This is a genomic window from Streptomyces sp. NPDC020898 (assembly GCF_044333925.1).
In the GTDB taxonomy this organism is placed as follows: Bacteria; Actinomycetota; Actinomycetes; order Streptomycetales; family Streptomycetaceae; genus Streptomyces.
On record NZ_JBIRRV010000002.1, the window covers coordinates 383,528 to 496,178 of the forward strand.

General features: G+C 70.0%; 100 protein-coding genes and 4 pseudogenes (2 of these 104 cut by a window edge). 31 read left to right on the forward strand and 73 right to left on the reverse strand.

Translation table 11 applies throughout. The features are described from left to right. A protein-coding gene (locus ACH4TV_RS09645; RefSeq protein WP_398396010.1) for a hypothetical protein crosses the window boundary here: on the forward strand, nt 1–40 show its 3' end. 482 nt of this gene lie to the left of the window's left edge; the window shows 40 of its 522 coding nt (coding positions 483–522); its start codon lies beyond the left edge, outside the window; its stop codon occupies nt 38–40. A 111-nt stretch (nt 41–151) separates the two neighbouring features. Here ACH4TV_RS09645 and ACH4TV_RS09650 read toward each other — a convergent pair whose 3' ends face one another. After that, the gene (locus ACH4TV_RS09650) at nt 152–859 is read right to left on the reverse strand and encodes a hypothetical protein (protein ID WP_398396577.1); all 708 of its coding nucleotides are present in this window, start codon (nt 857–859) and stop codon (nt 152–154) included. 280 nt (nt 860–1,139) lie between these two features. On the opposite strand from ACH4TV_RS09650, the gene ACH4TV_RS09655 reads away from it, so the two are divergent. From ACH4TV_RS09655 to ACH4TV_RS09665, 3 genes are read left to right on the forward strand one after another with little or no spacing between them, the layout of a single operon-like run. Continuing rightward, nucleotides 1,140–2,441, forward strand: coding sequence for a magnesium transporter MgtE N-terminal domain-containing protein (locus ACH4TV_RS09655; protein ID WP_398396012.1), 1,302 nt, complete (start codon nt 1,140–1,142; stop codon nt 2,439–2,441). Next, nucleotides 2,431–3,033 carry a DUF1003 domain-containing protein gene (locus ACH4TV_RS09660; RefSeq protein WP_398396014.1) on the forward strand — a complete coding sequence of 201 codons (603 nt, stop codon included), beginning with the start codon at nt 2,431–2,433 and terminating at the stop codon, nt 3,031–3,033. The genes ACH4TV_RS09655 and ACH4TV_RS09660 overlap by 11 nt, the downstream gene beginning before the upstream one ends. Nucleotides 3,034–3,076: 43 nt before the next feature. Beyond that, nucleotides 3,077–4,210, forward strand: a complete 1,134-nt coding sequence (locus ACH4TV_RS09665) for an Mrp/NBP35 family ATP-binding protein (protein ID WP_398396016.1) — start codon at nt 3,077–3,079, stop codon at nt 4,208–4,210. 149 nt (nt 4,211–4,359) lie between these two features. On the opposite strand, the gene ACH4TV_RS09670 is transcribed toward ACH4TV_RS09665, so the two are convergent. From ACH4TV_RS09670 to sigE, 5 genes are all read right to left on the reverse strand, one after another. Next, the gene (locus ACH4TV_RS09670; RefSeq protein ID WP_398396017.1) at nt 4,360–5,019 is read right to left on the reverse strand and encodes a hypothetical protein; all 660 of its coding nucleotides are present in this window, start codon (nt 5,017–5,019) and stop codon (nt 4,360–4,362) included. Nucleotides 5,020–5,253: 234 nt separating this feature from the next. Then, the gene (locus tag ACH4TV_RS09675) at nt 5,254–5,703 is read right to left on the reverse strand and encodes a sec-independent translocase (protein ID WP_398396019.1); all 450 of its coding nucleotides are present in this window, start codon (nt 5,701–5,703) and stop codon (nt 5,254–5,256) included. Between the two features lie 209 nt (nt 5,704–5,912). Beyond that, on the reverse strand, nt 5,913–7,907 hold the full coding sequence (locus tag ACH4TV_RS09680; RefSeq protein ID WP_398396021.1) for a trypsin-like peptidase domain-containing protein: 1,995 nt from the start codon (nt 7,905–7,907) through the stop codon (nt 5,913–5,915). A gap of 133 nt (nt 7,908–8,040) precedes the next feature. After that, entirely contained in the window at nt 8,041–9,063 is a 1,023-nt protein-coding gene (locus tag ACH4TV_RS09685) for an anti-sigma factor family protein (RefSeq protein ID WP_398396023.1), read from the reverse strand. Beyond that, complete coding sequence (gene sigE, locus ACH4TV_RS09690) at nt 9,060–9,833, reverse strand: RNA polymerase sigma factor SigE (RefSeq protein WP_398396026.1); 774 nt, start codon at nt 9,831–9,833, stop codon at nt 9,060–9,062. The genes ACH4TV_RS09685 and sigE overlap by 4 nt, the downstream gene beginning before the upstream one ends. Before the next feature lie 183 nt (nt 9,834–10,016). Between sigE and ACH4TV_RS09695 the strand changes: the two genes are divergently transcribed. After that, a complete protein-coding gene (locus ACH4TV_RS09695) occupies nt 10,017–10,715 on the forward strand; it encodes an O-methyltransferase (protein WP_398396579.1) in 699 nt (232 codons plus the stop codon). A 105-nt stretch (nt 10,716–10,820) separates the two neighbouring features. On the opposite strand, the gene ACH4TV_RS09700 is transcribed toward ACH4TV_RS09695, so the two are convergent. Then, complete coding sequence (locus ACH4TV_RS09700; RefSeq protein ID WP_003966491.1) at nt 10,821–10,988, reverse strand: DUF3117 domain-containing protein; 168 nt, start codon at nt 10,986–10,988, stop codon at nt 10,821–10,823. Nucleotides 10,989–11,366: 378 nt separating this feature from the next. Here ACH4TV_RS09700 and ACH4TV_RS09705 point away from each other — a divergent pair, with 378 nt between their 5' ends. Beyond that, a complete protein-coding gene (locus ACH4TV_RS09705; RefSeq protein WP_398396028.1) occupies nt 11,367–12,170 on the forward strand; it encodes an enoyl-CoA hydratase/isomerase family protein in 804 nt (267 codons plus the stop codon). Between the two features lie 113 nt (nt 12,171–12,283). Here the strand turns inward: ACH4TV_RS09705 and ACH4TV_RS09710 are convergent, their stop codons facing one another. Both ACH4TV_RS09710 and ACH4TV_RS09715 read right to left on the reverse strand, forming a co-directional pair. Then, nucleotides 12,284–12,874 carry a DNA-3-methyladenine glycosylase I gene (locus ACH4TV_RS09710; RefSeq protein ID WP_398396030.1) on the reverse strand — a complete coding sequence of 197 codons (591 nt, stop codon included), beginning with the start codon at nt 12,872–12,874 and terminating at the stop codon, nt 12,284–12,286. Beyond that, complete coding sequence (locus tag ACH4TV_RS09715; RefSeq protein ID WP_398396032.1) at nt 12,871–13,221, reverse strand: DivIVA domain-containing protein; 351 nt, start codon at nt 13,219–13,221, stop codon at nt 12,871–12,873. The genes ACH4TV_RS09710 and ACH4TV_RS09715 overlap by 4 nt, the downstream gene beginning before the upstream one ends. Before the next feature lie 149 nt (nt 13,222–13,370). On the opposite strand from ACH4TV_RS09715, the gene folP reads away from it, so the two are divergent. Then, nucleotides 13,371–14,231, forward strand: a complete 861-nt coding sequence (folP, locus tag ACH4TV_RS09720) for a dihydropteroate synthase (RefSeq protein WP_398396033.1) — start codon at nt 13,371–13,373, stop codon at nt 14,229–14,231. Between the two features lie 137 nt (nt 14,232–14,368). Here the strand turns inward: folP and ACH4TV_RS09725 are convergent, their stop codons facing one another. Then, nucleotides 14,369–15,127 carry a TIGR00730 family Rossman fold protein gene (locus ACH4TV_RS09725; RefSeq protein WP_398396035.1) on the reverse strand — a complete coding sequence of 253 codons (759 nt, stop codon included), beginning with the start codon at nt 15,125–15,127 and terminating at the stop codon, nt 14,369–14,371. Between the two features lie 126 nt (nt 15,128–15,253). Beyond that, entirely contained in the window at nt 15,254–16,333 is a 1,080-nt protein-coding gene (dapE, locus tag ACH4TV_RS09730) for a succinyl-diaminopimelate desuccinylase (RefSeq protein ID WP_398396037.1), read from the reverse strand. Between the two features lie 107 nt (nt 16,334–16,440). Between dapE and ACH4TV_RS09735 the strand changes: the two genes are divergently transcribed. Both ACH4TV_RS09735 and ACH4TV_RS09740 read left to right on the forward strand, forming a co-directional pair. Then, nucleotides 16,441–17,403, forward strand: a complete 963-nt coding sequence (locus tag ACH4TV_RS09735) for a heavy metal transporter (protein WP_398396039.1) — start codon at nt 16,441–16,443, stop codon at nt 17,401–17,403. Between the two features lie 319 nt (nt 17,404–17,722). Further along, the gene (locus tag ACH4TV_RS09740) at nt 17,723–18,175 is read left to right on the forward strand and encodes an ATP-binding protein (RefSeq protein ID WP_398396040.1); all 453 of its coding nucleotides are present in this window, start codon (nt 17,723–17,725) and stop codon (nt 18,173–18,175) included. Nucleotides 18,176–18,266: 91 nt separating this feature from the next. Here the strand turns inward: ACH4TV_RS09740 and ACH4TV_RS09745 are convergent, their stop codons facing one another. After that, nucleotides 18,267–19,361 (reverse strand): bifunctional succinyldiaminopimelate transaminase/glutamate-prephenate aminotransferase, encoded by a 1,095-nt coding sequence (locus tag ACH4TV_RS09745; protein ID WP_398396042.1) that lies wholly within the window; start codon nt 19,359–19,361, stop codon nt 18,267–18,269. A gap of 140 nt (nt 19,362–19,501) precedes the next feature. Continuing rightward, nucleotides 19,502–19,822 carry a ferredoxin gene (fdxA, locus tag ACH4TV_RS09750; protein WP_369034909.1) on the reverse strand — a complete coding sequence of 107 codons (321 nt, stop codon included), beginning with the start codon at nt 19,820–19,822 and terminating at the stop codon, nt 19,502–19,504. Nucleotides 19,823–19,962: 140 nt separating this feature from the next. Here fdxA and ACH4TV_RS09755 point away from each other — a divergent pair, with 140 nt between their 5' ends. Next, nucleotides 19,963–21,015, forward strand: a complete 1,053-nt coding sequence (locus ACH4TV_RS09755; protein ID WP_398396043.1) for a GNAT family N-acetyltransferase — start codon at nt 19,963–19,965, stop codon at nt 21,013–21,015. 17 nt (nt 21,016–21,032) lie between these two features. Beyond that, a complete protein-coding gene (locus ACH4TV_RS09760) occupies nt 21,033–21,896 on the forward strand; it encodes a tetratricopeptide repeat protein (protein WP_398396045.1) in 864 nt (287 codons plus the stop codon). 51 nt (nt 21,897–21,947) lie between these two features. Here the strand turns inward: ACH4TV_RS09760 and ACH4TV_RS09765 are convergent, their stop codons facing one another. The 10 genes and pseudogenes from ACH4TV_RS09765 to ACH4TV_RS09810 all read right to left on the reverse strand — a co-directional run bounded on the left by ACH4TV_RS09765 (nt 21,948) and on the right by ACH4TV_RS09810 (nt 31,703). Beyond that, a complete protein-coding gene (locus tag ACH4TV_RS09765; RefSeq protein ID WP_398396047.1) occupies nt 21,948–22,565 on the reverse strand; it encodes a DNA-binding response regulator in 618 nt (205 codons plus the stop codon). Next, entirely contained in the window at nt 22,562–23,734 is a 1,173-nt protein-coding gene (locus ACH4TV_RS09770) for a sensor histidine kinase (protein ID WP_398396049.1), read from the reverse strand. Before ACH4TV_RS09770 ends, ACH4TV_RS09765 begins: the two co-directional genes overlap by 4 nt. After that, nucleotides 23,731–24,471, reverse strand: a complete 741-nt coding sequence (locus tag ACH4TV_RS09775; protein WP_398396051.1) for an ABC transporter permease — start codon at nt 24,469–24,471, stop codon at nt 23,731–23,733. Before ACH4TV_RS09775 ends, ACH4TV_RS09770 begins: the two co-directional genes overlap by 4 nt. Further along, nucleotides 24,468–25,400, reverse strand: a complete 933-nt coding sequence (locus ACH4TV_RS09780) for an ABC transporter ATP-binding protein (protein WP_398396581.1) — start codon at nt 25,398–25,400, stop codon at nt 24,468–24,470. Before ACH4TV_RS09780 ends, ACH4TV_RS09775 begins: the two co-directional genes overlap by 4 nt. Before the next feature lie 271 nt (nt 25,401–25,671). Continuing rightward, nucleotides 25,672–28,032 carry a hypothetical protein gene (locus ACH4TV_RS09785; protein WP_398396053.1) on the reverse strand — a complete coding sequence of 787 codons (2,361 nt, stop codon included), beginning with the start codon at nt 28,030–28,032 and terminating at the stop codon, nt 25,672–25,674. Between the two features lie 155 nt (nt 28,033–28,187). Beyond that, entirely contained in the window at nt 28,188–28,718 is a 531-nt protein-coding gene (locus tag ACH4TV_RS09790) for a DUF6113 family protein (protein WP_398396055.1), read from the reverse strand. After that, nucleotides 28,715–29,614, reverse strand: coding sequence for an N-acetyl-1-D-myo-inositol-2-amino-2-deoxy-alpha-D-glucopyranoside deacetylase (gene mshB, locus ACH4TV_RS09795; protein WP_398396057.1), 900 nt, complete (start codon nt 29,612–29,614; stop codon nt 28,715–28,717). The genes ACH4TV_RS09790 and mshB overlap by 4 nt, the downstream gene beginning before the upstream one ends. Nucleotides 29,615–29,666: 52 nt before the next feature. After that, nucleotides 29,667–29,900, reverse strand: a complete 234-nt coding sequence (locus ACH4TV_RS09800) for a hypothetical protein (RefSeq protein WP_398396059.1) — start codon at nt 29,898–29,900, stop codon at nt 29,667–29,669. Then, a pseudogene (locus tag ACH4TV_RS09805) lies at nt 29,881–30,860 on the reverse strand (helix-turn-helix domain-containing protein). The gene ACH4TV_RS09800 and the pseudogene ACH4TV_RS09805 overlap by 20 nt, the downstream one beginning before the upstream one ends. 399 nt (nt 30,861–31,259) lie before the next feature. Then, nucleotides 31,260–31,703 carry an ATP-binding protein gene (locus ACH4TV_RS09810; protein WP_398396061.1) on the reverse strand — a complete coding sequence of 148 codons (444 nt, stop codon included), beginning with the start codon at nt 31,701–31,703 and terminating at the stop codon, nt 31,260–31,262. Nucleotides 31,704–31,861: 158 nt separating this feature from the next. Between ACH4TV_RS09810 and ACH4TV_RS09815 the strand changes: the two genes are divergently transcribed. Beyond that, nucleotides 31,862–32,737, forward strand: a complete 876-nt coding sequence (locus ACH4TV_RS09815; RefSeq protein WP_398396062.1) for a helix-turn-helix domain-containing protein — start codon at nt 31,862–31,864, stop codon at nt 32,735–32,737. Beyond that, nucleotides 32,734–32,946, forward strand: a complete 213-nt coding sequence (locus tag ACH4TV_RS09820) for a DUF397 domain-containing protein (RefSeq protein ID WP_398396064.1) — start codon at nt 32,734–32,736, stop codon at nt 32,944–32,946. Before ACH4TV_RS09815 ends, ACH4TV_RS09820 begins: the two co-directional genes overlap by 4 nt. Before the next feature lie 17 nt (nt 32,947–32,963). On the opposite strand, the gene ACH4TV_RS09825 is transcribed toward ACH4TV_RS09820, so the two are convergent. From ACH4TV_RS09825 to ACH4TV_RS09840, 4 genes are all read right to left on the reverse strand, one after another. Next, a complete protein-coding gene (locus ACH4TV_RS09825; protein ID WP_398396066.1) occupies nt 32,964–33,542 on the reverse strand; it encodes a hypothetical protein in 579 nt (192 codons plus the stop codon). A 438-nt stretch (nt 33,543–33,980) separates the two neighbouring features. Beyond that, nucleotides 33,981–34,616, reverse strand: coding sequence for a DUF3592 domain-containing protein (locus ACH4TV_RS09830; RefSeq protein ID WP_398396068.1), 636 nt, complete (start codon nt 34,614–34,616; stop codon nt 33,981–33,983). 12 nt (nt 34,617–34,628) lie between these two features. Next, entirely contained in the window at nt 34,629–36,092 is a 1,464-nt protein-coding gene (locus tag ACH4TV_RS09835; protein WP_398396070.1) for a hypothetical protein, read from the reverse strand. After that, nucleotides 36,085–36,417: an SAV_915 family protein gene (locus ACH4TV_RS09840; protein WP_398396072.1), complete on the reverse strand. Its 333-nt coding sequence runs from the start codon at nt 36,415–36,417 to the stop codon at nt 36,085–36,087. The genes ACH4TV_RS09835 and ACH4TV_RS09840 overlap by 8 nt, the downstream gene beginning before the upstream one ends. Before the next feature lie 172 nt (nt 36,418–36,589). Here ACH4TV_RS09840 and ACH4TV_RS09845 point away from each other — a divergent pair, with 172 nt between their 5' ends. After that, a complete protein-coding gene (locus tag ACH4TV_RS09845) occupies nt 36,590–36,892 on the forward strand; it encodes a hypothetical protein (protein WP_398396074.1) in 303 nt (100 codons plus the stop codon). A gap of 122 nt (nt 36,893–37,014) precedes the next feature. Here ACH4TV_RS09845 and ACH4TV_RS09850 read toward each other — a convergent pair. The 3 genes and pseudogenes from ACH4TV_RS09850 to ACH4TV_RS09860 all read right to left on the reverse strand — a co-directional run. Continuing rightward, nucleotides 37,015–37,283: pseudogene (locus tag ACH4TV_RS09850) on the reverse strand (transposase); the annotation flags it as partial. Nucleotides 37,284–37,303: 20 nt separating this feature from the next. Continuing rightward, nucleotides 37,304–37,593, reverse strand: a pseudogene (locus ACH4TV_RS09855) (transposase); the annotation flags it as partial. Nucleotides 37,594–38,002: 409 nt separating this feature from the next. Beyond that, a complete protein-coding gene (locus ACH4TV_RS09860) occupies nt 38,003–38,197 on the reverse strand; it encodes a hypothetical protein (protein ID WP_006375723.1) in 195 nt (64 codons plus the stop codon). 176 nt (nt 38,198–38,373) lie between these two features. On the opposite strand from ACH4TV_RS09860, the gene ACH4TV_RS09865 reads away from it, so the two are divergent. After that, a complete protein-coding gene (locus ACH4TV_RS09865) occupies nt 38,374–40,494 on the forward strand; it encodes a prolyl oligopeptidase family serine peptidase (protein ID WP_398396076.1) in 2,121 nt (706 codons plus the stop codon). A 159-nt stretch (nt 40,495–40,653) separates the two neighbouring features. Here ACH4TV_RS09865 and ACH4TV_RS09870 read toward each other — a convergent pair whose 3' ends face one another. From ACH4TV_RS09870 to ACH4TV_RS09890, 5 genes are all read right to left on the reverse strand, one after another. After that, the gene (locus ACH4TV_RS09870) at nt 40,654–41,739 is read right to left on the reverse strand and encodes an ABC transporter ATP-binding protein (protein ID WP_398396078.1); all 1,086 of its coding nucleotides are present in this window, start codon (nt 41,737–41,739) and stop codon (nt 40,654–40,656) included. After that, nucleotides 41,732–42,715, reverse strand: a complete 984-nt coding sequence (locus tag ACH4TV_RS09875) for an ABC transporter ATP-binding protein (RefSeq protein ID WP_398396080.1) — start codon at nt 42,713–42,715, stop codon at nt 41,732–41,734. The genes ACH4TV_RS09870 and ACH4TV_RS09875 overlap by 8 nt, the downstream gene beginning before the upstream one ends. Before the next feature lie 8 nt (nt 42,716–42,723). After that, entirely contained in the window at nt 42,724–43,716 is a 993-nt protein-coding gene (locus ACH4TV_RS09880; RefSeq protein ID WP_398396082.1) for an ABC transporter permease, read from the reverse strand. Then, nucleotides 43,709–44,632, reverse strand: a complete 924-nt coding sequence (locus ACH4TV_RS09885) for an ABC transporter permease (RefSeq protein ID WP_398396084.1) — start codon at nt 44,630–44,632, stop codon at nt 43,709–43,711. The genes ACH4TV_RS09880 and ACH4TV_RS09885 overlap by 8 nt, the downstream gene beginning before the upstream one ends. 68 nt (nt 44,633–44,700) lie before the next feature. Further along, the gene (locus tag ACH4TV_RS09890; protein WP_398396086.1) at nt 44,701–46,347 is read right to left on the reverse strand and encodes an ABC transporter substrate-binding protein; all 1,647 of its coding nucleotides are present in this window, start codon (nt 46,345–46,347) and stop codon (nt 44,701–44,703) included. A gap of 334 nt (nt 46,348–46,681) precedes the next feature. On the opposite strand from ACH4TV_RS09890, the gene ACH4TV_RS09895 reads away from it, so the two are divergent. The 4 genes from ACH4TV_RS09895 to ACH4TV_RS09910 all read left to right on the forward strand — a co-directional run bounded on the left by ACH4TV_RS09895 (nt 46,682) and on the right by ACH4TV_RS09910 (nt 51,818). After that, nucleotides 46,682–47,710 carry an ABC transporter permease gene (locus ACH4TV_RS09895; protein WP_398396089.1) on the forward strand — a complete coding sequence of 343 codons (1,029 nt, stop codon included), beginning with the start codon at nt 46,682–46,684 and terminating at the stop codon, nt 47,708–47,710. Between the two features lie 93 nt (nt 47,711–47,803). Further along, complete coding sequence (locus tag ACH4TV_RS09900) at nt 47,804–49,588, forward strand: ABC transporter substrate-binding protein (protein WP_398396091.1); 1,785 nt, start codon at nt 47,804–47,806, stop codon at nt 49,586–49,588. Between the two features lie 177 nt (nt 49,589–49,765). Beyond that, complete coding sequence (locus ACH4TV_RS09905) at nt 49,766–50,749, forward strand: ABC transporter permease (protein WP_398396093.1); 984 nt, start codon at nt 49,766–49,768, stop codon at nt 50,747–50,749. Between the two features lie 43 nt (nt 50,750–50,792). Further along, nucleotides 50,793–51,818 (forward strand): ABC transporter ATP-binding protein, encoded by a 1,026-nt coding sequence (locus tag ACH4TV_RS09910; RefSeq protein ID WP_398396583.1) that lies wholly within the window; start codon nt 50,793–50,795, stop codon nt 51,816–51,818. Here the strand turns inward: ACH4TV_RS09910 and ACH4TV_RS09915 are convergent, their stop codons facing one another. The 8 genes from ACH4TV_RS09915 to ACH4TV_RS09950 form a co-directional block, all read right to left on the reverse strand. Then, nucleotides 51,819–52,199 (reverse strand): VOC family protein, encoded by a 381-nt coding sequence (locus tag ACH4TV_RS09915; protein WP_398396095.1) that lies wholly within the window; start codon nt 52,197–52,199, stop codon nt 51,819–51,821. A gap of 147 nt (nt 52,200–52,346) precedes the next feature. After that, nucleotides 52,347–53,465: an ABC transporter ATP-binding protein gene (locus ACH4TV_RS09920; RefSeq protein ID WP_398396097.1), complete on the reverse strand. Its 1,119-nt coding sequence runs from the start codon at nt 53,463–53,465 to the stop codon at nt 52,347–52,349. Between the two features lie 13 nt (nt 53,466–53,478). Then, complete coding sequence (locus ACH4TV_RS09925; protein ID WP_398396099.1) at nt 53,479–54,540, reverse strand: ABC transporter ATP-binding protein; 1,062 nt, start codon at nt 54,538–54,540, stop codon at nt 53,479–53,481. A gap of 15 nt (nt 54,541–54,555) precedes the next feature. Further along, entirely contained in the window at nt 54,556–55,533 is a 978-nt protein-coding gene (locus tag ACH4TV_RS09930; protein WP_398396101.1) for an ABC transporter permease, read from the reverse strand. 110 nt (nt 55,534–55,643) lie between these two features. Further along, nucleotides 55,644–57,440 (reverse strand): ABC transporter substrate-binding protein, encoded by a 1,797-nt coding sequence (locus tag ACH4TV_RS09935; RefSeq protein WP_398396103.1) that lies wholly within the window; start codon nt 57,438–57,440, stop codon nt 55,644–55,646. Between the two features lie 101 nt (nt 57,441–57,541). Continuing rightward, nucleotides 57,542–58,588, reverse strand: coding sequence for an ABC transporter permease (locus ACH4TV_RS09940; protein ID WP_398396105.1), 1,047 nt, complete (start codon nt 58,586–58,588; stop codon nt 57,542–57,544). Nucleotides 58,589–59,017: 429 nt separating this feature from the next. Beyond that, nucleotides 59,018–60,925: a translational GTPase TypA gene (gene typA, locus ACH4TV_RS09945; protein ID WP_398396107.1), complete on the reverse strand. Its 1,908-nt coding sequence runs from the start codon at nt 60,923–60,925 to the stop codon at nt 59,018–59,020. A 147-nt stretch (nt 60,926–61,072) separates the two neighbouring features. Further along, nucleotides 61,073–63,349, reverse strand: coding sequence for an ABC transporter family substrate-binding protein (locus ACH4TV_RS09950; RefSeq protein WP_398396109.1), 2,277 nt, complete (start codon nt 63,347–63,349; stop codon nt 61,073–61,075). A gap of 283 nt (nt 63,350–63,632) precedes the next feature. Here ACH4TV_RS09950 and ACH4TV_RS09955 point away from each other — a divergent pair, with 283 nt between their 5' ends. From ACH4TV_RS09955 to ACH4TV_RS09970, 4 genes are read left to right on the forward strand one after another with little or no spacing between them, the layout of a single operon-like run. Then, a complete protein-coding gene (locus ACH4TV_RS09955) occupies nt 63,633–63,923 on the forward strand; it encodes a hypothetical protein (protein WP_398396111.1) in 291 nt (96 codons plus the stop codon). A 12-nt stretch (nt 63,924–63,935) separates the two neighbouring features. Then, nucleotides 63,936–64,757 (forward strand): hypothetical protein, encoded by an 822-nt coding sequence (locus tag ACH4TV_RS09960; protein ID WP_398396113.1) that lies wholly within the window; start codon nt 63,936–63,938, stop codon nt 64,755–64,757. Beyond that, entirely contained in the window at nt 64,757–66,697 is a 1,941-nt protein-coding gene (locus tag ACH4TV_RS09965; RefSeq protein ID WP_398396115.1) for a fumarate reductase/succinate dehydrogenase flavoprotein subunit, read from the forward strand. Before ACH4TV_RS09960 ends, ACH4TV_RS09965 begins: the two co-directional genes overlap by 1 nt. Next, on the forward strand, nt 66,694–67,488 hold the full coding sequence (locus ACH4TV_RS09970; RefSeq protein WP_398396116.1) for a succinate dehydrogenase/fumarate reductase iron-sulfur subunit: 795 nt from the start codon (nt 66,694–66,696) through the stop codon (nt 67,486–67,488). Before ACH4TV_RS09965 ends, ACH4TV_RS09970 begins: the two co-directional genes overlap by 4 nt. Here the strand turns inward: ACH4TV_RS09970 and ACH4TV_RS09975 are convergent. Next, nucleotides 67,463–68,476, reverse strand: a complete 1,014-nt coding sequence (locus ACH4TV_RS09975; RefSeq protein ID WP_398396118.1) for a phosphotransferase family protein — start codon at nt 68,474–68,476, stop codon at nt 67,463–67,465. The genes ACH4TV_RS09970 and ACH4TV_RS09975 overlap by 26 nt on opposite strands. Beyond that, nucleotides 68,473–68,778 carry a hypothetical protein gene (locus ACH4TV_RS09980; RefSeq protein WP_398396120.1) on the reverse strand — a complete coding sequence of 102 codons (306 nt, stop codon included), beginning with the start codon at nt 68,776–68,778 and terminating at the stop codon, nt 68,473–68,475. The genes ACH4TV_RS09975 and ACH4TV_RS09980 overlap by 4 nt, the downstream gene beginning before the upstream one ends. Before the next feature lie 170 nt (nt 68,779–68,948). Here ACH4TV_RS09980 and ACH4TV_RS09985 point away from each other — a divergent pair, with 170 nt between their 5' ends. Beyond that, the gene (locus tag ACH4TV_RS09985; RefSeq protein ID WP_398396121.1) at nt 68,949–70,463 is read left to right on the forward strand and encodes a hypothetical protein; all 1,515 of its coding nucleotides are present in this window, start codon (nt 68,949–68,951) and stop codon (nt 70,461–70,463) included. A gap of 51 nt (nt 70,464–70,514) precedes the next feature. Here the strand turns inward: ACH4TV_RS09985 and ACH4TV_RS09990 are convergent, their stop codons facing one another. The 6 genes from ACH4TV_RS09990 to ACH4TV_RS10015 all read right to left on the reverse strand — a co-directional run bounded on the left by ACH4TV_RS09990 (nt 70,515) and on the right by ACH4TV_RS10015 (nt 77,395). Continuing rightward, complete coding sequence (locus ACH4TV_RS09990; RefSeq protein WP_398396123.1) at nt 70,515–73,253, reverse strand: SpoIIE family protein phosphatase; 2,739 nt, start codon at nt 73,251–73,253, stop codon at nt 70,515–70,517. Nucleotides 73,254–73,619: 366 nt separating this feature from the next. Beyond that, nucleotides 73,620–74,051, reverse strand: a complete 432-nt coding sequence (locus tag ACH4TV_RS09995; protein ID WP_398396125.1) for an ATP-binding protein — start codon at nt 74,049–74,051, stop codon at nt 73,620–73,622. 211 nt (nt 74,052–74,262) lie between these two features. Further along, entirely contained in the window at nt 74,263–74,682 is a 420-nt protein-coding gene (locus ACH4TV_RS10000; RefSeq protein WP_398396127.1) for a (deoxy)nucleoside triphosphate pyrophosphohydrolase, read from the reverse strand. A gap of 54 nt (nt 74,683–74,736) precedes the next feature. Next, nucleotides 74,737–74,919: an SPOR domain-containing protein gene (locus tag ACH4TV_RS10005; RefSeq protein WP_105968232.1), complete on the reverse strand. Its 183-nt coding sequence runs from the start codon at nt 74,917–74,919 to the stop codon at nt 74,737–74,739. Between the two features lie 326 nt (nt 74,920–75,245). After that, nucleotides 75,246–75,998: a GntR family transcriptional regulator gene (locus ACH4TV_RS10010; RefSeq protein WP_398396129.1), complete on the reverse strand. Its 753-nt coding sequence runs from the start codon at nt 75,996–75,998 to the stop codon at nt 75,246–75,248. Nucleotides 75,999–76,144: 146 nt separating this feature from the next. Further along, nucleotides 76,145–77,395, reverse strand: a complete 1,251-nt coding sequence (locus ACH4TV_RS10015) for a DUF4190 domain-containing protein (protein WP_398396131.1) — start codon at nt 77,393–77,395, stop codon at nt 76,145–76,147. A 287-nt stretch (nt 77,396–77,682) separates the two neighbouring features. Here ACH4TV_RS10015 and ACH4TV_RS10020 point away from each other — a divergent pair, with 287 nt between their 5' ends. Continuing rightward, nucleotides 77,683–78,798 (forward strand): threonine synthase, encoded by a 1,116-nt coding sequence (locus ACH4TV_RS10020; protein WP_398396133.1) that lies wholly within the window; start codon nt 77,683–77,685, stop codon nt 78,796–78,798. A gap of 24 nt (nt 78,799–78,822) precedes the next feature. On the opposite strand, the gene ACH4TV_RS10025 is transcribed toward ACH4TV_RS10020, so the two are convergent. Further along, the gene (locus ACH4TV_RS10025; protein WP_398396135.1) at nt 78,823–79,659 is read right to left on the reverse strand and encodes an oxidoreductase; all 837 of its coding nucleotides are present in this window, start codon (nt 79,657–79,659) and stop codon (nt 78,823–78,825) included. A gap of 48 nt (nt 79,660–79,707) precedes the next feature. Continuing rightward, nucleotides 79,708–79,944 carry a DUF5133 domain-containing protein gene (locus ACH4TV_RS10030; protein WP_398396586.1) on the reverse strand — a complete coding sequence of 79 codons (237 nt, stop codon included), beginning with the start codon at nt 79,942–79,944 and terminating at the stop codon, nt 79,708–79,710. A 230-nt stretch (nt 79,945–80,174) separates the two neighbouring features. Between ACH4TV_RS10030 and ACH4TV_RS10035 the strand changes: the two genes are divergently transcribed. Next, complete coding sequence (locus ACH4TV_RS10035) at nt 80,175–80,723, forward strand: hypothetical protein (RefSeq protein ID WP_398396136.1); 549 nt, start codon at nt 80,175–80,177, stop codon at nt 80,721–80,723. Between the two features lie 115 nt (nt 80,724–80,838). On the opposite strand, the gene ACH4TV_RS10040 is transcribed toward ACH4TV_RS10035, so the two are convergent. After that, entirely contained in the window at nt 80,839–82,245 is a 1,407-nt protein-coding gene (locus ACH4TV_RS10040; RefSeq protein WP_398396588.1) for an alpha/beta hydrolase, read from the reverse strand. 69 nt (nt 82,246–82,314) lie between these two features. After that, a pseudogene (locus tag ACH4TV_RS10045) lies at nt 82,315–83,565 on the reverse strand (CocE/NonD family hydrolase); the annotation flags it as partial. A gap of 197 nt (nt 83,566–83,762) precedes the next feature. On the opposite strand from ACH4TV_RS10045, the gene ACH4TV_RS10050 reads away from it, so the two are divergent. Next, on the forward strand, nt 83,763–84,830 hold the full coding sequence (locus ACH4TV_RS10050; RefSeq protein WP_398396138.1) for a DUF5937 family protein: 1,068 nt from the start codon (nt 83,763–83,765) through the stop codon (nt 84,828–84,830). Nucleotides 84,831–84,844: 14 nt separating this feature from the next. Here the strand turns inward: ACH4TV_RS10050 and ACH4TV_RS10055 are convergent, their stop codons facing one another. The 7 genes from ACH4TV_RS10055 to ACH4TV_RS10085 all read right to left on the reverse strand — a co-directional run bounded on the left by ACH4TV_RS10055 (nt 84,845) and on the right by ACH4TV_RS10085 (nt 92,707). Then, nucleotides 84,845–85,759 (reverse strand): helix-turn-helix transcriptional regulator, encoded by a 915-nt coding sequence (locus ACH4TV_RS10055; protein ID WP_398396140.1) that lies wholly within the window; start codon nt 85,757–85,759, stop codon nt 84,845–84,847. Between the two features lie 287 nt (nt 85,760–86,046). After that, complete coding sequence (locus ACH4TV_RS10060; RefSeq protein WP_398396142.1) at nt 86,047–86,796, reverse strand: SDR family oxidoreductase; 750 nt, start codon at nt 86,794–86,796, stop codon at nt 86,047–86,049. 161 nt (nt 86,797–86,957) lie between these two features. After that, nucleotides 86,958–87,650: a TetR/AcrR family transcriptional regulator gene (locus tag ACH4TV_RS10065; protein WP_398396144.1), complete on the reverse strand. Its 693-nt coding sequence runs from the start codon at nt 87,648–87,650 to the stop codon at nt 86,958–86,960. Between the two features lie 131 nt (nt 87,651–87,781). Continuing rightward, nucleotides 87,782–88,540, reverse strand: coding sequence for an SDR family oxidoreductase (locus ACH4TV_RS10070; RefSeq protein WP_398396146.1), 759 nt, complete (start codon nt 88,538–88,540; stop codon nt 87,782–87,784). After that, a complete protein-coding gene (locus ACH4TV_RS10075; protein ID WP_398396148.1) occupies nt 88,537–89,325 on the reverse strand; it encodes an enoyl-CoA hydratase/isomerase family protein in 789 nt (262 codons plus the stop codon). Before ACH4TV_RS10075 ends, ACH4TV_RS10070 begins: the two co-directional genes overlap by 4 nt. Beyond that, the gene (locus ACH4TV_RS10080; RefSeq protein WP_398396150.1) at nt 89,322–90,965 is read right to left on the reverse strand and encodes an AMP-binding protein; all 1,644 of its coding nucleotides are present in this window, start codon (nt 90,963–90,965) and stop codon (nt 89,322–89,324) included. Before ACH4TV_RS10080 ends, ACH4TV_RS10075 begins: the two co-directional genes overlap by 4 nt. Further along, nucleotides 90,962–92,707 (reverse strand): CocE/NonD family hydrolase, encoded by a 1,746-nt coding sequence (locus ACH4TV_RS10085; RefSeq protein ID WP_398396152.1) that lies wholly within the window; start codon nt 92,705–92,707, stop codon nt 90,962–90,964. Before ACH4TV_RS10085 ends, ACH4TV_RS10080 begins: the two co-directional genes overlap by 4 nt. Nucleotides 92,708–92,992: 285 nt before the next feature. On the opposite strand from ACH4TV_RS10085, the gene ACH4TV_RS10090 reads away from it, so the two are divergent. Both ACH4TV_RS10090 and ACH4TV_RS10095 read left to right on the forward strand, forming a co-directional pair. Beyond that, nucleotides 92,993–93,805, forward strand: a complete 813-nt coding sequence (locus tag ACH4TV_RS10090) for a BTAD domain-containing putative transcriptional regulator (protein ID WP_398396153.1) — start codon at nt 92,993–92,995, stop codon at nt 93,803–93,805. 34 nt (nt 93,806–93,839) lie between these two features. After that, nucleotides 93,840–94,466, forward strand: a complete 627-nt coding sequence (locus tag ACH4TV_RS10095) for an NADH oxidase (protein WP_398396155.1) — start codon at nt 93,840–93,842, stop codon at nt 94,464–94,466. A 17-nt stretch (nt 94,467–94,483) separates the two neighbouring features. Here ACH4TV_RS10095 and ACH4TV_RS10100 read toward each other — a convergent pair whose 3' ends face one another. The 10 genes from ACH4TV_RS10100 to ACH4TV_RS10145 all read right to left on the reverse strand — a co-directional run bounded on the left by ACH4TV_RS10100 (nt 94,484) and on the right by ACH4TV_RS10145 (nt 108,908). Further along, a complete protein-coding gene (locus ACH4TV_RS10100; protein ID WP_398396157.1) occupies nt 94,484–95,092 on the reverse strand; it encodes a DNA-binding response regulator in 609 nt (202 codons plus the stop codon). Between the two features lie 80 nt (nt 95,093–95,172). After that, nucleotides 95,173–96,411 (reverse strand): sensor histidine kinase, encoded by a 1,239-nt coding sequence (locus tag ACH4TV_RS10105; protein WP_398396159.1) that lies wholly within the window; start codon nt 96,409–96,411, stop codon nt 95,173–95,175. Between the two features lie 166 nt (nt 96,412–96,577). Continuing rightward, nucleotides 96,578–97,225, reverse strand: coding sequence for a response regulator (locus tag ACH4TV_RS10110; protein ID WP_398396161.1), 648 nt, complete (start codon nt 97,223–97,225; stop codon nt 96,578–96,580). Nucleotides 97,226–97,227: 2 nt separating this feature from the next. Continuing rightward, the gene (locus ACH4TV_RS10115) at nt 97,228–98,415 is read right to left on the reverse strand and encodes a sensor histidine kinase (RefSeq protein ID WP_398396163.1); all 1,188 of its coding nucleotides are present in this window, start codon (nt 98,413–98,415) and stop codon (nt 97,228–97,230) included. A gap of 50 nt (nt 98,416–98,465) precedes the next feature. After that, nucleotides 98,466–100,670 (reverse strand): MMPL family transporter, encoded by a 2,205-nt coding sequence (locus tag ACH4TV_RS10120; RefSeq protein ID WP_398396165.1) that lies wholly within the window; start codon nt 100,668–100,670, stop codon nt 98,466–98,468. A gap of 253 nt (nt 100,671–100,923) precedes the next feature. Further along, nucleotides 100,924–101,817 carry a kinase gene (locus tag ACH4TV_RS10125; RefSeq protein WP_398396166.1) on the reverse strand — a complete coding sequence of 298 codons (894 nt, stop codon included), beginning with the start codon at nt 101,815–101,817 and terminating at the stop codon, nt 100,924–100,926. Next, nucleotides 101,814–105,134 (reverse strand): amino acid adenylation domain-containing protein, encoded by a 3,321-nt coding sequence (locus ACH4TV_RS10130; RefSeq protein ID WP_398396168.1) that lies wholly within the window; start codon nt 105,132–105,134, stop codon nt 101,814–101,816. The genes ACH4TV_RS10125 and ACH4TV_RS10130 overlap by 4 nt, the downstream gene beginning before the upstream one ends. Then, nucleotides 105,131–106,372, reverse strand: coding sequence for an ATP-grasp domain-containing protein (locus ACH4TV_RS10135; protein WP_398396170.1), 1,242 nt, complete (start codon nt 106,370–106,372; stop codon nt 105,131–105,133). Before ACH4TV_RS10135 ends, ACH4TV_RS10130 begins: the two co-directional genes overlap by 4 nt. Next, on the reverse strand, nt 106,369–107,844 hold the full coding sequence (argH, locus tag ACH4TV_RS10140; protein ID WP_398396172.1) for an argininosuccinate lyase: 1,476 nt from the start codon (nt 107,842–107,844) through the stop codon (nt 106,369–106,371). The genes ACH4TV_RS10135 and argH overlap by 4 nt, the downstream gene beginning before the upstream one ends. After that, nucleotides 107,841–108,908, reverse strand: coding sequence for a cysteine synthase family protein (locus ACH4TV_RS10145; RefSeq protein ID WP_398396174.1), 1,068 nt, complete (start codon nt 108,906–108,908; stop codon nt 107,841–107,843). Before ACH4TV_RS10145 ends, argH begins: the two co-directional genes overlap by 4 nt. Nucleotides 108,909–109,120: 212 nt before the next feature. On the opposite strand from ACH4TV_RS10145, the gene ACH4TV_RS10150 reads away from it, so the two are divergent. Then, the gene (locus ACH4TV_RS10150; RefSeq protein WP_398396176.1) at nt 109,121–109,831 is read left to right on the forward strand and encodes a thioesterase II family protein; all 711 of its coding nucleotides are present in this window, start codon (nt 109,121–109,123) and stop codon (nt 109,829–109,831) included. A 14-nt stretch (nt 109,832–109,845) separates the two neighbouring features. Here the strand turns inward: ACH4TV_RS10150 and ACH4TV_RS10155 are convergent, their stop codons facing one another. After that, the gene (locus ACH4TV_RS10155) at nt 109,846–111,198 is read right to left on the reverse strand and encodes a class II 3-deoxy-7-phosphoheptulonate synthase (RefSeq protein WP_398396178.1); all 1,353 of its coding nucleotides are present in this window, start codon (nt 111,196–111,198) and stop codon (nt 109,846–109,848) included. 175 nt (nt 111,199–111,373) lie between these two features. Between ACH4TV_RS10155 and ACH4TV_RS10160 the strand changes: the two genes are divergently transcribed. Next, a protein-coding gene (locus ACH4TV_RS10160) for an anthranilate synthase component I family protein (protein ID WP_398396180.1) crosses the window boundary here: on the forward strand, nt 111,374–112,651 show its 5' portion. 249 nt of this gene lie beyond the right edge of the window; 1,278 of the gene's 1,527 nt are visible here — the first part of the coding sequence; its start codon is at nt 111,374–111,376; its stop codon lies beyond the right edge, outside the window.

Sequence of the window (112,651 nt, forward strand, 5' to 3'; positions counted from 1 at the left end):
TCGTCTGCTGTTCAAGAAGCGCAAGCGGTCGGCCGGATAGGCGGTTCTTTCGCCTGCGGGCCGGTGGGGGCTGGTCGCGCAGTTCCCCGCGCCCCTTAAGGGGCGCTCTACCGCACCGGAGTTCACCAGTCCCGTTTGGACGCCCGGCCTCTCAGGACGACGGCAACTGCTGACCGTAGTCCACCGTCTCGTCCTTCTCCGGCTCCTCCAGGGGGAAATCCTTGCCCCAGTCGCTCAGCAGCAGCGTCCCCGCCCCGCCCGCGCGCACCAGCCGCAGGGGGTACGGGGAGCCCTCCAGGGAGACGTCCAGCGTGCCGCCGGAGCCCTCGTCGCCGGTGATGCGGATCGTGCGGACGCCCGACTGCTTGTGGCGGCCGTCCGTGGCGAGGCTGCCGTGCAGGGTGAGCAGACCGTCCAGGAGCACGTCCTTGTCCGTGAACCCGCTGAACTTCTTGTACGAGGGGTCGCCGACCGGCACCTTCACGTACAGGCCACCCAGCTTCTCGGCGGCTGCCGCGTCCGAGCCGCTGTCCTCCCCCTTGCCGTTGTCCTCGTGGCTCCAGAACGCGGCGTTGGCCTTCAGGAAGAGGTGCTCCCCGACCCTCAGCAGCCGGAACGTCGCCCCCTTCGAGGTGACCGACCCGGTGCCGCCGTCGTCCTTGAGGCGCATGTCGAGGGTGTACGTGGTCCCGTTGGTCACCACGCTCCCGGAGAGCCGTACGGAGGTGGCGGACTCGGCGGCGGTACGGGTCTTGGTCTGGATGGTGTCGGCCGGCAGCTTGCCGACCCCGTTCGTGCCCTCGTCCGGATCGGCGCCGCATCCTGTCAGCCCTGTCCCCGTCACGACCAGGGCGCACATCGCGCCCACCAGTCCGGCGCTGCGGGTACGGCCACGGGGATTCGCAGACACAGGCGGGGCTGCCTCTCGTACGGGTGTCCTGAGGGGTGTGGACGGCAGCGTACCGGTGCCGTCGGCCCCCGGCGGAGCCAGTCCGTCCGGACCCCCCCACCAGGGCGGACCCGAACGGGACGGGCTAGCCTGAAGCCCATCCGAGCAGGCATTTCGGAACCCCCGGACGCAATCCGACGCGCTCCCCGCAGCGCACACAGAGACCGTACTCAGAGGCAGGAGGCGCGGCATGGCTGCAGGCTCACCCCGGGTCTTCGTCTCGCACCTCGCCGGTACGGCCGTCTTCGACCCGAACGGCGATCAGGTGGGCCGGGTGCGCGACCTCGTCGCCATGCTGCGCGTCGGCCGCCGCCCGCCCCGGCTGCTCGGTCTGGTCGTCGAACTCACCACCCGGCGCCGTGTCTTCATGCCCATGACCCGCGTCACCGGCATCGAGTCCGGCCAGGTCATCACCACGGGCGTGCTGAACGTCCGGCGCTTCGAGCAGCGCCCCACCGAGCGGCTCGTCCTGGGCGAACTCCTCGACCGGCGCGTCACCCTCGTCGAGACCGACGAGGAGGTCACCGTCCTGGACGTGGCGGTACGACAGCTGCCGGCCCGCCGGGACTGGGAGATCGACCGGGTCTTCGTACGCAAGAAGGGCCGCGGCGGAGCCTTCCGGCGCAACACCGGCGAGACGCTGACCGTCGACTGGTCCGCCGTCACCGGGTTCTCCCTGGAGGAGGACGGGCAGGGCGCCGAGAGCCTCCTCGCCACCTTCGAGCAGCTGCGCCCCGCCGACCTCGCCAACGTCCTGCACCACCTCTCCCCCAAGCGGCGCGCCGAGGTGGCCGCCGCCCTCGACGACGACCGGCTGGCCGACGTACTCGAAGAGCTGCCCGAGGACGACCAGATCGAGATCCTCGGCAAGCTCAAGGAGGAGCGCGCCGCGGACGTCCTGGAGGCGATGGACCCGGACGACGCGGCCGACCTGCTCGGTGAGCTGCCCGAGGTGGACCAGGAGCGGCTGCTGAGTCTGATGCAGCCCGGCGACGCGGCCGACATGCGCCGGCTGATGGCCTACCGGGAGGACACGGCGGGCGGTCTGATGACGACGGAGCCGATCGTGCTGCGGCCGGACGCGACCGTCGCCGACGCGCTGGCCCGGGTCCGCAACCCCGACCTCTCCCCCGCGCTCGCCGCCCAGGTGTACGTGTGCCGTCCGCCGGACGAGACGCCGACCGGCAAGTACCTGGGCGCCGTCCACTTCCAGCGGCTGCTGCGCGACCCGCCGTACACGCTGGTCGGTTCCCTCGTCGACGACGACCTGCAGCCGCTCTCCCCGGACGCCGAACTGCCGGTCGTCGCCGGTTTCTTCGCGACGTACGACATGGTGGCGGCGCCGGTGGTCGACGAGAGCGGGTCGCTGCTCGGCGCGGTGACCGTGGACGACGTCCTCGACCACATGCTGCCCGAGGACTGGCGGGAGACGGAGTTCCACCTCGACGAGGCCGCTCCCTCGGCCGGGGAGGCGGGTGTCCATGGCTCCTGAGCGCGAGACCGGCACCCGCGAGCGCGCGGCCACCGGAGCCACGGCGGCCGGCCGTCCCAGGGTGCGCCTCGACCAGCCGCGCGCGCCCCGGCGCCGGCTGCTGCCCGAGTACGACCCCGAGGCCTTCGGACGGCTGTCCGAACGCATCGCGCGCTTCCTCGGGACCGGGCGCTTCATCGTCTGGATGACCGTCGTCATCATCATTTGGGTGCTGTGGAACACCTCCGCACCGGCCGACCTGCGCTTCGACCACTACCCGTTCATCTTCCTGACGTTCATGCTGTCGCTCCAGGCCTCGTACGCGGCCCCGCTGATCCTGCTCGCGCAGAACCGGCAGGACGACCGCGACCGCGTCAACCTCGAACAGGACCGCAAGCAGAACGAGCGGTCGATCGCCGACACCGAGTACCTGACCCGCGAGATCGCCTCACTGCGCGCCGGGCTCGGCGAGGTCGCGACCCGGGACTGGATCCGCTCCGAGCTCCAGGACCTGGTCAGGGACCTGGAGGAGCGGTATGCGGAGGGTCCGCCGGACCGACCCGGCGTATTCCCGGCAGAACGGCCGCGGGGACGTGACGTAGACGACCGGTAACGGGCTTTCCGGGGTTCGTGTGCGGCGCCGTACCATCGTGGTTATGGCTACGGAAGACGCGGTGCGTGAAGCACTGGCGACGGTGAACGACCCCGAGATCCAGCGACCCATCACCGAGCTGGGGATGGTGAAGTCGGTGGTCGTCGGCGCGGACGGGGCGGTCGCGGTCGGCGTGTACCTGACGGTCTCCGGCTGCCCGATGCGTGACACGATCACGAAGAACGTGACGGAGGCGGTCTCGCGGGTCGAGGGTGTCACGCGCGTCGACGTCGAACTGGACGTCATGAGCGACAGCCAGCGCAAGGATCTGGCGTCCGCCCTGCGCGGCGGCCAGGCCGAGCGCGAGGTCCCCTTCGCCAAACCGGGCTCCCTCACGCGCGTGTACGCGGTCGCGTCCGGCAAGGGCGGTGTCGGCAAGTCGTCCGTCACGGTCAACCTGGCGGCGGCGATGGCGGCCGACGGCCTCAAGGTGGGCGTGGTCGACGCCGACATCTACGGCCACTCGGTGCCGCGCATGCTGGGCGCCGAGGGGACTCCGACCCAGGTCGAGAACATGATCATGCCGCCGTCCGCGCACGGCGTGAAGGTCATCTCCATCGGCATGTTCACCCCGGGCAACTCCGCGGTCGTCTGGCGCGGCCCGATGCTCCACCGTGCCCTCCAGCAGTTCCTGGCGGACGTCTACTGGGGCGACCTGGACGTCCTGCTCCTGGACCTCCCGCCGGGCACGGGCGACATCGCGATCTCCGTCGCCCAGCTGGTCCCGAACGCCGAGATCATCGTCGTGACGACCCCTCAGCAGGCGGCGGCCGAGGTGGCCGAGCGTGCGGGCTCCATCGCCGTCCAGACCCACCAGAAGATCGTCGGCGTGGTCGAGAACATGGCCGGCCTGCCCTGCCCGCACTGCGACGAGATGGTCGACGTCTTCGGCACGGGCGGCGGCCAGAGCGTGGCGGACGGCCTGACCCGCACGACCGGGGCGACGGTCCCGGTCCTCGGCTCGATCCCGATCGACGTCCGCCTGCGCGAGGGCGGCGACGAGGGCAAGCCGATCGTCCTGACGGACCCCGACTCCCCGGCGGGCGCCGCCCTGCGCGCCATCGCGGGCAAGCTGGGCGGCCGACAGCGCGGCCTTTCGGGTCTGTCCCTCGGGATCACCCCGAGGAACAAGTTCTGACGGGCGTCAGCCGGGGCCTTTAGGGGCGCGAGGCTGTGACATTTACGGCTCCGCCGCGTGGGCGCGACAAGCCACGACGGCGCAGCACCCGCCACACAACCCCACGCACCCACGAGGAAGGGGCGCCGCAACCCCACGGCGCCCCTTTCTCATGCGTACACGCCAATATCCTTGATCACGGCGAAGCCCAACCCGTACGCGCTCATGCCGCGCCCGTACGCGCCCACGTGGACGCCTTCCTGGGTCGACCCGGCGAGCACCCAGCCGAACTCGGACTCGCGGTAGTGGAAGGGCGTCGGCACCCCGTCGACCGGGAGGGAGAGGGTGGACCAGTCATCGCCGGCGAGATCGTCCGCGAGGACCCATGCCGTCTCCGTCTGCTGGTCGAGCCAGTCGTCCCGCAGGGTGTGGTCCATCTGGCCGGGCCACGTGAAGGACAGCAGCCCCACACCGGCCAGCCAGGCCGCCGACGAGACCGACGTGGCCTCCAGCAGCCCCGTGCCGTCCGCGCTGCGCCGTACCGGATTGGCGGCCACGGTGACGACCACCGCGAACCGCTCCTTGTCCTCCCCCATGGCCTCGTGCCTGATGGAGGGTTCGTCGCCGTGCCCGATCGAACCGTGCTCGACGGCGCCGTCGGCCGCCGTACCCACCTGCATCAGCCAGCGCGGTCCCGTGAAGGCCTCGTCGAGGCCGTACCAAGGGAAGGGCGCCAGCAGGTAGCCGTCGACCGTGCGCCGGGCGGAGGGGACCTGTTGTCCGCCCTCCGCGGCCGGCGCCTGCGCGCCCACCCGACTTGTCGTCTCCATGTACCCGGACGCCTCCTCGTTCTCGTCGGCCCGGAGCGGCCCGCCCCCCTTCGGGCGGCGTTGCTCGCTGACGTACGGCCCCACAACAACTCGGCAGCATAGCCACCCCGCTCCGAGCAGCACGGAAACCGCCCGGCGCGCGGGGCGTGCGAACGTCCGGATCAGGCCGTGCGAGGCCCGCTCGGAGTATGAGTCACGTCACGCGCACACGGGCGTTCGGCAGCCGTACGACGGTCAGGTGGCGTCCGCGTCGAAGGGCGGGCGCTCGTCCGGCTCGGGCTTCTTCGTCATGTCGATGGTCCCACCGGAGGAACCGGAAGAGGACGACGCGGAGGACGAAGAAGAAGACCCCGTGTCCGTGTCGCGGCCGTGGACCGCGTCCGTGACCTCGGCCATCTCCTTCTTCAGGTCGAAGCCGTTGCGGATCTCCTTGAGCCCCAGCTCGTCGTTGTCCAGCTGCTTGCGGATGAACGTCTTGGGGTTCAGGTCCTCGAACTCGAAGTCCTTGAACTCCGGGCCCAGTTCCTGGCGGATGTCCTGCTTCGCGCCCTCCGAGAACTCCCGGATCTTGCGGATGGTGCGTGTGACGTCCTGGATCATCTTCGGAAGCTTCTCCGGACCGAAGACGAGCACAGCGAGGAGCACGAGCGTGACCAGCTCGAGCGGTCCTATGTCATTGAACACCTGAAGCTCCTTGCGATGTCCTCGGTCCTCGGCCCTCGGTGGTCCGTGCGGTCTTCGCGGTCTTCCGTGGTCCGGGCCGGTTCCACGGTACCCGGCGATCCTGTCGGACCGGTACCGTCCGGGGGTCCGAGAGTGCGTGTACCCGACCGGTTTTCCGCGATGTTTGCCTAGCGGGGGGCGCTACGGGCCCCCCACCTGTGACGTTTCTGTCAGTTACCTCCGGAAGAGCCCAGGACGAGGGTGACCGTCCGTTCCAGGCCACCACGCTCCAGGGACATCTCCAGGCGGTCACCGGGGCGGTGGGCACGGATCTTGACGATCAGTTCCTCACCGGAGTGCACGCGCCGTCCGTCGACCTCGGTGATGACGTCGCCGGACTCCAGGCCGGCCCGGTCGCCGGGGCCGCCGGCGGTGACCGCCGGCCCGCCGTCGTTGCTCTCCGTGCCCACACGGGCGCCGTCGCCGGTGTAGTCCATGTCGAGGGTGACGCCGATGACCGGGTGCGTCGCCCTGCCCGTGTTGATCAGTTCCTCGGCGACGCGCTTGCCCTGGTTGATGGGGATGGCGAACCCGAGCCCTATCGAACCGGACTGCGTGCCCTCCAGCCCCGAGCCCATGTCGGCGGACCGGATCGCCGAGTTGATCCCGACGACCCTGGCCCGGGCGTCGAGCAGCGGCCCGCCGGAGTTGCCCGGGTTGATGGGCGCGTCGGTCTGGAGCGCGTCGACGTACGACACATCACTCCCGTCCGCGTCGCCGCCCCCGGCGGTGATGGGCCGTTCCTTGGCGCTGATGATCCCGGACGTGACGGTGTTGGCGAGGTCGAAGGGGGCCCCGATGGCGACGACGGGGTCGCCCACCCGCACGTCGTCGGAGTTCCCGAGGACCACCGGCCGGAGCCCGCCGACCCCGCTCACCTTGACCACGGCGAGGTCGTATCCGCTGTCCCGTCCGACGATCTCGGCCTCGGCCGTCTCACCACCGCTGAACGTCACGGTTATCTCGCCGTCCCCGCCGGCGGGCTCGACCACGTGGTTGTTGGTGAGGATGTGTCCCCGGCCGTCGAGCACGAACCCGGTGCCGGTGCCCTGCGCGTCGGCGCCGCGCACATGCAGCGTCACCACGCTGGGCAGCGCACGCGCGGCGATCCCGGCCACGCTGTCCGGGGCCCGCCCGACGGACTCGTCGCTCTCGGCCTGCGGCAACTGCACACTGTCGCCGCCCGCACCGTTGCGCTCCAGATACGACCCGACGGCACCGCCGACGCCCCCGGAGAGGAGTGCGAGCAGCACGGCCCCGACAACGAGCCCGCGCTTCCGCGTCCTGGGCCGGCCACCGGGACCACCGGCAAGGGCGGCCCCGCTCTGCTGGAGAGGGGCGGGGGCTGCCCAGGGGTCGTAGCGCCGCCAGGGGTCGGGGCCGGCGGGAGACTCCGGGGGCGGAACGTCCGACACGGGGGCGGTGGCGGTGGCGGGCACGCCATAGGGCGGGGGCGCCGGAGGGAGACCGGAAGGGGCCTGGGGGAAGCCCGGAGGGGCCTGAGAGGCGTCCTGAGGCGTCTCCTGGGGCCCGTCCGCTCCAGGTACGTCGGACAACACGCCCTGGGGCGCCGGCGGCCCCGGTACGGCCGTGCCGTGCGTCGGGGTCACCGCGGGGTGCTGAACCGGCGGAGCTGGCGCCCAGGGGCCGGGGTGACCGTAGGGCGGGGTGCTGTAGGGATCGGGGTCGTGGAGAGGCTGAGGGGCCTGGAGGGATTGGGGTGGCTCGACGGCGAGCGCGTCGGGCACGGCGTCCTCGATGCCGTCGGCGCTCTTTCCGCCCCCGACGCCCGCGACCGCAGCCGCGTTCGCCGAGTCGCCCCGCCCGGAGAACTCAGGGGCAGGCGCGAGGCCGGGCACCGCAACGGGCAGCGGCAACTCGAAGTCGCCGTCTGCGTCCGTGCCCTCGTCCCTGTCCTCGCTTTCGCCCGTCCCGTCACGATCCCGGCCCGCCGCCTCAGGCACCGCAAGCTCGAAGTCCCCGTCGCCGTCCCGGTCCCCGCCGTCGGCCCGACCGGGCACCGCCCGAGGCCGCTCCAGCTCGAAGTCGCCCCCGACGCCGCCTCCGACCGAGCCCTCGCCGGAAGCCGGAGTCTCCTGACCGGGCGTCCCTGCTCCCCGGGGCCGACTCCACCACTTGGCCTTCGCGGGCTTCCCCTCGTTCATGCTCTCCCCACACCCGCACCCGGCCCGCGGTACGGCTCCTCGGCGGAAGCCGCGGGTCGTCGATACCGCGAACCGCCGCTCCACGGACCGCTGCTGCGCGGTCCGCACCTCGGATTCAACCAGGTTCGCCGGGTCAGCGGATCGTGCCGGAGGTGGAAGGGGACGGTGAGGAGGACGAGTCGGACCCTGGTGCCATGAGCAGGCCCTGGACCGTCGCCCCGGGTGCGGTCGACCACGAGGTCAGGTCGACCCGCGGGGCCTCCAGCGGACGTATGAGCGGAGACAGCACCGCGGCGGCGGCCAGGACGGGCGTGGTCAGCGGATGCATCGCCGCCCGGTCGCGGTCCCCGGACACCGGTGCCGGCACACCCGGCAGCAGCGGCGCGGACGCCTCGGTGGACGCCACCGGCGCTTGCCCGAAGGTGCCCTGTCCGAACGTGCCCTGGCCGAACCCCTGCCCGAGCAGCGGAGCGACCGTCCGGCGCCGCTGGCTGTCGGGAGCCGTCGCGGCCCCCGCCCCCTGCGGACGCATCGGCGTCACATTGCTGCCCCCGGAGGTGCCCCGGGCGTCCGTGGTGTCGCCGGGAACGCCCGTCGACACCCCGCCCAGCGCGATCGCGGCCAGCGACACCGCGCCGGCGGCGGCGAACGCGAACCGCATCCCGCGCGAGGACTGCCGGTCGGCGTCGTGACGGCTGACGTCATGGATACGGAAGCCCCGGCCCGGAGCCGACGGGAGCACGGAGGTGTGCGGCCGGGCGGGAACGTACCCGAACGACTCGCTCCTCATCCCGAAGATTCCTGAGCCGCCGGGGAGTTCAGCCCGTCCGGAGACTCCGGAGATCCCGGAGAGTTCGTCGGCGAATCTTCCCCCGCCCAGCGGCGGGCCGCCGGCGGTGTCACCTCCCCCTGGCAGCCCCTGGAGGCGGGCCAGGAAGCTCTCGGACGGCGGTGGCGGTGCCATCTCCGCGAAGACGCTCTTCAGACGGCGCTGTGCGTCGGCCTCCGACTTGCACTTCGGACAGGTGGCCAGGTGCGCCAGGACGCGCTCGCGCGTCTCATGACCGAGTTCCCCGTCCACCAGGGCGGAGAGTCGGTCTCCCAGATGCTGCTCGGCCAGGCGACGCTCGGCAGAGTACGGCCGTGATCCACTCACGCGCTCGCGCCCCCTCCTCCCAGCGCGGCCACCCGTGGCACCGCGAAGCGGCGCTCGGCGCGGGCCTCCGGAGAGCGGTGCGCGAGGGCCTTGCGGAGCTGGGAGCGGCCTCGGTGGATACGGGAGCGGACGGTGCCGAGCTTCACGCCGAGCGTCGCGGCGATCTCCTCGTACGACAGTCCCTCGATGTCGCACAGGACGACGGCGGCGCGGAACTCGGGCGCGAGGGTGTCCAGCGCCTGCTGGACGTCCGCGTCGAAGTGCGCGTCGTTGAAGACCTGCTGCGGGGACGGCTCGCGGCTGGGCAGGCGCTCGGCCGCGTCGTCGCCGAGGGCGTCGAAGCGGATGCGCTGCTTGCGGCGGACCATGTCCAGGAAGAGGTTGGTGGTGATGCGGTGCAGCCAGCCCTCGAAGGTGCCGGGCGTGTACGTCGACAGCGAGCGGAAGACACGGACGAAGACCTCCTGTGTGAGGTCCTCGGCGTCGTGCTGGTTGCCGGTCAGGCGGTACGCCAGGCGGTAGACACGGCCGCTGTGCGTGCTGACGATCTCCTCCCACGAGGGCGGAGTCCACGCCTGCCCGTCCGCGTCGGTGGTGAAGGTCGCGGTCTGGGCTCGGTCAGCGGCGTGGCTGGGGTCAGCAGCAGTCTTGTTCACGGATTTCGGCCGGCCCGCTGATCCGAGAAGACGCCGCAGCGCTCCTCCCCGATCCACAGGCGCAGCCGCACCTCCCCTGTCGGCTCTGGTGGTGTCCAGTGGAGCCCCTACCATAGCCACCTCGCCCGTTAGCTCCGGATAAGCCGCTTTACGAGAAATTGATCTGCGCTGATACGGCTCATACTGCTGCTCCAGCACCTGCACGGCGTTCCCGCTGCCCTGGTCCATCCGCTCGCCCCCATGTCTTGTGCCCGTCCGTACCCACCTCGTCCCGTACCCCTCTAAACGCCCGGTCCCATCTGCGGGTTCCCGGCGGCAACGGATACAGTCACGCCCAGGCAACTGCGGGGACAGGAGAGGGTCATTACCGGCAACCGGCAGACGAGCTGGGCGTTCGCCGACGCCTTTGTCGCCGAGGACGAAGCACTGCGCTGGGCCCGGGACCGGGCCCGCGAGGCAGGGCTGCGCTCGGTGGCGCCCAGCACGGGCGCCGCGCTGCGGCTGCTGGCCGCCTCCGTGGACGCCAAGTCGGTGGCGGAGATCGGCACCGGGACGGGCGTCTCGGGGATGTACCTCCTGCACGGCATGCGCGCGGACGGTGTCCTCACCACGGTCGACCCGGAGCCGGAGCACCAGCAGTTCGCCCGCCAGGCCTTCCGGGCGTGCGGCTTCGCCAGCAACCGTGCCCGCTTCATCCCGGGCCGCGCCCTGGACGTGCTGCCCCGGCTCGCGGACGCCGGCTACGACCTGGTCTTCTGCGACGGCGACCGGCTGGAGAGCCTGGAGTATCTAGCTGAATCGTTGCGTCTGCTCCGTACGGGTGGCGTGGTGGTCTTCGAGGGCGTTTTCGCGAACGGCAGGACGGTCGATTCGGGCCCGCAGCCCACCGAAGTCATACGGCTGCGGGAGCTGCTGCGCGCGGTGCGGGAGAGCCAGGAACTGGTGCCGTCCCTGCTGCCGGTGGGCGACGGCCTGCTGTGCGCGGTCAAGCGCTGAGCCGTCACGGCAGACGGCAAGCGGGGCATACCCACGACACAACAGTGCCCCGGCACCGTACGTTCACGATGCCGGGGCAGCTGCAAGGGTATGGACGCGTCCGCGTCAGCCGACGACCTTCTTGAGGGCGTCGCCCAGTGCGTCGGCCTCGTCAGGGGTCAGCTCGACGACGAGTCGACCGCCGCCTTCGAGCGGAACGCGCATGACGATGCCCCGCCCCTCCTTTGTCACCTCGAGCGGGCCATCGCCCGTCCGCGGCTTCATGGCCGCCATGCTCGTTCCCCTTCCTGAAACCAGCTCATCGTCGCCGACGGCCCCTTAGGAGGGCACGCGCATCCCCTCATGGGACGCACGTCACCGGCATCGAACACATTGCTTCCCAGCCATTATCCCGCATCTCAGGACCCTATGACCAACATCAGTCGGCATCGCTTGGGCAACGCGCGCGAGCAAAACCACCCAATTCGGCGATGTGACTGCGATACTTCGCCGCCGTGCGGACTCCCGCCGACTGCGGATGATCCGGAATTCTTTGACGCAGGTCACATGACCGGCCCTCTCCTCGGGGCGTGATCTCCGCCATGCTGTCATGGGACGAGGGCGTACTGATCAGTACGCCCGACGGAGCTGCGACTTCCGGAGGGGACCCCCATGGCCGACACCGTGCTCTACGAGGTGCACGACGGGCTGGCGACGATCACGCTGAACCGCCCCGAGGCGATGAACGCGCTGAGCATCGCGACCAAGGTCGCGCTCCGGGAGGCGGTCCAGGCAGCGGCCACGGACGGCGCCGTACGGGCGGTGCTGCTGACGGCCGCAGGCGACCGGGCGTTCTGTGTGGGCCAGGACCTCAAGGAGCACATCGGGCTGCTGGCCGCCGACCGCGAGGCCGGCACGGGCCAGACCATGACCACGGTCCGCGAGCACTACAACCCCATCGTGCGGGCCCTGACGAGCATGCCCAAGCCCGTGGTGGCGGGCGTCAACGGCGTCGCGGCCGGGGCCGGCTTCGGCTTCGCGCTCGCCGCGGACTACCGGGTCGTCGCGGACACGGCGGCCTTCAACACCTCGTTCGCGGGCGTCGCGTTGACCGCCGACTCCGGCGTCTCCTGGACGCTCCCGCGCGTGGTCGGCCCGGGCCGCGCCGCCGACCTGCTGCTGTTCCCGCGCAGCATCAAGGCGCAGGAGGCATACGAACTGGGCATCGCCAACCGGGTCGTCCCGGCGGCGGCGCTGCGGGCCGAGGCCGAGAAGACGGCGCGCGCCCTGGCCGCCGGCCCGACGGTGGCCTACGCGGCCCTCAAGGAGGCCATGGCGTACGGGCTCACCCACTCCCTGGAGGAGACCCTGGTGAAGGAGGACGAACTCCAGTCACGGGCGGGCGCGTCGGAGGACCACGCGATCGCGGTGCAGGCGTTCGTCAACAAGGAGAAGCCGAAGTATCTGGGCCGCTGAGGTTCCCTCCGGGGGAGCGGCATGGGGAACTGGGGTCCGTGGTGGGGTGCGGGTCCGCGGTGGGCTGGTCGCGCCCACGCGGCGGAGCCGCACATCGATACGGCCCCGTGCCCCTAAGGGGCGCTTCTCGCCACGCAGGTTTCCAAGTGGTCGTCGACCAACCCGCACGCCTGCATCAGTGCGTACGCCGTCGTCGGGCCCACGAAGCGCAGGCCGCGCTTCTTCAGGGCCTTCGACAGGGCCGTCGACTCCGGGGTGACCGCGGGGACGTCGGACAGGGTCTTGGGGACCGGACGTGTGGTGGCATCGGGGGCGTGGGACCAGATCAGTTCGTCCAGCTCGCCGGGGGCCCATTCGGCCAGCACGCGCGCGTTGGCCATCGTCGCGTCGACCTTCGCGCGGTTGCGGATGATGCCGGCGTCGGCGAGGAGCCGTTCGCGGTCGGCGTCCGTGAAGACCGCGACGGACGAGATCTTGAAGTCGGCGAAGGCGGTGCGGAAGCCCGCCCTGCGGCGCAGGATGGTGATCCAGGAGAGGCCGGACTGGAAGGCCTCCAGGGAGAGCCGTTCGAAGAGGGCGTCGTCGCCGTGGACCGGGCGGCCCCACTCCTCGTCGTGGTAGGCCACGTAGTCCTCGGTGGACAGGGCCCAGGGGCAGCGCAGCGCGCCGTCGGGGCCCGCGAGGGCCACGCCCTCGTCGCTCACTGCTCGGTCCCCTCGGCCGGCTTGTCCATGGTGACCCGGGATGCGGCCCGGGCACCGGCCAGCGCGGACTCCAGGTCGGTGATACGGGCGTCCCGCTCGGCGAGTTCGGCGCCGAGGCGGGTGAGCGCGTCGTCGACGTCCGACATCCGGTAGCCGCGGGCGGCGACCGGGAAGCGCAGGGACTCGACGTCGTCCCGGCCGACCGGGCGGTCGAGCGGCAGGGGGTCCTGCAACCGCTCGGGCGCGACATCCGGCAGGACGGCGCTCTCGCCGCCGCCCACCACGGCCAGCGTCACCGCGGCGACCACGACGGCGAGCGCGACGACCAGGAACAAGAACATGAACATCGCTGGGTCCCCACGGGATTCGGATGGATCGGAAGTAGCGGTGCCTAATGCGTCAGGGTCCGATCGTGCCATGCGAGTCTGACGGTTAGGGTCGCAGGCGGCTGATTGGCAGGCCGGACACAGGAACGTACTAGGAGAGGTCACAGGGGATGCTCAGGCTGGGCAGGCGTGAATTCGACGCGCACGAACCGGTGATCATGGCGATCGTGAACCGGACCCCGGACTCCTTCTACGACCAGGGAGCCACCTTCCGCGACGAGCCCGCGCTCGCGCGCGTGGAGCAGGCGGTGTCAGAGGGTGCTGCCATCATCGACATCGGTGGGGTGAAGGCGGGACCTGGTGAGGAAGTCACGGCGGAGGAAGAGGCGCGGCGGACGGTCGGCTTCGTGGCGGAGGTGCGCCGCCGCTTTCCTGACGTGATCATCAGCGTGGACACCTGGCGGGCCGAGGTCGGCGAGGCCGTGTGCGAGGTGGGGGCCGATCTGCTGAACGACGCGTGGGGCGGCGTCGATCCGCGGCTCGCGGAGGTCGCGGGGCGGTATGGGGTGGGGCTGGTGTGCACGCACGCGGGCGGTGCGCGGCCTCGGACGCGTCCGCATCGGGTGGCGTACGAGGATGTCATGGCCGACATCCTGCGTGTGACCGTCGGGCTGGCCGAGCGGGCGGTGTCGCTGGGGGTGCCGCGGGAGTCCGTGATGATCGATCCCGGGCACGACTTCGGGAAGAACACGCGGCACAGTCTGGAGGCGACGAGGCGGCTGGGGGAGATGGTGGAGACGGGGTGGCCGGTGCTGGTGTCCCTGTCCAACAAGGACTTCGTGGGCGAGACGCTGGACAGGCCGCTGAAGGAACGGGTGGTGGGGACGCTGGCGACGACCGCGGTGTCGATGTGGCTGGGGGCGCGGGTGTACCGCGTCCACGAGGTCGCGGAGACGCGGCAGGTGATCGACATGGTGGCGTCGATCGCGGGACACCGGCCTCCGGCGGTGGCGCGGCGGGGGCTGGCGTAGGGGCGCTTCTCCCCCCCGCCGCCCCTACCCGTCCCATCCTCGGGGGCTCCGCCCCCCGAACCCCCGCTCCTCAAACGCCGGAGGGGCTGACATACCAGCCCGTCCGGCGTTTGAGACAAAGCCCGTTGAGGCCAGCGCTAGCGGCCCGCCTCCTTCGACACCAGCGCGACCGCCTCGTCCACGTCGTCCGTGACGTGGAACAGGAGCAGGTCCTTCTCGGAGGCCTTGCCCTGGGCGATCAGGGTGTTCTTCAGCCAGTCGATCAGGCCGCCCCAGTACTCGGTCCCGAAGAGGACGATCGGGAAGCGGGTGACCTTCTGGGTCTGGACGAGGGTGAGGGCCTCGAAGAGTTCGTCCAGGGTGCCCAGGCCGCCCGGCAGGACCACGAAGCCCTGCGCGTACTTCACGAACATCATCTTGCGGACGAAGAAGTAGCGGAAGTTCAGGCCGATGTCGACGTACGGGTTGAGCCCCTGCTCGAAGGGGAGCTCGATACCAAGCCCCACCGAGACGCCCTTCGCCTCGCACGCACCCTTGTTGGCCGCCTCCATCGCCCCCGGGCCGCCGCCCGTGATCACCGCGAACCCTGCCTCCACCAGGCCCCGGCCGAGGCGGACGCCCGCCTCGTACTCCGGTGAGTCCGCCTTCGTACGCGCCGAGCCGAACACACTGATCGCGGCCGGGAGTTCGGCGAGGGTGCCGAAGCCCTCGATGAACTCCGACTGGATGCGCAGGACCCGCCAGGGGTCCGTGTGGACCCAGTCGGAGGGGCCGCCCGCATCGAGGAGACGCTGGTCGGTGGTGCTCGCCTGGACCTGGTCGCGCCTGCGCAACACGGGTCCCAGCCGCTGCTCCTCCGGTGGCTGCTGCTTGCCCTCGGGGTTGCCGTTGGCCATGGCCGCTCCCTTCCTCCGCTTGCTGTCGTTCCACCTCAGCGTAGATCTACGCCGGTTACGGACGGGGGACGTGAGCGTGTCCGCCAGGAAGCGCTGTCCCGGCCCCCGGCCGGGTCGTCCTTCGGGTCATGACGTCAGCCAGGCCCGCAGCCGTTCCTCTCCCGCCAGGATCTTCGCCGTTTCCACCCTTTCGTCCCGCTTGTGGGCCAAGTGCGGGTTCCCGGGGCCGTAGTTGACCGCAGGCATGCCCAGCGCGCTGAAGCGCGACACGTCCGTCCAGCCGTACTTGGGCTGCGGGGTGCCGCCCACGGCCTCGATGAAGGCCGCGGCGGCCGGGTGGGAGAGGCCGGGCAGGGCCGCGCCGCTGTGGTCGTCGACGACGAACTCCGTCACTCCGCAGTCCGCGAAGACCTCCTGGACGTGCGCCAGCGCCTCGGCCTCCGAACGGTCCGGCGCGTAGCGGAAGTTGACCGTCACCACGCACTCGTCCGGGATGACGTTGCCCGCCACTCCGCCTCCGATGCGGACCGCGTTGAGGCCCTCGCGGTACTCCAGGCCGTCGATCACCGGGTAACGCGGCGTGTACGAGGCCAGCTTGGCCAGGATCGGGGCCGCCGCGTGGATCGCGTTGGAGCCCATCCAGCTGCGCGCGGAGTGGGCGCGCTCCCCCGCCGTCTTCAGCAGCACCCTCAGCGTGCCCTGGCAGCCGCCCTCCACCTGGCCGTCGGACGGCTCAAGGAGCACCGCGAAGTCGCCCTCCAGCCACTCCGGGTGGGCCTCGGCCACATGCTTGAGGCCGTTCAGCTCGGCGGCGACCTCTTCCTGGTCGTAGAAGACGAACGTCAGGTCCCTGTTCGGTGCCGGGACCGTGGCCGCGATCCGCAACTGCACCGCGACCCCGGACTTCATGTCACACGTCCCGCAGCCCCACAGGACCCCGTCCTCGTCCAGCCGCGAGGGGACGTTTTCCGCGATCGGGACCGTGTCGATATGGCCGGCCAGGATCACGCGCTCCGCGCGGCCCAGGTTCGTCCGCGCGACGACGTTGTTGCCGTACCGCTCGACCGTGAGGTGCGGGAGGCCGCGCAGGGCCGTCTCGATCGCGTCCGCGAGCGGCTTCTCGCCGCCGCTCTCCGAGGGGAAGTCGACGAGCCACGCGGTGAGGCGAGCAGCGTCCGACGTGAGGTCAAGCGGGGTATCGGCCATGCCGACGACCCTAACGCGCCGACCCTCCGCGCCCCTGGGCCCCCTTCCGTCCGCCCTCCTCACCCAACACGGAAGCCGCGGACCCTACTCTCCAGTACCTTGGACGGATGCCGGAACCGTCCCCCACCCGTACACGCCGTGGCCGCCCCCTCCGCCGGGGGGCGTCCTTCCTTGTCCTGCTCGGCGTCGCGGGCTATCTCGCGGTGCAGTACGTCACCGGTGGCCCCGGCGATCCGGCCTGCGAGGTCGTGTCGGCCGACGGCGACGGAACCGCGTACACGTTCACCCCCGAGCAGGCGGTCAACGCGGCGACGATCACCGCGGTGGGCACCGCGCGCGGGCTGCCCGAGCGGGCCGTCACCATCGCGCTGGCGACCGCGCTCCAGGAGTCGGGGCTGCGCAACATCAGCCACGGCGACCGGGATTCACTGGGCCTGTTCCAGCAGCGGCCCTCGCAGGGCTGGGGCACGGAGAAGGAGATCCTGGACCCGACCTACTCGGCGGGCGAGTTCTACGACCACCTCGTCAAGGTGTCCGGCTATGCGCGCCTCCCGCTCACCGTGGCCGCGCAGCGCGTGCAGCGCAGCGGCTACCCGGAGGCGTACGCGAAGCACGAGCCGGACGCCACGCTGCTGGCGGCGGCTCTGACCGGGCGCGCGGCGGCCACCCTGACCTGCGAGGGCCGCCAGGACGCCACCCCGACCGGCGGCCCGGACGCCGTACGGGCCGCGCTCGTACGGGACTTCGGCCGCGATGTCCTGGACGTGGCCGGCGCGCAGGTGGGCCGTACCGCCGCCGCTCCCACGCCCGCACCCACGCCGACGACGGCCGCCGAACGGCGGACCGTGACCCTCCCCGTGCTCCCGGACACCGACACGGCCGCCGGGACGACGGTCCGGCAGCGCGGCTGGCAGCTGGCGCACTGGGCGGTGGCCAACGCCTCGGCGCTGCACATCGAGAACGTGTCGTACGCGGGGCGCCGGTGGACGGCCGGCAACACCGACAGCGAGTGGCGCCCGGTCGGCACGGAGAAGGGCACGGACGCGGTCCGGATCGTCACCGCGCAGTAGTACGGGCAGGTGTACGGACCGTCACTCGCACGGGTCACTCCTGGCGGGTCCCGGCGGAAGTCTGCGCAGGTTTTCGCCGAGTCGCTCCCGTATCCGTGCCGTATCCGCCAGAACCCTTGCGAACAAAGGGCTGCAACGAGCCGTAAGGATTCACCCGACTTTCGGACCGGGCGGCTTTTGCCCGTTTTTATCCGCAGGCGATAATGCGACGCATTGCCAACTCTTTACGTTGGGGCGCCGCAACCTTCAGGGGGCTTCGAGCGGTAGTCACTGCGTCCGAGTCCGGACGATCAACAGTCAACCGACACTCAGGAGCATCATGTCCCTCCCCCTGACCCGCCGGATCGCCCGTGCAGCGCTGCTCGTCGCTGCGGGAGCGGCAGCCGGGGTCGGTGCGGCCGGTTCCGCCAGCGCGGCGCCCGCCGGTCTGCCCGCCACCCCGAACCTCGGCGGGCTGACCGCCCTGGACACGGCGAACGTCGGCGGCACCGTCGACGGCGCGGCTCAGAACGTCTCCGGGCTCGCGGGTGAGACCGGCGGCGACGCGGTCAAGAAGTCCGTGCCGACCGCGGGCAAGACCGGCGGCCAGGTCTCCAAGAAGGCCACGCCCGCCGCGCAGAAGACGGCCGGCGGCGCGGCGGGCGACGCCGGTGACATCGTCGGCGGCACCGCGGAGACGGCCACGAAGGGCGGCCTGCCGACGGACGCGCTGCCGACGGGCGGCCTGCCCGGCGCCGGCCAGCTGCCCCTCCAGGGCCTGCCGCTGGGCTGACCCGACGCGAGACCAGGTGATGGCGGAGGGGCCCGGGGATCTTCCCCGGGCCCCTCCGTCGTACACCTACAGGGCGGACCTACAGGCGGATCTACAGGCGGGCGACCGCCGCCGCCACCCGCTCGTCCGTGGCCGTCAGGGCCACGCGGACGAAGGTCTCGCCCGCCGTGCCGTAGAAGTCGCCCGGTGCGACCAGGATGCCCAGGGCGGCGAGGTGGGCGACGGTGTCCCAGCAGGACTCCTCGCGGGTGGCCCACAGGTAGAGGCTGGCCTCGCTGTGCTCGATACGGAAGCCGTGCCCCACCAGGGCCTCCCGCAGGGCCGTACGGCGGGCCAGGTACCGTTCGCGCTGCTCGCGCACGTGCGTGTCGTCGCCGAGCGCGGCCACGACCGCGGCCTGGGTGGGCGCCGAGGTCATCATGCCGCCGTGCTTGCGGATCTGCAGGAGCGGGCCGAGGACCTCCGGGTCACCGGCGAGGAAGGCGGCCCGGTAGCCCGCGAGGTTGGAACGCTTGGAGAGGGAGTGGACGGACACGATGCCCTCGTACGAGCCGCCGCACACGTCCGGGTGCAGTACGGAGACCGGGTCGGCCTCCCAGCCCAGCTCGATGTAGCACTCGTCGGAGAAGATCAGCACACCGTGCTCGCGCGCCCAGGCGACCGTCCGCGTCAGCTCCTCCTTGCTCAGTACCCGGCCCGTGGGGTTCGAGGGTGAGTTGAGCCAGAGGAGCTTGAGGTTCGTGGGGTCCAGGTCCGTCGTCGGGTCGTCGTAGACCTCGTACTCGGCGCGGGCCAGCCGGGCGCCCACCTCGTACGTCGGGTAGGCCAGGCGCGGGTACGCGACCTTGTCGCCGGGGCCGAGGCCCAGCTGCGTCGGCAGCCAGGCGACCAGTTCCTTGGAGCCGACGATCGGGAGGACGTGGCGGTGGGTGATGCCCCGGGCGCCGAGGCGCCGCTCGACCCAGGCGGTGAGCGCGTCACGCAGTGCGGGCGTGCCCCAGACGGTCGGATAGCCCGGCGAGTCGGCCGCGTCGACCAGCGCTTTCTGGATCAGCTCGGGGACCGGGTCGACCGGGGTGCCGACCGACAGGTCGACGATGCCGTCCGGGTGCGCGGCAGCCGTCTTCTTGTACGGCTCCAGCTTGTCCCAGGGGAAGGTGGGGAGGCGGTCGGAGACTGCGGACACGGGCTCTGGCTCACTTTCAGGTACGAAGGACACGTACACATGCACATACGTGCGTACGGCAAACGCCTCGGTCCCGTACGGCGATCAAGGTGATCAGGCCGTACGGGACCGAGGCGGCGCAGGTTTCTCGCGGGCCGCTCTCAGCCGTTCTGTGGCGGCAGCGCGGCGATGAAGGAGTGATCGCGTTCGATCAGTCCCAGCTTGCTGGCGCCGCCGGGCGAACCGAGCTCGTCGAAGAACTCGACGTTCGCCTTGTAGTAGTCCTTCCACTCCTCCGGAGTGTCGTCCTCGTAGAAGATCGCCTCGACCGGGCAGACCGGCTCACAGGCACCACAGTCGACGCATTCGTCCGGGTGGATGTACAAGGACCGGGAGCCCTCGTAGATGCAGTCGACCGGGCACTCTTCAATGCACGCCTTGTCCTTGACGTCGACACAAGGCTGCGCGATGACGTAGGTCACGCTGTCGTTCCTCCTCGATAGGGCGCTGGCGAGCCGCTTCAGGCTCCGCCACCTGGCGCGCGGGAGCGCGGCGTCGTCGATGCCCACACCTAGTATCTCCGTTCCCGGGCATGATCCATACAGGAGGGGTGAACTGACCTGTGGAAATCTCTGCGGCCGGACGTCTTGAGGTCCGTATCACCGCTGCTGACGTGGGCAAACGGGTCTCCGTTCGACGGCTGAACGAAGAAGGCACAGATAGTGAGAAGTTCACCGACACGGTGGGTGTTCTCACATCATGGGACGAAGACGCCGGTGTGCTTCTGATCACACGGCGCAACGGCGAGCGCGTTCAGGTCGCGGAATCGTCGCTGGTCGCGGGCAAGGTGGTCCCGGCGGCCCCCGCCCGGCGTCGTGGTCCCGCCGCCTCGTACGAGGAGCTGGCGCGGGTCTCCGCGCGGTCCTGGCAGCCCGTCGAGAGCGAAAGTCTCGGTGAGTGGGAGCTGCGGGCGGCGTCCGGGTTCACGCGGCGCGCCAACTCGGTCCTGCCGCTCGGCGACCCCGGCCTGCCGCTCGACGAGGCGCTGGCCGTCGTACGGCGCTGGTACGGCGCTCGTGGCCTGCCCGCGTACGTCCAGACCGCCACCGGCGCCAAGGGCACGCAGGAGCTGTTGTGCGCGGAGCTGGAGGAGCGCGGGTGGACGCGTGAGGTGACGGCCGAGCTGTGGGTCGGGGGGCTGGCGCCCGTCGCCGACCGGGGCAGCGACACGGCGGAGGTCGTGCTGTCTCGGGGGGCCGATGAGGTGTGGCTCTCGGGGTATCAGCGCAAGGGTGTGAGTGAGGTGGCGCTGGCGGTGCTGGGGAGCGGGCCGTCGGTGTGGTTCGCGACCGTGCCGGGGGGTGCGGGTGAGCCGCCGGCTGCCATCGGGCGGTGTGTCGTGGACGGACGGTGGGCCGGGTTCGGCGCGGTCGAGGTGGACCCCGGTCAGCGACGGCGGGGGCTGGCCACGGCTGTCATGGCCGCGCTGGCCGGGCGGGCGCTGGAGGAGGGGGCGTCGGCTGCCTGGCTCCAGGTGGAGGAGGACAACTCGGGTGCGCGGGCTTTGTACGCCGGGATGGGGTTCGGGGCGCATCATTCCTACCATCACTATCGGGAGCCCGAGGGACGGTCTGCCGATGGTGGTGGCGACGGCGAGCTGTACCGATCGGTGTGAGAGGGCACGGGCCTGTTATGCGTTTCCCTCATCCCCCGCCGTATCCTCCGGGGCCCGAACGGTCCGCCGAGCTGCGGAGGCTGTTCGCCGACGAGGCGCGGTCCGAGCGGCCCGATCTGACGACGCTGTGTCTGCTGATGGGCTCGGTCGCGGACAGAGCGCTCGACGAGGCCGCCGTCGACGCCGTGCAGATGGAACTCGACCGGCTGGCCGGGCAGTTGCCGTTCCGGCCCGGCCACCCGCACGCCTGGGCAACGGCCCTGCACGAACTCCTGGGCGTGCGCCTCGGGTTCCGTGGCAGCCCCGCCGACTATCAGCGACTGGAGTCCTCGCTGCTGCACGAAGTGCTGGTACGGCGGCGGGGGTTGCCGATTCTGCTGTCCGTGGTGTGGATGGAGGTCGCGCGGCGGGCGGGGGCGCCGGTGTACGGGGTCGCGCTGCCCGGGCACTTCGTCGTGGGGTTCGGCCCGGTCGACCAGCAGGTGCTCGCCGATCCCTTCGACGGGGGGCGGGTGTTGAGCGGAAGTGACGCGGAACTGCTGGTGGCCGGGGCCACCGGGGAGGCCTTGCATCCGTCGATGCTGGCGCCCGCGGATCCGCTGGGTGTGGTGATGAGGGTGCTGAACAACATCCGGGCGTGGGGGGAGGCGCGGCCGGAGCGGTCCGAAGTGTCCTTGTGGGCCGTGGAGTTGGCGTTGCTGCTGCCTTCCCATCCGGCTCGGCTGCGGTACGAGCGGGCCCAGTTGCTGGTGCGGCGGGGGGAGTTCCTGGTGGGGGCGGCCGAGCTCGACGGGTACGCGGAGATCGTCGCGACGTTCGACCTGCCGGCGGCCGAGCGGATGCGGGAACAGGCCCGGGCGGCTCGGGCCAGGCTGAACTGAGCCTGTACTCCTACCGGTTGACCTTGTACTCCTACAACTGAGCACGTACTCCTACAGCCAGCCCTTCTCTCTCGCGATCCGCACCGCGTCCGCTCTGTTGCGTGCCGTCAGTTTCTGGATGGCCGTGGAGAGGTAGTTGCGGATTGTGCCCTGGGACAGGTGCAGGGTCGTCGCCAGTTCGGCGTTCGTCGCGCCGTCCGCCGCCGCGCGGAGCACCTCGCGCTCACGGTCCGTCAGGGGGTTCGCGCCGTCCGCCAGGGCCGCTGCCGCCAACGTCGGGTCGATGACACGTTCGCCCGCCAGCACCTTGCGTACCGCTGCCGCGAGTTGGGCGGCCGGGGCGTCCTTGACCAGGAAGGCGTCCGCGCCGGCCTCCATGGCGCTGCGGAGGTAACCGGGGCGGCCGAAGGTGGTGAGGACGACCAGTTTCAGGGCCGGGAACTCCCGGTGGAGCAGGGCCGCCGCCTCGATGCCCGTGGCGCCCGGCATCTCGATGTCCAGGAGTGCCACGTCCAGGTCGGCGTGGCTACGGGCGGCCTGCAACACCTCGTCGCCCCGGGCCACTTGGGCCACGACCTCGATGTCGGACTCCAGGCCGAGCAGCGCGGCCAGCGCCTCGCGGACCATCGACTGGTCCTCCGCCAACAGGACCTTGATCATGCGGCTCATGAACCGGATCCTACGTCCGCCGAAGCGGGCGTCGGCCGCACCGGCACCCTTGCCACCAGGCGGAAGCCGTGTCGCGTACGGCCCGTCTCCAGGGCGCCGCCCGCCTTCTCCAGGCGTTCCGCGAGGCCCGTCAGTCCGTTGCCCGGAGTGCCCGCTGAGCCGTCCCCCGAGCCGTTGTCCTCGACCGACAGTTCGAGCATCGGGCCGGACAGGGTCTGGCGGCTCAGCACCTCCACCGTGCAGCGCCGGGCGCCGCTGTGCCGTACGACGTTCGTCACCGCCTCGCGCAGCGCCCACGCGAGGGCCGACTCCGCCTCCTCGCCGACGTCGGTCGGGGCATCGGCCGTCGGCAGGTCGGCTGTGATCCCCGCCGCCGTCAACGCGACCTTGGCGCCCGCCAGTTCACCGGCCAGCCGGGGGCGCCGGTACCCGGTCACCGCCTCGCGGACGTCCACCAGGGCCTGGCGGCTCACCTTCTCGATGTCGGCCACCTGCTGGGCCGCCTGCTCGGGCCGGCCGGGGAGCATCCGGCCCGCCAGCTCGCTCTTCAGGGTGATCAGGGAGAGGGAGTGGCCCAGGAGGTCGTGCAGGTCCCTTGCCAGACGCAGGCGTTCCTCGTTCGCCGCCAGCTGGGCGACCGTGGCCCGGGCCTCGCGCAACTCGATCGTCGTACGCACGAGTTGTCGTACCCCCGCCATGGCGCCGCCGCCGAGCAGAGCCGGGATGAGGAGCCCGGCCAGGTAGAAGTGGCCTCCGGGGACCGCCAGGGCGACCGCCGTCATCAGTGCCGACACCGCCACGATCGCCCAGCGGGCTATGCGCGTCGGCAGGGCGGCGCCGGACGCGGTGGACACGTACACGAACAGGACCAGCCACTCGCGGCCCAGAGTGAGGGACAGGAGGGTCGACTGGGCGGCGAGGACCGCCAGGGAGCCGATGACCAGGCGGTTCGTCTCGCCGCGGCCCGTGCGGAAGACCATGGCCACATACCAGGCCACGAACACCGCCAGGCCCAGCCAGCCGAGGAGCCGTACGCCCGTGCTGTGGCCGCCGTGCAGGAGGTCGCTGACCGGTGCGCTCAGGTAGACGAGCCAGATGCCGATCCACAGCGACTTCACCAGCCGCTGCTTACGGGTCGTCGGGCGCTGCCCGATGCCGACGCTGCTCACGCCTTCAGCGTGTCCTTCCGGTACAGCCAGGCCGCGCCGCCCGCGAAGAGGACGAACGAGACGGCCAGGATCGCCACATCCCTCAGGTGCGGGGCGTCGCCCAGCTCCATGGACTGCCCCAGGGCAGCGTACGCGTGCGTGGGCAGCCACTTCGCGATGTCCTGGAGCCAGTCGGGGAAGGTCGTCGTCGGCATCCACAGACCGCCCAGCATGGACAGACCGAAGTAGACGATCATCGTGAGCGGCCGGACCGCGTCCCCGCTCGCCAGATACCCGAGGGCGACCCCCAGGGCCGCGAAGACCAGGCTGCCCACCCAGATCACACCGGTCAGCGCCAGCCACCTCCAGGCGTCCAGGCGTACGTCCTTCACCGCCGCCGCGACGACGAAGACGATCACGATCGACGGGAGGCTGACCACGGCCGCGCTCGCCGTCTTCGCGAACACGTATCCCCGGCCCGGCAGCGGGGTCAGCCGCAACTGCCGTACCCAGCCGCTCTCCCGCTCCTTGGCGATGCGTTCGCTGTTGCCCATCAGGACGGCTGTCAGGGCGCCGAAGGAGGCCATGGCCACCATGAAGAAGGTCGGGAGGGTGAGTTCCGTGCCCGTCACCTTCGTGGTGCTGTCGGCGCTGCCCGCGATCAGCAGGAACAGCGCGGACGGGTAGATCACCGAGAAGAACAGGAACTTGCGGTTGCGCAGGGCCCGGGTGATTTCGAGCCGGATCAGGTCGTTCATGCGGTGCGCGCCTCCTCGGCTGCGGCGGTGAGGGTGACGAACGCCTGCTCAAGGCCCAGGCCGGCCACTTCGAGGTTGCGCGGGTAGAGCCCGAGCCCGTACACGGCGTGGACGGTCGCGTCGGCGTCGGAGGACTGGATGCGGACCGTCCGACCGGATATGTCGAGGGAGGTGAGGAAGGGCAGGGTGCGCAGGGTCTCTTCCTCCGCCGCGGGCTCCACATCGAACTCCAGGTCGAAGGAGATCCGGCGTGCGCCCGCCTTCGCCTTGATCTCGGCGGCCGTGCCGTCGGCCAGCAGGCGGCCCCGGTGCAGGACGAGGACGCGGTCCGCGATCGCGTCCGCCTCCTCCAGGTAGTGGGTGGCGAACAGGACCGTACGGCCCTGGTCCGCCTGCTCGCGCATGGTCGCCCAGAAGGCCTGGCGGGCGGTGACGTCCATGCCGGTCGTGGGCTCGTCCAGGACGATCAGGGCGCTGTCCCCGGCCGTGGCGAGCGCGAACCGGACACGCTGCTGCTGGCCGCCGGACAGCTTGTCGACCTTGCGGTCCGCGAGCTGGGTGATCCCGGCCCGGGAGAGGACCTCGCCGACCGGAAAGGGGCGGGGGTGCAGGGCGCAGGCCAGCGTCACGAGTTCGCGGACGGTGACCTCGTCCATCAGGCCGCCGCTCTGGAGCATGGCGCCGACGTGCCCGCCGACGATCGCGTCCCGGGGGCCGCGGCCGAGGACACGCACCGTGCCGCTGTCGGGCTGCCTGAGCCCCAGGAGCAGGTCGAGGGTGGTCGACTTGCCGGCGCCGTTGGGGCCCAGCAGGGCGACGGTCTCGCCGGGGCGCAGGGTGAGTGAGAGCCCGTCGACGGCCCGGAGTTCGCCGTAGCTCTTGGTGACTTGGTCGAACGCGACCACGGAAGTTGTTTCCGCAGAGTCCATGGGGTCCATGGGAGTCATCGTGGCCGTGGGGGTGCCCTGCCCGGCAGTGCCGGGGATCCTGACTCGCGGATGACAGATGTCATGCGCCGGTACGGCAGGAGGGGCGCCCGGTGGCTCCGGGCGCCCCTCCTGTCACTTCCCTCTGTGCCCTACGCGGCTAAGCGGTCCTGGTGAAGTCGGGTGCGCAACCCGCGCCCCGAAGGGGCGCGGGGAACTGCGCGACCAGCCCCCACCGGCCCGCGGCAGACGAACCGCATATCCCGCGGAGCGCTCAGCTCGGGTTCGTCTCGATGATCCCGACCCGGTTGCTCGTGCTGACCAGGGCCGGGCGCAGGGCGCCGATGACGTCCTCGACGGTGACCGGCGTCTTCTCGCCGTTGCCGCGGGCGATCAGGACCTGGTCGAAGGTGCTGCCGTACAGCTCCTTCAGCGCGGCCTTGTCGTAGGCCTCGACGAGCTTGCCGTTGATCGGCTTGACCTGGAGGAACCTCCACAGGGAGTTCTGCGGGCTGAACTCCACCTGGGCCGTGCCGGTGTCCACGCGGACGGTGACGTTGGCGGACATCGCCGGGGTGGCGAACGCCTTCATCATGCGGTCGACCTCGGCGTTCGAGATCGTCGGCTCCTGGGTCTTGGTGGGGACCTGGATCGGCGTGCTCGTGCCGCTCTCCACCTGGCTGCGGTAGGCGTTCTCGACGGACTCGGCCGCCGCGGCGGCGTCGATGCCCTTGCCCGCCTTGCCGTAGACGGCGACGGCCTTGCCGGACTGGAACGTGATCGTCCCGTCGCTCGCCGAGCTGGCCCCGCCGGCCGTGCGCTGGAGCGCTGCCGCCAGTTTCTCCTCGTCGACCGGCATGACGGGCTCGACGACCCGCTGCTGCCCGAAGAGCGAGCCGATCACCGACATGGGGTTGTAGTCGCTGCCGGCGGCTGCCCGGACCGTGGCCTGGGTGTCGAACTGGAGCCCTGCCTGGTCCGGCTTGAGGGAGACCGGCTTGCCGTCGACGGACAGCGTCAGCGCCTGGTTCATCCGCTTGTCGAAGGCGTCGTCGAGCTTCTTGACGGCGTCGTCACGGGTGCCGCCGCCGATGTCGACGCCGAACACGGTGGTGCCCTTGGGCACGTCGAAGCGGTTCATCAGCAGCCCGGCGCCGTACGCGCCACCGGCGATGAAGAAGACGGCCACGATCAGCAGCGTCAGTTTGCTGCGGCCCTTCTTCTTCGCCTTCTTGCCCTTGGGCGCGGCAGCGGCGGGCGCGTTCGGCGACACCGGCTCGGGCAGCTTCGGCGGGGTGTGCGGAAGCGGTCCGTCGGGGTGCGTGCCCGGCGCGAACGGGGAGTTGCGGTCGCTCGGGACGACGGGCATGCCGCTGGTCAGGGTGGAGCTGGAGATGTTGTCCACGGAGCCGCCGTAGCCGCCGCCCGGTTCGGGGGCGTGCTTCTGCGGGGTGAGGATCGCGGTGTCGTCGCTGAGCCCGCCGCCGAGCCGACCCGTGCCGGGGGCGCCGGAGACTCCCGGGCCGTCTCCGGTGACCGGGCCGCCGGTCGGGCCCGCCGGGCCACCCGAACCGCCGGGTCCGAAGCCGTTCTGGCCGTTCTGCCCGTTCGGACCGCCGAAGTCGGCCTGGGCAGCACCGAAGTCACCGAAGTCGTTGGACTGGGTGAAGTCATTGGACGCGGTGAAGTCGTTCTGCGGGCTGAACCCGCCGCCCTGACCGCCGAAGTCGCTCTGCCCGTTCTGGCCGTTCTGACCGTTGGGGCCGCCCTGTCCGTTCTCCGAGAAGTACGGCAGGTCGTCGCGGCGCGGTTCACCACGACCGTCGGCAGCCGCAGGACCACCCGGGTTACGGGGATTGCCGGCCGACGGGTAGGGGGACGTGCTCAGCGGGCCCGCCCCGGCCGCCAGCGCGGACACGTCGAAGGAACCGGTGCCGCCGCCGTGCCCCGGGGCCACGGGACCGGCGCCGGTGGCACCGCCGAGTCCGGCACCCTTCGTACCGCCACCGGCGGCGCGAGGGCCGCCCGCGTTGCCCGCGGCGCCCATGACGCCCAGGCCGGGGCGTGAAGAGCCCGTGGAACCGCCGCTGTTGGGACCGCCGGGGCGTGAAGTGCCCGCCGGGCCGGTGCCGTTGGAGCCGCTGGACCGGGGGGCTGCGGGTGCCGGGCCCGAACCGCCGGGCAGACCGGCGCCGTTGCTCGCGTCGCTGCCCGGACCGCCCTTGGGCGCACCGGACTTGCGCGGCGCGAACCAGTCGCTGGTCTTCTCTCCGGGCTGGCCCGGGGGCTCGGCGGACGGCTCGGCGGCGCCGTTGGACTGGGGCGCGCCCTGCGTTCTGGCGTCGCCTCCCGTCCTCGGCCGCTTGTGCGTCCCGGTCTCCTCGGAGGACTCGGTGTCCGCGACGGGCGTCCGGACGACGACCGGCGGAATCGGCCGGGATCCGGGGATGTTGATCCGGATCCGGGTCGTCAGCGTGGTCTCGGTCTTGGGCCCGTCCGGCTCCGCGGCCGAACGGCCCGCGTCCGGACCGCCGTCGGACGCCATGGGCGTGCCGTACGGCGGTGTCCCCGAGGGGTAGGCGGCACCTCCGCGCCCGTTGGGCCCGGAGGACGGACTGTCAGTTTCACGACTCAAGGCAGGTTCTCCCGGTTGGCTCCGCCGCCCGACGCGACCTCACGCGGGCAGCTCGGCGGCGCGCACCACCATACTGGCCACTTCCGGCGCGTATCCCACGACCGCTGAGGAAACCATCACGGGACCCCCACCGGTCGCGGCGGCGAAGTAGTACGTCACTTGCCAAGTCGGACCGCGGAACCGTCTGGTTGCCGCGTCCGGGCGAGGGTGGCGCACATCACAGCGACGGCCATCCCGCCGAGGAGGAAGAGGTACGAGCCGGCTCCTGCGGAGAACAGGAAATCCCCTTCCGGACGGTTGGCCGTGAGCAGGATGACGGAGACCATCCAGCCGGCCGCCGGCGCGACCGCCCCGGCGCGAGTCCCGACGCCACGCGCTCCACCGAGGAACAGCCCAGCCGCCCCGCCCAGCGCGAGCAGCAGCCCGCCGGGGAACCACGCGGCCTGAACAAGCGCGCCGGCCGCCCCGACGACGGCCCCGAGCACGAACAACCCCAGATAGCCCGCCGCCCGCCCGGGGGAGGGCCCGACGAGCGGCTGGGCCAGCAGACTGCCGCCCCCCGCTCCCACTCCCCCTGTGCTTGCGCCTGCGCCTGCTGCCACTCCCGATGCCGCTCTTCCTCGCGTTCCGCGAGCGGGGACCTTTCCGTTCGCACTCTTCGCACTCTTCGCGCTCTTCGAACTCATCGCACACCCGCCCCGGAAACCTCGTCGGAAATCCCGTCGAAGAGATCCGTCTCACGCGGATCCTTCTCACGCCCCGGGGTGCGTTCCCCCCGGTCGCCGCGCACCAACTCGTAGTACTCGTCGGTGAAGAGCGGCTGGGCCTGCTGGTTGGAGAGGACGAACCAGGGCTCGGCCACCTCGATCTGTGTGGCGTGGGCGCGCATCGCGGCGGCCTTCGCAGCCGCATACGCGGTGCCGTCGACGGCCGTGGTGATCCGGTCCTCGTCCACGACACCCGGTACGTCGTCGACCACGCCGGCCTCGGCGAAGGGCAGCCCCGGCAACGCCTCCTGAAGACGCGCGAAGCCCTTCTCGGCGACCGGACGGGGCACGCGGTTCCAGTAGACCTTGGGGACACTCCAGCCGGCCTCGGCGGCGAGCTCCACGGCGCGCGTGGCGACGCGGTGGGCCTGGATGTGGTCGGGGTGGCCGTAGCCGCCGTCCGGGTCGTACGTCACGACGACTTGGGGGCGGACTTCGAGGATCACCTCCACGAGGTACCCGGCGGCCTCGCCGACGTCCGCCTGCCAGAAGCAGCCGGGGTCGTCGTTGTCGGCCAGCCCCATCATCCCGGAGTCCCCGTACCTGCCGGGGCCGCCGAGCAGACGGTGGTCGGTGACTCCGAGCGCGCGCATCGCCGCGTCCAGCTCACGCAGCCGGTACTCGCCGAGGGCGGCACCGCTGAGATGCGCGAGCTCGGGCGGAATGACCTCGCCGCGCTCACCGAGGGTGCAGGTCACCAGGGTCACCCGGGCGCCCTCGGCCGCGTACCTGGCCATGGTCGCGCCATTGTTGATCGACTCGTCGTCCGGGTGCGCGTGCACCAGAAGAAGACGCCGGTCGGGCAGTTCCGTCATGGGCCCACCCTACGAGGCGCGGGGTCTCGGTCCGCCGTCCCCTGTCCGCGCCTCACTCCTCGCGGTAACGCGGCAGGCCGGTTGTCGGAATCGTCCAGTCGGCGATGGTGACGTCGTCGCCGTAGACGAAGTCCTTGCGGGTCGCGTAGCGGGGGCCGCCGGGGGTGGGGTGGATCTCAGTGAGGACGGCGCCGGTGCCGGTGCGGGGATCGAAGAAACGTGAGAAGTGCTCCGCTGTGCGTCGCCCGGGCCAGTGGCCATCGCACTCACTCCTCGTCGCCTTCATGCCGGGCGGCCTCCAGAAGATCGGGGCGGCAGTCGCGGCAGCGACCGGGCTCGGGCGCGCGGAAGGCGCGCTCGCAGCCGTCGCAGGTCTGGAGCGGGCTCCGGGCGGCCGGTGGTGAGACCACCGCCGGTGCACGAAACGGCGCCGGGGGCGGTAGCTGGGTGGTGAGGCGGTGGGCGAGGAGGGCGGCTGGGCGGCGGGTGCCTTCGGGTGGGAGGTCGTGGGTGAGGGCGTGGCGTACGGCGGTGGGGCTGGCGTCGCGTTCGAGCCAGGCGGCGACGCCGGGGGCGAGGTGGGCGGTGTCGCAGGCGGACAGGAGCAGGTCGGGGTGGTGGCGGCGCAGGCCGGCGAGGAGGTCGGTGGCGGCCTGGAGGAGTCCCGGCCCGGAGTACGCGGGCTGCGGTACGGCGGGGAGGGGCTTGCGTGGGGTGCGCTTCTTGGGTGGGCCGGGGGTGGTGGGGTGCGCGGGGCGGGTCGGCTCGGGGGCGGGCGCGTGGCGGGTGGGTGCCCCAACTCGGATTCGGGTTCGGGCTCGGGCGCCGTACGGCGATCGGTGTGCTCCCCGGTGTGGCGTCCGGGCTGGTTGCAGGAGACCGTGCGGGTGACGATGCGGCCAGCGGGGGTGCGTTCGCGGAGGCGCCGCAGGTAACCGTGGGCTTCCAGTTCGCGCAGGGCGGCGGCGATACGGTCCGGGCCCTCCGGGAACTTCCTGGCGAGGGTCTTGATGTCGACGCGGGCACCCGTCGGCAGCGACTGGATGTGCACGGCCAGCCCGATCGCGAGCAGCGACAGCTCGGGGTGCTGGGCGAGGTGGTTGCCGATCACTGTGAAGCGGTCTTTGTGGCGGGCGTTGTCGTGGATGACGCCGGAGACGCCGGAATTGGGGCGCCTGTGGGGGTGGTTTTTGCCCGCGATACGGGCTTGGGCGTGCGAGGGCACGCTAAGGTTTTTCGTATCCATCGGGAAGCCCTAACTTCCTTGGTGGTCAGGCCCTCGCATTGGGAGTGCAATCCCGGCGAGGGCCGTCGCATGTCTGCGGTTGTCTGTGATGTCCGTGGTGGTGCTGCGCTGAGCGTAGGGCAGGTAACCGGTCGCAGATCCAGCCGAGTTGGCGATGTCCACTCGCGCGGGTGAGTTTGTGCGGTGGCGGCGGCCTGGCCCTCGGTGGCCGTCCCGGCGGACGGGAGGGGTGGGGTTTGGTTGAGGTTGTTTCTCTCCAGACGTTCCTTTGAAAAGAGCGCCGGTCACGCCGGAACCCACGCGGCCAGGATCCGGAGCGGGAACACTCCGGGCGGCCTTCTCCAGTACGGCGCGCACAGCTCCCGTAGAGCATCGCGCGCCGTCACTTGGACCTCGGTATCACGTTCTGCCTCCCTGCCGTACGACGGTCACCTCGGCCCACACCGTCTTGTGTGGCCTCAGCCCCGGACCCCACCCCCACCGATCGCCGAGCGCCTCCACCAGAGCCAGGCCCCGCCCGCACTCCGCGTCGTCGGACGGGTGCTGTGGGCGGGGCGGAAGATCCCCGCAGGTATCGGTCACCTCGATGCGCAGGGTGCTGCCGATGACGTACATCGTGAGCCGGAAGTCGCGGCCCGGGACGCGTCCGTGCGTGGCGGCGTTGGCCGACAGTTCGGCCACGATCTGACGAGCCGGGTCCACGGGCAGTCCCCAGGAACAGAGTTGCTCGGCGACGAGCAGCCGGGCCAGACGGGCACCACGGGGCGTGGGTGACAGACGCACGCTGAAGTTGCGGAAGGCGTGTCCGAGTTGGGCCTCGGGAGCGGCGGTTTCTTGATTCACGTCACTCAGAGTGGCCGTACATGCTTACCGTGAGCAGTGACTCAGTCGATACGTACGGTGACTGTCCGGAGCTTGTCCGGTCCTGTCCGGGCTGTCGGGACGGCGCGTACGGGTAGGGCGGGGGCAACGTACAGCGCGGTGCGACGGAGGGGTGCGGCATGAGCGTGGACAGTGACGCAGGGCAGCTCAAGAGCGAGGCGGACGAGCCGGGTTGGGAGGTGGACCCGGACGACGCCTGGGGTGTGGCCGTCGTGGAGACCGTCGGCCGGCAACTGAAGCTGCGGCGGGAGGCGGTGGGGATGAGCGCCGCCGACTTCGGCCGGGCCCTCGGGTACGGCGAGGACATGGTCTACAAGATCGAGGGCGGGAAGCGGATCGCTCGGCCCGAGTACATGAGGAAGGCGGACGAGGAGTTGGGGGCGGGTGGGCTGCTCGCGGCGATGAACGAGGACTTGGAGAAGGTCCAGTACCCGAAGAAGGTGCGGGCCATCGCGAACATGGAGGCGAAGGCGGTGGAGATCGGCGTGTACGTCGGACTCAGCCTCCACGGCCTGTTGCAGACGCCCGAGCATGCCCGGGCGTTGTTCGAGGTGGGGCAACCACCGGCCTCGGAGCAGGAACTGGAACGCCTGGTAGCAGCTCGCATGGCCCGACAGTCGATCTTCGGCCGTGAACCCGCCACCTCACTCAACTTCGTCCAGGAAGAGGCAACGCTCCGACGCGATGTCGGAGGCACAATGGTGAGGCGACGGCAGTTCGAACGCTTGCTGGAGGTGGGGCGATTGCGCAACGTCTCGCTTCAAGTAATGCCGATGAACTCTGGGGCTCACGCCGGGCTGAGTGGCAAGATCGAGGTGCTGAAGTTCGCGGACGGTACGGCGCTGGGCCGTTCCGACGGTGCGTTCAACGGCCGTCCGACTTCTGATCCGAAGCAGCTGAGGATCCTTGAGCTGCGTTTCGGCGCCATCCGGGCTCAGGCGCTCACCCCAAGGGAGTCGCTGGCCCTCATCGAGCAACTGCTGGGAGAAACATGATCCGCAAGACCTCCGCCGGGGACGCCTCCGAACTGGCGTGGTTCAAGAGCAGCTACAGCGACGGCCCTGAGGGGGACTCCTGCGTCGAGATCGCCACCACCCCCGGCACCATCCACGTCCGCGACTCCAAGAACATAGAGCGCGCCCCCCGCCTGGCCTTTGCCCCCACCACCTGGGCCGAGTTCGTCCCGTACGTGGCCGAACGCTGACAGGCTCAGCGCGAAGGTCACTGGAAAGCGTCCAGCCAGTTCATCGACCTGTTGAGGAAGGCGCGAACGGCCCCGCCCCGAGTGAGGTTGCGGGTGTTGACGCCGCACATCACGGCGGCCAGAGCGAGGTCCGTGGCGTCGGCCGGACCCAGGACGGTGAAAGTGGCCTTCTTGCGCGCACCTCTGCCATGCCGACTGGTCCGGATCTCCACACCGTTCCGGACGAGGGTCCTGTCGCGGTGCCGTGCGCTGGTCGCGAGGTAGCGGTACTCCCGCCCGGCAACCTGCATCCGCAGGGCCCGTCCGGCTCTGGTCTGCGCCCAGCGGTTGCGCTTGAGCCGGATTCCGGCACCGCCGACGCTGAGCTGTCCCATGTAGAGCGAGGGCTTTCGTCCGTAGGCCCAGCCGCCGAAGGAGGTGGCGGGCATGGAGTCACCCCTGACCTCGGTGACGTGACGGTCGCCGCGACGGCTCGCCGGGTAGATCACCTCGATCTTCCCGAACGGCCCTGCTGCGCCCCGATACCCGAACTTCCAGGTCAGCCGATGACCTGAACGGTCATCCCAGTAGTCGAGGGTGTACGTATGTTGCTGCATGGTTCCTTTCCCTCGCGCAGCTCGATGCCGGCGCCACGAATCCATCCGGCGGCCTTGGTCGCATTGGCGGGACCGCCGCGTTGGGCGACGCGAAGCAGGTTGGCCTCTGTGCTTGTCCCAGTGGCCGTTGATAAGACGTGCGGTGAACGTGCTCGGCGCATTGAGCACTTGGGAGCTCTTGAAGTATGAAATGAGCGACTTGTGACCCATTATCGCCATGGTTGGCGACGTGAAGAACGCCGCCAGGTCTGCAGCCCCCTCGATGTACGTCGATACCGCCGGAACGCACACTGGACGGCACCGTCGGAAAGGCTGTGCCTGGCCACATCTCCGTCCTCGGATCCCTCGTCCTCCGCTGTGGAGGACAGGCCCATCGCGGGTTAACGAGACTCCGGCGGATGCTTTCGCCGCCGCAGTACAGTACGAGAATCAGACGCACTATTCCTTGGAGAGCTGCGCCGTCTTCCCGTCCTCCTCCACGGCCAAGGAGCTTGAGGGGGAATCGTCCTGCGGGGATACCTTGGCGAGGCTAAGAACCTGACGGCGGCGGAGTGTCAGAAAGGCCGCAGCTGCCAGCAGGAACAGGGCCAACGCTGCAGTTCCCAACATCGGCAGATTTACGAGGGGCGGGCTATTGACCCAACTTTCAGTAAGTACCCGAGAAGAGTCCTGGGGGTCGTAGCGAACCGCCAGGGGCTGCCCGACCTGTACTTCTGGGCGCATCCCCGCATAGTCGTGCAAATTTGCGGTGACGGTCTCACTAGGGCCTCGGAAGCGTACTTCTACGATCTCAGGTTTGTCGTCGACCTTGGTGACTGTCGCCGTCGCAGTCACCCCGCGGGAACGAAGGTCATCAACGACTGCTTTCGAGGGAAGCCAGAGTGCGAGGAAGATGACGATGCAGAGAATCCCCAAGCCCGCCAGAGTGAAGATAAGACGTAGCTGAGGGAGCAACGGGCGAGGATTACGCTCTTCGGCGACCTTCCTGGCTGCCTCTTTGGCCGCCGCCGCTCGGGCAGAACTCTGTGGGTTCTGAAAAGAGCTGGGTGAGCGTTTCCGTTGTTTCTTGGCCATTATCTTCATCCCTCATGAGAACCAACCTGAAACGGTATTCTTCACCACTGATGCCCCATCACTGATGGACTTTCCGGCGCTCTTTGCTGCTCCGCTGACCGCGTTGACGGCCTTCCTTCCGATCTCAGTGTCCTTGAGGAGGTACGAAGCGGTGTAGCCAACACCGAACCCTACGACAATTCCAGCAGCGATTCCCCAGCCGACCGGCCCACCGACGGCGGCAACGGCTGCCATACCGGCCCAGGTGCCAGCCATGCCGGCGCCCATACCGGCAACGTTGGCGGCAATGGCAACATCTTTCTCCTCGCCACCGTGGATGTCCCAGGCGATTGCGCCAATCGTCAGGATCGAACCCACCAGCGGGAGTTTGCCACCGGCCCGCAGAATTTTACCGAAGGCGCCGGTGCTGCTTGGCGGATGCACACTGGGAATGCTCTTCATGACCCAACTGCCAGCATCGCCCACTGACACCTCCATCAGGCGCGAAAATGGCCCCATGCCGTACTTTGCCAGAGCGCGCTCGGCCTGGCGACCCGACGACTTTGCTGCTTTTGCAGCTCTCCGCGTTTCCTTCTTGAACGCGCGCTTTTCTTCTGGAGTCATGGCATTGAGTCGACGCTGGTGGAGGTCGGAAGCCTTGTCACTAAAATTCTGCGCCTGAGATCGGAAATGGTCAGCATACTTGAACTGCACGCCGATAATCCCTGCAATCAATCCGGCGTGGTCGGACCAGGTATCGGCGGGATCGCCGAGCTTGGCCACCGCTTTTTTGGTGTGATCCCATGCGACCTCCCAGAGCTCTGGATCGTTGCTCTGCATCAAGGCGCGATTGAATACCGCCCCTGGCTGATCTTTGGGGAGGTCACCACTGAAGACGGAATAAGCCTTGTCAAAGCCAGGCGCGGGGGACTCGGAATTGACTGCCGCTGTGAACGCAGACCCGAAGATCTTGGTGTCCTCTTTTGCGGTCGACGCATTCGCGGCCGCAATAGCCAAAGGGAGGTTCTCGAGTAGCTCAGGATTCATTTTGGCATAAAAGGCCGAAGCGAAGTCCGGATCACCCTTGTGCATTCTCAGAGTTTCTGCGATCCCGTGGAACTCGGCTCCCGCCTGGCTGGGATCAAGATCTCCGGCCTTGTTGGCGGCCTCGGCAAGCTCTTTCCCGTCCTTCATTGCCGCGGCTCCGGTGAGGACGGGCTCTCGGAGTTGAATCATCGTAACCTTTGGGCCATAGCCGCCCTCCGTCTCCATTGCAGCCGCCAGCGTCTGACGCCGCCGCAACATCGGGAGTTCGTCATCGACCCAACTGGCGATCTTTCCGATCTCTGTCAGGTTGCTGGAATCGAGGCCGTGCTTTTGGAATCTGCTGAGGAAGGCTGCTTTGGCGCCATGCAATTTCTTGCCGCCGGACTCCAGGGCACTGATGGTCCTGAGCAAATTATCGGGATTGATTCCCGAGAAGTTCGGATCAGTCATTGGGACGACCGCCTCTTGCCCCATCCGCCAACTGAGGGTCCACCAAGATCCCTTGGGCGCCCGACCCCTGCAGCGCCTTTTCCATTCGTTGGGTCGGGATCATCACCCAGGCCTGTTCTTGGCCCAGGGCTTCGACAAGCAGGGGAACGGAGGTGAACGCCAGACATACCAGTTGTTCCCCACCGCCTTCGGTAGCTACAGGTACGAGCATCACGTCAACGGTGCCGTGCTGGACCGGGGAGCCGTCGGCGTTCCGAGGAACCTGACTCATGGTGGGAAGTGCCAACAGATCGGGAACCTTGGCGGGTGCTGCTGCTGCGGTCATGGAATCAGGCTAGGCGGGATGGATGACGGGAAGCAATGCGGTGGCCCGGGCACTACACGATCGAGTCGTGATTGCCACATTTGGGATCGCGCCGCTCGGCGCGGGAGCCACGGGTTCGGGTTGGTACGGTGTTGAGCAGTCGGCAGGTCAGTGTGCATAGGGGCGTGCGGTTATGACGGGTTCCGAGCCAAAAGTGTCAAATCCTCGCAAAGCGGACTTGGAGAAGTTGCGGCGAGATCTGGCGAAGGAAGTTGAAGATCTGAAGAAGGCGCTCAAAAAGCCGACCGAGGAAATCGGTGGTGACCAGGTCTGGGTAGGAAAGAACGCTCGGGCATGGCACAAGGAGCTGGAGGGCCGCAACAAGAAATTGGGCGACCAGGTCGATAAACTGCTTCCCGTTATCGATGCGGCAATCCGAAGTGAGCCGGAAAAGGTATCCGCCACTGAGGCGAGGATGTACCATAACGGCATCTAATGGCGCCGAATATTTTCGACGCTCAGGAGCACTTTCGTGTTTTTTGAGCTTCGATGGGTGGGCGCCGAGTTCCACTTCACCGGTGTGGTGGTGCGGGTTGTCGGGACGGGCGATGTGGTTGGTCAACCAGGGTTCAGCAGGGCGTGGAGCCTGACGATCGCGTGGCTGATGACAGCGGTCCAGGGCCCTCGGGCGGGCAGGCGGAGCCAGCGGCTACGGCCGGTGTTCACGAGCTGAGCGGCGGCGGAGAACAGCCGAAGCCGGAGCTTCTTGGGTTCCCAACGGCGGGCCTCGCAGGTCAGCGCCAGCATGGGCATCCAAGTGAGGAGGTCGAGTGCGAGGGAGACGTCTCCAGCCAGATCCGGTTCTGTGCGGTGTCGTGCAGGGGCAGACATCCGATGCGTTGATCTGTCAAGCGGCAGAAGGGAGTTGTTGTTCCGCTGATGCGGGGAAGATGGTCGCTTCGTCGTTGTGGCGATCTCCGTCGTTGCGACGCCGGTAATAGTGGGCCTTGGCGCCGGTAAGACGGTCAGGGCGAAGAATGCCCATACGTAGCCGACGGAGGCCAGGCGCTGGTTCTTGACCCGGCGAGCCAGGACCGCGACGCTCTTGCCGGACGCTCGTGTGACTGGTGCGGCCCCGGCGTATGCTTTCAGGGACTTGGCGTCGGAGAAGCGGGATCGGTCGTCGCCGATCTCGGCGTCGTTGCGGCCCTGCGGAGCTTGTAGAAGGCGTCACGGCTCCAGCCGACGAGCACGCCCACCCGGGGCAGCGGGTTGAGACGGTCGACCTGCCGGGTGCCCTCGACGCGCGTATCGGTACTGGTGACGAACTACCCGGCCAACACCTCGCCGAACTGCCCAGCGCTCCCATAAGCGGTGTTCGGATCGCCAGGCCGGGTTGGGTTCCGCCTGTGACTCGAAGACGGCCAGGAGGGGCCGGTAGCCACACAGACGCCCGAAGCTGGGCGATGCCTTCGCCGGCCGCCCGGAGCCGATCGTCGGCGTTGTGGCCGTCCACCCGGAACATGTCCGCCAAGGTCGGGCCCCGGACACTCACCCTCCGGAGCCCGCCGAAGCCCACGTACCCGCGCCCAACAGCAGGCGCAGGTCAGAACTTGAGGTCGCCGATCATGCCCGCGATGCTTGTCGTCAGGTCGCTGATCGTCGGGGCGAAGGTCGACGAGGCCATGTAGAACCCGAGGAGCATGCACACCACCGCGTGGCCTCCCTTGAGTCCTGACTTCTTGATCAGCAAGAAGACGATGATCGCCAGCAGCACGACCGCCGAAATCGAGAGTGCCACGGCGGCTCACCTCCAAGGGGCCCAGGGACGCGGGGGGTCGGACTATGGGGGCAGTAAATCCATACAGTGGCCAGCAGGTTCATACCCACTAGCCGCCAGTGATCATAACTATTCGCCCGCGCGCATTGGTCAGCGCACTGCCGCACAAGGGGGCGCATGGCCAATATGGTCGGGGGATGACGACCGAGCCTGTCTCCTTCCCCCGCCGGCACGCCCGCACCCAGCGATTCACGCTCGGCGCACCCCGCGCGTTCACCGTGGCGCCCGACGGTTCGCGGGTCGCCTACCTGCGGTCTTCCTCCGGCACCGACCGGGCGAACAAGCTGTGGGTGCTGGACCTCCCGGACGGCGGGGAGCGGGTCGCCGCCGACCCGGTCACCCTTCTCGGCGGGGCCGACGAGGAGCTGTCCGTGGAGGAGCGGGCGCGTCGGGAACGCAGCCGTGAGGGCAGTGCCGGGATCGTCGGATACGCCACCGACTCGGCCGTCGAACTGGCCGCGTTCGCCTTGTCCGGGCGGCTTTTCGTGGCCGAGTTGCCGGCCGGGACGGTGCGTGAGATCCCGGCCCGGGGGCCCGTTCTCGACCCGCGCCCCTCCCCCGACGGACGGCTCGTCGCGTACGTCGCGGACGGCGCCCTGTGCCTCACGGACCTGGTCGGTAAGCGGGCCCTCGCGCTCGCGGAACCCGAGTCGGAGACGGTGACGTACGGGCTCGCGGAGTTCATCGCGGCCGAGGAGATGGCCCGGTCGCGCGGCTTCTGGTGGTCCCCGGAGTCCGATCGGCTGCTGGTCGCCCGGGCCGACGACGCGCCCGTCAACCGCTGGTGGATCGCCGATCCGGCGCATCCGGAACGCGAACCGCAGCGGGTCGCGTATCCGGCGGCGGGCACCCTGAACGCGGAGGTGCGGCTCTTCGTACTCACCCTTGAAGGGGTGCGGACCGAGGTTGTGTGGGACCGGGCGCGCTATCCGTATCTGGCGCGTGTGCACTGGTCAGGGGCGGGTGCGCCGCTGATTCTGGTGCAGTCGCGGGACCAGCGTGGGCAGTTGTTCCTGGCCGTGGACCCGGACAACGGGGCGACCCGGATGGTGCACGCCGACGAAGATCCACATTGGCTGGATCTTTTCCCCGGCGTGCCCTGCTGGAGCCCCTCCGGACAGCTCGTCCGCATCGCCGACGAGGGTGGCGCGCGGGTGCTGGCAGTCGGCGAACGGCCGCTCACCGGGGCGCAGTTGCACGTACGGGCGGTGCTGGACGTCTCGGACGACGACGTGCTCGTGTCGGCGTCGGCAGGTGAGGAGGCGATCGGCACCGAGATCGGCGAGGTTCACGTCTATCGAGTGAACGAGCTTGGGTTGGAGCGCGTCTCGCACGAGCCCGGCGTGCACTCGGCGGTACGCGCGGGGGGCGTGACCGTGCTCGTGTCGGCGGCGCCGGACCGGCCGGGGGCCCAGGTGCAGGTACTGCGCGACGGGAAGCGTGCGGCGACTGTCGTCTCGTACGCCGAAGATCCCGGTATGTCCCCGCGCATGACCCTGACCCAGGGGGGCGCACGCCGAATTCCATGCGCCCTGCTTATGCCGACCGACTACGACGGCGACACTCCCCTCCCTGTCCTCATGGACCCCTACGGTGGCCCCCACGGGCCCCGCGTGGTCGCCGCGCACAACGCGCACCTCACCTCGCAGTGGTTCGCCGACCAGGGGTTCGCGGTGGTCGTGGCCGACGGGCGAGGGACTCCGGGGCGCTCGCCGGCCTGGGAGAAGGCGGTCCACGGGGACTTCACGGTCTCGCTGGACGATCAGATCGACGCCCTGCACGACCTCGCCGAGCGCCACCCGCTCGACCTCTCCCGGGTGGCGATCCGGGGCTGGTCGTACGGCGGTTGGCTCGCGGGGCTGGCCGTGCTGCGACGGCCCGACGTCTTCCACGCGGGCATCGCGGGCGCCCCGGTGACGGACTGGCGGCTGTACGACACGCACTACACGGAGCGGTATCTCGGTGACCCGGCCGCCGCCCCGGAGGCGTACGCGAAGAGTTCGCTGATCACGGACCTCGGACTGTCCTCGCCCGCCGAACCGCATCGGCCGCTGCTGGTCGTGCACGGCACCGCCGACGACAACGTCGTCTTCGCGCACGCCCTGCGTCTGTCCTCGGCCCTGCTGGCCGCCGGCCGGCCGCACGAGGTGCTCCCGCTGTCCGGCGTCACGCACATGACCCCGCAGGAACAGGTCGCGGAGAACCTGCTGCTGCTTCAAGTGGACTTCCTGAAGCGGGCGTTGGGGCTGCCCCAGTAGGCAGGCCGGGTACGGCAACGGGCCGGGGCTACATGGCGAGCCCCGGCCCGTTTACGGCACCCGCACGGCCGTACGTTCATCAGAGTGGACCGTCCGTATATCGAGATCGGGTCGGCCAAGTTGCCTGCGTGTTAACGCGGTTCATGTGTCTTTATGCTGCTATTTCAGCCCGTTCGCATGATCGTCCGGAGAATCCGCAGGTGATGCGGGGGGCGGCTCCTCCGTCGGCACCACCCGCTTCTCCTCCGCGAAATGGCAGGCCGAGTCGTGCGCGGCCGGTCCTGTCGTGAGCCGGAACTCCGCGGGCACCGCCAGCAGCGGGACCTCCAACTCGCACCGTTTCTGGGCCTTCCAGCAGCGGGTGCGGAAGCGGCAGCCGGAGGGCGGGTTGGCCGGGGAGGGCACCTCGCCGTAGAGGATGATCCGCTCCCGGCGGTCGCGCGCCTCGGGGTCGGGGACGGGCACGGCGGACAGGAGTGCCTGTGTGTAGGGGTGCGTCGGGTGGTCGTAGATCTCGGCGTCCCGCCCCAGCTCCACGATCCGGCCGAGGTACATCACCCCGACCCGGTCCGAGATGTGCCGCACGATCGACAGGTCGTGGGCGATGAACACGTACGAGAGATCGAACTCGCTCTGGAGGCGGTCCAGCAGGTTGATCACCTGGGCCTGGACCGACACGTCGAGCGCGGAGACCGGTTCGTCGGCCACGATGATCTCGGGGCGCAGCGCCAACCCCCGGGCGATGCCGATGCGTTGGCGCTGGCCGCCGGAGAACTGGTGGGGGTAGCGGTTGATGTACTCCGGGTTGAGACCCACCACGTCCAGGAGATCCTGGACCTTGCGCCGGCGATCCCCCTTCGGCGCGACCTCGGGGTGGATCTCGTACGGCTCCCCGATGATGTCGCCGACCGTCATCCGGGGGTTGAGGGAGGTGTACGGGTCCTGGAAGACCATCTGGATGTTGCGGCGTACGGACTTCAGGGCGCGGCCCGACATCCGGGTGATGTCCTCGCCCTTGTACAGAATCGTGCCGGCCGTCGGCTTCTCCAGATTGACCAGCATCCGGGCCACCGTCGACTTGCCGCAGCCTGACTCCCCGACGATGCCCAGGGTTTCGCCGGCTCCGAGGGCGAAGTCGACGCCGTCGACCGCCCGGACCGCGCCCACCTGCTTCCGGAACAGGATGCCCTGGGTGAGCGGGTAGTGCTTGACAAGGCCGGTGACTTCGAGAATCGCCTCAGGCATCGAGCGTCTCCCTCCAGAAGAAGCAGGCGCTTCTGCGGACCCCGTCCGCCGAGTCCACATCCGCCAACGGCGGTACCTCCGTACGGCAGATGTCCTGGGCCATCGGGCAGCGCGGGTTGAAGGCGCAGCCCGGCGGAATGTTCATCAGGTTCGGTGGCAGGCCCTTGATGGCGTACAGCTCGCGGCCCTTCTGGTCGAGGCGCGGGATCGACTCCAACAGGCCCTTGGTGTAGGGGTGGGCGGGTGCCTTGTAGATGTCGTGGACCGGCGCCGACTCGACGATCCGGCCCGCGTACATGACGGCGATCCGGTCGGCGACGTCCGCGACGACTCCGAGGTCGTGGGTGATGAGGATCAGGCCCATGTTCAGTTCGCGCTGCAACTCGGCCAGGAGGTCCATGACTTGGGCCTGGACTGTCACGTCGAGGGCGGTGGTCGGTTCGTCGGCGATGATCAGGGCCGGTTCCAGGGCCAGCGCCATGGCGATCATGATGCGCTGGCGCATGCCTCCCGAGAACTGGTGCGGATAGTCCCGTACGCGCTGGGCGGCGGCCGGGATGCGGACGCGGTCCATCAGCTCAACTGCCTTGGTGCGGGCGTCTTTTCGGGACATTCCCCGGTGGACCACGAACATCTCGCCCAGTTGCTCGCCGACGCTCAGGACCGGGTTCAGGGACGACAGCGCGTCCTGGAAGATCATCGCCATCTGGGCGCCCCGGACCTTCCGCCGCTCCTCCTCCTTGAAGGCGAGCAGGTCCTTGCCCTGGAACAGGATCTCGCCGCCGGTGATCTTCCCGGGCGGGGTGTCCAGGATGCCCATGACCGCCTGGGCCGTGACCGACTTGCCGGAGCCGGACTCGCCGAGCACGGCGAGGGTCTCGCCCGCGTCCACGCTGTAGGTGACGCCGTTGACGGCCTTGGCGACCCCGTCCCGGGTTCTGAACTCCACGTGGAGGTCGCGTACTTCGAGCAGCATGGCGCCGGTCACCTCAGCTTCGGGTCGAGGGCGTCGCGCACCGCGTCGCCGAGCATGATGAACGCGAGCACGGTGACCGCGAGCGCTCCGGAGGGCCAGAGGAGGGCGTGCGGGGCGTTGCGGATGTACGGGGAGGCCGCGCTGATGTCGATGCCCCAGCTGACCGTGGGGGGCTTCAGGCCCACGCCCAGGTACGACAGGGTGGCCTCCAGGGCGATGTACGTGCCCAGTGCGATGGTCGCCACGACGATCACCGGGGCCACGGCGTTGGGCGCGATGTGCCGTAGCAGCATGCGGGAGTTGGAGGCGCCGAGGGCGCGGGCGGCCTGGACGTAGTCGTTCTGTTTGGCGGTGATGACCGAGCCGCGGGCGATGCGGGAGATCTGGGGCCAGCCGAGCAGCACCATGAACCCGATGACCGGCCAGACCGTCGAGCTGGTCACCACGGAGAGCAGGACCAGGCCGCCGAGGACGACCGGGATCGCGAAGAAGACGTCGGTGATCCGGGACAGCACCGAGTCCCAGATCCCGCCGAAGAACCCGGCGAGCCCGCCGAGGACCGACCCGAGGATCGCGACCCCGAGCGTGGCGCAGACGCCGACCGTGACGGACGTACGGGCGCCGTAGACCGTGCGCGTGTAGACGTCGCAGCCCTGGCCGTCGTACCCGAAGGGATGGCCGGGGCCCGAGCCCTCCTGGGCCTTGGCGAGGTCGCACTTGAGGGGGTTGCCGGAGGCGATCGCCGAGGGCCAGATCGAGATGATCACCAGGAAGAGGATGATCAGCCCGGAGACGATGAAGACGGGGTTGCGGCGCAGGTCGATCCAGGCATCCGACCAGAGGGAGCGGGGTTTGTCGGTGGGGCCGCCGTTGTTGTCGGCCGGGCGCTTCTCCAGGGTTTCCGCCTCGCTCATGGCGAGGTCCATGGCACCTCCCATGCCGGTCGAGGCGATGGCGCCCTCGGGTGCGCCGGATGCGCCCGAGTCCTGGCGGTCAGGCATAACGGATCCTCGGGTCGAGTACGGCGTACAGGAGGTCGACGAGCAGGTTGGCGACCAGGAAGACGAGGACGAGGACGGTCACGAAACCGACGACCGTCTGGGTGTTCTGGCGGAGGATGCCCTGGTAGAGCTGGTAGCCGACGCCGTGGATGTTGAAGATCCGCTCGGTGACGATCGCCCCGCCCATCAGCGCGCCGATGTCCGTTCCGATGAACGTGACCACCGGGATCAGGGAGTTGCGGAGCAGGTGCCGGGTGATCACCCGGCGGCGCGGGAGTCCCTTGGCGACGGCTGTACGGACGTAGTCGGAGCGTCTGTTCTCGGCGATCGAGGTCCGGGTCAGGCGGGTCACGTAGGCCAGCGAGACCGAGGCCAGGACCAGGCCCGGGACGATCAGTTCGCCGAAGGTGGCGTCCGTGGACACCGACGGTTTGATCCAGCCCCACTCGACGCCCAGGAGGAGCTGGAGGATGAGGCCCGTCACGAAGGTCGGGACCGAGATGACGACCAGGGTGACGAGCAGGACGCCCGTGTCCTCCGGCTTTCCCCGGCGCAGGCCCGTCACCACACCGAGCGTGATGCCGATGACGATCTCGAAGAAGATGGCCACGATGGTGAGCCGGATGGTGACGGGGAACGCCGTCGACATCAGCTCGGTGACTTCCTGGCCGTTGAAGGCGGTGCCGAAGTCGCCGGTGAAGACGTTGCCCATGTAGGTCAGGTATTGCTGCCAGACGGGCTTGTCGAGGCCGAACTCCTTGCGCAGCTGGGCGGCCGTGGCCGGGTCGCACTGCCGGTCGCCGCAGAGGCCCGCGATGGGGTCGCCCATCACGTTCACCATCAGGAAGATCAACAGGGTGGCGCCGATGAAGACCGGGATCATCTGCAGCAGACGCCGGATCACGTACCGTCCCATGAGGGCTCCGGAGGTAGTGGGACAGCCGTCCTTGAACTCTTGAACGGCTGTCCCTACGGCTCAGCCGGTCAGCTGACCTTGATCTCGCTGTACACGGGCAGGCTGAACGGGTTCAGGGCCACGTCCGAGAGGCGGTCCGAGTAGCCGGCGCTGCCGTTCTGGTACCAGAGCGGGATGGCGCCCATGTTGTCCCGCAGGACCTCCTCGGCCTGCTGGAACAGCTCGACGGCCTTGGCCTGGTCGGTCTCCGCGTTGGCCTGGTCGACGAGCTTGTCGAACTCCTTGTTGGTCCACTTGCCGTCGTTGGAGGAGGCGTTGGTGTAGTAGAGCGGCTGGAGGAAGTTCTGGATGAGCGGGTAGTCCATCTGCCAGCCGGCCCGGAACGGGCCCGACATCTTCGACTGGGTGATCTGGTTGCGGAAGTCGGCGAACGTGCCGACCGGGTTGGCGACGCAGGCCTTGTCGTTGTCGAGCGCGTTGTTGACGCTGTTGCAGACCGCGTCGACCCACTGCTTGTGCGAGCCGGTGTCCGCGTTGTACGAGATCTTGACCTGACCGCCGGGGAACCCGCCGCCCTCCTCGATGAGCTTCTTCGCCTCCTCGGGGTCGTACTCGCAGGCGTCGCCGCACAGGCCTTCCTTGTAGCCGCCCTCCACGCCGAGGACGGGTGAGGTCCAGTCGGTGGCGGGGGTGCGGGTCTTCTGGAAGATCGTGTCGGTGATCTGCTCGCGGTTGATCGCCCGGGAGAGGCCGGTGCGGACCTTCTCCATACCGGGCTTGTCCCAGTCCTTGTCGTAGAACGGGAAGGCGAGGGTCTGGATGATGCCGGCGGGCGTGTTGATGTACCGGTCGCCGAGGTCGGCCTGGACGTTCTTGAGCTGGGAGGCGGGCACGTCGTCGACGAGGTCGAGGTTGCCGGCCATCAGGTCGGTGTAGGCGGTGTTGTTGTCGGTGTAGACCTTGAGGTCGACGCCGCCGTTCTGGGCCTTGTCCGTGCCGGAGTAGCCGTCCCACCTGCGCAGGGACATCTGGGAGCCCTTGGTGTACGAGTCGATCGCGTACGGGCCGTTGCCGACGGGCTTGCTCACCCAGGCCGCGTGGTCCGTGAAGAAGGCCTGGGGCAGCGGCGAGAAGGCCGCGTAGCCGAGGGTGTCGGGGAAGGTCGAGAACTTCTGGCTGAGCCTGACGGTGAAGGTGTTGGTGCCGGTCACCGCGAGCCCGGAGAGCGTGTCGGCGGTCTGCTTGCCGCCGTCCTCCGGGTGGGCCTTGTCGTAGCCGTCGATGTAGCCGTAGAAGTACGCGTTCTTCTGGTTGTTCTTGAGGCTGGCGCCGTAGTTCCAGGCGTCGACGAACGACTTGGCGGTGACGGCCTCGCCGTTGCTGAACTTCCAGCCGCCCTTGATGGTGATCGTGAAGTTCTGCGAGTCGGTCGTCTCGATCTTCTCGGCCATCATGTCGTTGGCCTTGCCGGTCTTGGCGTCGTACCGCTTCAGCCCCCGGAAGACCATGTCGAGGACCTTGCCGCCCTGCACCTCGTTCGTGTTGGCCGGCTCCAGCGGGTTCTGCGGATCGCCCCAGGACGAGCTGAGGACTCCGGAGCCGTCACCGCTGCCACTGCCGCCGCCGCTGTCGTCGTCATCGCCCCCGCAGGCGGTCGCCGCGAGGGCTACCGCCACCGCGCATGCGGTCCATCGGGCGTGCGTGGCTCCACGCATGGAGTGCCTCCTCTTCCCGTACCTCTACCGCGCCTGTACTGCGCCTGTACTGCATCTGTTTCGCGCCTCTACCTTTAACGGTCAATATCAATGCATAGCGCGCATACCGCACATTCATCCGGACCGTATGGGTGCACTTCGCCTTGGTCATGGCCGTCCAAAGCCGAACCAAGCGGCCGTCCTCTCTCGGGTCACCCGCGGGTCAAAGTGCAAAAGTCCAGATCAAAGGCGTCTGTGAAGCATTGACGTCGGATGAACCGGCGCTGAAAAGTCGCATTCAGCCCGCTGTTCTGCTGTGCGCGGGACCCCTTCTCCATTCCGGGCCTGGAGCACCATGACCTCGCCTATGCCTTCCGTCACCGCACCCCAGGTGGCGGCCGATTCCGGTGCCGTACCGCCGGCGCCCACCGCGCCGGTCCGCGGCGGCACCGGCCGCTCGCCGGGCCGGATCGCTTGGCTGCGTTTCCGGCGCGACCCGACCGGGGTCGTCTCGGCCGTCGTGGTCGTGCTGTTCTTCGTGGCGGGCATCGCCGCTCCGCTGATCGCCAAGGTGTACGGCAAGGACCCGTACACGACGTACGGCCAGAACGGCGCCGGTCTGCTCAACGAGTTCGGTTTCCCGATCCGGCCCAACGGCGGGATCAGCGGCGACTTCTGGTTCGGCGTCGAACCGCAGCTCGGCCGGGACGTCTTCACCCTGCTGCTCTACGGCATCCGCAACTCGCTGCTCATCGCCACGGTGACGACCGCGCTGGTCACCCTGCTCGGCATCGCCATCGGCCTCACGGCCGGCTATCTGGGCGGGCGGATCGACGGGTTCGTCGGCCGGGTCATCGACATCCTGCTGGCGTTCCCCTCCACGCTGTTCTTCATCGCCTTCTGGCCGGTGATGATCTCCGTCTTCGTGTCGCCGGAGGAGAACACCCCGACCTGGCTGACCATCGTCAGCCTCATCTCCGTGATGACCGCGTTCGGCTGGGCGCCCATCGCCCGGCTGCTGCGCGGTGAGGTACTCGCCCTGCGCGAGCGGGAGTTCGTGGAGTCCGCCAAGGTCACCGGCGCCTCACCGGCCCGGATCATCTTCCGGGAGCTGCTGCCCAACCTGTGGACCCCGATCCTCATCCAGGCCACCCTCGCGCTGCCCATGTACGTCACCACCGAGGCGGCGCTCGCCTTCCTCGGGGTCGGGCTCAGCGACCCCACGCCCGACTGGGGCGTGATGATCCAGCGCGGCGCGCAGGTCTACCAGAACGACATCACCTACATGCTCTTCCCCGGGCTGGCGATGGTGATCTTCGTGATCGCCTTCAACCTCCTCGGCGACTCCGTGCGCGACGCACTGGACCCGAAGACCAGGCGCTGAACAACAGCGCCGATCACCGCCGCCCCGCACCGGCCGCCCTCCCCTCCTCCTCGGACACACCCCTTTTACTCCCCGATTCAGGCAGGACACCCCATGTCTCTCTCCCGCAGAAACTTCGTCATCGCCACCTCGGTAGCCGCCGGCGGCTCCATGGTCCTGTCCGCGTGCAGCAGCGGTGGTGGAGGCGGTGGCGCTACGTCGGGGGGCGGCGCGGTCACGGCCGGCAAGTACTCGTCGGTCAGCATCGGCACCAAGGAGGACTCCACGGGGCCCGCGCCGGAGATCCCGGGAGCGAAGAAGGGCGGCACGATCCGTCCGATCGGCCCGCAGGACTTCTCGCACCTCGACCCGCAGCGCATCTACTACTCGTGGAACTCCGAGGTCGCCAACCTCTACGTCCGCTGCCTGACCGGCTACCGCGTCGACGGCGGCGCGATGAAGCTCGTCGGCGACCTCGCCACCGACACCGGCACCATGGCGGACGGCGGCAAGACCTGGACCTTCACCCTGAAGGACGGGCTGAAGTGGGAGGACGGCAGCGAGCTGACCGTCGAGGACGTCCGGCACGGCATCGAGCGCGGCTTCGCGAGCTTCACCACCGAGGGCGCCACCTACCTCCAGGCCGCGCTGACCGGCAGCAACGACTTCCGCGCGGCCTACAAGGGCCCGTACAGCGGCAAGCACCTCGACTCGGTCGTCACGGACACCGCGAAGAAGACGATCACCTTCCACCTCAAGACGGCCCGCCCCGACCTCAACTGGACGCTGGCGATGCAGTCCTACGGAGCGGTGTCCGCCAAGCACGACACCAAGGAGAAGTACGACAAGGACCCGTTCTCCTGCGGCCCGTACCGGCTCAAGTCGCACTCCGTCGACAAGTCGCTGACGATGGTCCGCAACACCCACTGGGACCCGGCGACCGACCCGATCCGCAACGCCTACCCGGACACGTTCGCCTTCGAGTTCGGCCCCGAGTCGCTCCAGAGCACCGACCGGCTGATCGCGGACTCCGGGACCGACCAGTACGCGGTGATGGCGTACAGCGGGGTGCCGGCCGAGCGCATCCAGAAGGTGCTGACGACGCCCGCGCTGAAGAGCCGTACCGTCGACGGACTGCTGACGGGTCTGTATTACTACGCCATCAACTGCAGGCGGATCACCGATCTGAGGGTCCGTCAGGCGCTCAACTACGCTTGGCCGTTGCAGCAGATCCGGACCATCTACGGCGGTCCCTCCGCCGGCGACTACGCGACCACGGTCCTCGGCCCGGACATGGCGGGCCGGGTGAACTTCGACATCTACGGCAAGCTGACGAAGCCGCAGGGCGACACCGCGAAGGCGAAGGCGCTCCTGAAGGAGGCCGGCAAGCTCGGCCAGAAGATCGTCTACACCTACCCGCAGGGCGGCAACGACGCGTACGAGAAGACCAAGGTCGTCATCGCCAACGCCCTGAAGGAGGCGGGCTTCGACCCGGTCGTCAAGCCGGTGGAGTCGACCAGCTACTACGACCAGGTCCAGCAGATCGACAACTCCTTCGACGTGATGTGGTTCGGCTGGTCCCCGGACTGGCCCACCGGCTACACCATGCTCCAGCCCCTCTTCGACGGCCGGACGATCGCCAACGGCGCGAACAACGTCTCGCAGCTGAAGGTGAACTGGGTCGACGCCGCGATCGACAAGGCCGCCACCCTCACCGACCCGACGAAGGCCAACGCGGCGTGGGCGGCCCTGGACAAGGAGCTCATGGAGAAGGAGGCGCCAATCATCCCCGAGACGTACCAGCGCCGCTTCTACCTGTACGGCAGCAAGGTCGGCGGTGCCGAGTACGACCCGCTGTACTCGTCGTTCGTCCTTTACAAGCTGTACGCGAAGGCATAGGTGGTTCTTCGGCTGCGGGTCGGTGGGGGCTGGTCGCGCAGTTCCCCGCGCCCCTGAAGGGGCGCGTTACCGCACCGGAGTTCATCGATACCCCCCTCCCGCACACCCGACCACCCCGGCATCGGTCCCACCCACCAGGGACCGGTGTCGGGGGTTTCGCCAGGGAAACCGATCGCCATGTTCCGCTTCATCCTCCGCCGGACGCTCAGTGCGCTGATGATCCTCCTCGTCATCAGCGCGATCACCTTCGTCCTCTTCTACGTCGCCCCGCGCGACCCGGCCCGCAGCGCCTGCGGCAAGCTCTGTACGCCGGAGACGCTCGCGCTCGTCCGGCGCAACCTGGGCATCGACGACCCGCTGCCGGTGCAGTACTGGCACTGGCTGGCGGGCGTGTTCGTGGGCCGTGACTACGCCGGCCTCGGCCACTGCGCGGCGCCCTGCCTCGGCTACTCCTTCACCAACCACGAGCCGGTCCTCGGCCTGATCACCAACCGCTTCCCCACCACCCTGTCCCTCGCCCTCGGCAGCACGGTGGTGTTCGTGGTCCTCGGTGTCGGTACGGGCATGCTGGCGGCGGTGAAGCAGGGCCGGGCACTGGACAAGATCGCGTCGTCGATCTCGCTGGTCGGCTCGTCCCTCCAGATCTACATCGTCGGCGTGGTGGCCATGTACTACCTCTCCGACCAGTGGGGCATCCTCCCCCGCCCCCAGGACAGCGTCGGCTTCACCCAGGACCCGACGGCCTGGTTCAAGGGCCTGTTGCTGCCCTGGTTCGTCCTCGCGATCATCTTCACCGCCAACTACACCCGGATGACCCGCTCCCAGCTCGTGGAGACCCTCGCCGAGGACTACGTCCGTACGGCCCGCGCCAAGGGCCTGTCCCGGCGCACGGTGTTCTTCCGGTTCGCCTGGCGGGGCGCGATGGGCCCGATCGTCACGATCCTGGGCCTCGACATCGGCTATCTGCTCGGCGGCGCGATCATCACGGAGGAGACCTTCGGGCTGCACGGCATCGGCGCCCTGTCCATCAAGGCGGTACGCGACAACGACCTGCCGCTGCTGCTGGGGGTGGTGCTCGTCGCCGCCGCCGCCATCGTCGTGGCGAACATCGTGGTGGACGCGGTGTACGCGCTGATCGACCCGCGGATCAGGCTGGCGTAGAGAGGACCTGGTGACCTTGGTGCCTGCCGAAGTGTCCGGCCCCCTGCGCGAACCCTTCCTCTCCGTACGGGACCTGAAGGTGCACTTCGCCACCGACGACGGTGTGGTGAGGGCGGTGGACGGACTCTCCTTCGACGTCGGGCGCGGCAGAACGCTCGGCATCGTCGGCGAGTCCGGCTCGGGCAAGTCGGTGACGAACCTGGCGATCCTGGGCCTGCACGACCGCACACGCACGACACTGTCCGGGGAGATCGTGCTGGACGGCCAGGAGTTGCTGACGGCGCGGGAACGGGACCTGGAGCGCCTCCGGGGCAGCAAGATGGCGATGATCTTCCAGGACGCGCTGACGTCCCTGTCGCCCTTCCACACGGTGGGCCGGCAGATCGCGGAGACGTACGCCAAGCACAGCGGGGCGTCCAGGAGGGCGTCCAGGGCCCGGGCGGTGGAGATGCTGAGGCGGGTCGGCATCCCGCAGCCGGATCTGAGGGCGGACGACTACCCCCACCAGTTCTCCGGCGGTATGCGCCAACGGGCGATGATCGCCATGGCGTTGGTGTGCGACCCCGAACTCCTGATCGCCGACGAACCGACGACCGCCCTCGACGTCACCGTCCAGGCCCAGATCATGGACCTGCTGGGGGACCTCCAGCAGGAGTTCGGCACGTCGATCGTCTTCATCACGCACGACCTGGGCGTCATCTCCCGTATGGCCGACGACATCCTGGTGATGTACGCGGGCCGCGCGGTGGAGCGCGGCGCCCGCAACGAGGTACTGAGGGCGCCTGAACACCCGTACACCTGGGGCTTGTTGGGTTCCATGCCGACGCTGAGCGCCCCGGTGGACGTCCCGCTCTCCCCCATCCCGGGCACGCCCCCGTCGCTCCTCGACCCGCCCCCGGGCTGCCGCTTCCACCCACGCTGCGCCTTCACGGAACAGGTGCCGGCGGGCCGCTGCGCGAGCCGACGCCCCCAGCTGCCCCGCACGGCCACCCATGGCGCGGCCTGCCATCTGACGCCGGTGCAGCGCGCCGAGTTCCACGCGGACTACGTCACCGCGGAGGCCGGCTGATCAGCCCGACTCCCCGCGCTCCACGCAGAATTCGTTGCCCTCGGGGTCGGCCATGAGGACCCACCCGCTGCCGTCGGCCCGGCGGTGGTCCGCGACGACCCGGGCGCCGAGGGAGGCCACCCGCTCGACCTCCTCGTCCCGGGTGCGCCCGTGCGCCGCCGTGAGGTCGAGGTGGACGCGGTTCTTGACCGTCTTGCCCTCCGGCACCCGGATGAACAGCAGCCTCGGCCCGCCGCCCGGGTCCTCGATCACCGCCTCCGGGTCGCCGGGCTTGTCGTCGTCGGCCAGCGGGCGGCCGAGCAACTCGCTCCAGAACAGGCCGAGATCGTAGGGGTCACCGGTGCAGTCGAAGGTGATGCTGTGGATCGTGGGGAAAGACAACCGAGGCCTCCAGGCCGTGTGAGGGACACCACGGAAGAGCGTCCCGGAGACGGCACGCGCATGTCGAGCGAATAAGGCCGACACAGCAGAAAACCGGGGGCAAGGAGCCCATGCTCCTCACCCCCGGCCGGGGACACACCCAGTCCCTCAGTCCTTCGTGACGTCCGCCTCCAGCGCCTTCAGCGCCGGGTCCAGGATGACGTCCTCGTCGCGGGCCTCCGTCGTCGGGTCCTCCGGGAAGTGGCAGGCCGTCAGATGGCCCTCACGGTTGCCGGAGATCTGGACCAGCGGGGGCTCCTCGCTCGCGCACTTGTCCTGGGCCTTCCAGCAGCGCGTACGGAAACGGCAGCCGGACGGCGGGTGGATCGGCGAGGGGACGTCACCGGCGAGGCGGATGCGCTCGCGGGACTCCGTCTCGTCGTCCAGCGCGACCTCGGGGACGGCGGACAGGAGCGCGTGCGTGTACGGGTGACGCGGGCGGTTGTAGATCGAGTCCCGGTCGCCCACCTCGACGATCTTGCCGAGGTACATCACCGCGACCCGCTGCGAGAAGTGCCGCACGATGGCCAGGTCGTGGGCGATGAACAGGAACGCGATGCCCATCTCCTCCTGGACCTTCTTGAGGAGGTTCACCACCTGGGCCTGGATGGAGACGTCCAGCGCGGAGACCGGCTCGTCCGCCACGATCAGCTTCGGCTGGAGGGCGAGCGCGCGGGCCACCCCGATGCGCTGACGCTGACCGCCGGAGAACTCGTGCGGGAAGCGGTTGTAGTGCTCGGGGTTGAGACCGACCAGCTCCAGCAGCTCCCGGACCTTCTTCTCCCGGCCGCCCGTGGGCTCGATCCCGTTGACCTCCATCGGCGACTTGATGATCGAACCGACCGTCTGCCGCGGGTTCAGCGAGGAGTACGGGTCCTGGAAGATCATCTGGATCTCGGAGCGGACCGGCGCCAGCTGCCTGCGCGAGGCGTGCGTGATGTCCTGGCCCGAGTACGTGATCTTGCCGTTGGTCGGCTCCAGGAGCCGGGTGATGAGCCGGCCCGCGGTCGACTTGCCGCAGCCGGACTCGCCCACCATACCGACGCTCTCGGCGACGCCGATGGTCAGATCGATGCCGTCGACCGCCTGTACGGCGCCGACTTTCCGTTTGATCGGGAAGCCACCGTAGATCGGAAAATGCTTCGTCAGTCCCTCGACCTTGAGCAGTTCCTCGGTCGACGTACCGGTGGAACCCTTCTGTGCGGGGAGGGTGAGGTTGTCACTCATGGCTCGGTACTCCCTAGCGCAGCCGGGGCTGGATCTTGTCGATGAAGATGGTCTGCTTCTGCTCCGCCGACAGGTGGCACGCGGAGGCGCGCCCGTCCGCCAGCGGCGGCCGCGCGTCGGTGCAGAGGCTGCCCGACACCTCGCCGGTGAAGGCGCAGCGCGGGTGGAAGGGGCAGCCCGACGGCGGGTTGAGCAGCGAGGGCGGTGCGCCGGGGATCGGCTCCAGCGCCTCGTTGATGTCGCCGTCCAGACGGGGCATGGAGCTGAGCAGACCCCAGGTGTACGGGTGCTTCGGCGTACGGAGCACTTCCTTCACGCTGCCGCGCTCCACGGCCCGGCCGGCGTACATCACCAGCAGGTCGTCGGCCATGTTCGAGATGACGCCGAGGTCGTGCGTGATGAAGATGATCGCGGAGCCGAACTCCTGCTGGAGGTCCTTGAGCAGGTCCAGGATCTGGGCCTGCACCGTCACATCCAGCGCGGTGGTGGGCTCGTCGGCGATCAGCAGGTCGGGGTCGCACATCAGCGACATGGCGATCATCGCGCGCTGGCGCATACCGCCGGAGAACTGGTGCGGGTAGTCGTCGAAGCGCGTCTTGGGCTGCGGGATGCCGACCTTCTCCAGCATCTGTACGGCCCGGTCCCTGGCCTCCTTCTTGGAGGCGCCCTTGTGCTTCATGTAGGGCTCGGACAGCTGGCGGCCCACCGTGTAGTACGGGGAGAGCGCGGTCAGCGGGTCCTGGAAGATCATCGCCATCTTGTTGCCGCGGAGCTGCTCGAGTTCCTTCTCCGTGGCTGTTACGAGTTCCTTACCATCGAGGACGATTTCGCCGTCGACGGTCGTGCTCCTCGGGTTGTGCAGACCGAGGATCGTCAGGTTCGTGACGGACTTGCCCGATCCGGACTCCCCCACGATGCCCAGGGTCTTGCCTCGCTCGACGTCGAAGGAGAGGCCGTCGACCGCCTTGACGATGCCGTCCTCGGTGGAGAACTGCACCTTCAGGTCGCGAACCGAGAGGAAGCTGTCCGGACCGGTCGGGGCCGGTGCGCCCTCGGGCTTGGTCAGTGTGGTCACGGTGGTTCGTTCTTCCTAGGAGAGCCGGACGCGCGGGTCGATATAGGCATACACGATGTCTACAAGAATGTTCAGAATCAGAATGAAGAAGGCTCCGAACAGCATGACGCCCATCGTCAGCGGGAGGTCCTTGTTGACCGCGCCGTCCACGGCGAGGCGGCCGATTCCCTGGAGAGAGAAGGTGATTTCGGTGACGACACCGCCGCCGAGCAGGCCGCTGATGTCGATGCCGAGCACGGTGACGATCGGGATCAGCGAGCCGCGCCAGGCATAGCGGAAGAAGACGTACTTCTCTGACATGCCCTTGGCCCGGGCGGTGCGGACGTGCTCCTCCGCGAGCTGCTCGATCATCGAGGAGCGCGCCATACGCGTGTACTGCGCGGTGAAGATGGTGGCCATGACGACCATCGGGATGGACAGTCCGACGAGCCAGCCGACCGGGTCCTCGGTGAACGGCACGTACTTGGGGTACTCCACCCACCCGGTCTGGTAGACGAGCACCGTCAGCACGATCGGGCCGAGGAAGTAGATCTGGAACGAGCTGAGCACCATGGACGAACCGCTGGCGATCTTGTCGACCATGGTGCCGCGCTTGAAGGCGGCGAGCATGCCCGCGCCGATACCCACGAACAGGAAGACGACCAGCGCGCCGAGCGTCAGCGACAGGGTCAGCGGGAAGCGATCCATGATCGTGTCCCACACCATTTCCCCCGAGTAGAACGACTGCCCGAGACACGGGGCGGGGCAGTGACCGGTGGGGAAGTCACGGCCCATCACGATGCCGGACATGAAGTCCCAGAACTGCTGGTGGATCGGCAGGTTGAGCCCGAGTGCCGCTCGGATCTCCTCGAGTCTCGTGGGCGAGCAGTCCTTGCCACAGGCCAGTGAGGCGTAGTCGGAGGGCGCGGCGACGAACAGGAAGAACGTGGCCGCACCGATCAGGAACAGGGTGACGACGGCACCGACCGTGCGCCGGATGATGAACTGAAACATGGCGGGAGGGCTGCTCTCTGCGGAGACGGTGAAGACGGTGTGGGGCAGGTTCACGGAACCGCGGGGGTGCGCTCCGCCTGGTGCACACCCCCGCGATCAGCCGTACAGAGTTACGACTTCAGGAACAGTCGGGTGACGTCGATGTAGCTCGACTCGGCGCTGTAGCGGGCGCCGCCGACGTTCGAACCGAACAGCTGGAGCTGCTTGGTGTACCAGAGCGGAGCGCTCGGGACGACGTTCTCCATGATGTAGTGGTGCGCTTCCCGCCAGGTCGCAGCGGCCTCGGTCGGCTCCTGGGTCAGGGCCTTCTTGATGAGCTCCTGGACCTTCGGGTCGTTGATGTGCGAGTAGTTCGGCGACCCGTCGGCGACCTGGTCACCGTCGTAGACCGGCGTGACGACCGTGGCCGGCGACGGCCAGTCCTGGCCCCAGCCGTTGATGTACACGTCGTACGGGTTGTCGAGCTTGGCGACCTGCTCGCTGTAGCTGGCGCCGTCGACCTCCTTGGCGACGACGTCGATGCCGATCTTCGTCAGCGCGTCCACGATGGCGACCTTGCGCTTCTGGCCGGCCTCGGTGTTGGCGTACGCGAAGACGAGCTTCTTCTCCGCGGCCGGAACGTCCTTGAGGAGTTCCTTGGCCTTCGCGATGTTGCCCTGGGGCGCCTTCAGGCGACCGTACGGGTCGTAGGTGGGCTCGTAGCCCGGCAGGGTCGGGGCGAACAGGTTCGGGGCGACGTCACCGCCGTACACACCACCCTCACCGGCGATGAGCGACTTGGAGTTCACGCCGTAGGCGACCGCTTCGCGGACCGCCTTGTTCTTGACCCGGTCCAGGTTGAAGTTCAGCACCATGACGTAGGGCTGGTAGCCCTTGATCGTGCGCTTGTTGACGGCGGCGTCGCCGACGACGTCCTGGATCTGGGTGGCCTCGACGGAGCCGGTGAGCTGGATCGCGTTCTTGGTCGTGCCCTGGTCGGCGATCAGACGGCTCGTCTGGGTCGACTCGGTGACACCGAAGTCGAAGTTGAAGCCGTCCACGTACTGGTGACGCACCGAGTCGGTCTTCGGGTCCCAGTTCTCGTTCTTGACGAGCTTCATGGACTTGCCGGCCTTGTACTCGGCGATCTTGTACGGGCCGGTGGAGACCGGAGCCGTGTCGTACTTCGCCTTCGTGTCGGTCTTCTCCGGGACGACGGTGTAACCCGGCATGGCCAGCGTCTGCGGAAGGTCCGGACGCGGCGCGTCGAAGTGGAAGATGACGGTCTTCGCGTCCGGGGTGTCCAGGACCGAGGCCGGCAGGTGCTTGGAACCGAAGCCGCCGTCCGGCAGCGCGTCGCGGTACTTCGCGCCGCTCAGCCAGGTCTGCAGGTAGGTCGGGCCGTCGAAGATGAACTCCGCGTACTGGCGCTCGACCGTGTGACGGATGTCGGCGGACGTGATCACGTTGCCGTTCTCGTCCTTCACGCCGTCCTTCAGCGTGAACGTCCAGGTCTTGCCGCCGTCCGAGGACGTGCCCGAGTCGGTCGCGAGGTCACCGACGACCGAGGTCCCGCCCTTGCCGTCCTCCTCGAAGTTGGTCAGACCGCGGAAGAGTAGGTTGGCCATCTGGCCGGCGTCCGAGACGTAGATCTGGCCCGGGTCCAGGTGCGTGAGGCCCTGCTCCTGGTAGACCTCGATGGTTCCGCCGGGCTTGGCGCCGGGCACTTCCTCGGCAGGGCCGGTCGACGCGGCGGCGTCGCCGTAGACGACCGGCTTCGACTGGACGGAGGCCTCCTGCTGGTCCTGCTTGGGGTCCTTTTCGCTGCTGCTGTTGCCCTTGTTCTCGGAGCAGCCGGTGAGCACGAGGGAGCCGGTCGCGACGACGACCATGATGGCTCGCGCTCTGCGCGAGGTGAACGACTTCATGTGGCTAAAGCACCTACCTGTCGGTTTGTTATCCATGAGTACTGCCTGACGCGGCTGGTAGGCCGACGCGGGGGCGGCAGCCACCCCCCACCAATGGACGATCAGCGTCCGGACTTGGGGTCGAACGCGTCCCGAACGGAGTCTCCGAGGAGGTTGAAGCACAGGACGAAGATCACCAGTGCCGTGCCCGGGAAGAACATGAACGCCGGATCCTGCTTGGCGTAGTCGGAGGCGGCGGCGAACAGCCGCCCCCAGTCCGGAGTCGGTTCGACGAACCCGACACCGGCGAAGGAGAGGAACGCGATGGTGAGAATGGTGCTGGGCAGCTGGTACGTGAACTGCACCAGGATCGGCGACACCACGTTCGGCAGGATCTCCTTGCGGATGATCCGCCAGGGCGAGGCCCCGGAGACCTTGGCCGCCTCCACGAACTCCCGCTCACGCAGGGACAGCACCGTGGAGCGCACCAGCCGTGACATGCCCATCCAGCCCAGCAGCCACAGCACGAGCAGGATCGCCAGCGCGCGGAAGTAGGTGGGGGTCTCTTCCTGCGGGTCGACGAAGAAGGCCGTGACGACCGGCATGAACGCGATGAAGAACAGCTGCGACGGGAAGGACAGGAAGAAGTCCGTGACCCGGCCGATCCAGTAGTCGGTACGACCGCCGAAGTAGCCGCCGACCAGACCGATGACGATGCCGGTGACCATGAGCAGCACGGTCACGCCCAGCGCCATGAACAGCGAGGTGCGCATGCCGTACATCAGCATGGCGAACAGGTCACGTCCGTACTGCGGCTCCACACCGAACCAGTGGGTCCCCGAGACACCGCCGAAGTAGCCCAGCGGCAGCCCGAATTCATCCAGGATGGGGCGGTCCGCGTACGTGGGGTCCTGGCCGTACAGCGTGTAGGGGTTCGTCCCGCTGAGCTGAGTGAGCAGAGGGGCCGCGAGCGCGATGACGAAGTACAAAATCACTACGCACGCGCAGACGACACCGGTACGGTCACGCTTGAAGCGCTGCCACATCAACTGCCCGGGGGAACGGCCCTCAAGCTTCTTCTCACCCTTGGCGGGCTCGGTGTTCGTATCGAGCTCGGGGTCCAAGGCGATCGAGGGCCCGGAGCCTTCAGCCTTGGCTGGACTGGTCATGTGTGTTCTTCCCCCGGGGGGTTGGAGAGTTGAGCGCAGCACGGATACCGGCGGGTTCTGTGGTTTGGGGGAACTTTCGCCAAGTAAGTCAACGCGCGTCAAGGCCGGAAGACATAGGGATCTCCCTACCGTCGAAATTTTGAGCAAAAATTGCAAAGATTGACACCTACGCGCGCTTGACACATCAAACAGCAAAACCACCAAACGGACATAAAGGGATGGATTTCCGTTTACATGTCCGAAACTTGATCGTTGGTTCACCGGTATCCGAACAGCGTGGCACAGCCCACGAACAGGACGCCGACAGGGAAGCGCACCCGTTTTTGCCGTGGCCATACCGAGGTGCTGTCAGAGCGTCGCGCAGGACATCACGAGCACGCCGAAAGCCCGGTTCCCCACCTGCGGGGAACCGGGTTCTCTGACGTCGTATCAGCCGTGCTTGGCGCGGCTCGCGGAGCGGGCGCGCTCGCGGGCGTCCAGCCTCACCTTGCGGATGCGAACCGCCTCCGGGGTGACCTCGACACACTCGTCGTCGCGGCAGAACTCCAGGGACTGCTCCAGGGAGAGCTTGCGCGGCGGGACGATCGCCTCGAACGTGTCGGCCGAGGCCGACCGCATGTTGGTGAGCTTCTTCTCCTTGGTGATGTTCACGTCCATGTCGTCGGAGCGCGAGTTCTCGCCGACGATCATGCCCTCGTACACCTCGGTGCCGGGGTCGGTGAACAGCACACCGCGCTCCTGGAGGTTCGTCATCGCGAACGCGGTGACGGCACCCGCGCGGTCGGCGACCAGCGAACCGTTGTTACGGGTCGTCAGCACACCGAACCACGGCTCGTGACCCTCGTGGATGGAGTGCGCGATGCCCGTGCCACGGGTACCGGTCAGGAACTCCGTACGGAAGCCGATGAGGCCGCGGGACGGTACGACGAACTCCAGACGCACCCATCCCGAACCGTGGTTGGACATGTTGTCCATCCGGCCCTTGCGGACGCCCATGAGCTGTGTGACCGCGCCCATGTGCTCCTCGGGCACGTCGATCGTCATGCGCTCGACGGGCTCGTGGACCTTGCCGTCGATCTCCTGGGTGACCACCTGCGGCTTGCCGATGGTCAGCTCGAAGCCCTCGCGGCGCATCTGCTCGACCAGGATGGCGAGCGCGAGCTCACCACGGCCCTGGACCTCCCAGGCGTCGGGACGCTCGGTGTCGAGGACCCGCAGCGAGACGTTACCGACCAGCTCGCGGTCGAGACGGTCCTTGACCTGCCGGGCGGTGACCTTGCGGTCCTTGACCACGGCCTTGTTCTCGGCACCCTTGCCGGTGCCGCCGCGGCCGACCATCGGCGAGGTGTTCGTGCCGATGGTCATGGAGATCGCCGGCTCGTCGACCGTGATGAGCGGCAGCGCGATCGGGTTCTCGGGGTCGGCGAGGGTTTCGCCGATCATGATGTCCGGGATACCGGCGACGGCACAGATGTCACCCGGTCCGGCCATCTCGGCGGGCCTGCGGGTGAGCGCCTCGGTCATCATCAGCTCGGTGATGCGGACGTTGGACATCGTGCCGTCACGCTTGATCCACGTGACGGTCTGGCCCTTGCGCAGCTCGCCCTGCTCCACGCGGAGCAGCGCGATACGGCCGAGGAAGTTGTCCGCGTCCAGGTTGGTGACGTGCGCCTGGAGCGGAGCGGCCTCGTCGAACTCCGGGGCCGGGACGTGCGACAGGATCGTGGAGAAGAACGGCTCCAGGCTGTTGCTGTCGGCCGGGACGCTGCCGTCCGCCGGCTTGGTCAGCGAGGCCACACCGTCACGCGCACACGCGTAGACGATGGGGAACTCGATCTGCTCCTCGTCCGCGTCCAGGTCCAGGAAGAGGTCGTACGTCTCGTTGACGACCTCGTCGATCCGGGAGTCCGGGCGGTCGGTCTTGTTGATGCACAGGATGACCGGCAGCCGCTGCTGGAGCGCCTTGCGCAGCACGAACCGGGTCTGGGGCAGCGGGCCCTCGGAGGCGTCGACGAGCAGCACCACGGCGTCCACCATCGACAGACCGCGCTCGACCTCGCCGCCGAAGTCGGCGTGGCCCGGGGTGTCGATGATGTTGATGGTGATGACGTCCCCCCCGTCCTTCGGGTGGTACTTCACCGCCGTGTTCTTGGCGAGGATCGTGATGCCCTTCTCACGTTCCAGGTCGTTCGAGTCCATCATGCGGTCGTCGAGCGACTCGGCGGCGTGCGCGGCGAAGGCACCGGCCTGCTTCAGCATGGCGTCGACCAGTGTCGTCTTCCCGTGGTCGACGTGGGCGACGATGGCGACGTTGCGGATGTCGTGGCGCGTGGCCATATTGCGGCGTACTCCCGGCTTGAGTGGATGGCCTGCGCGTACATCTGTGTTACGCGGACCCTGCCGGGCTGAACATGCCACGGCCTTACCCCATGGTACGGGCCCTTGGGCGCGGGGGCTCGCCGGGCCGTATGGGTGAGGCGACCGTCACGGTCGGGGGGAGGGCTTGCTGCCCGACGTGGCGCCCTTCTTCAGGAAGCCCATGTCCTCGTAGAGGGGTGTCTGGAAACCGAAGGCGCCCAGGTTGGCGACGGTCTTGCGCACGGCTGTGAGCTGGGGCCGCTGGAAGAGGGGGATGGACCCGCCGGCCGCCCAGATCCGGGCGTCGGCCTTGCGCACGAGGGAGGCCGACTTGCGCTCGTCCAGGGTGGCGATCGCCTGGTCGAAGAGGTGATCGACCTGATCGGTGCCGACGCGGGTGTAGTTCTGCTCGACGTTGAGCGACCCGTCGGCGGCGGGCACCGGCTTGGCGTAGATGGGCCGGGCGTCGGTGGCGGGAAAGGCGGACGCGGGCCACGAGTACAGCGCCAGGTCGTACTGCCCGGAGGCGATGTGGTCCTTGAAGTAGCTGTCGTCGGACACCTTGGTGACGGCGGTGCGGATTCCGACCCGGTCCAGCATTCGCGCGATCCGGTCCCCCACCGCCCGCAGCGTGGCCGATCCGGGTCCTGAGGGCAGCACGAAGCGCAAGGTCAGCGGCTTGCCGTCCTTGGCGAGCGCCCCGGCGGCGGCCCCGGCCGGAGCAGCGGTGCCCTTGGGCGCGTACGCACCGGGCGCCCCGCCCTGCTCGGGGTGTTTGCGGACGTACTGCTTGCCGTCCTGGGCGAGGCTCTTCTTCTCCCCGCGGTCCGGACGCTCCTCACGGACGGGTTCGCCGTACGGCTTGTCGTCGTCGCCGCCGACGACGTAGGTCCCGTCGTCCTCCTTGGCGGAGGCGGAGGATGAGGCGGAGGGTTTGGCGGGCTTTGCGGGCTTGGCGGACTTGTCGGGGCCGGACTTCTTCCCCTCGCCCCCGGCCGCCTTCTCGCCCCTTTCCCCTTCCTTTTCCATCTCCTTCTTCTGCTGCTTGCCGAGCGGGCCGCCCTCCACCCACCCGGCGTCGGCGAGCAGCGCCTCGGCCTCGTCGGTGTCCTGGCCGCCCAGCGCGCCGCTGTTGTCGGCGTAGGCGGCCTGCCCGGAGAGCGCGAGATGGCTGCCGACCGGTACGGCGGGCAGGCCCAGCGGCTTGAGGACGAGCCCGGCGATCTCCTCGCGGTCCAGGGCCCGGGCGACGGCGCGGCGGACGCGCTCGTCGGCGAGGGGGCCGTCGGCGCCGTTGAGGGCGAGCTGGGTGTAGGCGGGTTCGAGGGACTTGCGCACCTCGAACGCGCTCAGCGCCCGCTGCTGCTCGGTCTGCCTGGTGAAGGCGTCGCGCTGCTTGCGCCGGGCGCTGGTCTCCACCTTGGCGGCTTCCTTGTCGGAGCCGTGCGCGAGGGCCCAGGAACGCAGGGCGCGGCCCGGGGTCAGCGCGGCGCCGGGGCCCTGGAGGGGGGTGGACTTGCCGCGGGCGGCGAGCACGATGCGCTCGGCCTCGGCGGGGTCGATCTCGGCGACGTCCACCTTCTGGGCGGCGAGCGCCTCGGCGCGCTTGTCGCGCGGTACGGCGTGCAGCACGATCCCGTCGAGCCGGGGGGTACGCCCCCACCAGCGCGGGTTGCGTACGAGGACGACGTCTCCGTCGGCCTTGGCGATCTTCTTGAGGTGGAACGGCCCCGCGGTGACCTTGAGCTTGCGCCGCGCCCCGTCGTTGAAGGAGTCCGGGGTGCCCATGACGTCCTTGGGGTACAGCGGCGAGAAGAGCGACTTCCAGTCGGCGTACGGGCGGCTGAAGGTGACCTTGACCTCGAGGTCGTTCGCACCGCGCTGCACCTTCTCGATGCGGTCGTACCCGGCGTTGCGGGCGGTCCAGTACGCGGAGTCCTTGCCGGACAGGGCACGCCACTGGGCGGCGAAGTCGGCGGCGCCGATCTCCCGGCCGTCGCTCCACACGGCCTGCTGGTGCAGCTTGTAGAGGACGACCTGCTTGGGCTCGGTCTCCACGACCTTGGCGGACTCCAGGAAGTCGGCGTTGCGCACCGGCCGCCCGTTGACGTCGAGCCGGTACATCGACGGCAGCACCGCCTGGGCGATGCGGGTGGTCGTCGCGTCGGCGTCCGCCTGGAAGGTGTTGAGCGTCTGGGGCAGGGAGTCCACGGCCCAGCGCAGGGTGCCGCCGTCGGCGAGTTCGGCGCGGGCGGCGGGGGCGATGTCCTGCCCGGCGAGCGGCCTGCTCACCTCGTCCTCCTCGCCGCTGCACGCGCTGAGTACGGGCACGGCGAGCACGCCGGCGGTGAGGAAGGCGACCGAGCGCGTGACCGCGCGCAGTCCGACGCCGTGGTGGGACATCTGCTTACCTCCGGGAGCCGCGGGCGTTATGATCACTTTTGGCGGTATATGGAGCTGATCGCATGTATCCGGCCACTGAAGAGGAAAGGGTTCGGCAACGGACGGCGACACGGCGACGACGGCCGGGAAGCCCACCCGTGCGGCGCAGTGCACCGCGGGATGCACCCATACGCCTCGGCCAATCGGTGCACATCCCTTCCCACCGGAAGGTGTGACGCGCAACACTCTCAGGCGCATGAACGTTGCCGTCCAAGGCCCCGGCCTACGGAAGTGAGGTCACGTCATGTCCGTGAACGACGAACTGACGTCCATCCAGCGCTGTCTCGACGACCTGTTCCGGTCGATGGGCCGCCTGGAACAGCAGATCGGCAAAGGCGGCCTCGAACTACGCCGCCTCCGCAGCGACGCGAACCACCTGCGCGAGAGCCTCGCGCTGCTCCGCGAGGCCGCCCCCGGGCTCGCGCAACCCCAGCGCCCCGACCTCGTGTCCATCCCCGACACCCCGTACGACAACAGCCTGTGGACGGACTCGGACGACGAGGGCCTCGGTGCCCGCGACCGGCACGCCCCCTGACCGGAGTTCTCCTTGGCCACTGACACGGAACCCCAGCCGAAAGGCGGCGGCGTACGCGACCGTACGCGCGCCGCCATCGACGCCCCGCACCTGCGGACCGACCGCTGGTGGCTGGCGCCCGCCGCGACGGCCGCCGGGCTGCTCGCCTTCATCGTGTACTCGACCTGGCGGGCGTTCGCGAACGCCGACTACTACGCGGCGCCGTACGTCTCGCCGTTCTACTCGCCCTGTCTGGCGGACAACTGCGCGCCCATGCGCAACGGCCCCAACGCCGACCTGTTCGGGAGCTGGTGGGGCATCTCGCCCGCGATCATCATCCTGATCTTCCCGCTGGGCTTCCGCCTGACCTGCTACTACTACCGCAAGGCCTACTACCGCGGCTTCTGGGCCTCCCCGCCCGCCTGCGCGGTGGCCGAGCCGCACAAGAAGTACACCGGCGAGACGCGCTTCCCGCTCGTCTTCCAGAACATGCACCGGTACTTCTTCTACGCGGCCCTCGTGGTCGCCGGCATCCTCACCTACGACACCGTGCTCTCCTTCCGCGACGAGCACTACGAGTGGGGCCACATGGGCCTCGGCACCCTGGTCTTCCTGCTCAACATCACGCTGATCTGGGCGTACACGCTCTCCTGCCACTCCTGCCGGCACATCGTCGGCGGCAAGCTCAAACACTTCTCCAAGCATCCCGTGCGCTACCGCGCCTGGCAGTGGGTCGGAAAACTGAACGCCCGTCACATGCTGCTCGCCTGGGCGTCGTTGGTGAGCGTGGCGCTCGCCGACTTCTACGTGTACCTGGTCGCTTCCGGCGCCTTCGACGATCCGAGGTTGTTTTAATGTCCGTGGTCGACCGCCAGGAATGGGACGTTGTCGTAGTGGGCGCGGGCGGCGCCGGACTCCGGGCCGCGATCGAGGCACGCGAGCGCGGCGCCCGTACGGCGGTGATCTGCAAGTCGCTGTTCGGCAAGGCGCACACGGTGATGGCCGAGGGCGGGATCGCCGCCGCCATGGCCAACGTGAACTCCCACGACGCCTGGCAGGTCCACTTCCGCGACACCATGCGCGGCGGCAAGTTCCTCAACCAGTGGCGGATGGCGGAGCTGCACGCGCAGGAAGCGCCGGACCGGGTCTGGGAGTTGGAGACCTGGGGCGCCCTCTTCGACCGTACGAAGGACGGCCGGATCTCCCAGCGCAACTTCGGCGGCCACGAGTACCCGCGGCTGGCGCACGTCGGTGACCGCACCGGCCTCGAACTCATCCGCACCCTCCAGCAGAAGATCGTCTCCCTCCAGCAGCAGGACAAGAAGGAGACCGGCGACTACGAGTCCCGCCTGAAGGTCTTCCAGGAGTGCACGGTCACCCGGGTGTTGAAGAACGGCGACCGGGTCTCCGGTGTCTTCGCCTACGAGCGTGAGACCGGCCGTTTCTTCGTCCTCGAAGCCCCGTCCGTCGTCATCGCGACCGGCGGGATCGGCAAGTCCTTCAAGGTGACGTCGAACTCGTGGGAGTACACGGGCGACGGCCACGCGCTGGCGCTGCTCGCGGGGGCGCCGCTGCTCAACATGGAGTTCGTGCAGTTCCACCCGACGGGCATGGTCTGGCCGCCGTCCGTCAAGGGCATCCTCGTCACGGAGTCGGTGCGCGGTGACGGTGGGGTGCTGCGCAACTCCGAGGGCAAGCGGTTCATGTTCGACTACATCCCGGACGTCTTCAAGGAGAAGTACGCCGAGTCGGAGGCCGAGGGCGACCGCTGGTACGAGGACGCGGACAACAACCGCCGGCCACCCGAACTGCTCCCCCGCGACGAGGTGGCCCGCGCCATCAACTCCGAGGTCAAGGCGGGCCGCGGCTCCCCGCACGGCGGCGTCTTCCTGGACGTCTCCACACGCATGCCGGCGGAGGTCATCCGGCGCCGACTGCCGTCCATGTACCACCAGTTCAAGGAGCTGGCGGACGTCGACATCACCGCCGAGGCGATGGAGGTCGGGCCCACCTGTCACTACGTGATGGGCGGTATCGCGGTCGAGTCCGACACCGCGGCGGCGCGCAACGTACAGGGCCTCTTCGCGGCCGGCGAGGTCGCGGGCGGGATGCACGGCTCCAACCGGCTCGGCGGCAACTCCCTCTCCGACCTGCTCGTGTTCGGCCGCCGGGCCGGGCTGCACGCGGCGGAGTACGCGAACACGCTCGCCGCCCGCCCACCCGTGGACGACCCCCAGATCGACGAGGCGGCGGCAGAGGCGCTGCGCCCCTTCTCGGCGGAGGGCCCGGCCCCCGGCGAGGACAACGGGCGCCCGCCGGAGAACCCGTACACCCTCCACCAGGAACTCCAGCAGACCATGAACGACCTGGTCGGCATCATCCGCCGCGAGGGCGAGATGGAGCAGGCGCTGGAGAAACTGGCCGAGCTGCGGGTACGGGCCCACCGCGCCGGAGTCGAGGGGCACCGCCAGTTCAACCCGGGCTGGCATCTCGCCCTCGACCTGCGGAACATGCTGCTGGTCAGCGAGTGCGTGGCCCGGGCGGCGCTGGAGCGCACCGAGTCGCGCGGCGGCCACACCCGTGAGGACCATCCGACGATGGACCGCGAGTGGCGCAACGTGAACCTGCTGTGCCAACTCCTCGATCCCGCCGCTGGGTTGGCGGCCACGGACCAGGTGGGCGGCCTGATCGCCCTCACCCGCGAGACCACCGAACCCGTCCGCCCCGACCTGCTCGCCCTCTTCGAGAAAGAGGAGCTGGTCAAGTACCTCACCGACGAGGAGCTTTACGAGTGAGCAGCAGCGGAGTGAGCAGCAGCTACGAGGCCCGTTTCAAGGTGTGGCGCGGTGACGTGAAGGGCGGTGGGCTCAAGGACTTCGCGGTCGAGGTGAACGAGGGCGAGGTCGTCCTCGACATCATCCACCGGCTCCAGGCGACCCAGGCCCCCGACCTCGCCGTCCGCTGGAACTGCAAGGCGGGCAAGTGCGGTTCGTGCTCGGCGGAGATCAACGGGCGTCCCCGGCTGCTGTGCATGACCCGGATGTCGGTGTTCACCCGGGAGGAGACGATCACCGTGACTCCCCTGCGGGCCTTCCCCGTGGTCCGGGACCTCGTCACCGACGTCGGCTTCAACTACGACAAGGCCCGCGAGGTGCCGTCCTTCGTGCCGCCGGAGGGAGTGGGCCCCGGTGAGTACCGGATGATGCAGGAGGACGTGGACCGCTCGCAGGAGTTCCGCAAGTGCATCGAGTGCTTCCTGTGCCAGGACACCTGCCATGTGGTCCGCGACCACGAGGAGAACAAGCCCGCGTTCGCCGGCCCGCGCTTCCTGATGCGGGTCGCGGAACTGGACATGCACCCTCTGGACGCGGCGGCGGAGTCCGGCCTGGACCGCAAGAAGACCGCCCAGGACGAACACGGCCTCGGCTACTGCAACATCACCAAGTGCTGCTCGGAGGTGTGCCCCGAGGGCATCCACATCACGGACAACGCGCTGATCCCCTTGAAGGAAAGGGCAGTTGACCGTAAGTACGACCCGCTGGTGTGGCTGGGCTCGAAGATCAGGAGGCGTTCAGGGAGTTCATGAGCTGTTCGAGGCTGTGTTCGGCGATCCCGCGCATGAAGGCGGGGTCCGGGAACGCACCGACGTCGAGCAGCCTCAGCGGGCCGGTGGCCAGGGAGAGGTGCATGGCGAGCCGGTAGAGGCGCAGGCGGTGCGGGTCGAGGTCCGGGGCGGCCAGGCTCTCGTACAGCGTCCCGAACCGCTGGCGCAGGAACACGTGCTCCCACTCGGCGTCGAAGTACAGCAGGCCCTCGATGTCGATGAGCGCCGGTTCGCCGTCCGGGGTCACCAGGACGTGGTCCGGGCCGAGTTCGCCGTGGATGAGGGAGAGAGGGCCGGGGCGGGGGCGCACCTCGGCCGCCAAGTGCCGTACGAGAGACGCCAGTTCGTGCTGAAGGGCGGCGGCTCGCGGCTGTCGTACGACGAGGTCGTCGAGGTCGTACAGCGCGCGGTCGGTGATGATCTGCTCGCACGAACTCCCGTGGGACACCCCGCCCTTGTCGACGAGGCCGACCTTTCCGAGGCGGGGTCCGGTGGTGCTGTGCAGGGCGGCGAGCATGGTCCCCAGCCGGTCCAGGACCCGGGCGCCGGTCTCCGGGTCGCGCTCCAGCAGCACCTCCAGGTTGCCGCCGCCCGGGTGCCCCCGTACGTCCTCGACGACCGCCGCGTCCGCCGGGAGGTGGGTGTGCGTCGGGTCGGCGTACAGGAGGCGGGGCGTGCGGACGCCGACGGCCGTGAGGCGGTCGTGCGACGCCGTGAACAGGTCGAGACCCGTGGCGTGGGCGAGGGGGTCGCGGTGGTCGACGGGCCCGGCGTCCCAGAGGTCCTCGTCCGGCGACCAGACGTACGCGATCACCGTCGTGCCGTCGTCGAGGGCGAGCCGGTAGACGCCCTTCTTGCTGCCGCCGCGCACCCGGGTGACCCCGGCCAGCGTGCGGGACGGGCCGAGGGCGGCGCGGGTGAGGGGGGCGAGGTCGGTGACGGTGAGTTCTCTGCGGGGCATGCCGGTCATCCGTCGAGGCGTTGGCGCGTGGACAGTGCCTGGAGGTAGCCGCCCGCCGCCATCAGCACCATGCTGGCGAGAAACGCGCCGTCGACGGGGCCCGAGGAACTGTCGAACACGCCCAACGACCCGTACGACATCATCAGGAGCAGGCCCGTGCCGAAGGAAATCGTTCCGTAGCCCCAGAGTTCGGGCCGCAGGACCCGGCGTCGCAGCCACGGCAGCAGCCAGCCGGTTCTCGTCGCCACAGCACCGCACACGACCAGGCCGCCCAGCAGCAGTGCGGCCGTCCCCACTATGAACCAGTGCATCCCCCGCCCCCTTCGAACACGTCTGCGAAAATCCTACCCACTGCCCCTCTCCCGCCACCCCCGCCCCACCCCGGTCGCGGGACCGCGATCATCCCCATACGCTCACAAATGTGACGCCCTCCCTTACCAGGGGCCGGCCACGGCGAGCCGCGTCCCACATACCCGTGCGCGTGGCCCATGCCGTGCTGGGCGCGGTGATCGGGGTGATGTGGCTGCTGCTGCCCGGCATGACGGCCGGGCCCGAGAAGCCGGTGCCGGCGGTCGGCAGCGCGGCGACCGCCGCCGCTCCCGTGGCCCCGGAGGACGAGACGTCCGCCGGTGACCTGGTCCTGCCCCTCGTGGTGGCGGGCACGGCGATCGCGGTGGCCGCGTACGGCTACGCCCGCCGCAGACGCCGTACCAGGACCCGCACGGCTTCCGCCGCCCTGGCTCCTGTCGCGCAGCCCACCGCCTTCGCACTCGACCGGCAGGCCCGCAAGTCGCTGGTCGCGGCCGACGACTGCGTACGCACCAGCCGTGAGGAACTCGGCTTCGTGGAGGGGCGGTTCGGGGCCGAGGCGGTCGCGCCCTTCACGGAGGCCGTGCGGTACGCCGAGGCCGAGCTGTCGGCCGCCTTCCAACTGCGCCAGACCTACGACGACAAGCCGACCGAGGCCTCACGTGAAACCCTCGACGAGATCGTCGCGCGGTGTGTGGACGCGGGTCGGCGACTGGACGCGGAGGCCGCCGGTTTCGACCAACTGCGCGCCCTGGAACGGGACTTGGGCGGGTCGCTGGAATTCGCCGAGGCGCGCTTCCGGGAGCTGACCGGCCGTACGGGGGCGGCCGAGGCCACCCTCTCCGAGCTGGCCGAACGGTACGCGCCGACCGCCTCGCTCCTGGTCTCCGGCCAGGTCGAACAGGCCAAGGACCGGCTCGTGTTCGCCACGACCGGGCTCAACCGGGCCCGCCAGGCGACCGACCTGGGCGACACGGACCGGGCTGTGCTGCACCTGCGCGCCGCCGAGGGAGCGATCGCCCAGGCCGAGGTGTTCGTGCACGGCGTCGACCGGCTCGCGTCCGCACTGGCCGCCGCCGCACAGGCACTGCCGGAGGCCCTGGACGAGGCCGAGGCGGCGGTCGTGGAGGCACGTGAGCGGCTGGCCGACGGTACGGCGACCGAGGTGCCCCCCGGCGAGCTGGCGGGGCATGTCACCCGGGCCGAGGCCACGCTGGCCGCCGTACGGGAAGAGGTACAGGAGGGGTCCCACGGGGCCCATGACCCTCTGGAGGCGCTGCGCCGGGTCGTGGGGGCTGTCGGGCCACTCGGGACGGTTCCCGGGGCCGTTGTGCTCGTCGCGCGCGGTGCCACCGCCGGTGCGGCCGACTTCGTCACCACGCACCGGGGCGCGGTGGGTGCCGAGGCCCGGACCCGGCTGGCGGAGGCCGGGCGACTGCTCGACCGGGACCCGGTGGAGGCGGACGTCTTCGCACGGCAGGCCCGTGAGCTGGCCGAGCGGGATGTCCGGGCGCACGGGAACCCGTACGGCGGGCGGCCCGAGCACGCGAGCGGGGTCGCCGGGGCGGTTCTCGGCGGGATCCTGCTCGGCGATCTGCCGGACACGCAACCGGAGATGCGCAGCGGCGGCCCGCCGGGGTCCTTCGGCGGGCCGGCCACCCGGGCGCGGCGGGGTGTCGCTCTGTAAGAAGTGCCGGGAATCCCGTAAGAGAGTCTGGCGTCGAGCTCAGAGCCTCCGTCAGAACAGGCTCAGCAGGGCCTCCGCCGGGTCCGCGAGGACCTTTCCGGCGTCCGGCAGCGGGAGTTCGAACCACACCGTCTTGCCGCGCGGGGTCCGGCGGGAGCCCCAGGCCGCGCTGAGCAGGCCGACCAGCTGGAGTCCGCGTCCGCCCTCGTCGGTGTCGCGGGCACGGCGGCGACGCGGCTGGACGAGGCCGGCGTCCCAGACCTCGCACACCAGCATGCGGTCGAGGAGCAGCCGGAGCCTGATCTCGCCCTCGCCGTACCGCAGGGCGTTGGTGACCAGCTCGCTGACCAGCAGCTCCGTCGTGTCGATCAGGGCTTCGAGGCCCCAGGCGGTGAGCTGGGTGCGGGTGTACTCGCGGGCGCGGCCCACGCTGCGCGGTTCGCGCGGCAGGGTCCAGTCGCCGACGGAATCGGCGGGCAGCCCCTGGACACGGGCCATCAGCAGGGCGATGTCGTCCTCGCCGTGGTGGGTGTCGAGGGTGCTGAGGACGTGGTCGCAGACGTCCTCCAGCGGCTGGGAGGGGTCGGTGAGGGCGCCGACGAACGCCTGGAGGCCCTCGTCGAGGGGATGGTCGCGGGATTCGACCAGTCCATCCGTGTAGAGCGCCAACAGCGAACCTTCGGGTAGTTCGACCTCGACCTCCTCGAACGGCTCGCCGCCGACACCGAGCGGCATGCCCGGCGGCACGTCGAGCATCAGCGCGGCCTCGCCCGGTTCGAGGATGACGGGCGGCAGATGGCCGGCGTTGGCGAAGGTGCACCTGCGGGTCACCGAGTCGTAGACCGCGTAGATACAGGTCGCGAGGTACACCTCGGAGAGGTCGGCGTCGCGGGGCTGGCGGGCGGTGCGGGTGGCCTGCTGGACGCCGCCGGGGGTGCCGAGGCCGCGCGCGATCTCGTCGAGCGCGGAGAGCACCTCCGCCGGTTCGAGGTCGAGGAGCGCCAGGGTGCGCACGGCGGTACGGAGTTCACCCATGGCGACGGCGGCGCGCAGCCCCCGGCCCATCACATCGCCGACGACCAGCGCGGTGCGGTGCCCGGGGAGTTCGATGACGTCGAACCAGTCGCCGCCGACCTCGGTGGCCGCGTTGCCGGGGAGGTACCGGCAGGCGATGTCGAGGCCGGAGGCCTCCGGGTCGCCGGGGGGCAGCAGGGAGCGCTGGAGGATCAGTGCCCGCTCGTGCTCACGCCGGTACAGCCGCGCGTTGTCGATACTGACGGCGGTCCGCGCGGCCAACTCCCAGGCCAGCGCCCGGTCCCGCTCCCCGAACGGCTCGCTGCCCTTCGTACGGGAGAACTGCGCGAGGCCTACGACGGTGTCGTGGGCGACCATCGGGACGGCCAGCGTGGACTGGATGACGCCGTTGTCCTCGGCGGGGATGAACTGCGGGCGGGCGGTGCGCAGGGCGTCCGCGCTGGGCGAGTTGAACGGGAAGTGGTGCACGGCGCCGAGGGTGACGGGCTCCTCGCCACCGATGAAGGGCGCGTCGGAGACGGCGCTGGCGAAGGCGACGCGGCGCAGGGCGGCACTTCCGTCGGCCAGGCCCGGCGGGGCCTCGTCGCCGGCCAGCAGCCCTTGGTACAGGTCGACGGTCGCGAGGTCGCAGAAGCCGGGGACGACGACGTCGAGGAGTTCGCGCGCGGTCGTTTCCAGGTCCAGGGAGTTCCCGATGCGGGAGCCGGCCTCGTTCAGAAGGGCGAGATTGCGCCGTGCGGCGGCGGCCTCGCGGGCGGCGGCGCGGCGGGCGGTGATGTCGAGGGCGAGCCAGGCGATACCGATGGGGCGGCCGGTGCCGCTGTGCACGCGGTACAGGTTGACCGACCAGTGCCGGCGCTCGTCGGAGCCGGGCACGAGGCCGGTGATGTGCATGTCGGTGATCGAGTCGCCGGTCTCCAGGACCCGGCGGAGCGTCGCCGAGACCCGCTCGGCCTCGGGAGAGCGCAGGTAGTCGTAGACACCGCGGCCCCGGTGGTCGTCGACCGTGCCGCCGTAGATCGAGGCGAACCGCTCGTTGGCGCGCCGGATCCGGAGATCGGTGTCGATCAGCAGAAAACCGAACGGGGATTGTCCGAAAATCGCCTGCGAAGCGGCAAGGTCCGTCTCGATCTGACGCAGCGTACGGACATCGACGACGATGCATACGGCGGCCTTCTCGCCCTCCTCCGTCCGCGTCGGCATCACATAGACCTCGGCGAGTCCCTCGCGCCGGCCGTCCTCACCCAGCCCGGGCTCGCGGATGCGGAACGGAACGACTCCGGTCCACTCCCGGCCGTCGAGGATCTCCGCCATTTTGCGGTGTCCGCGCTCGCGCAGATCGGGGTCGATGAACGCCGCGATGGGGTCCATGCCCACGGCCCGTGCGGCGGGGATACCGAAGATCTTCTCCGCGCGCAGGCTCCACTGGTCGACGAGGCCGTCGGGACCGATGGAGAACGACGCCACCTTGATGTAGTCGTAGATCGAGCCGGGTGGGCTGCTCTGCCACATGGGTTCACCTGTCACATCACGCGCGTGTTCCTGCGCGGTGTCACGTGTCGTATCGCGCACCGGGTCGCCCATGGTGTCACGCGTGGTTTCACGTGTCGCATCGCGTATCGCGTCCCCGTCGGCCGGACTCCCGACGCCCGCAGCACGGCGTGGCACACCGGCCGCGGCATCACCCACGGCCCCTGCACTCGCGCCGCCCGACGGGTCCTTGGACTCCGTGGCCTTCGCTGGTATCTCGCTCACGCGAACCGTCCCCTCCAGCTCACCGCGTCCGGCACCGGTCACCGGGGGCGGCTGCCCGCAGTATCCAGCACTACGGCGCCCCACAACACGGTGTTCACGATCACAGGACAATCCCGATGCTTTTCGGACCTGCCCGCGACAACACTCCCAGTCTTCTAACCAGGGGAGCACCCGTCGAACCCCGATCGAGGACAACTGCCAGTGGCCTGAACCACACGGTCGACAGTGCGGGGGCGGCCGTACAGCCGCTGTTCACCCCGGCGCACAGTTCACTGTCAGCCGCACGCGGGGTTCACTTTCGGCCTGACGCCGGTTTACCGCCCGGCGATCACCGGGTTCACCGTCCGGCCGGCGCCCGGTTCGGTCTCATCCCGGCACCGCCAGTTCGAACCACACCGTCTTGCCGGCGTCGGCGAGCCGGGTGCCCCAGCGGTTGGACGAGCGGGCGACCAGCTGGAGTCCGCGACCGCCCTCCTCGTCGGGCCGGGCGGCCCGCTCGCGGGGCGGGTCGGGCAGCGGGTCGGAGACCTCGACCAGGAGCGTGGCCGACATCCCGGCGGGCCGCACCAGCCGCACCCCGATGGGGCCCGTGGCATGCCGCAGGGAGTTGGTCACCAGCTCGCTGACCAGCAGGGCCGTGATGTCACCGAGGGAGTCGAGCCCCCAGCTGCGCAGTTGTCCGCGCACGACCGCACGCGCTCCGCGCACGGCGCCGGGCTCCGCGGGGAAGCTCCACTCGGCGCAGTCGCCTTCGGTGTCGAACACGCCGATCACTTCCCAGGCCAGGGACCCACCCATGTCCGGTTTCATGGGGTTAATGGGCACATACCCGATATTTGACGCCCAGTACCGCCCGCGAGGGCGCACTGTGGCACGAACGGCGTAGGGGGCGCGCACATCGGGCACCACACGCGTCTCACCAGCCCCGGCCGGCAGCCCCTGAGCCCTCGCCCCGACCGAACGGCCGGGTCAACTCAACCGGTTCAACTCCCCTTGGCACCTCAACCGGTCACCTCAACCGGGTGACCGCTTCCCGCACCGCCGGTACGTCCTGATCCAGCCAGTCGACGTCCCAGATCTCGGCCGGGGTCAGCCAGCGCAGTTCGTCGTGGTCCTGGAGGGGCTTCGGCTCCGCCGAGTCCGCGGGGAGCCGCGCGGTCCAGACCCACAGGACATACGGCGGCCTCAGCGGCCACTCCCCCGGGATGCGCTCGACCGGCTCCGCATCGACACCCAGTTCCTCGCGCAGCTCGCGCACCAGCGCGCCTTCCGGCGCCTCACCCGGCTCGACCTTGCCGCCGGGCAACTCCCAGCGGCCGGCCAGCTCGGGGGGCGCGCTGCGGCGGGCGGCGAGGAGGCGACCGTCGCGCAGCAGGGCGGCGCCGACGACCACGGTCCGCTCGGGCGCCCCTTGATTCCGTTCCGTCATGGCCGGAGCCTAACGGGAGCGCGGATCAGCCGACTCGGGCCGCCGGGCCCCGGATCACCGGGTTCCGTTCTGCCCGATCCGCTCGACCCAGTAGAGCTGCTTGTGGCCACGGTCGTCGAGGCTGTCGGCGATCTTCTGGGCTTCCGCGCGGGTCGCGTACCGGCCCACGCGATAGCGATTGCCGTTGTCGTCCTGCCGTATGACGAGCCAGGGCAGAGTGATCGTGCCGTCGCTCATGGAGCCCCTCCACTTCCCGCCCCCGGCTTGCGCCGCGCTCCGCTCGCTAAGGAAACCGCAATCCGCATATGCCCGAGCCTACGCCTAACCTTTACGCAGCGAATACGGATTTTCACAAAGAGATACGCAACCGGCCAGCGCCCAGGGGGCGCACCACATCGAACGCGCCGTCGAAAGAGCACGGCGTGTCCGGTCAGCGGCGCGCCGCGCCCCACAGGGCGACCTGCGAGAACGGCCAGAATCCAACGGCCCGGCGGGCAGCGGCGGTTGACGGTGCAACGACCGGGAGGGGAGCACTCGGGCGGTCAACCGCCCCGGAGTGTGGGCTACTTCACCGGCAGGTGGTACGCGACCCGGTAACGGTCCGCGGGGATCACGACATCGGCCGTCTCGACCGGGCGCCCCGAGGCGTAGTACGTGCGCTGCACGACGATCACCACATGCCCGGGGACTCCGCCCAGGGCCTGGAGTTCCTCGGCGAGGCCGGGACGGGCGCCGACCTCCTCCGTGACGTTGTCGACGATCACGTCGATGGCCGCCATGCGCTCGACGACGCCCATCCCGCCGAGCGGGCCCTCCTCGGGCAGCATCACCGGCGTACGGCCGGTGACGGCGAGGGGCTCCCAGGAGGTGGACAGCATCATCACCTCGCCGGCGTCCCGGAAGACGTACTTCGTGCACATCACGCGGTCGCCGGGCGGGAGGCAGAGCCGCTCGGCGACCGCGCCGCCCGCCTCCGCCTGCGCACTGCTGGACTCCCAGGTGCCGCGCGCCTCCCCGTCGGCCTGCTCCTGGCGGAACGGTGTCGCGCCGCCGTCCGGACGGAAGCCGGAGCGGGCGATCCGGCGCGGCACAGGCCGCTCACGCACATAGGTGCCCGACCCCGAGCGGCCCTCGACGAGGCCCTCGGCCATCAGCACCTTGCGCGCCTCCAGCGCGACGGTGTCCGAGACGCCGTACTCCTCCCTGATCCTGGCCTGGGAGGGGAGACGGGTGTGCGGTGGCAGCGAACCGTCGACGATCTGCTTTCGTAGATCACCCGCGACACGCAGGTAGGCCGGCTGCTCACCGAATGTCACGGGCCGCTCCCATCAGGTTGTACAGACAGCAACAGCGTGGCAACCGTAGGTTGTGACATGCAAGCAAAGGCCAGAGAATCACTCGATGTGATGAGTGCGCGGCCGGTGGGCTTCACGCAGGCACTTTCTCCCCGCTGTGGCCGCCGTCACACCTCGATGCCGGTGTCTCCTTCCCCAGCGCCCCCGCTGGTGTCGCCACTCCCGCCGCCGCCCTCCTGCTCGTACGTGGGCGGGGTCGTCGCCAGCCCCAGGGCCCTGCGCACAGTGACCGTACGGTCCGGGTCGAGCAGCTCGCCGCCGGCGTCGTAGTGGTCGTAGAAGAGGTCCACGTCGGTGGCGTCGGCCGCCCTCGACCACTCGACGCGCGCGCGTGCCAGGTCCTCGACGAGCGCGGCGACACTGGGCGCGGCCGCGGCGGCGAACCGGTGTTCGCCGAGGAGACGGGTCTGCTCGACGAGCGCGTCCGCCACCTTCCGCGCCCACTCCTTGTGGCCGGGCAGGTCGTCCTCGACGTACTCCGCCTCCGGTGCCAGGTCCATGGCCGCGTTGAGGACGTGGGCGCCCTTCAGGTACGCGAGCTGGTCGGCGTCGAGCGTCGTCTCGTCGTTGCGCAGTGAGCCGGTGAGACTGGCGTTCGCGTCGATGTTGCCGAAGACGCAGGTGACTTCGTGGTCGCCGAGGCGCCAGCTCTCGCTGGTCGGGGTGAGGTAGTAGACGTCGACGTCGCCGGGCACGGCCCAGGCGTCCATGGCGTAACTGTCCTCAAGGGCATAGCACTTCTCGTCGGCGGCCTCGGTGACACGGTCGTCGCCCGGGAAGGAACCGGCCGGCAGCTGGAAACTGGCGAACACCTCGCCGTCGTGCGCGCCGGAGCAGGGCACGGTGTCGACGTCGTAGGCCAGGCCCTCCAGGGAGCCGTCCGGTGCGTCGAAGCAGTCGCCCTTGGCGAGGGAGAAGGTGCTGTTGTTCTCCTTGGCGGCGTCCTTGAAGCCGTCCCAGGCGGAGGACAGGCCGCCGTTGGCGAGCAGCAGCGCCCACAGCACGAGCCCGACGGTCGACAGCGCGGCGCCGGAGACCGCCATGCCCTTCCCGCGCTCCCCCTTCCTCCGGATCTGCGCGAGCGCGACGATCCCGAGGACGAGCCCGAGGCCCGGGAGGAAACAGAGGATGCCCAGCACGAGGGAGGCGATGGCGACGCCGTTGACGGGGGTCGGCCGGTTGTAGGGGGAGTAGCCCTGGCCCCAGGGGGCGTAGGGGGTGGGGTAGGAGGGCGACGGGGGCTGGGCGTACGAGGGGTACGAAGGGTTCGGCGGCTGCGGGTACGGCCCCTGGGCCTGGGGGTGCTGCGGGGGGTGTGGTTGGGGCTGTTCGGGTCCAGGGGGCGGGGGTATGGCCACGAGTGCCGGGCTCCTCGTCGGGAGGGGGTGGACATGAGGGCGAGGGTGAGGGTGGAGGTGAAGGCGTGTGGTGGGAACTGGCGTGCGACTTGGCGCATGGTAAGTGAGTTTCGCCCCCGCCGCCCCTACCCGTCCCATCCCTGGGGGCTGCGCCCCCAGACCCCCCTTTCGCGCTGGGGGTGCCGACCGGCGCTCGAACAGCGCGCGACGCTGGGGTTCCGGGCGGCACTGGAGAACACACAACCGGGTCGGCACAACTACCCTGCGTACATAACTACTCTGCGCACATGACCCCACTGCCGGACTGTTACTGCCCCGCCGACGGCACCCGCGTCCCTGCAGGCTCCCTCACCTGGTGCTGTCCCCTCTGCCGGGGGCCTCTGGACCTCGACTTCGCCCCCACGCCCGCGCCCCTCAAGTCGCTGGTCGGCAGGGTGAACTCACTCTGGCGCTACGCGGAAACGCTCCCCCTCTCCGCGCCCACGACAAGCCTCGGCGAGGGCCGCACCCCGCTCGTCGAGCTCCGGGAGGGCATCTCGGCGAAGCTCGACTTCCTGATGCCGACCCTCTCCTTCAAGGACCGGGGCGCGGTGCTCCTGGCCGAACTGGCCCTCCGTCTGAAGCCCCGTCAGGTGATCGCCGACAGCAGCGGCAACGCGGGCACGGCGATCGCCGCGTACTGCGCCCGCGCCCGGCTGCCCTGCACGGTGTACGTCCCCGAGGGCACCTCCGCGAAGAAGCTGGAGCAGATCGAGGGGCACGGGGCGCGGGTCCGGGTGATCGACGGGGACCGGGAGGCCGCGGCGTCGGCGGCCCGCGAGGAGGCGGACACTCCGGGCACGTTCTACGCCTCCCACGTCTACAACCCGTACTTCCTGCACGGCACGAAGACGTACGTCCACGAGCTGTGGGAGGACATGGGAGGCCGCCTCCCCGAGGTGATCGTCGTGCCGGTCGGCAACGGCACGCTGCTGCTGGGCGCCGCGCTCGCCGTCGCCGAGCTGCACGGGGCGGGCCTCATCGACCGGCGGCCCGCGCTGTACGCCGTGCAGGCCGCGGCGGTCGCCCCCCTGGCGCACGCCTGGACGGAGGGTGCCACCGATCTGTCCGCCACCGTCCCGCCGCCGATGTCGCCCACTCTCGCGGAGGGCATCGCGATCCCCAACCCGCCCCGGGCCCGCCAGATCCTGCGCGCGGTGCGCGACTCGGGCGGGACGTTCCTGACGGTGACGGAGGATCAGATCCGGCACGCGCAAAGGGACTTGGCGTCGCAGGGGCTGTACGTGGAGTCGACCGGGGTCGCCTGCTGGGCGGCGGTACGGGAGATGGCGCTCGGGACGCGAACGGCGGTGGTGCCGTTGTGCGGGGCAGGGCTCAAGACAGGGCTGGCGCCACAGAGTTGACCCCCTCACCGGACCGCCGGACCGTCACCGGCCGTCGAAGGCGGTGTCCCGCGCGCGCTTCTCCCAGGCGGTGACATCACCGCGTACCCGATCGAGATGGCCGAGTACTCCGGTGACCGAGTCGTCGCCGAGGGGCAGGCGCAGCGGGGTGTCCTCGGTGGCGAGGGCGGCGAGGATCAGGGCCGCCGCCTTCGCCGGGTCGCCGGGCTGGGTGCCGTCGTTGTCCGCGACCATCCTGCGTGTCGCGCCGACCGTGCCGGTGTAGACACCGAGGTCCCGGCTGGCGCCCGCGCGGCCGCTGTCGAACAACTCGGTCCTGAAGGCCCCCGGTTCGACGATCAGCACCTTGATCCCGAAGTCCCGGACCTCCGCCGCGAGCGCCTCGGACATGCCCTCCAGGGCGAACTTGGTCGCGCTGTACGCCCCGAAGCCCGGCGCGGAGAGCTGTCCGCCCACGCTGCTCATCTGCACGATCGCGCCCGAACGCCGCGCCCGCATGTGCGGCAGCACGGCCCGTACGAGTGCGGCGGGCCCGAACACATGCAGGTCGAACAGATCACGCAGCTCGGCGTCGGTGGTCTCCTCGACGGCACCGACGTGCGTACGCCCTGCGTTGTTGACGAGCACATCGATCCGCCCGTGCCACGCGAGGACGTCCTGTACGGCGGTCTCGACCGCGGCCAGGTCGGTGACGTCCAGGCGCAGCGCCTGGACCTGTTTGGGGTGCGCGGCCACGAAGCCGTCCAGCGCGCCCGTACGCCGTGCGGCGCCGACGACGACGTCACCCGCGGCGACCGCCGCCTCGGCGACCGCCCGCCCGAAACCACTGCTCGCACCAGTGATGAACCAGACCCTGCTCATGAGGTGAGCCCTCCCGTAGACCGCTGTCCGCTCACTGCGCCAACCCGCTCAGGCGCTCGGGCAGCAGCCTAGACGGACAGCGGCTTCCGCAGGTGGTGCACGCCTCCACCGGGCCGAAACGGGATCCCCTCGTTCCGGACTCAGACGTCGGCCTTGACGGCATCGGTCCTGACGGCATCGGTCTTCGGGCGGGTGCCCCCGGACCCGGCGGCGGGCGGCTGTCAGTGCGGCGGTGATGTCGCGGGTGCCGGTGGCGACGCACAAGGTGTAGCAGACGTCGTTCAGCCGCTGGAATGCCTCACCACCACATGGTTGCGCAGTCCCATTCCGTACCTCCTCGGCTGTCCGAGCCGGACGTCCTGTGTCCGCCTCCGTGGCGCACCGGGTACCCGCGACCGGCGAGTCACCTCAGTTGCCGGCGATCCGATTCGGGACAGTGTGAGCGGACCTCCCTGGGTACCCGGTGGACGTCGGCCACCGCCGACACGCCGTCGATCCCGAGGGAAGTGGGTCCCATGCACGACCGCGCGAACCGAACCAACACGGACTTGCTCGGCATCTACCTCAACGACCATCTCGCCGGGGCCACCCTCGGTACGGACCGGGCCCTGTCACTGGCCGAGTCCGAGGTCGAACGGGACCCGGCGCTCGCCGACGCCGTGCGGCCGATCGCCGACGAGATCGCCGAGGACCGCGCCGACCTGTTGCGGATCATGCGGTCGCTCGATGTCCCCGTACGCCGCTACAAGATCGTCGCGGGCAGGGTGGCCGAGCGGGTGGGCCGGCTCAAGGCCAACGGCCGGGTCGCCCGGCGTTCTCCGCTCTCGCCCATGCTCGAACTGGAGCTGCTGCGGGTGGGCGTCGAGGGAAAGGCCGCCGCCTGGCGGACCCTGCGCCGGCTGGCCGACGCCGAGGACCGCCTCGACCCCGCGCACCTCGACGGCCTGCTCCAACGTGCCGACCGGCAGGTGGAGACGCTGGAACAGCTGCGCATGCGACAGGTCACCGAGACCTTCCGGCCCTGGGACGCCTCCCTGACCGCGTCCCAGGGGTCACGCGTCTGAGCGACTGCGCGTAACCGTGCGTTCTCGCAGGTGAGTGTCCCCCTCCACGGGCCGGGCGTGGCGCTCGCGGAGGGGGACACCGGCGGCCGGGATCAGGCTGCCTTCGCCACCATCTTTACGAGGCGCCGCGGCCGACGGACAGGTTCGCCGGGCGGTACGGGATGTACGCGGCCCCGTCCAGACCGAGCGCGGTGGCGGACTTCTGAAGCGCGGCCGGGGTGGCGACGTCGTCCCAGCGGCCGGTTTCGACGCGGTGTTCGAGGGCGTGCAGGGCGGCCACGGTCTCGGCGGTGGTGAACGCGCAGTGGCCCTGCCGCTCGATGTAGGCCTGCCGCAGCAGCGCGCCGTCACCCGAGGCGCGCACGCGGTCGGCGAAGCGGTTCTCCTGCTCCACCGGGACCAGGTTGTCGGCGGTGGTGTGGATGTTGAGCAGCGGTACCTCAAGCCCCTGCCCCGCGGAGGACGTCCGTTGCGCGGTGCGGACGGCGGCGGGATCGGCGGTGATCGTGGCGCCCTTGGTCAGGATGCGCAGATCGGCGCGCAGATCGAGACCGGCCGTCTTGTAGAGCGCGCGGACCTGCGGGGCGTACTGGGAAGCGGCGAGCAGGCCGGCGTAGTCGACGCCCCGGTTCCAGGAGTTGTTGCCGCCGACGGACTGCTCGATGGCGTACCGGCCGCCCTCGACGAACGACAGGATGCCCTGCGCGAACCACGCGTACTGCTGCTCCTGCTGCCCCGCCCAGTCGGTCGGCGCCGGACGGTCCTTTCCGGGCGCCCAGGCGGGCAGGTTGAGGAAGGCGGCGGCCAGCGCGATCCGGGCGCGGCCCTGCGGGGTGCCCTGCGCGGCGTTGACCGCCCTGGTGAGCAGGTCGGCGGTGGCGGCGGCCTCGGCGGGCGTGCCGAACCGTACGAGTTTCACGTCCTGTTCGGGCAGCAGCAGACGGGCGATCGTGTACTCGGCGTCCAGCTGGTAGTTCTCCAGGTCGTTGGCGCCCGCGACCAGCGCGCACTGGCCGAGGGCGCCGTCGATGCGCCCGCCGCCGTCCCGGGCCATCTGCGCGTTGACGAGGCCGCCCATCGAACTGCCGATGGCCAGCGTGCGCGACGGCTCGCCGATCTTCGCGGCGACGGCGTCGATGGTGGCGAACTGGTCACGTTCGGCGCTGTTCAGGGCCCACATGGAGCCGCCCGGGTCGTACGACGACCCGGCCATCGCATAGCCCTGGGCGAGCAACGTGGTGCGTACGGCCTCGGTGGGGGCGTTCCTGGCGACCAGCGGGCCGAAGCCGTGGCTGAACACCAGCAGGGTGCCGTTCCAGTCCTCGGGGACGTCGGCGATCCAGGTGGCGCCGTCGGAGAGGGTACCGGTGAGGTGACCGGCGACCGCCGCGTCCGACGGGGCGGCCGAGGAGGGGACCGTGGTGAGCGCCGCGGACGTCAGGGTGGCCAGGACGGCCAGGGCGACGCGCGAAAGGGTGCGGGGGGTCTTGCGGGTGGTGCGGGGACGGGTGCCTGCGGGCATGGAGCGGCTCCTTGTGGGGCGGTTTACGGAGCGGGACCGGACAGGTTCTCGGTGCACTGACGAAGACGTGGAGGAATGTAGGGCTGATTTCTTGCGGCCGTCAAGATAATGCACAACTTTCATGGTGCGAGCGTGGTCGTACTCCAGGTACCCGGTGAGGGCTCCGGGCTCCGGCGTGAGTTCCCCGTCGGCGGTGAGGAAGAACCCCGTGGCCTGTGCGTCGTGCGGCGGCCAGGCCGAGCCGGATTCCCAGCGGCCGCCGTGGTCGATCCGGCCCTCCGCGGTGCGCTTGCCGGACCCGCCACCCATCCGGAAGTAGCGGACAGCCGGGTCCGTCGACGTCGACGGCGTCGGGGAGAGCTGCGAGTCGAACCAGTTCGCCCGGAACTCCACGTAGTCGGCCGCCAGGTTGCCGTCCAGGGTCGCCTCAGGACCGAAATCGACGTCCCCGGCGTAGGAGACGCTGCGCCGGCCGTGCGTCCACGGGCCGAGCACCAGATACGCCGGGCTCGTCTTGCGAACCCCCAGCTCGTGGAAGTTCTCGACGGCGGTCCGGATGTAAGGGTCGTACCAGCTGGAGATGTGCAGGCTCGGCACGTCGGGAAAACGGTCGAAATGGCCCCGCCCGTAGATGCCGAGCTGCTGCCAGTACGGCCCGAACCGGCCGTGCTCCCACTGCTCGAACAGATAGTCCTCGTACTCCGGGGCGTGCCGCAGGGGTGAGTGGCCGCGCCGCCAGGGCAGCTGCCTGAACCACTCCTCGATCGACTCGCTCCCGAGCGCGGCACCGCGCACCGGGTCGGCCAGGGTCGCCGCGCTGGTCCTCGCCCTGGCGAAGGCCCAGGTCGCCTGCTTGAGTTCGAAGGCTCCGCCCAGCCGGACACCGGTCTCGTAGGCGCTGGCGAAGCCACCGGAGTCGAGGAACATCGCCGACAGGGACGGTGTCCCCAGCGAGGCGAGCGCGGTCTGTACGTGCGCCGCGTAGGAGACGCCCATCGTGGCCACCCGGCCGTCGCACCAGGGCTGGGCCGCGATCCATTCGACGGTGTCGTAGCCGTCCTCGGCCTCATTGAGGTACTTGACGAACTCACCGCCGGAGTCACCACGGCCCCGGCAGTCCTGCCGGACCACGTGGTAGCCGCGTTCGACGAAGCGCCGGCACACCGCCTCCGGCGGAGGCGGGTTCCAGGACGCGAGGGCCCCGTCCGAGCCGCGCGCCGTCCGGCGGCCGTAGGGCGTGCGCTCCAGCAGGACGGGCCGCGGGGCCGGGTCCGGGTCGGCCGCGTAGACGTCCGCGACCAGCTCGGTTCCCTCGCGCATCGGTAGGCGGATCACCCGGCGCCATCCTGATCCCGGCTCCGCGACGGCCTGCCAGGTGCTCTCTGTCCCCGGGCTTTCGACCACGTTCGTTCCCTCGCAACGTTGTGCCACTGATGAGGCGGGACACTAGGTCGCGGGGGGAAGTATTGGCCCGACTGTTACCGCGAGAGCGGTAACTGTTCGTCTACAGTCACCGGATGCCAGTACTCCTCGATCTCAGGGGCGCGAAGAGTTCGGACGTGACGATCGGAACGTCACCGATCTCCGAACTCCAAGCCTGCTTGCACTCGCTGGCCGAGCCCGACCATCACCTGGACTCCCGGTCATGGCTGGCAAAGGTCAGCGAATCCCTTCCACGGGAATTCCGTCATGAGCTGACGCGATTCGCGCCGCTCTGGGCCCGCCGCCGCTTCCGCCTGATGCTCCCGCTGAGCCCTCCGCTCGACGCGGAGATCGAGACGGAGATCGATCGCCTGTCGCGACTCGACGTGACCACGTTCGTCGAGGCCGCCGCGTACGCGATCCAGGGCGGCGCCTTCGACCCGAGCGGAGCGCTCACCCGGCCGGCCGAATTCGTCACGGCATGCGAAGCACGCTCGTTCTCGCGAGGCGAGTTGGCGAAGAGACTGGTCGACGATCCGGAGGCGTTCCGGAAATCCCTGGTACGGATACTGGAGGGCTCCGTCGAGGAGTTCTTCGCGGAAGAATGGGACCGCATTCGCGACCGTCTGCGCGACGAGGCCGAGCAGGCACGTTCCCGGCTCCGGAAACTCCCCCTCGCGGAGCTGATCTCCTCAGTGAGCCCGGCCGCACAGGTGGTTCAGGACGGCAGAGGCGTACGCTTCGACAAGTTCCAGGATCTCAACGTCCCGCTCCGCGGGAGCCATGTATTCCTCGTACCGACCATTCACGGCCGCCCCCACCTCGTCATTCGAGGCGAACCAGGATTCCCGGTCGTGCTGCATTACCCGGTGGCATGGCAGCGCCAACCGTCCTCCATCGACGATGTACGCCAGCGGCTGCTGATCCTTTCCGACCCCGCCCGCCTGAGCCTGTGCCGGCATATGGTCAACGAAGCGATCACGACATCGGATCTCGCCCGTCGCGCGAACATGACGCGACCGCAGGTTTCACGACATCTCGCGAAACTCCGCTCGGCCGGACTCCTGACGTCGGAGAGAAACGGCAGGAACGTCTATCACCGAGTCGATGTGAACCGCCTCATGCATATCGGCGTAGAACTTCTCCGGGTCATAGTTCGGTGAGTTGAGCACTCTGGTCATCCTTTTCCCGCTGCAAACCCAGACCTCAGCGCATGTACGGATCGGTCAGCGGCAGCGGCGTCCGAGCCGCTTCCAGCGCCGACTCCGGAAAGGAGGGACCCGGAGAGCAGTTCGAACTTGCTGTGGCTTTCCGTGCCGGGGCGGGTGGTCAGTACCACCAGGGTCTGGGCGCGGTTCTCGGTGTACAGGAGCTGGGCGTCGACGTCGATGCGGCCGAGTTCGGGGTGGAGGATGGTCTTGCAGTCGTCGTAGCGTTGGGCGACTTCCTGCAGTTCCCACATGCGGACGAACTCGGGGCTGTGTTCCTGGAGTTCGGCGAGGATCCGGGCGGCCCGGGGGGTGTCGCTGCCGGCTGTCAGCGCGGCCCGCAGGCGTGCCGCATGGGCACGGCCGTGGTGTTCGTGGACCTCCTCGGGATACACCAGACGCTCGGCCGGGTCCATGAACCAGCGGTAGTAGCCGCTGCCGGCCAGACCGGTGTGGCGGGTCTGGTCGCCGAGCAGCGCGATGGCCAAGGGGTTCATCGCGAGGGTGTCGAGCAGGTCGGTCTGCACCAGGGCCGGGGTGTCGTCCAGGCGGTCCAGGACCCGCAGCAGCGTCGGGCTGACGTGTTCGGAGCGGTGGAAGCGGGCCGGGGCGTTGTGGCCGATGAGGACGAAGAGGTGGTCGCGTTCGTCCAGGGTCAGCCGCAGCGCCCGGGCCAGGGCCGTGGTGATCTGGACGGAGGGCTGCGGTGCACGCTGCTGCTCCAGCCGGGCGTAGTAGTCGGTGGACATGCCGACGAGCTGCGCGACCTCCTCGCGGCGCAGCCCCTGCGTACGCCTGCGCGCCCCCTCGACCAGCCCGACGTCGCGGGGGCGCAACATCTCACGCCGGTGGCGCAGGAATGCCGCCAGTTCCTTCTTGTCCATGCCCCCATACTCGCCGTATCCCGCCCGGCTATCCAGAGACCGCTGATCCATGGCTGAGCAGTCCCATGATCACTTGACCCGCATGACCCGCATGACCTGCTGACCTGCTGACCTGCTGACCTGCTGACCTGCTGACCTGCTGACCTGCTGGGACGCTCGCCGACCGTCGGCGGTGCGCCGCCTTCCGTCGGCAGGGAAGACGGCCCGCGGCGGCTGTCCCCCGTCGGCGGAGCCGAAGACGCTTCCGTGCCGTTCCGTGCCGTTCCACGTCGGTCATGACCGGGTGGTCAGCTGCTGTTGATCATGGCGAGGACGTCGCCGTAGGAGCCGTTGGCCACCGCGCCGCGGAGGAACCCGGCGCGCTCGACGACCAGCTCCTTCGCGTCGGGCTTCTCACGCAGCAGACCGAGAACCTCGGTGAGGAACTCGTCCAACGGCATGGCGTCGTCGGCATCCTGCTGACCCATCAGGGTCGTGCGCACACCCGGCGGAACCATCTCGATCACCTGGATACCGGCGTCGGCACCGGCGAGCTGGATGCGCAGGCTCTCGGAGAAGGAGTGCAGCGCGGCCTTCGTCGCGCCGTAGGTCGGAGCGATCGCGTACGGGACGAACGCCAGCGCGGAGGTGACGTTCATGACGGCCGCGTCGTCCTTGCCCGCGATCAGGGGCAGGAAGGCGTACGTCATCCGGATCGAGCCGAGCAGGTTGACCGTGATGTGATCCTCGGCGACGGCGAGTTCGGCCGGGTCGAGAAGGTTCTCCGGCAGCATGATGCCGGCGTTGTTGACCAGCACGTTCAGCCCCGGGTGGCTCGCCGCCACACTCTCACGGGCCCGGGCGATCGAGTCGGGGTCCGCGACATCGAGGACGAGCGCGTCGATGCCCGGGTACCCGGCCGTGATCTCGTCCAGGAGTTCCTTGCGCCGGCCGGCGACGATCACCTTGTTGCCGGCCTCGTGCAGACGCAGGGCCAGACCGAGGCCGATGCCCGAGGTCCCGCCGGTGATCAGGATCGTGTTGCCAGTCATCTTCATGGGGGTCTTGTTCCTTCGCTACGGCGGGCCGGTGCACGCCCGCAGCCTCGACCGTAGAGACCCCAGCACAGGGGCGGGAGAGGAAGGTTTATCCATGGATCGGCCGTCTCTGCCTCGTGAAGGTCAGAGACGATCCGCGAGGGGCGGCCCTCCCCCGCGCTTTACCTCGGCGCCGACGGGACCTGGTCCCTGGGCGGGCGCGCAGCTGTGGAAGGAGACTCGAATGTGCCCTGCCCCGAACTGAGCCCGTCCAGCAGGAGGTCACCGAGCTCGGAGAAGGCGTCGCCGGCGGTCAGGCCGGTCCTCTCCAGGAGGACCCCCGACTGCACCGCGTCGATGGTGACCGCTACGACATGGGCGGCGAAATGGCCGTTGAGCGCGCGGAAAACGCCGGCCTGTACGCCTTCCTCGATCAGTTCGTGGACCCGGCGCGCCGCGGCAGCGGAGTTCGTGCGGTAGATCTGCGCCGTCGGTTCGTAACCGACCATGTCGTCGTAGAACGCGTGGGAGTGCCGGCGCATGGCCGTGCCGACACCGGTGAGGTAGACCCGGATCCGCTGCCTGGGGTCGGGCTCGGCCTGGACCGCCTGTTCGATCTCGGCTGTCGCATCCCGGAAGAAGGCGCGGGTGACCGCCAGGACCAGCTGTTCCTTCGTGGAAGCGAGGCTGTAGAGCGTCGCCTTGGAGCACCCCAGTCGCTGGGCGAGCTCATCCATGGTCACCGCGGTGAAGCCCTCGGTCAGGATGATCGCCTCGGCCTGGCGCAGCAGTTCGTCCCGACGCCGAGTGTCGACGACCCGTCTGCGCGCGGTTCGGCGCGGGCGTCGGTCACGCGAGTCAGTTTGGGCCGTCACCGCAGCAGTCTCCCATGAGCGTCTCCGCCTGGAGCGGCGGATGGTCGTCCGGACTGGAAGGCCGACCCTTGCAATTGGGTACTAAAGTACCGCATAACGTACCCACACCTGCTCGTCCGCCGGGTTCGCCGTTACCGGATCGAGGATCCGATGGAGATGCCGCCGTCGACGTCCAGGACGATGCCGGTGATGTAGCCGGCGGCTTCGCTCGCGAGGAAGGCTGCGGCTTCTGCGATGTCCTCGGGGCTGCCGGTGCGGCGCATCGGGACCTTGTTCGTGAGCTTGTCGCGTGCCGGGCCGTTCATGGAGGCGAGCATGGGTGTGTCGATGAGGCCGGGGGCTATGGCGTTGGCGGTGATGCCGTGGCGGGCGCCCTCCAGCGCGAGGGTGCGGGTCATGCCGACGATGCCGGCCTTGGCGGCCACGTAGTTGGTCTGGCCGAAGTTCCCGCGCCACGACATGGAGGAGAAGCTGATGATGCGTCCGTAGCCCTGGCGTTTCATGGGGCCGAACGCGGCCCGGGCGCAGTGGAAGCCGCCGGTGAGGCTGACGTCGATGACGGCGTGCCAGTCGTCGTCGGTGATGTCCTCGACGCGGTTGTCGCGGATGATGCCGGCGTTGTTGACGAGCACATCGAGGCGGCCGAGATCGGCGGTGATGCCGGTGATCCAGGCGTCGACCTGGGCGGAGTCGGTCACGTCCACGACGTCGGTGCGGAGTTTCGCGTCGTGGGCGTCGGCGATGGTCCCGGCGGCGTCGTTGAGGGCCTGTTCGTTGACATCGGCCAGTGCGACGGTGGCGCCCTCGGCGGCGAACCGGGTCGCCATGGCGAGGCCGAGGCCTTGTGCGGCACCGGTGATGGCGACGACGCGTCCGTGGTAGCGGTTCACTTGGTGTCTGCTTTCGTGGTCCGGGGTGCGAGGAAGGCCCGCAGGGCGTCGGCCACGGAGCTCGCCGTCCAGTTGTCGGCGAAGGTGGCCAGTTCCTCGCGCAGGGCGTGCTCGGGTGCGGCCCCGTCGATCCGGTGCAGCAGCGTCTTGAGCCGTTGCTGGGCGGGGCTGCTGCGGTCGGCGAGTTGCCGGCAGACGCGGGTGGCGGCGGCGTCGAGGTCGGCCTCGGGCACGATCGCGTGGATCCAGCCGGTGTGCGCGAAGGAGGTCGCGGGCAGCAGTTCGCCGGTCAGCAGGAGCCAGCGCGACAGTCCGCGTCCGACCGCACCGGGAAGCCGGACGCTTGACCCGCCGGCCGGTACCAGCCGCTGCTTGACGTGGCCGTCGCCGATGAGGGTGGTGTCGGCGGCGACGACGACGTCGCAGGCCAGCGCGAGTTCGAGGCCCCCGGCGACGGCGTGACCGTGCAGCACGGCGACCCAGGGTTTCGGGCTGGCCGCGATGCGGCTGAGGCAGGCCGACACGTCGGTCAGGAAGCCGACCGGGTTGTCGCCGTTGTCGTGCAGCTGGAGGAACTGGTGGAAGTCCCCGCCGGCACAGAAGCTCGGTCCCCTGCCTGCCACGGCGACGACCGCTGTGCCGGGGTCGGCCTCGGCGCTGGTGATCTGCTTGTCCAGGGCCTCGATGAGGGTGACGTCGAGGGCGTTGCGCCGCTCCGGGCGGTTGAGCAGCAGCCATCGGACGGTGCCGCGTTGTTCGACGAGGAGAGGTTCGGTGTCGGTCAACGTGGCTCCGGGGTGGCGAGTTCGGTGCGTCGGCGGCTGCGCAGCAGGTAGCGCTGGGTCTTGCCGCTGGGCGTCTTGGGCAGGGTGTCGATGAAGTGGATCGTGCGCGGATAGGCGTGGGCGGCGTACCGGGTCTTGACCAGCAGCTGGAGTTCGGCGGCCAGTTCCGGCGAGGCGTCGTGGCCGTCGCGCAGGACGACGTACGCCTCGATGACCTCGCCGCGGACATCGTCGGGTGCGCCGATGACACTGCACTCGGCGACGGCGGGGTGCTGGGCGAGGACGCTCTCGATCTCGAACGGCCCGATCCGGTAGCCGGCCATGATGATGACGTCGTCGTCGCGGGAGGAGAAGAAGAAGTCGCCGTCGGCGTCGATGCGCCCGGCGTCGCCCGTGAGGTACCAGCGGCCGTCGGCGGTGAACTTGGCGTCGCTCTGCCCGGGGGTCTGGTAGCTGCTGAAGGTCATCAGCGGGCTGGCGGCGACGTCGATCGCGACCCGGCCGAGCACGCCCGGTTCGACGGGCTCGTCCTTCTCGTCGGCCAGGACGGTGAGGCTCCAGCCGGGCAGCGGCCGGCCCATCGATCCGGTCTTGAGGGGGCGGGCGAGTTCGGGATGGTGGTGGTTGGCCAGCGGCATGCCGACCTCGGTCTGCCCGAAGTGGTCGTGCACGGCCAGGCCCAGCGCGGAGCCGGCCCACTCGTTGACCTCGGGAGTCAGCGGCTCGCCCGCGCTGGACGCCCGTTCCAGCCGCAGCCCTTGCGGCACCGGCGCCGACGAGGAGCGCAGTCCCCGGTACACCGTCGGGGCAGCGGCGAAGTCGGTGACCTGGTGGTCGAGGAGGGTGTGCCAGGTCGTCTGAGGGGAGAACCCGCCGGACAGCAGCAGACTGGGGACGCCGGCGGCCAGCGGGGCGACGACGGCCGCGTACAGCCCGTACGCCCAGCCGGGGTCGGCGGCGCACCAGTAGCTGCTTCCCCGGGTGACGCCAAGGCCGTACTCCAGGTAGACCTGCCATCCGGCGATGTAGGAGACGGGGTGGACGACCCCCTTGGGCTTGCCGGTGGTGCCGGAGGTGAACATGTGCACCAGCGGTCCGTCCCCGCTGGTGGTGACGGCGGGCACCGGCTCCGGCGACGCGGCGGCGACGAGGTCGGCCAGCGAGGCGTCACCGCTGGAGGCGGCGGTTCCGGTGACGACGATGCGGCGCTGAGGGTCGTCCGGCATGTCGGGGCCCGGGTCGAGTTTGTGGCGCTGGTCCGGGTCGACGACCACGACGTGCGCACCGGAGCCTTCCAGGCGCAGGGCGATGGCCTGGGGCGCGAACGCGGTGAACAGCGGGACGTAGACGGCGCCGAGCCGCCAGATCGCGAGGATGACGGTGACCAGGTCGGTGCTCTTGCCCATCAGGGTCGCCACCCTGTCCCCCGGACCGACGCCAAGCTCTTGCAGCGCCCGCGCACAGCGGTGGGAAGCCGCGGCGAGCTCTCCGTAGGACAGCGTGGAGGGCTCTCCGGTGCCGTCGACGACGGTGAACGCGACGCGGTCGGCGGGGTGCTGGTCGCACAGCAGCCGGGCCACGTCGACGGACGGAGCGGTGAAGGTCGCGGTCAGTTCGGCGACCCTGTCGGCGGCGCTCACTGCTGGTCCTTGCGGTCGATGACGGGCAGGATCAGGCGGCTGGGGTGGCTCGGCCCGTGGTGGATGTGGTTGACCGCGGGGATCATCTGCTCCTCGCTCTCGCGGGCGATGACGCCGCCGGTGTTGGTGTTGCGGTCGTAGCGCGGGAAGTTGCTGCTGGAGATGTCCACGCGGATGCGGTGACCGGGCAGGAACACGTTGGAGGTGGCGGTCATGTCGACGGTGATCTCGTAGACCGTGCCGGGGTCCATCAGTTCTTCCGTGGCGAGGCCGCCTCGATAGCGGGCGCGCAGGATCCCGTCGCACAGGTTGATCGCTTTGCCGTCGGGGAAGACGTCGACGAGCTTGGCGGTGAAGTCGGTGTCCACCGCCGAGGAGGACACGAACAGGGTCAGGCTGACCGGACCGGTGACCTCGACGGGCTCCTCCAGTACGGGGCCGGCGAAGCACAGGACGTCCTCGCGGCCGGCGACGGTCCGCTGGTCGACCGGGCCGCAGAACCCCGGTGTCACCGGCATGGACGCCCCACCGGCCGAGGGAACCGGGCGGCGCGGGTCGTAGAGGTAGATATCGTGCCCGGCGCCGGCCGGTGGCTCGGTCGTCAACCCGCCGTCGCCGCCCGCCGTGTTCGCGTGACCGGCGCTCGTCAGGTGGAAGTCGGTCCACCTCGTGTCGGGCAGCGGCCAGTCCTGCTCGTCGCGCCACTGGTCGATGCCCATCACGAAGATCTTCACCGGTGCCACGTCGTCCAGAGCGGTGGTGTCACCACGGAGCCAGCGGTCGAAGAACTTCACATGCAGGCCGGTCAGGCCCATCATCTGGGCACTGGCCAGCGGACCGAAGGAGCGGTCGGGATAGACCCCGCTCGCGGACAGGTGATCCCACGGGCCGATGACCAGCCGTTGCCCCTCGCGCGCCTGCGCACTGCCCGCCTGCCGTCGGGCGGTGGTGTAGGTGCGGACGGTCTGGCCGATGTAGAGGTCGTACCAGCCGCCGATGTTGAGCGCCGGGACGGTGACGTTCTTGAGCTCGGGCGTGAGCTCCATCGCGTCCCAGTACCCGTCGTGGGACGGGTGGGCCATCCAGTCGTCCCACCACTTGCCGTACGCCGCAAGGACCGGGACCTCGGCCGTCGGCAGCACTTCGTTGAGAGACTCTTGGGTCAGGAGGGCCTGACCGAGCTGCTGCAGGTGGGACAGGGTGTCCTCGCCGGCCGCCAGGGACCGCTGCGCGTCGGCCGCGTACATCATGGCGTTCCACAGCGTGACCAGGCTCAGGGAGAGCGCACCGCCCGCGGAGTACCAGGGCGACTCGTAGTTGTCGATCGAGGTGAAGGTCGGCGCGATCGCTTTGAGGGCGGGGGCACCGGTCACCGCGGTTTCCCACTGGACCATCCCCAGGTAGGACGGCCCGTACATGCCCACCGTGCCGTCCGACCACGGCTGGTCGGCGATCCAGGCGACGGTGTCCTCGCCGTCGGCCCGGTCGGCCATATGAGGAACGAACTCGCCCTCCGAGCGGTGGGTGCCCCGGCAGTCCTGCACCACCACCGCGTAGCCGGCCTCCACCAGAGCCAGGAGGTCGGGGATGGCTGACTGGCCGAAGCCCATCACGTCCTTGCCGTACGGCAGGCGCACGAGCAGCGTCGGAGCCTCCCCCTCAGTGGGATGCCACACGTTGGCGGCGAGGGCTACGCCGTCACGCATCGGAACCTGGACATCTATGTCGTAGAGGTGCTGCATCGGTGCTCCTCGTTGAGCTGCCGGCGTCGTCCTGAATGTGGGTACGTTAAGAGGTACGTTCGTACCCTGTCAATTACCGGAGCCGCCGGCGAGGTGGCGGCCGGCAGGAGCGGGGCCCCGGGGACGACGTCCCGGCTCGGGCACCGCAAAGCGCCGCCACCTGCGCCGTATGAAGAATTCATGCCCGTGGGCTTTCAGCCTTCACCCGCTTCTCGTGGCGCCCTCACTGTTGTCCTCCCGACGCTGCGTGCCAGGCTCGCGCCATCAGGAGAGAAGGGAACTGGCATGGCTTATCTGGACATTGGACTGCTCGGATCGTTCACGGCCTCGGTGGGCGGTGCGTCCATCGTCCCCAGCGCGGCCAAGCAGCGCAGGCTGCTGGCGCTGCTCGCGGTCGGCCGCGGACGCGAGATCAGCATGGCCGTCATCGCCGAGGAGCTGTGGGAGGGGTGCCCGCCGGCCGGCCCGTCGGCCGCCGTGCAGACGTACGTGAAGCAACTGCGGCAGCGGATCGCCACCGCTGTCTCCCGGCTCACTCCGAGTGTCGATCCCAAGGAGGTACTCAGCCGCGGGCACAGCGGCTACCGGCTCGACATGCCCGAAGTTCGGGTGGACGCCCGGGAGTTCGAGAGTCTCGTACGACAGGGCGAGCAGGCCGTCACCCGTGGTGAGGACGAGAAGGGTGTCCAGCTGCTGTCCGAGGGACTCGCCCTGTGGCGCGGGCAGGCACTGAGCGACGTACGGATGTCGGGGGTCCTGCGGGCCGAGGCGCTGCGACTGGACGAGGTTCGGCTCGCCGCTGTCCAGTCGCGTATCGACGCCGACCTGCGGCTCGGCCGCCATGTGCATCTGGTGAGCGAGTTGACGGCGCTCACCACTCTGCATCCGCTGCAGGAGCATCTGCACGCTCAGTTCATCGTCGCGCTCTATCGCAGTGGGCGTTCCTCACAGGCGCTGGAGGCGTTCCGGAGGCTGCGTGCGGAGTCCGTGAGGGAGCTGGGGATCGAGCCGTCGCGGCGGCTTCAGGAACTGCACCGTTGGGTACTGGCCGGTGAGCCGCTCCTCGATGCCCGGGTCCGCACCCTGACCGCGTTCTGACCGGCGTCAGGTTCCCTCGAAAGGAGGGCAGGCAATGCCACACACACCTGCTGACGTCGTCACGGTCCGCCTCTGGTCGCTGTCCGAAGACGTGACCGTCGAACACGACGAAGGGCACGACCAGGTGGTGATCAAGAGCCGGTGGGGCACGGACTGTCTGGAGCGGCCCGAGCCCGAGGTCCGGGAGGCTCTGCGGCGGATGGAGCTGGGACCCGTGGTCCTCGCCAACGCCGCTGATCAACACGTCGACCTGGACGCGGTGCTGATCCCGGTACTGAACAAGCTGTCCCATCTGGTGGTGCACACGCTCGGCGTCGGCGACCTCAGGGGCCCGCTGCTGTCGGTGTTCCCGGTGGCCCAGGACGCACTCTTCACCCTGGTCTGGCTGCCGGACCGGCGGGCCCTGCGGCTGCCCCGCGGGATGGTTCTGACCGTGCTCGACTCCGGGCTCTCGCTGGAGGCCGAGGACAGTCCGCACCGGGTCGTGCTGCACCGGCCCGAGGCCGCGCTCGTCCTGGCGATGCTGGCCTGGCCGGTCACTCCGGACAGGGCGAAGGCCGCGCTGCCGCTGCCGCTGCAGATGACCGAGGGCATCATCCGCTATCTGGCAGCGGCAGGAATGGCGTCACCCGTGGACGACGACGCGTACGACGACGTCTGAACCGCCGGCCTTCTCGATCAGACCAGCCAGCCGGCGTCCCGGGCGATGCGGATCGCGTCGACCCTGTTGCGGGCGTTCAGCTTGGCGACCACCGTCGTGAGGTAGTTGCGCACGGTCCCGGTGGACAGGTGCAGAGCGGAGGCGATCTCCTTGGCCTCCGAGCCCTCCGCGACGAGGCGCAGCACCTCCGTCTCGCGCTCGGTCAGGGGGCTTTGCGCACCGCTCCACGAGGCGAGGGCCAGCTTGGAGTCGATGACCAGATGCCCCGCGACGACCCGCCTGATGGCGTGGGCCAGTTCGGCCGGCGACTCGTCCTTGAGGAGATAGCCGTGCACCTTCGCGTTGAGCGCCCGGCGCAGGGTGCCCGGGCGACCGAGGCTGGTGAGCATGAGCGTCTTGCAGCTGGGCAGCCGTTCATGAAGCTGGACTGCGGCGCTCAGGCCGTCCAGGCCCGGCAGGTCGATGTCGATCACTGCGATGTCGGGTCTGACCTTGAGGGCCGCGTCGAGGATCTCGTCCCCACGCTCCAGTTCACTGACTACTTCGAGATCCCTCTCCAGATTCAGAAGCGCCACCAGCGCTCCCCGGACCATGTTCATGTCTTCTGCGAGCAATATCCGAATCATCGCAGCGCTCACCCCCCGTTGGCACAGCGGCATACGGCCGTCAGCTTATCAACTGGCCTATTCTGGCGGGCTGTTCATGGTCAAGCCGCCGACTTGCTGTCGTCCGCGCGGTACCGGTCCGCGTCGGCGGTGCTGTCCGGATCTCGCTGTTCGGGGGCCTGGGCGACCACCCGGAACGTTCCGTCGTTCTGCTCCACGCCCAGGGTGCCGTCGACCGTGTTCAGTCGCGTCTGCAGGTTGCCGAGGCCGCTGCCGCTGTGCGGGGACGGGTCCCGATACCCCTTCGCCACACCGTCGTTGACGATGGTCAGCCGTACCTGGCCGGCGTCCCCCTCCGCGGCGATCTCGCAGTACGTCGCGCGGCTGTGGCGCAGTACGTTGGTGACGGCCTCGCGGAGCACCGTCGCGAGCACGGTGTCCAGCTCCCGGTCCAGCTGCCCGATCCGCACGCGCGCGGTGACGCGCACGTCGGCGGCGCTGAGCACGGACTGGGCCGAGCCGATCTCGTCCTTGAAGGACATGTCACGGTAACCGCTGGCCACACTGCGCACGTCGGCCAGCGACTGGCGGGAGATGGTGAGCACGTCCTCGACCTCGGCCTTGGCCCGGCCAGGATGCGCGGGCAGCAGGCGGTGGATGAGCTCGCCCTTGAGCGTGATCGCCGAGAGGCTGTAACCGAGCAGGTCGTGCAGGTCCCGTGCGAAGCGGAGGCGTTCCTGGGTGACCGCGACGCGGGTGAGTTCACCGCGGGTCTCGTGCAGGACGCGGATCAGGTCGGCGAGCCGGGTGAGGCCGAAGATCACGAGGCCGGTCAGCAGGGTGGACTGGACGTAGTAGAACGTTTCAACCACAGGCAGGCCTCGAAGCAGGGGCGGGGCGAGCATCGAGGCGCCCACCACCCCGTACAGGAGCCAGCCCTGACGTGGGGGCAGGAGCAGCAGGAGGGAGCCCGCGAGGAAACCCGCCATCGAGCCCCACTGCGCCTTGAAGACGAGGAGGGGAAGGTAGGTCAGCAGTGCCTGGGCGCTCAGAGTGAGGATCTTGCAGCTGGTGGACGCGAGGTGCGCACCGGGTCTGGAGTGCAGTAACTGCAGTCCGAGGATCCCGAGGAGACACACGACCGCCGCGGTCAAAGGGACGACCGAGGAGTGTGAGCTCAGGATGTTGAGCAAGGTGATGCTGAAGTAACACAGCAACGCCGCGAGCAGGACGAGCCGGCCCAGCCGGGGTGCAGGGATGTTGCCACTCCTGGCGAGCAGTTCGTCCGGCTGCCAGGCGTCCTCGGCCGCCTCGTGCGAGCCTGGGCGCCGATACGTCATGTGTGAATCCCCTCTCGCACAGCCCCGTCCCCGTGCGGAGCATAGGCGAGTGGGATGTGGGTCACGTAAGGATTACGGCGCGGCAGGCGGCTGGATAGCAAGCGCTTGCCCGGCGGAGCGGGCCGACGGAGGGCAGCGGCGCCTCGGGGGCGGGGGCACCCCGAGCTCAGGAGCGGGCGAGCAGCCCCTGTTCCAGGGCGACGACGACGGCGCGGGTGCGGTCGCTCACGTCGAGTTTCGCGAAGACCCGCAGAAGGTGCGTCTTCACCGTGGCCTCGCCGATGACCAGGCGCCGGCCGATCTCGGCGTTGGACAGGCCGTCGGCGACCGCGTCCAGCACATCCCGCTCGCGGGCGGTGAGCGCGACCGGCTCGGGGCGGCGCATCCGGGCCACGAGACGCTCCGCGACCTTGGGCGCGAGGACCGTCTCACCGCGCGCGGCCGAACGGATGGCGTCGGCGAGTTGCTCGCGGGTGGTGTCCTTGAGGAGGTAGCCGACGGCGCCGGCCTCCACGGCTCGTTCGATCTCGACGTCCGTGTCGTACGTGGTGAGGATCAGCACCCGGGTGGCCACCGGCAGGGCGACGATCTCGGTGGTGGCGGCCACGCCGTCGAGCACCGGCATGCGCAGGTCGAGAAGGGCCACGTCAGGAGCGAGCCGCTCGACGAGGTCGACGCCCTCGCGGCCGTCGCTCGCTTCGCCGACGATCTCTATCGTGGGCTCGTTGGCCAGCAGGGCGATGACTCCGGCGCGCATCACGGCGTGGTCGTCGACCACGACCACGCGGATCCGGTCGTATGCGGTGTCGGTCATGGTCAGTCCTGACTGTGCGTCGGAAGGCTGGCGAGGACACGGGTGCCGTCCCCGAGGGAGCTGGTGACGGCGAGTTCACCGTCGAGCTCGGCCAGCCGTCGGCGCATGCCGTCGAGGCCGAACCCCTGGGAATCCTCGACGACGAAGCCGCGGCCGTCGTCAGTGATCTCCAGTTCGACTCCGCCCGCGAGTTCGGTGAGGACGACGCCCACGGTGGAGGCGCCCGAGTGTTTGCGCACGTTGGCGAGGGACTCCTGGGTGCAGCGCAGCAGGGCGACGCGGGTGCGCTGGTCCAGGTCCATGTCGGGCAGTTCGGCGGTGACGGTGAGGCCGGTGTCCTGGACGAAGCGGTCCAGGGTTCTGCGCAGGGTGGTGGCCAGCGAGCCGGGTGCGACGCCGCTCTCGGGGGCGGAGCCGACGAGCACCCGGGCCTCGGCCAGGTTCTCGCGCGCGGTCTGCTCGATGGAGGTGAGCTGCTCGACGCAGCGCACGGGATCGGTGACGGCGGCGGTGCGGGCGGCCTCCGCGAGCACCACGATGGAGGCGAAGCCCTGGGCGAGGGTGTCGTGGATCTCGCGGGCGAGCCGTTCGCGCTCTTCGGCCGCGCCCTGCTGCTGATACACGGTCGCCAACTCCTCCTGGGTCAGGGTCAGTTCTGCGGTCAGTTGTTCCTGCCGCTCGTTGCTCTGGCCGACGAAGCGGTACACCCACAGCCCCAGACCCACGCCTGCGGCGTAGGCGACGACGGTGAGCACGACGTTGCCCGTGAGGAACTGGGAGCTCCAGCCCTGGCCGAGCATGCCGCCGGACACGGTGAGGGCCGCGGCGGCCCCGCTGAGCGTGATCGCGTCCCGCGGGGTGCGGGCGAAGAGCCAGAACTGCGGCAGGGACACCATGTAGAAGGCGGCCCCGCCGTCCAGGAGGTAGGCCGTCGCGCCCAGGACGAGGACGAGGACGACGAGGTAGGTACGGGGACGCAGGACGGGGTTGTCCGGCCGGGTGAGAACGACGGTGTGACACAGCGCGATCAGGGCGAGCAGGCCGAACAGCCAGTACCTCCGGGCCGGCGACGCGTCGAACACGGCGAGGGCCGGGGGCAGCAGCCCGAACAGGATCCAGCCTGCCGAGTTCCAGCGACGGATACGGTCCGGGGTGAGCCGGTCACCCGGCTGCTGCTGCCACTGACTCACGCTGATTCACCTCGTTCGTAAGGGAGTTGAGAGCCCGGCGGTCGAGTCGATCAGCTTACCGATTCCAGCGGGCGGGGGGCCTGTTCGGTGGTGCGGCGGGCACGGCGCACTCCACGGGAGGGCCACCAGTTGGCCTCGCCGAGCAGGAGCATCATGGCCGGCAGAACCAGCATGCGGATGACGAAGGCGTCCAGGAGGACGGCGACCGCGAGGCTGAAGCCGATCTGCTTCATCTCGATCAGGTGCAGGGCCGCGAAGCTGGCGAAGACCGTGACCATGACCGCGGCCGCGCTGGTCACCACGCCCGCCGAGCTGCCGATGCCCTCGATCACGGCCTTGCGGGTCGGGACTCCGCGCAGGGCGGCCTCCCGGATCCGGCTGATCACGAAGACCTGGTAGTCCATCGACAGGCCGAACAGGATCACGAAGAGGAACAGCGGGACACGGGTGCCGATCGACCCGGTGGAGGTGAAGTCGACCAGGCCTTCGGCCCAGGTGTTCTGGAAGACCAGGACGAGGATGCCGAGCGAGGCGGCGGCGGAGAGGAGGTTGAGGATGATGCCGACCAGGCCGAGGACCACGGAGCGGAACGCCCAGACGGTCATGCCGAAGGTGACCAGGAGCAGTGCCCCGATGATGAGGGGCAGCTTCTGTTCCTGGTGGGCCGGGTAGTCGGTGTAGCGGGCGACGTCACCGGTCACCGCGGAGTCGGCACCCTTGACCTGGCCGACGGTCTGCGGGAGGTACGTGTCGCGGATGTCCCCCAGCGACGACTGGGCCTCGTCGCTGCTGACGAAGTACGGGACCTGTAGCTGGAGCATGGTGATCCGCTTGTCGGGCGACATCGTCAGCTGGGAGGTGCCGCTCAGGCGCGGGTCGTCCTTGACGTCGGCGGCGAGTTCGCGCAGGGCGGCGGTCACCTCGGGCGAACGGCCGGCGTCGGCGCGGACGACGACCTGGTGCATGGACTTCAGCTCCGGGTAGGCCTCGTTCAGCCGGTCGTAGACCTGCATGGCTTCGATGGAGCGGGAGTGTGTCTCGCGGCCCATGTCGGTGAGCTTGATGCCGAGGACCGGGGCGGCGAGGGCGAGCAGCGCGACAACGGTGGCGGTGAGCGTGGCGACGGGGTGTTTGGCGACGGGGCGCAGGACCGCCGCGGTCAGACGGCCGGGGCCGGTGTGGTGCGTCTTCTGCTTCTTCGGCGCGAGCCCGCGGGCCGCCCGGCGCTCGGCACGGCGTTCGGCGCGCATGCCCAGTTTCGCGAGGAGGGCGGGCAGCACGGTCAGGGAGCTGATGACGGCGACGAGGGTGACGAGGATCGCGCCGGTGGCGATGGACGAGAAGATGACGTCGTCGGCCAGGTAGAGGGTGGCGCTGGAGACGGCGACCGCGAGGCCGGAGACGACGACGGCCCGGCCGGAGGTGGCGGCGGCGAGTTCGACGACGGCCTGCGGGCTCAGTTTGCCGCCGGCGCGGGCCCGTTCCTCACGTTCACGCTTGAGGTAGAAGAGCGTGTAGTCGACGCCGACCGCGAGGCCGATGAGCAGGATGATGTTGGTGCTGATGCCGTTGTCGGGGAAGACGTGCGAGGCCACCATGGTCAGGCCGACGGCCGCGGCGATCGAGGACAGGGCGAGCAGCAGCGGTACGAGGGCCATCGCCACGGAGCTGAAGACCAGCAGCAGGGTGATGAGGGTGACCGGCAGGGCGATCATCTCGGTGCGCGCGAGATCGTCACCGCGCAGCTTGTCGACGCCCTTGCTGATGGAAGGCGATCCGGTCTCCTCGACGCGCAGCCCGGGGTTGGCCTTCTGTACGGCCGCGCTCTGTTCGAGCAGCGGGTCGACGTGCTCCTTGCCCTCCAGTTCCGGGCCCTTCATGGTGACGGTGACCCGCACCGCCGTGTTGTCCGCGGCGCGTACCGGGTCGGTGACGGTGAGCACCTCGGGCAGCTTGCGCATCCGGGCGACGACGTCGGCGGCGGCCGAGTCGGCCGCGGCGATGTCGAGCTTTCCGGTGCCCGGCTTCGCGGTGATCAGGACGTGTTCGACGGGGCGCTGCTGTAACCCGCCCTCCGCGGCGATCGTCTCGCCGCGTCCCGCCTCTCCGATGCGGAAGTCCTCGGTGGTCGCCGCGTTGGTGCCGACGGTGATTCCGATACCGAGGCACAGGACGACGAACACGAACCAGCCGACGATGCCCCGCCAGGGGTGGACGGCGCTCCAACGAGCCATGCGTACGGGAAGATTCTTCATGTCGTCCATGCTCGTCGTCGGGGGTGCGGTGCCGACAGCAGCGACCGGTTGAACTTGGGGTCCACCGACTGGTGGACCCCCGTCAGAGCCTGTGTCATGTCCCCGGCCGGATCAGCGCGCGGCGTCTGGTGCGTGCGATCGCAAGGCGCCGGAGCGCCCTCGTAGCTCCGCTACGAGGGCGTTTCGGCAACGCGGCGAGCGTGCGTGCCAGACGTCGCGCGCCCGGCCGGGGGTATGACACAGGCTCTCAGGCTCAGTGGAAGCTGAGGGTGTGGAAAACCGTCACGTTGCCCTCCAGTTCCTGGCACCGCTGCGCGGCGGCGGCGAGCCGGCTGCCGCTGTCGGGCGCCGTGGTGTCCAGGAGGATCCCGAGCGAGGTGCCGCTGTGGCCGATGACGACGCCGAGACCGCCGACCTCCTCGCAGACGCGGATCATCGGCTCCAGCGACCTCTTGTGGCGCAGCACCTGGTTCATCCGGGCACTTTCGGTGGCCACCCGGCCGACCTCGGCCAGGTCTTCGCGGGCCACTGCGCGCGTGATGCGGTCCAGGAGACGGGCGTACGTCCGCCGGTCGGCCGTGGTGAACGGTTTCGGGATGGCGTTGAAGGCGACGGTGTCGACCGCGCCTCCCTCGTCGATCCCGACGACCGTCATCGGTGGCAGTGAACCGAGTTGCGCGCGCAGCCGCACGCTGCGGTGGTGGAAGGCGACGATCGCCGGGTACAGGACGCCGTCGGTGGGTTCGATGCGGGCCAGGTACGACTCGATACGGCGCGGCGGCATGGGTTCGCCGAGGGCGTTGGCGACGGCCCGCGCCGTGGCCACCAGGTCGGCGGACGAACTGGCGAGGCCCTTGCCCTCGGGCAGGGTGCTGTCGATGACCAGCGCTCCGCCGCCGGGTCTTCCGGCGTCCTCCAGGATGATCCGGGCCAGCCGCAGCGCCTTCTTCTTGTGGGCCGGTTCGACGACCACCTCCGTCCGGTCCGCGGCGAGTTCGAAGCGTGCCGTGGACCAGCGGGCCACCGGCAGGGTGACCAGGAAGTCTCCGTCCTCCTCGGGCAGCACGCCCTGGAGCAGTTCACCGAAGGTGCCGAAGGCCGTGCTGACCCCGGTGGCCGCCACCTGGCGGTAGTCGGTCGTGGTCATGTGCGACTCCTGTCCTGTACGGGGCTGCTCTGCGCGGGTGTCCGGGTGGTCGCCTCCCGTACACGGGCCGCGCTGAGGGCCGGCCTGGTACCGATGAAGTAGTGGCCGCCGTCGTCCAGTTCGTGGAGCGTGACGCGCTCGGCGAGGGTCCGCCAGGCGCCGACGGCACGGGCCGCGTCCGCGGTCTGCGGGTCGTCCCGGGCGACGACGACGTCCACCGGGGCGGCCAGGCGGTGCGGGTGCGGCTGTTCCTGAAGCCGGATGAGGTGCCGGTGGGAGGCGTCGACGTCGTGCCGGTAGGCGCGGTCGGCGACCTCGGCCCGCTCCGGCTGGTACGCGTCCAGTTCCACGTAGGCGCGGCCGCCGCGCAGCCGGCCGAGCAGGGTGCGCCGGTCCACGCCCGCGAGCTCGGCCAGTTCGGTCCGCAACGCCTCGGCGTCCGGGAGCAGTTGGGCGCCGAGAAAGACCCGTTCGACGGGTCGGCCCGCCGCCTCCAGGAGCCGGGCGGTCTCCAGGGCGGCCGCGGCGCCGGCGCAGTGGCCCCACAGCAGGACGGGCGTGGTGAGGTGGGCGAGGATCTCGTCGCTGGCGCGGCGGGCCAGCTCGGGCACGTCCAGCAGGGGTTCGTCGGGGGCGGCGAAGTCGTGGCCGGGCGGTTCGGCCCCGTACACGGCGACGCCGTCGCGCTCCAGCTCCTGTGCGAGCGCCCGGTAGTTGACGGCGTTCCCGGCGGCGTACGGGAAGCAGACCAGGGTGTGGTGCGGGCTGTGCACCGGAAGGAGCGGATGCAGCAGCCGGTGGCGGTGCGGTCGGCGGGGCCCGCCGTCGCGGCGGCGGGTCAGGACGCGGGCCAGGTCGGCGAGGACCGGCTGGGCGACCAGGTCGGCGACGGTCAGGCGGCGGCCGAGGTGGGCGATGAGCCGGGCGGCGGCCAGGGAGGTGCCGCCGAGCGCGAAGAAGCTGTCGTCCTTGCCGATGCGTTCCAGGGGGACGCCGAGCACTTCGGCCCAGGCCACGGCGAGGCGCCGCTCGTCGGGGGTGGCCGGGGCGGTGCGGGTGACTCCGCCATGGCCGAGGGTGCCGGCGAGTCCGGCCAGCGCCGCCTTGTCGACCTTGCCGTTGGCGGTCAGCGGAAGGTGGTCGAGCCGGTGGCAGTAGGTGGGCACCATGTAGTCGGGCAGCCGGGCCGCGAGGAAGTCGCGTGCCCGTGCCGCGGTGTCGGGGGCGGCGGTGTCCGTCTCGTCCGTGGTGAGGAAGGCGACGAGGGTGCGGGTGGCACCGAGGTCGCCGTCGATGACGACCGCCACGTCCCGCACGCCCGCCATGGTCGCCAACTGGTGCTCGATCTCTCCGAGTTCGATCCGGTAGCCGCGGATCTTCACCTGTTCGTCGTGGCGGCCCAGGAACTCGAGGCGGCCGTCGGGCAGCCAGCGGCCGAAGTCGCCGCTGCGGTACATCCGGGTGTGGGCGCGGAACGGGTCGGGGACGAAGGCCTGCCGGGTGCGTTCCTCGTCGTTGATGTAGCCGCGGCCCACGCAGACGCCGGAGAAGGCGATCTCGCCGGTCGTGCCGAGGGGGACGAGCTCCAGGTTGTGGTCGAGCACGTACGTGGTGACGTTCCGCAGGGACCGCCCGAGCGGCACGAAGCCGCGCTCCGGAACGCCGTCCAGGATCTCGTGCATGGTGTCGTCGCACACCTCGGTGGCACCGTAGGCGTTGACGAGGCGGATGCCGGGGTGGGCGGCGAACCAGCGGCGGACCGCTTCGAGGCCGAGGACCTCGCCGGTGACGGAGAGGGTGTGCAGGGCGCCGAGGTCGCGCGGGCGGCGCTCCAGGTGGCGCAGCAGGACGTCGAGATAGGAGGGCACGGTCTGCGCGACGGTCACGCCGCGGTCGACGAGCTCGCCGAGGAACCCGGAGACGTCGAGCATCACGTCGGTGTCGATGATGCGGGTGGTCGCGCCGGCCAGCAGCGGCGCGGCGAACTGCCACAGGGAGATGTCGAATCCCACGGACGCGGTCTGCGCCACCACCTGCCCGTGACCCGGTGCGAGCCCCATGTCGTCGATCTTCGCGTAGAGGTGGTTGACCAGCCCCGCGTGCTCGCACAGGGCGCCCTTGGGGGTGCCGGTGGAGCCCGACGTGAAGTAGATGTAGGCGGCCTGGGCGGGAGTGGGCGGACTTGGGAGGGGGTGCTCTGGGGAAACGTCGCTCAGGTGGCCGAGCGTCAGAACGGGGAGCTCGCCTTCGAGTTCGGCGGCCGCCTTGCGGACCACGGACTCGCAGTGGTGGTCGGTGAGGGCCAGTACGCAGACGGCTTCCTCGAGTTGGACGGCCACGCGTTCCACGGGCAGGTCGCGTGGCATCGGGAGGTACACGGCCCCCGCCTTGAGGACGCCGACGGCGCTCGCGATCCAGTCGAGGGTGCGGTCCATGACGACCGCGACCACGTCTTCGGCGCCCGCTCCCGCCGCGATCAGGGCACGCGCGACGCGGTCGGAGCGTTCGTCGAGCTCCCGGTAGGTCCAGGTCCGGTCGCCGTGAGCGGCGGCGGGGGCGCCGGGGCGTTCCCGTGCCCGTTGCCGGAACAGGTCCACGAAGGTGAGGCCGGGCGGGTCGTCGCGCGGACCGGCGAGTCCGTAGAGCTGGGTCGCGGTCTCCTCGGGGGACAGCAGGCTCCGGCGGTCGTGACGGGCCGACGGGTCCTCGGCGAGCAGGCGCAGGGCGGCCAGTTGGTATCCGGCGAGGCGTGCGGCGTGGTCGCCGTCGAAGGCTCGCAGGTCGTACGTCACGTGCAGGGCTAGGCCGTCCGGGCCCTGAGCCCACGCGAACCGCACCATGGCGCCCGGACCGTGGCCGGGGGTGCCGGTCGTGAGGCCGGACAGGTCGAGCACGGTGTCGGTCGCGCCGGGCGCCGTCCGAGGCGCGAGGGAGACGGCTTCGGCCAGCTCGGCCCAGGTGGAGGGGTCGACGGTCAGGCGCAGCGCGCGCGGTGAGGACCCCCTCGGCGGCACGTAACCGCAGGCGACGCCGCGTTCGGAGGTGAGCGTGGCCAGGACCCGGGCGTGCGCGGTGAGCAGGAGGCCGGGCAGGTCGGTGCCGAGGGCGCGTGCGGTGCGCTCCAGGTCGCCGGCCAGGCCGGGGGGAACTGCGGTCCGGTGGGTGCCGGCGCCGGGACCGCCCGCGTGCGGGGCGCGCCAGCGGGGGACGGTGGCGGTGAACCCGGCGGTGGAGGGCTCGGGCGGGCGTCCGTCCCCGGGACCCGGGTGCCGGGCGTGGTCCTGGTGTGCCCGGCCGGAAAGGCTCGTCGCGGTCATCTGGTCGCGGCCCTCTCTCGTGATGGGTGCGGGGCGGGTACGGGATCCAGGTCGACCTCGATGAGGTCCGCGGCCGCCAGGGCGCGGCGGGCCGCCTTCAGCGGGTCGGGCGCCACGGCCACCACGCAGGCCAGGCGGTCCTGGAACGAGTGGGTGATGCGGATGTCGCGGCCGGGTGCGGTGGTCGCCCGCACGGCCAGGACGCCGGGGGCCGCGGCGGCCGCGGACAGCCCGCGTACCGCGCTCACGCGGCCCTCGCGGGTCGCCCGGACGAAGCGCACCGCTGCGTGGCCCGCGCCGGGGGCCGGCGCCGCCGCCGGGAGGCCCGCGGCACGGGCCACCACGGCGTCCACCAGGTCCACGCCCAGAGCGGCTCGTACCGCGACCGGGATCATGCCGCCCGCCAGGCGCGGGTTGACCTCGATGACGACCGGGCCGCCGGCGGACCAGCGCAGTTCGGTGTGGGCGGCGCCCCAGCCGAGGCCCAGCGCGGACAGGGCTCGCACGGCCGTCTCACCCAGGGCGCGGGCCGTGGGCCCGGGGGTGGCGGCAGGGACGTCATGACCGGTCTCCACGAAGTACGGGACCGGGCCCACGTGTTTGGCGACCACCGTGACGACCCGGCCGTCGAACGTCTCGACCGAGAACTCCGGTCCGTCCACCGCCTCCTCCACCAGGATGCGGGTGTTCGCGCCGTCGGCCAGGAGCCGGTGGGCCCAGTCGCCGGTGTCGTCCGCGTTTCGGCACAGGCGTACGCCGACCGAGCCCGAGCCGCTGACCGGCTTGAGCACGACGGGGTATCCGAGGGACTCGGCCGCGGCGACGGCCGCATCGGCGTCCGCGACGGCCTCGAACCCCGGCACCGGCACCCCGGCCGCGCGGTGCCGCTCCCGCTGCACGTCCTTGGCACGGCAGGCCGCCACCGCGTCGCCGTCGGGACCCGGCAGCCCGAGCACCGCGGCGGCGCGGGCCGCTGCCGCGACGTAGTACTCGGAACTGGAGGTGACCCCCGCGAGGCCGCCGGCCGCGGCCAGGCCGGTCAGGGTACGCAGCACCGCGTCCGGGTCGGTGGTGTCCAGGGTCCGGGTGTCGACGGCGTCCTCGGCGGCGTACGGATACCGTCCCGGGTCGCGGGCGAGCAGCACCGGCCGCAGGCCCCGAGCGCGTGCGGCGGCGCAGAACTCCCGTCCCGTACCGGTGGTGTTGCTCTCCACGAAGGCCATCCAGCCGCCGGTCATCGGGTGCCTCCCGGCGTGTGCCGCGCCACGATCGCCTGTGCCTCGGCGTCCAGTCGCCGGCGTGCCTCCCGCAGGCGGGCGTGGTGGGCGGCGGCCCACTCGGCGTGGTCGTGCAGACGGCCCCGCAGGGCGTCGACCACCTTGTCGCACTCCCCCGGGCCGCCGCCGCGGTTCAGCTCGGCGACCACCTCGCGCAGTTCGGGGAGCGGCGTTCCCAGGCCCTCGTACGACAGGTCCGCCGCGCTGAGTTCGGTGGAGCCGGACTCGACCGCCCGGCGTACGGCCGCGCCGACGGCGTGGTGCGCCGTACGGAACGGGACGCCTCCCGCGACCATCCGGTTGGCGACCACGGTGGCTGTCACGAAGCCCTCGTGGGCGCGGGCCTCCATCCGCTCGGCGACCGGGCGGGCCCCGGAGACCAGCACCTGGCCGAGCAGGATCGCGTCCCGTACGGCGGCCAGGGCGGGCCAGGCCACCGAGACGGCTTCCGTGCCGACCTCGATGGAGTTGGTGAACGGGGTCGACTTCATCGCCGAGGCCGCCGCCGTCCAGGCGCCGATGGCGATGGCCGCCTTCGCCTTGACGTGTTCGAGCAGGAACGCGTTGCGTTTCTGCGGCATCGCGGAGCTGCCCCCGACGAGTCGTTCGGGAAAGTCGACGAAGCCGAACTCCTGTGTGCTCCACAGCTGGAGATCGGTGGCGAGCCGGCTGAGGGTGACCGCGGCCGTCGCGACCACGGCGAGCCCGCGCAGCAGGGTGTCGCGGGTGGCGACCGCGTCGGTGGCGTGCAGCGGCGGCGCTGTGAAGCCCAGCAGAACGGCCGTGCGCTCCGGGTTGACCTGGAGGTCGGTACCGGCGACGGCGCCCGCCCCGAGGGGGCAGCGGTCCAGTTCGTCGACCGTGTGCCGCAGTGCCGCGAGGTCCCGGTCCAGAGCGGCGGCGACGCCCGCCAGGTAGTAGCCGTAGGTCACGGGCATCGCGGGCTGGAAGTGGGTGTAGATGGGCATGACGACGTCGGCGTGCGCGCGGCTGCGGGACAGGAGGACACCTTGCAGGCGCATCAGCTGCCCGTGGAGGCCGGACAGCTCGTCGCGCAGTCGCATCGCCGTGACGGTCGCCTTGAGGTCGTTGCGGGATCGGGCGGTGTGCAGCTTGCCGCCGACGTCGGCCCCCAGTTCGGCGGAGAGGTGGCCCTCGTACATGAGGTAGGCGCCGCGCGGGGCGTCCAGGCCCTCCAGTTCGCGAAAGCCGCTCGCACGCAGTCGCCGTACGGCCTCGATGAGCCGGGCCGCGGCCTCGCCCGGCAGCAGTCCGCTCTCGGCGAGCATCACCACGTGCGCGAGGTCGACGGTGGTGATGGGTTCGAGCTCGCGGCGGATCTCACCGGGGCTCTGTTCGCCGTAGACGATGCGGCGGGTACGGGGGGCGAGAGTGCCGGTGAGGCGGCCGGTGTGCTTGCTCCGGGTACTCATGACAGGGCCCCTTCGGCCAGCGGGGCGCGCGGGACGACGCCGGGCACCGCGTCGTAGGAACGCCGTCGCCAGACGAGCCGGGACCAGCGGTCCCCGGCCGCCCCCGGCGCGGTGACCCGGGTGGGCTCGGCCGGACGGTCCGCCGCCGTGTGGCCGCCCGCGGCGAGCCAGGCGTCGTCGTAGACCGTGGCCTGGTAGCGGTAGCCCTCGTCGGGGAGCATCACGACACAGGTCCGGTCGGGGTTGCGCGCGGCCCACCAGCGGGCGACCTGGTAGGCGGCGCCGCTGGTGGGGCCCTGGAACAGGGCGTGCCGGGCGTGCAGTGCGCGGGTGCTGGCGTACGCCTCCGCGGCGGACAGCCAGTGCACCTCGTCGAAGACGCCGTGGTCGAGGTTGGCCGGCCACAGGCTGTTGCCGAGGCCGCGCAGCTCCCGCGGGCCGTCCGGCTGGCCGAACAGAACGCTGTGGTGGGTGTCGACACCGAGCGCGACGGTGTCCGGGGTACGGGCGCGCAGGGCGCGCGTGGTGCCGCACATGGAGCCGCCCGACCCGACCGGGCCGACCAGGCAGTCCACCGTGCCGAGAGTGCGCTGCAACTGGTCGGCGACCGTGCCGTACGAGCGCGGGTTGTCAGGGTTGCTGTACTGCTCGGGGCAGAAGGTGTCGGGCAGTTCGGCCCGGATCTCCGCGAGGCGGTTCAGCCGGGCCGTCTGGTAGCCGCCGACCGGCGCGGGCTCCCGGCAGATCTCGACGCGGGCACCGAGATCGGTGAGCCTGCGGTACAGGTTGGCGTCGATGGCCGGGTCGCTGACCAGGATCAGCTTCCGGCGCATCAGGGCGGCCTGCATGGCCAGGGCGAGTCCGAACGTGCCGGAGGTGGTCTCGACGATGACCGTGTCCGGCCCCAACTCACCGTTCTCCTGGGCGCGTTGCAGGATGTAGTGGGCGGGAAGCAACTTCATCAGGGTGAAGACGGCACCGTAGAGGTTGGAGTCGATCCGGATGAGGCGCGGCATCATCGTGGCCTCGGTGATCGAGGGGTACGTCGAGGTGGCCGGAGGCATGGTGCTCCTGGGATCGTGGGCGGGCTCGGGGCTCCCGGGGTGAAGGCGGAGGCTCTTCGCATGCTGACGCGCCGGCCTGACACGGGACTGACACCGGGGCGGGGGCCGCCTTGTCAGCGGGGTGTCAGCGCGGCTCGGGACCATCGCCCGGGCACCGGTGGATGCCGGAGCGACTGACGACCCCTGGGGGCAGGATGCTGTGGACGCAGATCGTGGAACCGAGGCCCTTCGCCGAGCGGCGCCTGGTGTGCTTCCCGCACGCCGGCGGTTCTCCCTACTTCTTCCGTGGCTGGAGCAAGGCTCTGCACGAGTTCGAGGTGCGTGCGGTGTGCTATCCGGGGCGCGCCGAGCGTTTCGGTGAGCCGTACGCCACCGAACTCGCCCCGATGGCACAGCGGATCGCGGCGGAGCTGCTGACCGACGACGACCCCCGCCCGCTCGCCCTGTTCGGCCACAGCATGGGCGCGACCGTGGCCTACGAGGTGGCCAGGGCCCTGGAGGCGGCGGGCCGCACCGTGCACCATCTGTTCGCCTCCGGCGCCCGCGCCCCGCAGCTGCACGTGCCGGACGCCGCTGCGGCGACCGCCTGGGACGAGGCCGCGGTCGTCCAGACGCTGATCGAACTGGGCGGCACCGACCCGGAACTGCTGGGCAACCGGGCGTTCGTGGACCTGGTCCTGCCGTACATCGGTGCCGACTTCCGGATGCTCGCCGGTTACGGGCGTGGCCCCGCCGAGCCGCTCACCTGCCCGGTCACGGCGCTGGTCGGCACCGACGACCCCCGGGTGACCGGTGATCAGTCGGCGGCCTGGCGGGAGACCACCCGGGGGCGCTTCGCGTTGCGGACCCTGCCCGGAGGGCACTTCTACCTGGAGCAGGATCCACCGTACGAAACAGTGGCCGGGACGCGACGCGGCGAGTAGCCCGGCCGGCCCGGTCACTGGTCGCGGTACATCTCCGCCAGCAGGAACGCGAGGTCCAGCGACTGCGTGTGGTTCAGGCGCGGGTCGCAGGCCGTCTCGTACCGGTCCGGCAGTTCCTCCACGAGGAGCGCGTTGCCGCCGCCGACGCATTCCGTGACGTCGTCGCCGGTCAACTCGACGTGGATGCCGCCCGGGTGGGTGCCCAGGGCGCGGTGGACCTCCACGAAGCCGCGTACCTCGTCGAGCACCGTCTCGAAGCGGCGGGTCTTGTGGCCGCTGGGTGCCGTTGTCGTGTTGCCGTGCATCGGGTCGCTGACCCAGCAGACCTGGGCTCCCTCGGCGCCGACCTTCTCGACGAGGACCGGCAGCACGTCACGTACGCGCTCCGCTCCCGCCCGCACTACGAACGTGAGGCGGCCCGGCTCGCGGTGCGGGTCGAGGCGGTCGATCAGTTTCAGCACATCGTCGGCGGCGGCGGACGGGCCGAGCTTGACGGCGATCGGATTGCTGATGCGGGAGAAGAACTCGACGTGGGCGCCGTCGAGTTGGCGGGTGCGCTCACCGATCCACAGCAGGTGGCCGCTGCCCGCGTAGACCTGGCCGGTCGCCGGGTCGGTGCGGGTGAGTGCCGTCTCGTAGTCCAGGAGCAGCCCTTCGTGGCTGACATAGAACTCGGCGGTGCCGAGCTCCCGGGTGTCGACGCCGCACGCGTGCATGAAGGCCAGGCTGCGGCCTATCTCGTCGGCGAGCGACTCGTACCGCTCACCGGCGCGTGAGCGGGCGACGAACCCCTGGTTCCAGGCGTGCACCTGGCTCAGACCGGCGAAGCCGCCCGTGGTGAGGGAACGGACCAGGTCGAGTGTGCGCGCCGATGCTTCGTACATGGTGCGCAGGCGGGCCGGGTCGGGTCTGCGGGCCCCGGCGGTGAACTCCAGGCCGTTGACCGCGTCCCCGCGGTACGACGGCAGGGTCAGATCGCCCTGCCGCTCGATCGGGCTGGAGCGCGGTTTGGCGTACTGGCCGGCCATCCTGCCGACCTTGACGACCGGCAGGGCGGTGGCGTGCGTGAGGACCACGGCCATCTGCAGCAGCGTCTTCAGCTTGCGGCGCACGGAGTCGGCGGTCACCTGCGCGAAGGTCTCGGCGCAGTCGCCTCCCTGCAACAGGATCGCCTGACCGCGGGCCACCGCCGCCATGCGCCCCCGCAGGTCGGCGCACTCGCCGGCGGTGACCAGCGGTGCGTCGGCGGCGAGCCGGCTGGTGACGTCGCGCAGCGCGGCGGGGTCGGGCCAATCGGGCTGCTGAACGGCCGGGAACGTGCGCCGGAGTTCAGCGAATTCTGCGGTCTTCCCTTCCAGGACTTCCATGGCCGAGCCTTCCCTGTGGGTGTCGAATATGCGCCCACTACATATCCACCTCCGGCACCCGGTCAAGCAATTCGAGAATGGACCGCATCGGCTCCACGGAATTGGTCTGGCTCTGTTCGCAGGGCGGTTGATTGACTCTTCACGGCATGACACCCAATTCGGTGGGGAGTTCGTCTTGAACGGAACGGGAACCATTGAGGTGCGGATGGCCGCTGCCCGTCTGCCCCGGCATGAACCACTTGCCCTCTACGCCTTGTTGACCGGCGGCCGTCCCTCGGCGGACGTGTTCCTCCTGGAGAATCTGCCGGACCACGGCGAGGAGGGGCGCTCGGCCGTCGTCGGCGTCGGGCGGCTCGCCGAGATCCGGGTGTACGACCGGTATCTCGACATCGACGGCGTGCCGGCGGTGGCGGCGGCCCTCGCCCGGGCCGCCGGATCGGCGGGGCTCACCGAGGACGCGCCGCCGGGCCCCGAGTCCGGCGACCCGTACCGGCTGCGCTTCGGGGGCCAGGACATGCTGTGGGCCGCTCTCGACCGGGTCCGGCGCGTCTTCGCGGTGCACGGTGACCTGCCCGAGCAGGGTCACGCGTTCGGATTCCTCTCGTCGTTCGCGTACGAGTCCGCCTGGCACATGGAGACGCTGCCCGGGCGGACCAAGGAGCCGCACGGCCCCGACATCACGCTCTCGCTCTTCCGGGACACCGTCCGGTACGACGCCGCGGGCGGTGCACCACGTCAACTGCGGGCGCACAGCGCGGCGTTCGCGGGCGCCGGACCGGCGGCCGACGTCGCCGCGGCCGCCGCCGGGGCGGCACGGACCGGTGCCGTGGCGGCACCGGAGGCACGCGCACCCCGCTCGGTGCGCGACAGCGTCAGCCGGGACACGTTCCTGGACTGGGCGGACCGCTGCCTGCGGCACATCGCGGTCGGCGACCTGTACCAGATCCAGATCGGGCACCGTATCGACGTCACCACGGACCTGGAGCCGCTCGACGTCTACCGGCGGCTGCGCGCGCGGAACCCGTCGCCGTACATGTATCTGATGCCGAGAGCGGGCGGCACGCTCATCGGTGCGAGCCCGGAACTGTTCTTCCGGATCGAACCCGACGACCTCACCGGGGACGAGATCGTGATGCGCCCCATCGCGGGCACCGCCCGGCGCGGCCCCGACGACGAGGTCAACCGGCGTCGCATCAAGGAGATGCGGGAGTCCAGCAAGGAACAGGCCGAGCACATCATGCTCGTCGACCTGTGCCGCAACGACATCGGCCGGATCAGCAGGCCCAGCACCCAGCCGGTGGACCGGCTCATGGAGGTGGAGACCTTCTCGCACGTCTTCCACCTGGTGTCGACGGTCTCCGGCCGCCTGGAGCCGGACGTGGACGTGTGGCAGGCGGTACGCGCGACGTTCCCCGCCGGAACCATGACCGGGGCGCCCAAGGTGCGCGCCATG

Excerpts from the sequence above, each read along its gene's own strand:
- ACH4TV_RS09650 (WP_398396577.1), bottom strand. The coding sequence starts at position 859 with ATGTGCGCCCTGGTCGTGACGGGGACAGGGCTGACAGGATGCGGCGCC.
- ACH4TV_RS09655 (WP_398396012.1), top strand. The coding sequence starts at position 1,140 with ATGGCTGCAGGCTCACCCCGGGTCTTCGTCTCGCACCTCGCCGGTACG.
- ACH4TV_RS09660 (WP_398396014.1), top strand. The coding sequence starts at position 2,431 with ATGGCTCCTGAGCGCGAGACCGGCACCCGCGAGCGCGCGGCCACCGGA.
- ACH4TV_RS09665 (WP_398396016.1), top strand. The coding sequence starts at position 3,077 with ATGGCTACGGAAGACGCGGTGCGTGAAGCACTGGCGACGGTGAACGAC.
- ACH4TV_RS09670 (WP_398396017.1), bottom strand. The coding sequence starts at position 5,019 with ATGGAGACGACAAGTCGGGTGGGCGCGCAGGCGCCGGCCGCGGAGGGC.
- ACH4TV_RS09680 (WP_398396021.1), bottom strand. The coding sequence starts at position 7,907 with ATGAACGAGGGGAAGCCCGCGAAGGCCAAGTGGTGGAGTCGGCCCCGG.
- sigE (WP_398396026.1), bottom strand. The coding sequence starts at position 9,833 with ATGGTAGGGGCTCCACTGGACACCACCAGAGCCGACAGGGGAGGTGCG.
- ACH4TV_RS09700 (WP_003966491.1), bottom strand. The coding sequence starts at position 10,988 with ATGGCGGCCATGAAGCCGCGGACGGGCGATGGCCCGCTCGAGGTGACA.
- ACH4TV_RS09705 (WP_398396028.1), top strand. The coding sequence starts at position 11,367 with ATGGCCGACACCGTGCTCTACGAGGTGCACGACGGGCTGGCGACGATC.
- ACH4TV_RS09715 (WP_398396032.1), bottom strand. The coding sequence starts at position 13,221 with ATGTTCATGTTCTTGTTCCTGGTCGTCGCGCTCGCCGTCGTGGTCGCC.
- folP (WP_398396033.1), top strand. The coding sequence starts at position 13,371 with ATGCTCAGGCTGGGCAGGCGTGAATTCGACGCGCACGAACCGGTGATC.
- ACH4TV_RS09725 (WP_398396035.1), bottom strand. The coding sequence starts at position 15,127 with ATGGCCAACGGCAACCCCGAGGGCAAGCAGCAGCCACCGGAGGAGCAG.
- dapE (WP_398396037.1), bottom strand. The coding sequence starts at position 16,333 with ATGGCCGATACCCCGCTTGACCTCACGTCGGACGCTGCTCGCCTCACC.
- ACH4TV_RS09735 (WP_398396039.1), top strand. The coding sequence starts at position 16,441 with ATGCCGGAACCGTCCCCCACCCGTACACGCCGTGGCCGCCCCCTCCGC.
- ACH4TV_RS09740 (WP_398396040.1), top strand. The coding sequence starts at position 17,723 with ATGTCCCTCCCCCTGACCCGCCGGATCGCCCGTGCAGCGCTGCTCGTC.
- ACH4TV_RS09760 (WP_398396045.1), top strand. The coding sequence starts at position 21,033 with ATGCGTTTCCCTCATCCCCCGCCGTATCCTCCGGGGCCCGAACGGTCC.
- ACH4TV_RS09765 (WP_398396047.1), bottom strand. The coding sequence starts at position 22,565 with ATGAGCCGCATGATCAAGGTCCTGTTGGCGGAGGACCAGTCGATGGTC.
- ACH4TV_RS09775 (WP_398396051.1), bottom strand. The coding sequence starts at position 24,471 with ATGAACGACCTGATCCGGCTCGAAATCACCCGGGCCCTGCGCAACCGC.
- ACH4TV_RS09780 (WP_398396581.1), bottom strand. The coding sequence starts at position 25,400 with ATGGACTCTGCGGAAACAACTTCCGTGGTCGCGTTCGACCAAGTCACC.
- ACH4TV_RS09790 (WP_398396055.1), bottom strand. The coding sequence starts at position 28,718 with ATGAGTTCGAAGAGCGCGAAGAGTGCGAAGAGTGCGAACGGAAAGGTC.
- mshB (WP_398396057.1), bottom strand. The coding sequence starts at position 29,614 with ATGACGGAACTGCCCGACCGGCGTCTTCTTCTGGTGCACGCGCACCCG.
- ACH4TV_RS09800 (WP_398396059.1), bottom strand. The coding sequence starts at position 29,900 with ATGAAGGCGACGAGGAGTGAGTGCGATGGCCACTGGCCCGGGCGACGC.
- ACH4TV_RS09815 (WP_398396062.1), top strand. The coding sequence starts at position 31,862 with ATGAGCGTGGACAGTGACGCAGGGCAGCTCAAGAGCGAGGCGGACGAG.
- ACH4TV_RS09820 (WP_398396064.1), top strand. The coding sequence starts at position 32,734 with ATGATCCGCAAGACCTCCGCCGGGGACGCCTCCGAACTGGCGTGGTTC.
- ACH4TV_RS09825 (WP_398396066.1), bottom strand. The coding sequence starts at position 33,542 with ATGCAGCAACATACGTACACCCTCGACTACTGGGATGACCGTTCAGGT.
- ACH4TV_RS09830 (WP_398396068.1), bottom strand. The coding sequence starts at position 34,616 with ATGGCCAAGAAACAACGGAAACGCTCACCCAGCTCTTTTCAGAACCCA.
- ACH4TV_RS09835 (WP_398396070.1), bottom strand. The coding sequence starts at position 36,092 with ATGACTGATCCGAACTTCTCGGGAATCAATCCCGATAATTTGCTCAGG.
- ACH4TV_RS09840 (WP_398396072.1), bottom strand. The coding sequence starts at position 36,417 with ATGACCGCAGCAGCAGCACCCGCCAAGGTTCCCGATCTGTTGGCACTT.
- ACH4TV_RS09845 (WP_398396074.1), top strand. The coding sequence starts at position 36,590 with ATGACGGGTTCCGAGCCAAAAGTGTCAAATCCTCGCAAAGCGGACTTG.
- ACH4TV_RS09865 (WP_398396076.1), top strand. The coding sequence starts at position 38,374 with ATGACGACCGAGCCTGTCTCCTTCCCCCGCCGGCACGCCCGCACCCAG.
- ACH4TV_RS09870 (WP_398396078.1), bottom strand. The coding sequence starts at position 41,739 with ATGCCTGAGGCGATTCTCGAAGTCACCGGCCTTGTCAAGCACTACCCG.
- ACH4TV_RS09875 (WP_398396080.1), bottom strand. The coding sequence starts at position 42,715 with ATGCTGCTCGAAGTACGCGACCTCCACGTGGAGTTCAGAACCCGGGAC.
- ACH4TV_RS09880 (WP_398396082.1), bottom strand. The coding sequence starts at position 43,716 with ATGCCTGACCGCCAGGACTCGGGCGCATCCGGCGCACCCGAGGGCGCC.
- ACH4TV_RS09885 (WP_398396084.1), bottom strand. The coding sequence starts at position 44,632 with ATGGGACGGTACGTGATCCGGCGTCTGCTGCAGATGATCCCGGTCTTC.
- ACH4TV_RS09890 (WP_398396086.1), bottom strand. The coding sequence starts at position 46,347 with ATGCGTGGAGCCACGCACGCCCGATGGACCGCATGCGCGGTGGCGGTA.
- ACH4TV_RS09895 (WP_398396089.1), top strand. The coding sequence starts at position 46,682 with ATGACCTCGCCTATGCCTTCCGTCACCGCACCCCAGGTGGCGGCCGAT.
- ACH4TV_RS09900 (WP_398396091.1), top strand. The coding sequence starts at position 47,804 with ATGTCTCTCTCCCGCAGAAACTTCGTCATCGCCACCTCGGTAGCCGCC.
- ACH4TV_RS09905 (WP_398396093.1), top strand. The coding sequence starts at position 49,766 with ATGTTCCGCTTCATCCTCCGCCGGACGCTCAGTGCGCTGATGATCCTC.
- ACH4TV_RS09920 (WP_398396097.1), bottom strand. The coding sequence starts at position 53,465 with ATGAGTGACAACCTCACCCTCCCCGCACAGAAGGGTTCCACCGGTACG.
- ACH4TV_RS09930 (WP_398396101.1), bottom strand. The coding sequence starts at position 55,533 with ATGTTTCAGTTCATCATCCGGCGCACGGTCGGTGCCGTCGTCACCCTG.
- ACH4TV_RS09935 (WP_398396103.1), bottom strand. The coding sequence starts at position 57,440 with ATGAAGTCGTTCACCTCGCGCAGAGCGCGAGCCATCATGGTCGTCGTC.
- ACH4TV_RS09940 (WP_398396105.1), bottom strand. The coding sequence starts at position 58,588 with ATGACCAGTCCAGCCAAGGCTGAAGGCTCCGGGCCCTCGATCGCCTTG.
- typA (WP_398396107.1), bottom strand. The coding sequence starts at position 60,925 with ATGGCCACGCGCCACGACATCCGCAACGTCGCCATCGTCGCCCACGTC.
- ACH4TV_RS09950 (WP_398396109.1), bottom strand. The coding sequence starts at position 63,349 with ATGTCCCACCACGGCGTCGGACTGCGCGCGGTCACGCGCTCGGTCGCC.
- ACH4TV_RS09955 (WP_398396111.1), top strand. The coding sequence starts at position 63,633 with ATGTCCGTGAACGACGAACTGACGTCCATCCAGCGCTGTCTCGACGAC.
- ACH4TV_RS09965 (WP_398396115.1), top strand. The coding sequence starts at position 64,757 with ATGTCCGTGGTCGACCGCCAGGAATGGGACGTTGTCGTAGTGGGCGCG.
- ACH4TV_RS09975 (WP_398396118.1), bottom strand. The coding sequence starts at position 68,476 with ATGACCGGCATGCCCCGCAGAGAACTCACCGTCACCGACCTCGCCCCC.
- ACH4TV_RS09980 (WP_398396120.1), bottom strand. The coding sequence starts at position 68,778 with ATGCACTGGTTCATAGTGGGGACGGCCGCACTGCTGCTGGGCGGCCTG.
- ACH4TV_RS09995 (WP_398396125.1), bottom strand. The coding sequence starts at position 74,051 with ATGGGTGGGTCCCTGGCCTGGGAAGTGATCGGCGTGTTCGACACCGAA.
- ACH4TV_RS10000 (WP_398396127.1), bottom strand. The coding sequence starts at position 74,682 with ATGACGGAACGGAATCAAGGGGCGCCCGAGCGGACCGTGGTCGTCGGC.
- ACH4TV_RS10005 (WP_105968232.1), bottom strand. The coding sequence starts at position 74,919 with ATGAGCGACGGCACGATCACTCTGCCCTGGCTCGTCATACGGCAGGAC.
- ACH4TV_RS10020 (WP_398396133.1), top strand. The coding sequence starts at position 77,683 with ATGACCCCACTGCCGGACTGTTACTGCCCCGCCGACGGCACCCGCGTC.
- ACH4TV_RS10025 (WP_398396135.1), bottom strand. The coding sequence starts at position 79,659 with ATGAGCAGGGTCTGGTTCATCACTGGTGCGAGCAGTGGTTTCGGGCGG.
- ACH4TV_RS10035 (WP_398396136.1), top strand. The coding sequence starts at position 80,175 with ATGCACGACCGCGCGAACCGAACCAACACGGACTTGCTCGGCATCTAC.
- ACH4TV_RS10040 (WP_398396588.1), bottom strand. The coding sequence starts at position 82,245 with ATGCCCGCAGGCACCCGTCCCCGCACCACCCGCAAGACCCCCCGCACC.
- ACH4TV_RS10050 (WP_398396138.1), top strand. The coding sequence starts at position 83,763 with ATGCCAGTACTCCTCGATCTCAGGGGCGCGAAGAGTTCGGACGTGACG.
- ACH4TV_RS10055 (WP_398396140.1), bottom strand. The coding sequence starts at position 85,759 with ATGGACAAGAAGGAACTGGCGGCATTCCTGCGCCACCGGCGTGAGATG.
- ACH4TV_RS10060 (WP_398396142.1), bottom strand. The coding sequence starts at position 86,796 with ATGAAGATGACTGGCAACACGATCCTGATCACCGGCGGGACCTCGGGC.
- ACH4TV_RS10085 (WP_398396152.1), bottom strand. The coding sequence starts at position 92,707 with ATGCAGCACCTCTACGACATAGATGTCCAGGTTCCGATGCGTGACGGC.
- ACH4TV_RS10090 (WP_398396153.1), top strand. The coding sequence starts at position 92,993 with ATGGCTTATCTGGACATTGGACTGCTCGGATCGTTCACGGCCTCGGTG.
- ACH4TV_RS10095 (WP_398396155.1), top strand. The coding sequence starts at position 93,840 with ATGCCACACACACCTGCTGACGTCGTCACGGTCCGCCTCTGGTCGCTG.
- ACH4TV_RS10100 (WP_398396157.1), bottom strand. The coding sequence starts at position 95,092 with ATGATTCGGATATTGCTCGCAGAAGACATGAACATGGTCCGGGGAGCG.
- ACH4TV_RS10105 (WP_398396159.1), bottom strand. The coding sequence starts at position 96,411 with ATGACGTATCGGCGCCCAGGCTCGCACGAGGCGGCCGAGGACGCCTGG.
- ACH4TV_RS10110 (WP_398396161.1), bottom strand. The coding sequence starts at position 97,225 with ATGACCGACACCGCATACGACCGGATCCGCGTGGTCGTGGTCGACGAC.
- ACH4TV_RS10120 (WP_398396165.1), bottom strand. The coding sequence starts at position 100,670 with ATGAAGAATCTTCCCGTACGCATGGCTCGTTGGAGCGCCGTCCACCCC.
- ACH4TV_RS10125 (WP_398396166.1), bottom strand. The coding sequence starts at position 101,817 with ATGACCACGACCGACTACCGCCAGGTGGCGGCCACCGGGGTCAGCACG.
- ACH4TV_RS10130 (WP_398396168.1), bottom strand. The coding sequence starts at position 105,134 with ATGACCGCGACGAGCCTTTCCGGCCGGGCACACCAGGACCACGCCCGG.
- ACH4TV_RS10135 (WP_398396170.1), bottom strand. The coding sequence starts at position 106,372 with ATGACCGGCGGCTGGATGGCCTTCGTGGAGAGCAACACCACCGGTACG.
- argH (WP_398396172.1), bottom strand. The coding sequence starts at position 107,844 with ATGAGTACCCGGAGCAAGCACACCGGCCGCCTCACCGGCACTCTCGCC.
- ACH4TV_RS10145 (WP_398396174.1), bottom strand. The coding sequence starts at position 108,908 with ATGCCTCCGGCCACCTCGACGTACCCCTCGATCACCGAGGCCACGATG.
- ACH4TV_RS10155 (WP_398396178.1), bottom strand. The coding sequence starts at position 111,198 with ATGGAAGTCCTGGAAGGGAAGACCGCAGAATTCGCTGAACTCCGGCGC.